We start from the raw sequence: 115343 nt of genomic DNA, 5'->3' as shown, positions 1-115343 counted from the left end.
GACAACTCGCCGCGAATCGGGCAGGTTCGAGGCACCCTCGCACGCCTCACCAGCCGCTGCGCGGAGATCACCGCCGGACGGACCCCGCACCCGCCCCTGACCTCGGCGAACCGCACGGCAAGGGGCAGGGGCGCGAACCTGCCCACCCCCGCGCCGCCGCCGACGCGGCCAGGCGCTGCCGTACCGGCCCCTGCGGTTGGGCCTTTCGAGTGAGGCGGCCGGGCTGTTGCCCGAGGAGCCGCCCTGCCCGGCGGCCGACGGGATGCTCGCGCAACCGCGGTCGTAAGATCGTTGCCCGACCGGTCCCAGGAGGTTCGCAATGGCACGTCCCGTCACGGTGGTCACCGGCGGCAGCCGGGGTATCGGCGCCGAGACCTGTCTGCGGCTCGCGGCCGACGGGCACGACGTCGTGATCGGTTACGTCCGGGACGCGGCTGCCGCCGAGGCGGTCGCGGAGGGGGTGCGCAAGGCCGGGGCGCGGTGTGTCGTCGTTCAGGTGGACACATCCGTGGAGGCCGATGTGGAGCGGCTGTTCGACACGGCGGAGCGGGAACTGGGGGCCGTCACCGGGCTGGTGAACAACGCCGCCGTGACCGCGCCGTTCGGGCGGCTGGCCGACGCGGAGACCGCGGACCTGCGCCGGGTCGTGGAGGTCAACCTGCTGGGCGCGCTGCTGTGTGCACGCCGGGCGGCCCGGCTGATGGGAGAGCGCGGCAGCGGCGCGATCGTGAACGTGTCATCGGCCGCGGCCACCCTCGGCAGCCCCGGCGAGTACGTCCACTACGCGGCGACGAAGGCGGCCGTCGACACCCTCACCGTGGGCCTCGCCAAGGAGCTCGGCCCGGACGGCGTACGGGTCAACGCGGTGGCGCCCGGTGTGATCGACACGGAGATCCACGCGGCGATGGGCGATCCCGGCCGGGCCGAACGGGTCGGTGCCACCACGCCGTTGGGCCGGGCCGGCCGGCCCGGGGAGATCGCCGCCGCGATCGCCTGGCTGCTGTCGCCCGAGGCCTCCTACACGACGGGCACGGTGCTGCGGGTCGCCGGCGGCCGCTGAGCCCCAGCCGCTGAGCCCCGGCCGCTCAGGCCGCCTCGATGATCTGCTCGCGGACCGCCGCGGCCCACTCGACCACCAGCAGTTCGTACTCCGTCCGCTCCTGAGCCGACAGTGTTCCGCCCGCACGCAGCCACAGCGCACGGATGTGCTCGTTGACCTCGGCAGCAGACCGCACGGAACCAGGGGTTCGGGAATCGGGGGACATACCGAACAGCGTAGGGGCAAGAACTGACCCTGCGCCACCAGGCCACTACGCAGACCGTATGGGGTTGGTCACGGGCGGGACGGCGGGCAGGGTGCCGACCCTTGGCATTTGCCCGGCGGATGGTCGCGGCCCGGAGCAGGCCGAGTGCCCCTGCCCTGGCCTTCCCCTCGCCGAGGCCGGTACGGCAGCCCCAACTCCAGCCAAAGTGGGGGGCGTCGGGGGTTGGCCGAGATGAGCCGCCCGGCCGCGCCCACACCGCGAACGACCGCCCGCGCTCACGCCGTGGGTGCCGCTTCCGCGCCCCTGGACCGCTGCTCACGCCATGGTCGCGGCCGACGCGAGCACCGCCAGCTTCTCGGCGCTGTCGCTGCCCGGGTCCGGATGGAAGACGACGAGTGTCTGCCCCGCCGTGCCGCTGACCTTCAGCCGCTCCCGGTTCAGCCGCAGACGGCCGACCAGAGGGTGGTCGACGACCTTGGCCGCACCGTCGCAGGACGCCACGTCGTGGCGGGCCCAGAGCCGGCTGAAGTGCGGGCTGGCGAGGGAGAGTTCGCCGACGAGGTCGATGACCCGGGGGTCGTCCGTGTCGGTCCCGACGGAGCTGCGGAAGCCGGCCACCATGCCGGCACCGGCCTCCTCCCAGCCGGGGTGGAGGGCCTGCTCGGCGGGGTCGAGGAAGGTGTCCCGCAGCCGGTTGGCGCCGACCGAGAAACGCGGTGACAGCGCGGTCGCCAGGGCGTTGACGGCGAGGATGTCGAAGTAGCGGCCCTCGACGAGCGCGGGGAGCGGGAGGGTGGCGACGAGCTGGGCGACGCCCGGCGGCACGGTCTCCTGGCGGGCCCGGCGCCGGCGCCGGCGGGGCCGGTCGGCGCCGAGACGGAGCAGATACGCCGTGCCGTCCTCGTCGAGCCGCAGGACGCGGGCGAGGGACTCCAGGACCTGTACGGAGGGGTTGCGGTCGCGGCCCTGCTCCAGGCGCAGGTAGTAGTCGGCGCTGATGCCGGCCAGCATCGCGACCTCCTCCCGGCGCAGGCCCGCCACCCGCCGTACCCCCAGCACGGGAATGCCGACCTGCTCCGGCGTGACCAGCTCGCGGCGGGCGCGCACATAGGCGCCCAGCAGGTTCGGTTCGTCGGTCATCCCGCCACCGTAATGCGGCTCCCGGGCCCGTGCCTGGTCCTGTCACCCCCAGGAACACCGGGGCTCTGCCCCGGACCGCGGCGGGCCGGAAGCGTGGCCGACGACAGCGACGAGCAACCGAGGAGCACGAGCATGTCGACGTATCTGCTGGTACACGGTGCCTGGCACAGCGGGGAGTGCTGGGAGCGGGTGGTCCCCCTGCTGGCGGCGGCCGGGCACCGGGTGTACGCACCCTCCCTGACCGGGCACGGCGAGAAAGCCGGTCTGCTCGGCCCGGACGTCGGCCTCGACACCCACGTGGCCGACGTCGTCGATCTGATCAGGGACGAGGACCTCACCGACGTCGTCCTCGTCGGACACAGCTATGCGGGGCTGGTCGTCTCGTCCGCGGCCAACGAAGTCCCGGACCGTGTCGGGCACTTGGTCTACCTCGACGCGATGGTCCCGGAGCACGGCGAGTCCGCGGCCGACGTCCAGCCCGTGACCCGGGCCCTGATCGACCGGGCGCTCGCGTCCGACAGCGGCTGGCGGGTGCCGCCGCTGCCCGAACTGCCGCCGCCCTACGGGCTGTTCGGCGTGACCGAGGCGGCCGACCTGGCGTGGCTGCGCGGCATGCTGTCCGACCAGTCGGTGCGCACCCTCCAGCAGCCGGTGCGCCTGGACGACCCGGCCGTACGCACGATCCCCCGGACCCACATCCACTGCGTGGCGAACGTCCCGGAGGGCGTCGTCCGCCGTCCGGTCCCCGCGGCCCAGCAGGTGTGGGAACTGCCCACCGGCCACGACTGCATGATCACCATGCCGGCCGAACTCGCGGAACTCCTGGGCAAACTGGGCTGATCCCGAGCGGATATCCGCTGTCTTCGGCGACGAAGCGTCCGTAGGGTCACCGTATGACGGACGACGAGAGCCGGCGGGCGGCGACGGAGGACGAGAACCAGCGCGCGGTGCAGGCGGCCGTCGACGCGGAGTTGCGGCTTCTCGATCCCGAGGTGCGTGCCCGCCCGGACCTCGTCCTGGAACTGCTCGACCCGGAGTTCACCGAGGTCGGGGTCTCCGGCCGCCGCTGGGACGCCACGTCGATCCTGACGGTCACCAGCGGCGGGTCGGTGTCCCCGGAGTCACCGGTCGAGGTGAGCGGGATGTCCGGGACCGTACTGGCCCCGGGCATCGTGCACCTGACGTACTTCGCGGACAACCAGGGCCGCCGGGCCTGGCGCAGCTCCCTGTGGCGGCTCACGGAGACGGGCTGGCGGGTGTACTACCACCAGGGGACGCCGGCCGCCGGACGTGGCTGAGCGCTCAGCCGGAAGTGCCGCGATGCGCGCCGTCGTCCGTCCGCGGCGCCGTCGTGGCTGGTCGCGCCCACGCGGCGGAGCCGCACATGCAATACAGCCCCGCGCCCCTTCGGGGCGCTCCCGTCAGCTCGCCGACTCCGCCGCGTGCGGGCTGAGGACGTCCGCCGAGACCAGGGCGATGATGACGATGCCGAGGGCGATGCGGTACCAGACGAACGGCATGAAGCTCTTGTTGGAGATCCACTTCATGAACCACGAGATCACCGCGTAGCCGGACGCGAACGCGATCACCGTCGCGAACAGGGTCGGGCCCCAGGCCACCTGGCCCTCGCTCACCGAGTCCTTGACCTCGAAGGCGCCGGAGGCCAGCACGGCCGGGATGGCGAGCAGGAAGGAGTAGCGGGCCGCCGCCTCGCGCTTGTAGCCCATGAACAGGCCGCCGCTGATGGTGGCCCCGGAGCGGGAGACACCGGGGATCAGGGCGCAGGCCTGGCAGAGGCCGTAGACCAGGCCGTCCCTGACACCGAGGTTCTCCAGCGTCTTGCGCTGCTTGGGGGCGCGGTGCCTGCCGCCGGTCTCGTCGCGGGCGGCGAGCCGGTCGGCGATGCCGATGACGATGCCGACGACGATCAGCATGGTCGCCGTGATGCGCAGGTCGCGGAACGGTCCCTCGATCTGGTCCTTGAGCGTCACGCCCAGCACCCCAATGGGGATCGAGCCGACGATCACCAGCCAGCCCGTCTGGGCGTCGTGGTCCCGCCGCATCGCCTTGTCGGACAGCGACCGGAACCAGGCCGAGACGATCCGCCCGATGTCCTTGCGGAAGTAGATCAGCACCGCGGTCTCCGTGCCGATCTGGGTGATCGCCGTGAAGGCGGCGCCCGGGTCCTTCCAGCCGGAGAAGGCCGCGGTCAGCCGCAGGTGCGCGCTGGAGGAGACGGGCAGGAACTCGGTCAGCCCCTGGACGAGGCCGAGGACCAGCGATTCAAACCAAGACATGAAGGTACGGCGTCCCAGGGGTGAGAAAGGGGCGGGCGGTCGCGCGAGTGCACGTGTTCAGAGGGGTGCAGGTGATCATGCGCGTGCAACGGCAGCGTAGCGGGCCGGGGTGACAGCCGGGACACAGGGGTTCGGCAGGTGGACGGACGGCCACGGGGTGTTGACCGGTCAAGGTGCCGCCGCTTACGTTTCTGCAGGAGAAAGCGCTTGCTCCAGCACGTCGGGGTGCGGGTGCGGCGCAACTCGGGCGGGAGTTCGCCCACCGTCGGTACACGCCCGAGGAGTGCTGATCACGTCCATGCCCCGCTCCCCCCGCTCGACAGCCCCCTTCACCGGGCGGCCCATCCGAGCCGCCGTCGTCGGCGCCGGCGCCATCGGGCGCGGCTCGCATCTGCCCGCCCTCGCGCAGCTGGCCGCGGAGGGCGAGACCGAGGTCGTCGCCGCCGTCGACATCGATGCCACCGCCGTCGAGGCGATGTGCACCGAGGCCCGCATCCCGCACGCCTACACCGACCTGGGCCGGATGCTCGCCGAACAGCGGCCCGACCTGGTGACCATCGGCACCCCGCCGACCCTGCACCGGGACCAGACGGTGGCCGCGCTGCGGGCCGGCGCCTGGGTGTGGTGCGAGAAGCCGCCGGTGCCGAGCCTCGCCGACTTCGACGCGGTCGAGGCGGCGGAGGGCACGGACGGCGGGCCGTACGCCGCCATCGTCTTCCAGCACCGGTTCGGCTCCGCGTCCACCCATGTACGGCGGCTGCTCGCCGAGGGGGCGCTGGGGCGCCCGCTGGTCGCGCACTGCCAGACCACCTGGTACCGGGACACCGCTTACTACGCGGTGCCCTGGCGGGGCCGCTGGGCGACCGAGGGCGGCGGCCCGGCGATGGGCCACGGCATCCACCAGATGGATCTGCTTCTGGACCTGCTGGGGCCCTGGAGCGAGGTGCGGGCGATGGCCGGGCGGCTGGTGCACGACGTGGAGACCGAGGACGTCTCCACCGCCCTGGTCCGGTTCGCCGATGGCGCCCTGGCCACCGTGGTGAACAGCGTGCTCAGCCCCGACGAGGTCAGCCGCATCCGCATCGACTGCGAGCGCGCGACGGTCGAACTGACCCATCTGTACGGTCACGGCAACGCGAACTGGCGCATCACCCCGGCCCCCGGCGTCCCCGCCGACGAGGCGGCGGCCTGGCAGGACTTCGGCCCGGACGTACCCAGCTCGCACCTGGCCCAGCTGCGTGAACTGGTCGCCGCCATGCGCGCCGGGGAGCGGCCGCGCAGCAGCGGCGCGGACGGGCGCACCAGCCTGGAGCTGATCACCGCGCTGTACAAGGCGGCGTTCACCGGCACGACCGTCCGCGCGGGCGACATCGGTCCGGGTGATCCCTACTACACGGCCCTGCACGGCGGAGCCCCGGGCTGGGCGCCGGTCGAGCGCGAGGAGGTGTCCGCGTGAGCGGCGAGCTGCGGATCACGCACACCCACGGCGACCGGATCACCGTGACCGAGCCGGTCACCGGGGTTCAGCTCTTCTCGTACGTCTACCGGCCCGAGGCGGCCTGGGAGGCACCGAGGCCCTACCTGCACCCGATCCGCACCCTCGCCGGGGACGTCGTCACCGACTACCGGCCCAACGACCACCGCTGGCACAAGGGCCTCTCCCTGACCGCCTCGCACCTGTCGGGCGCGAACCTGTGGGGCGGCAACTCCTATGTCCACGGCCGGGGTTACCTCGCTATCCCGGAGCGCGTCGGCTCGATGCGGCACGCCGGCTTCGACGAGCTGTCGTCGGCCGACGGCCGCCTGGTGGTCGCGGAACGGCTGACCTGGCACCCGTACGACGGGACGCTGTGGGCGGAGGAGCGGCGCCGCGTCGAGGTCCATGACGTGGATCCCGGGGCCGGTTCCTGGGCGCTCACCTGGACCAGTGCGATCACCAACCGCCGTGCCGAACCGCTGCTGTTCGGCAGCCCGACCACGGCCGGGCGTGAACAGGCGGGCTACACCGGCCTGTTCTGGCGCGGCCCGCGCGCCTTCCGGGACGGCCGGATCATCGGCCCCGAGGGGGAGGGCCCGGAGCTCATGGGCTCCGGGTCGTCCTGGCTTGCCCTGTCCGGCGAGCACGACGGCGCCGACGGCCATGCCACCGTCGTCTTCGAACACGCCCCGGAGAACGACCAGTCGGGCGCCCACGGCAACCACCCCGCCCACTGGTTCGTACGCAACGACCCGTTCGCCGGCATCGCCCCCTCCTGGGCCTTCCACGACGAGCTGGAACTGGCCCCCGGCGACACCCTCCGGCGCCGCTACCGGGTCGTCGTCGCCGACGGGGCCTGGGAGCGCGCGGACATCACCAAGTACCTGGACACGCATCCCTGGTGAGCGGCGTGAGCGACGTGAGCGACGGGGAGAGCGGGCCGCTCAGGCGGCTTCCGGGCCGGTGACGGACCAGCCCGGTGCCTGCGGGTGGGCCGTCAGGTCCTCGTGCCGCACCGGGCTGCCGCAGGCCGCGCAGACGACCACCGCGGCGAGGTCCTTGCCGCAGCTGTGCTCGATCACCATGGGGCGGTCGCCGTCCGGGCGGAGGTGGCGGTCGCCCCAGGCCATCAGGGTCATCAGGACCGGCTCCAGTTCGAGGCCCGCCTGGGTGGCCCGGTACTCGAAGCGCTGCGGCCGCTCGCTGTAGACGCGCTTGGTGAGGATCCCGGCGTCCACGAGCCGGCGCAGCCGGGTGGCCAGGATGTCGCGCGGGGCGCCGATGTTGCGCACCAGCTGGTCGAAGCGGCCGTTGCCCAGGCACACCTCCCGCAGGACCAGCAGGGAGTACTTCTCGCCGACGAGCGCGAGGGCGTCGGCGACCGAACACGGGCGGGGGTCCTTGGGGGCGGCCATGGGGTCAGTCTAGTGGAGGGTTGGATTTTCCAACTCTCGGAGTTATGGTGAGTTCGAATTTCCTACTCACCGGTAGTCGAGACTGGCAATCGAGGTCCCCGTGATGCGTGACGCAGTCATCGTCGAAGCCGTACGCACTCCCGTCGGGAAGGGCAGGCCGAACGGGTCCCTGGCGCACGTCCACCCCGTCGAACTCCTCGCCCACACCCTGCGCACCCTGGTCGAGCGCTCCGGCGTCGACCCCGCGCTCATCGACGACGTGATCGGCGGCACCGTCGACCAGGTCGGCGAGCAGGCCATGAACACCACCCGGTACGCCGTCCTGTCCGCCGGCTTCCCCGAGACGGTCCCGGCGACCACGGTGGACCGCCAGTGCGGCTCCTCCCAGCAGGCCGTGCACTTCGCCGCGCAGGGGGTCATGTCCGGCGCCTACGACATCGTCGTCGCCTGTGGCGTCGAGTCGATGAGCCGGGTGCCGATGTGGTCCAACGTGCCGGCCGGCAAGGACCCCTTCGGTCCGGGGGTCGCCGCGCGCTACCCGGAGGGCCTGGTCCCGCAGGGCATCAGCGCCGAGCTCATCGCCGCGAAGTGGTCGATCAGCCGCGCGGAGATGGACGACTTCGCCGTCTCCTCGCACCGGAAGGCGGCGGCAGCGTGGGCGGCGGGGCTGTTCGACGCGCAGGTCGCTCCGCTGGAGGGCGTCGGCCGTGACGAGTCGGTACGGCCCGGCACCACCGCCGAGATCCTCGCCGGGCTCAAGCCCGCCTACTACGACACCGGGTTCGCCGAGCGGTTCCCGCAGATCGAGTGGAACGTCACGGCGGGCAACGCGAGCCCGGTCAACGACGGCGCGTCCGCGGTGCTCATCACCTCCGGTGAGACCGCGGCGAGGCTCGGCCTGCGGCCGCTGGCCCGGCTGCATTCGGCGGCCGTGACCGGCTCCGACCCGTTGCTCATGCTGACCGGCGTGATCCCGGCGACGGAGAAGGTGCTGCGACGGGCCGGGCTCGGCATCGGGGACATCGACCTGTTCGAGGTGAACGAGGCGTTCTCCAGCGTGGTGCTGGCCTGGCGGCAGGAGACGGGGGCGGATCTCGCCAAGGTGAACGTGAACGGCGGGGCGATCGCCCTAGGGCATCCGCTGGGGGCGAGCGGGACTCGGCTGACCACGACGTTGGTGCATGCGATGCGGGAGCGCGGCGCTCGCTTCGGCCTCCAGACCATGTGTGAGGCGGGTGGGTTGGCGAACGCGATGATTCTGGAGGCGGTGCGGTAGGGGATGGGTGCCTAGTGGGGCGCCGCGTGGGGTTGTTGGGCGGCTGCGGCGCCGGTGGGGGCTGGTCGCGCAGTTCCCCGCGCCCCTGACGGGGCGCTGTAGTGACGGAGCGCTGTAATGACGGGGCGCTTTGGTGACGGGGCGCTACGGCTTGGGGCGTAGGTGGTGGCGCTTTCTCCAGGCCACCACTGCTCCTGCCACCGCCGGTACGACGATGGCCGCCACCGAGATCAGGAACACCGGGGACGTCGGTGTCGAGGCTCGGGCGCCTGCGACGACGTAGGCGGCCACGTTCGGGATGGAGCCGAGGGCGGTTGCCACCAGGAACGGGGTGCAGCGCATGCGGGATACGGCGGCCGCGTAGTTGGCGGCCCAGAAGGGGACGCCGGGGAACAGGCGTACCGCCAGCATCGAGCGGAAACCGTGTCTGCTGAACTGGTTGTCCGCGGCCTTCAGCAGCCGGCCGCGGAGCAGCGGGCGCAGCGCCTCCTGGCCGAGCATCCGGCCGAGCACGAAGGAGAGCCACGCCCCGAGCACGGTGCCGACCATGGCCGCGCCCATGCCCAGCGCCGAGCCGAACAGCGCGCCGGCCGCCAGGTTCAGGATCGGCCGGGGCACGAACGCCACCGTGATCAGGCCGTACGCCACGGCGAAGATCACCACCGCGGTGGTGCCCGCCACCTGTGGCGGCCAGCCCTGGGTCATCAGCTTCTGCGGCTCGAAGAGCAGCACCGACGCCCCGGCCGCCGTCAGCAGGGCGAGGAGCAGGGACAGCCGGGACCACGGCGAGAGCAGCACGCGCGTGCAGCGCGTGCCGAAGCTCACCGGAACGGGCACGGCGATGGTCAGCTCCTTGGCGGCGGCCCGGGGAGGGGCCGTGGCGGTGCCAGAGCGGTTGGCATCGAGCATTCGGCGACACTAACCGACGCGGAGGTGTGATCGCCGTACGGGTGCGGTCCATTGGGCGAAATCGGCGCCGCGGAAAACCGTTCGACGTGGGGCGACGCGTCGGACATGATCTGTGTCATGTTCCGGTTCGCCTTCCTCGTCACAGCATCCGCAGTCGCGGATGCTCCGAAGGCTGCCGTTCCCGTTCTCGCGGCCGCTGTCGACGGCGCCCGACGCTGACCCTCTCCGGAAAGTCCGGCGGACCCCGCAGGGGGAGGGTCGGCCGGTTCCCCGGGGTCCCCGCGTCTCGCGATGACGAGACGCATCACCGCAGACCAGGCTTCGAGGTACAGCCATGCCCAAGACGGCATACGTCCGCACCAAACCGCATCTCAACATCGGCACGATGGGCCACGTCGACCACGGCAAGACCACCCTGACCGCCGCCATCACCAAGGTCCTCGCCGAGCGCGGCACCGGCACGTTCGTGCCGTTCGACCGCATCGACCGGGCCCCCGAGGAGGCCGCCCGCGGCATCACCATCAACATCGCGCACGTCGAGTACGAGACCGACACCCGGCACTACGCCCACGTGGACATGCCGGGCCATGCCGACTACGTCAAGAACATGGTCACCGGGGCCGCGCAGCTGGACGGGGCGATCCTCGTCGTCTCCGCGCTCGACGGGATCATGCCGCAGACCGCCGAACACGTGCTGCTCGCCCGGCAGGTGGGCGTCGACCATGTGGTGGTGGCGCTGAACAAGGCGGACTCCGCCGACGAGGAGCTTGTCGAGCTCGTCGAGCTGGAGGTCCGCGAGCTGCTCAGCGCGCACGGCTACGGGGGCGACTCCGTGCCCGTCGTACGGGTCTCCGGGCTCAGGGCGCTGGAGGGGGACCCGCGGTGGGCGGCGTCGATCGAGGCGCTGCTCGACGCGGTGGACACGTACGTGCCGATGCCGGAGCGGTATCTGGACGCGCCGTTCCTGCTGCCGGTGGAGAACGTGCTCACCATCACCGGGCGCGGGACCGTCGTGACCGGTGCGGTGGAAAGGGGGACCGTGCGGGTCGGGGACCGGGTGGAGGTGCTGGGCGCCGACGTCGAGACCGTCGTCACCGGCCTGGAGACCTTCGGGAAGCCGATGGACGAGGCGCAGGCCGGGGACAACGTGGCACTGCTGCTGCGGGGCGTGCCCCGGGACGCGGTGCGGCGGGGGCATGTGGTGGCGGCGCCGGGGAGTGTGGTGCCGGCGCGGCGGTTCTCGGCGCGGGTGTACGTGCTGTCGGGGCGCGAAGGGGGTCGTACGACTCCGGTCGCGACGGGGTACCGGCCGCAGTTCTACATCCGTACGGCGGATGTGGTCGGGGACGTCGACCTCGGGGAGGTGGCGGTGGCCCGGCCCGGGGACACGGTGGAGATGACCGTGGAGCTGGGGCGGGAGGTTCCGCTGGAGGCGGGGCTGGGGTTCGCCATCCGTGAGGGCGGCCGCACGGTGGGGGCGGGGACCGTGACCTCCGTGGAGTGAGGTTGCGGTGCGTGGGGGGCTGCGGGCCGGTGGGGGCCGGCCGCGCAGTTCCCCGCGCCCCCTTCGGGGCGCCCCCGCGCTCCCTGATTCCGTACGGGCACCGCACAATGGAGAAGTGAACGAAGCCATACCCGTCGTCCGGGTCACCGAGCACGGGACCGCCAAGCTGATGCCCGATGTCGATCGGGAGCGGGCCTGGTTGCTGACCGTCGACGGGGCGCCGCAGTCGTATGTGGATCTCGACGAGCCGACGCATCTCGAGTTCGAGTACGCCCGGCGGCTGGGGTATGTGCTGGATGCCGTGGCGGAGGCCGGTGCGCCGCTGGACGTGCTGCATCTCGGCGGGGGCGCCTGCACGCTGCCCCGGTATGTGGCGGCGACCCGGCCCGGTTCCCGGCAGGACGTCGTGGACGCCGACCGGGAGCTGCTGGAGCTGGTCACCGAGCACCTGCCGCTGGCGGACGGCACCGGGATCGCCCTGCACGCCGCCGACGCGCGGGGCTGGCTGGAGGCGGCGCCCGGGGACTCGGCCGACGTGATCGTCGCCGATGTCTTCGGCGGGTCCCGGATTCCCGCGCATCTGACCTCGCTGGACTACGCACGGGAGGCCGAGCGGGTGCTGCGGGGCGACGGGGTCTACCTGGCCAACCTCGCGGACTCCGCCCCCTTCGGCTTCCTGCGCTCCCAACTCGCCACGTTCGCCGCCGTCTTCGAGGAGCTTGCGCTCATCGCCGAGCCCGGCGTGCTGCGCGGGCGGCGGTTCGGGAACGCGGTGCTCATCGCCTCGCACCGGCCGGTCGACGCCGGCGCGCTGGCCCGTCGTACAGCCGCCGACGCCTTCCCGGCGCGGGTCGAACACGGGCTCGCGCTGCGGGAGTTCGTCGGCGCGGCCCGGCCGGTCGGGGACCCGGACGCCGTACCGTCACCCGAGCCCCCCGGCGGAGCGTTCGGGATCGGATGAGGCGGCCGTCGGCTGCGAGGTGACCGGGACCGTGCGGCGGGTGAGGTTGCGTACGTCCGGGACGAGGAGCACCGCGGCCGTGACGGCGACGACCACGCCCGCGCAGCCCCACAGGGCCGGGCCCCGGCCGAAGGCGTCCTCCGCGGGGCCCGCCAGCGCCGTCGCCAGGGGCAGCAGGGAGACGGAGCCGAACCAGTCGTAGGCCGAGACCCGGGAGAGCTTCTCCTCGGGGATCTCCTGGTGCAGCGCGGTCATCCAGGAGACGCCGAACACCTCGACCGTGGTCCCGGCCAGGAACATCACCGCGCAGAGGACCGCCACGGGGACGGGTACGGCCAGCGCCGCCGAGGGGAGGGCGAGCGGGAAGATGCACAGGGTGCCGGTGAACAGCAGGCGGCGGGGTTTCCAGCGGGTCATCAGGAGGGCCCCGGCCACCGTGCCCGCGCCGAACGCGGCCAGCGCCAGGCCCCACGGACCGGGTCCGCCCAGGCTGTCGCGGGCGACCAGCGGGCCGTAGACCGCGTCGGCGGCGCCCACCATCGCGTTCGCGATCGAGAACTGGACGACGATTCCCCACAGCCAGGGGCGGCCCGCGAACTCCCGCCAGCCCTCCCGGAGGTCGGCCAGCATCCCCTGGCCCGGGGTGCGCGGCGGAATGTGGCTGACGTCGAGGAACGAGCGGAGCGTCCCGGCGACCGCGAACGCCGCCGCGTCCACCGCCAGCACCCAGCCGGGTCCGATCGCGGCCACCATCGCGCCGCCCAGGGCCGCACCCCCGAGGGCGGCGCTCTGCATCGCCATCCGGAACACGGCGAACGCACGGCCCGCCTGTTCGCCGCTCACCGAGGACAGCAGCATGCCCTCCGCCGCCGGGCTGAAGAACGCCTGGCCGGTGCCGCCCAGCGCGCTGAGCAGCATCATCTGCCAGAGCCGGGGGTCGCCGGTGAGCACGAGGACGGCGAAGGCTCCGTGGGAGAGGAAGTTGAGGGCGTTGGCCGCGACCATCACGCGGTGGCGGGGGAAGCGGTCCGCCATCGCGCCGCCGACGAGCAGGAACAGCACCAGCGGGAAGGTGCGGGCGGCGGCCACCAGGCCGACGTCCCCGCCGTCGCCGCCCGCGTCCAGCACCGCGAACGCGGCGGCGATCAGGGAGCCGTTGGCGCCCAGGCTCGTCACGACCGTCGCCGCGGTCAGCAGGCTGTAGTTGCGGCCCGCCCAGGCGGGTCTGCGCAGGCGGACGGCGGTGCCGGGGGTGCCGGGAGTACCGGGGGAGTCGGAGGCGGAGGTCACCGCCCGACTATCCCCGCCGGGAGCCCGCCCTGCCAATCCGATTCCCGGGCATCTGCTGTGCGGGCATCCGGGCCCCGGCCGCCGTCAGCCCTCGGTCGGGGTGCCGTGCAGCCGGACCGTGCTGAGGATCTTCATGATCGTCGCGGTCGGGACCTCGCCGTTGACTCCCTTGGCACCGTAGAAGTCCCACGACACCAGGTCGCCGGCCGAGTTCTCGAAGCCGAACGTGATCGCCTTGCCGTCGCTCGCGCACTTGCCCTTCTGCGGGGTGTTCGTCGAACGCGCCCAGGCGTAGGCGCCCTTGAGACCCGAAGCGGTGGTGTAGGCGGTGGCCTTCTTGTCGTAGGTGATGGTCTTCTTGTCCGGGTAGGTGTAGCCGCCGTACACCCACCAGGGGACCTCCCGGACGGCCGCGTCGCCCGCGGTCTTCGCGCCGCTCTCGCCCTTGGTGCCCGTCGCCGCCAGGGCGGTGTCCTCGGTCCTGCCGTCCTTGTCGTCGTCGCTCGTGCACCACTTCGACTTGTACTGGGCGGGCGCCGACATCGTGATGATCGGCTTGCCGTCCTTGTCCTCGAAGCCGACGGACGTCCCCGAGGTCAGGACCTCCCAGTCGGCCGGCACGTCGAAGGCCGTGCCCCACTTGGGGTTCACGACGGTCTTCCAGCCCGCGATCGTCGGCTTCTCGGTCGCGTCGCCGCCGCGCGGACTGTCGTCCGTCGACGCGGAGGCAGAGGCGGAGGCGGACACGGCCGGCGAGTGGGTCGCCTGCTGGTTCTTGCCGGTGTCCGCCTTGTCGTCCTTCTTGCCGCCGAGGACCAGGAACCCGGTCACCCCGGCCGCCACCACGACGGCCGTCGCCGCGACGATCGCGACCAGCTTCGTGCGGTCGCGACCCCCGCCGCCCCCGCCCTGCGGTGCCTGCGGAGTGCCGGCGGGCCCGGGCGGGCCCCACTGCGGCTGCTGCCCGTACCCGCCGCCCTGCTGCGGGTACTGCTGGTAGCCGGGCTGCTGGTACGGATTCGGCTGCTGGTAACCCGGTTGCTGATACGGGTTGTTCTGCGGGTACTGCTCGCCCCCTGGCGGCTGCTGTTCTGGCCACATGGCTCGCAACCCTAGTGCCGCCAGGGACACGATCCGGTCACCGGTCCTCGTCGGGACCGTACCGAGAGACCGGCCGGCCGGGACGTCCCGGCACCTCGGCCGACCGGGACGTCCTGACAACGATCACCGCAGCGGCTCTGGTCAGTCTCGGCTACTCGTGAGTAACATGACCGTCATGAGCACTGACCAGATGTCGATCGGCGAGATGCTCGCCGCCACGGTCCCGATGGTGCGGACCCTCAACCTGGAGTACCTGGAGACCACTCCGGAGCGGGCCGTGCTGTCCCTGCCGGACCAGGGCGACTTCCACAACCACATCGGCGGCCCGCACGCGGGCGCGATGTTCACCCTCGCCGAGTCCGCGAGCGGCGCGATCGTGCTCGCCGCCTTCGGCGACCAGCTCTCCCGGGCCGTACCGCTCGCCGTCAGCGCCGAGATCGCCTACAAGAAGGTCGCCCTCGGCCCGGTCAGGGCCACCGCGACCCTGGGCCGTCCGATCGCCGACGTCGTCGCCGAACTCGACGAGGGCAAGCGCCCCGAGTTCCCGGTCACCGTCGCCATCACGCGCGAGGACGGCGCGGTCACCGGCGAGATGACCGTCGTGTGGACCCTGCGTCCCAACGGCTGACCGGCCTGACCGGCGCTGCCGGTCGGCGGTGCGGAACTTCGAAAGGGGGCGCGGGCCGCCGGGCCCGCACCCCCCTCCATCGGGGCCGCTCAGGCGGCGCGGCGCTCCTCGCGCCCGGCCCCGTCCTCCGCCAGGCCCGCCACGAACTCCTTGAGCCATGCCGTGAACTCGGGCCCCAGGTCCGGGCGTTCGCAGGCGAGCCGGACCACCGTGCGCAGGTAGTCGCCCTTGTCGCCGGTGTCGTAGCGCAGTCCGTCGAAGACGACGCCGTGGACCGTGCCGGCCGCGGCCAGGTCCTGCAACGCGTCCGTCAGCTGGATCTCGCCGCCCCGGCCGGGCGCGGTCCGCTCCAGGACGCCGAACACCTCGGGGTCGAGTACATAGCGGCCGATGACCGCGTAGTTGCTGGGCGCCCTCTCCGGAGACGGCTTCTCCACCAGGCCGGTCACCCTGACCACACCGCTCTCGCCGGTCGGCTCGACGGCGGCGCAGCCGTAGAGGTGGACCTGTGACGGGTCGACCTCCATCAGTGCGACGACACTGCCCCGATAGCGGTCGCGGACGTCGAGCATCTGGCTGAGCAGGGTCTCGCGGGCGTCGATCAGGTCGTCGCCGAGCAGTACCGCGAAGGGCTGGTCGCCCACGTGGTGCTTGGCGCACAGCACCGCGTGGCCGAGGCCGAGCGGGTCGCCCTGGCGGATGTGGTGGATGTCGGCGAGTCGCGCGGCATCGCGGACGGCGTCCAGGCGCACGGTGTCGCCCTTGGCGGCCAGCGCCTGCTCCAGCTCGAAGGCGTGGTCGAAGTGGTCCTCGATGGCCCGCTTGTGCCGGCCGGTGACCATGAGGATGTCGTCGAGCCCGGCATTGGCCGCCTCCTCGACGACGTACTGGATGGCCGGCTTGTCGACGACCGGCAGCATCTCCTTCGGCGTCGCCTTGGTGGCGGGCAGGAACCGGGTGCCGAGCCCGGCGGCCGGGACGACGGCCTTGCGGACCGGCCGGGAGGATGTGGGGGTGGGGGAGGAGTGGGGGGCGATCATGCGGCCCATGCTGACCCGCCGGGATGAGAGGGGCCCCGGAGAAACGTGGGAGGCGGCTGTGGAACTCCGCGTTCCGCCGCAGGTGACCAAGACCGTCCGGGAGTTGAAGATTTCGTGTGCCATCGGGTCCCCGGCGCACACAAGTTGAACCTGTGCGACCGCTGAATCCCGGCCAGCCATGGATACCGCCGGTAACTTATCTGAATTCCCGAGTCTTTGAACTTAGGTCACCCCAACTTCTTGTTTCCTGTGAGGCGTGTGTGCGAAGGTGAGCCACCCCGCGGGAGGGTCCGGAGATCGGTACGGCCAACAGGCCGGACGTTATGGACCCGAAAAGGTACGCACCAATCAGCACTGCATTCCGTCAGGGCGCCATTTCGCATGCCGTCCTGCGGCCCGGAAGGAAATGGTTCAGTGCAATCCCCCTACCCCCCACGCCCGCCTTACCCGCCTCGCCCCGGTTCGACCCCGGGGGAGTCCGACCGCAATCTGGTCGCCCAGCTCACCGGCACCCCCGCGGCCCGGCACCATGCCGTCGCCCTGCTGCTCGCCCGGCACTGGGGCGCCACCTGCGACTACGCCGTCGTCTGCCTCGCCGCCGCCACGCCCACCGCCCAGCTCGTCGCCAGTGCCGCCTTCGAACGGGTCCTCGGCCGGCTCGCCGGCGGCGCGGTGGGCGGCGCCCTGCGTCCGCAGCTCCTCGTGGCCGTACGGGAGACGGTCCGCGCCTGGGCCGCCGACGAAGCCATTTCGGTGGTCGCACCGGAACTGCGCAAGACCACCGGCGGCCGCGGACTGGGCGCCGCGAGACCCGGCACCCCGGAAAGACGGCAACTCGCGGAGCGCGCTTTCCAGGCCCTTCCGGGAGCCTCGCAATGCCTCCTCTGGCACTCCGAGGTCGAAGCCGAACCCATAAACATACCCGCTGGTCTGCTGGGTGTCGACACCGCAACCGCGACGGCCGCCCTCGACCAGGCCCGCGAACAATTCCGGATCGGATTGGTACGCGCCCACCGGGAACTCGCGCCTTCGAAGGAATGCCGCTTCTACAACCGGCTCCTCGACGTCCCCATTCGCCGGGGCGGCTCTCTGCTCCCCGATGTGCAACGGCATCTGACCGAGTGCCGCTACTGCCGGCACGCCGCCGAACAGCTCAGCCATTTCGACGGCGGCCTGGAGGTGCTGCTGGCCGAGACCGTGCTCGGCTGGGGCGCCCGCCGCTACCTCGACGCGCGGTCCGCCCGCGGCGCGCTCGTCGAGGCCTGGCCGGCCGGCGGCGAACCCGCACCCGCGGCGGTGCCCGCCGGACGGCACCGCATCGGGTCCGCGGGCGGACGGCGCAAGGCCGTGCTGGCCGGGGCCGGGCTGGTCTCGCTCGCCCTGCTCGCCACCGTGCTCGTCGCCAAGAGCTGGTCCGACGACAACGGTGTCCCGCACCCCGGCGCCACCACCTGGGGAGCCCCCAGCGGCGGCACCACCCGGCCCGGCCCCGCCGCGAAGTCGCCCTCCTCGGGCTCTCCGTCCCCGGCCTCCGTGGGCGAGCCCGTCGAGATCGCCCACGGCAGGCTGCGCGGCCTCGACGCCGGGCTCTGCGTCGACGTGCTCGGGGGCCGGCCGCGGGTGGGCGCGCAACTGCGGCTCGGCACGTGCTCGGACGCCGGGTCCCAGCAGTGGTCGTACCAGGACGACGGCATGCTGCGCAGCGCGCTCGACCCCACCCTCTGCCTCGCCGCCGACCCCGGCAGGCACAGTGTCGTGGTCGCCGGCTGCCTGGTGCACGCGGGGGAGGTGTCGTACGACCTGACGGTGCGCGGGGAACTCGTGCTGCGCTGGGACAGGGACCTCGCCCTGGCCGCGGACGGGACCCGGGTGGTGGTGGCCCGGCGCAGCGGGGCGGCCGGGCAGCGCTGGGAGCTGGAGCCGGGGGAGGGCGGAGTCGCGGTGACTCCGCGACCCGCGCGACCCGCGCCACCCGCGCCGAAGAAGGGCGAGTCGCCCGGGACGTCCGAGCCGCCGCCGCTACCGGTGGTTCCGCAGAACGATCCCGGCGAGCCGCAGCAGCCGTACGCCACCCGGGCCGCGCAGGTCGGAGCCCCTCGGGATCCCGTGCCCGGCACGCCGACCGCACCCCGCGAGCCCGTGGACCCGGTCTCCGAAGCGGTCGGCGACGTCCTGGACTCGGTACCGGCCACCGTGACGGACGCCGTGGGTTCCGTCCCGGACGTCGTGAGCGGAGTGGGCGGCCTGCTCGGCTGACGTCCGCACCGGGCCCCGCCTCGCCTCCGGGCCCGGCTGGACCGATGGTCTGCTACTGGTGCACACCAAGGCCAAGTACCGGCAGAAGCCGACGCGTTCCAGTTCGTCGAACCACCTGTCCCGTTGCGACTCGGGGAGCCTTCGCCCGCACCAGGGGCAGAACCCTGTGTGTCCGGGCACGCGAAGGGGGCGTCGTGCCGGTCGCAGGGCACAGGCCAAACGCGCGGAACCGACGGCTCTCCGGTCCTTTGCTTCAAGGGTTTACAAGAATTTTCCCCGCTGTGCGTTTCATTCGAAGCAATACGGTTGACGACAGGTTTTTGTCAGGATTGGGTGAGGGTTCGCGCGGATACGTTCGGCGCGGGTTTCCGGTGTGCCAGGATCGAGCCAGCGGACCGAAGTCATCCCGAATTTACAGAGCTCGGCGCGGTCGCACGCCGCGTTGCCTGGCGATGTGTGCCGGGTGAATGACCGGGGTGCTTTGACGGGCTTGTGGCGGTGTGCCGCCGGTGATCCGGGCGTCGAGCGGCGGTCGCGTCGAAGTGAATTGCTCGGATTTTCGGCTCTTGCGGTGAATTCCTCCCGATGGCCGAATCAATGCTACCCGTCGTGATGGGTCAGCTCCGTTATTGACCCGCGAGTAACGAACTCGCTAGTTTCCGGTGGCCTCACCCGAGCTTTCCGCCGCACACATCCCCCACCGTGCTGTCCTCCCGATTATTCGGAGCGCCATGACGTCCCCTGTGCGTGCCGTCGACCTGATCATCTGCATCACCCCTTTCGGAGAACCCGATGCCAGGCTCGCCACAGCGGTCTGTGCCGCCGGCGGACTCGGCGTCCTGGACCTGGGCCGCGGCGACCGACGAGCCCGGGAGGCGCTGGCCCGGCTGAGACGGGCGGCGCCGGGACCGTACGGCGTGCGGATCGCCGCCGGCTGCGCCCTCACCCCGGACGAGCTCACCCGGGACGACCCCGGCCCGGCCCCCGACATCGTGGTCAGGGCCGCCGACGCACCCTGGACCGTCTCCGAACTCGCCGCGCACACCCGCGTGTTGGCCGAGGTCACCGACCTGGCCGGGGCACGTGCGGCGGTCGCGGCCGGTGCGCACGGGCTGATCGCCCGGGGGGCTGAGAGCGGCGGCCGGGTCGGCGATCTCAGCACCTTCGTCCTCCTCCAACAGCTGCTCGCAGCAAGCGAGTTGGAGGTCCCCGTGTGGGCCGCCGGCGGCATCGGACCGCACACGGCGGCGGCCGCGGTGGCCGGCGGCGCGGCCGGGGTGGTCCTCGACAGCCAGCTGGCCCTGCTCGCCGAATCCCGGCTGCCCGAGGCGACGGCCGCCGCACTGCGCTCCCTGGACGGCTCCGAGACCGTCGTCGTGGCCGGTCACCGGATCCTGCACCGGCGCGGCCCGGACGCCGTGCGCCCGCCCGCCGACACCCCGGCCGCGGTCGCCGCACTCCTCGGCGCCGAGGACCCGCGCACCCAACTGCTCCCGGTCGGCCAGGACGGCTTCCTCGCCGCCCGGTTCGCCGAGCGGTGGGGCGATGTACGGCGGACCGTACGGGAGTTGACCGCCGCGATCCACGGGAACGGGACTGCCGCAGGCGCCGCGCTGCGGCCCGCCACCTCCGCCATGAGCCGGGCCCTCGGCACCCGGCTGCCCCTCGCCCAGGGCCCGATGACCCGGGTGAGCGACCGGGCCGCCTTCGCCGCGGCCGTCGCCGACGACGGGGCGCTGCCCTTCCTGGCGCTGGCCCTCGCCGACGGCGCCCGCACCCGGCAGATGCTGACCGAGGCCAAGGCCGCGCTCGACGGACGCCCCTGGGGTGTCGGCGTGCTGGGCTTCGCGCCCGAGGAACTCAGGAATGCCCAGCTCGAAGCGGTACGCGAGCTGCGGCCCAGCCACGCCATCGTCGCGGGCGGCCGGCCCGCCCAGGCGGAGGCACTGGAGCGGGCCGGGATCAGCACCTTCCTGCACGTGCCCTCGCCCGGGCTGCTGCGGCAGTTCCTGGAGGCCGGTGCCCGCAAGTTCGTGTTCGAGGGCTCCGAGTGCGGCGGCCATGTCGGACCGCGCGCGAGCTTCCCGCTCTGGGAGGCCCAGCTCGCCGTACTGGAGGACTTCCCGGACGCCGAGAACCTGGAGGTGTTCTTCGCGGGCGGCATCCACGACGAACGCTCGGCGGCCATGGTCGCCGCGCTCGCCGCGCCGCTCACCGCCCGGGGCGCGGCCGTCGGCCTGCTCATGGGCACCGCCTACCTCTTCACCGAGGAGGCAGTGGACCGCGGCGCGATCCAGCCCCTGTTCCAGCGCCAGGTCATGGCGGCCGCCTCGACCGCCCTGCTGGAGACCGCGCCCGGCCACGCCACCCGCTGCGTCCCCAGCCCGTTCACCTACAACTACCGCGAGCGTGAAGCGGAGTTGCGGGAGAGCGGGGTACCCGACCGGCGGGTGTGGGAGGAGCTGGAACGGCTCAACGTCGGACGGCTGCGGATCGCCAGCAAGGGCGTCGACCGGGTGGGCGACGGCGAGTTGACGCCCGTCAACGAGCAACGGCAGTTCTCCGACGGGATGTTCATGGCCGGAGAGGTCGCCGTGCTGCGCTCGGCGACCACCACCGTGGCCGCCCTGCACCACGCCGTGACCGACGGGGCCGCCGACTTCCTGGCCCGGCGGACGGCGGTGCCACAGCCGCCCGCACCGGCCGCCCCCGCACCGCTCGACATCGCGATCGTCGGCATGGCCTGCATGTTCCCGCAGGCGCCCGACCTCGCCGCGTTCTGGGCCAACGTGGTCGCCGGACACGACGCGGTCACCGAGGTGCCGGTGGAGCGCTGGGATCCGGCCGTGCACCACGCCGACGGCAGCACGACGTCCAAATGGGGCGGCTTCCTGCCGCCGATCCCCTTCGACCCGCTGGGCTACGGCATCCCGCCGGCCTCCCTCGGACACATCGAACCCGTCCAGCTGCTCGCCCTGGAGGCCGCCCGGCGCGCCCTGGACAACGCCGGATACGGCGAGCGGGGGCGGGAGTTCGACCGGTCGCGCACCTCCGTCGTGTTCGGCGCCGAGGCCGGCAGCGACCTCTCCAACGCGGCCACCCTGCGCGCCGTACTGCCCTCCTACTACGGCAAGGTGCCCGACGGTCTCGAGGACCAGCTGCCGCAGCTCACCGAGGACTCCTTCCCGGGCATGCTCGCCAACGTCATCTCCGGCCGGATCGCCAACCGGCTCGACCTCGGCGGCGCCAACTACACCGTCGACGCCGCCTGCGCCTCCTCGCTGGCCGCCGTCGACGTCGCCTGCAAGGAACTCACCGCCGGCACCAGCGACGTCGTGCTGTGCGGCGGCGCCGACCTGCACAACGGCATCAACGACTACGTCCTGTTCTCCTCGGTGCACGCCCTCTCCCCGACCGGCCGCTCCCGCGCCTTCGACGGCTCCGCCGACGGCATCGCGCTCGGCGAGGGCGTGGCCTGCGTCGTCCTCAAACGGCTGGCCGACGCCGAGCGCGACGGCGACCGGATCTACGGCGTGATCAAGGGCCTGGGCTCGTCCAGCGACGGCCGCTCCCTGGGCCTGACCGCCCCGCGCCCCGAGGGCCAGCGGGCCGCCCTGCAGCGGGCGTACCGCAGCGCCGGGATCTCCCCGGCACAGGTCGGCCTGGTCGAGGCGCACGGCACCGGGACCGTCGTCGGCGACCGCACCGAACTCACCATCCTCAGCGAGGTGTTCGCGGAAGCGGGCGCGGAGAACGGCGGTTGCGCGCTCGGGTCGGTCAAGTCCCAGATCGGGCACACCAAGTGCGCCGCGGGGCTCGCCGGGCTGATCAAGACCACCCTCGCCCTGCACACCGGCGTCAAGCCGCCCACCCTGCACCTAGACCACCCCAACCCGGCCTGGCGGGAGGACGGCAGCCCGTTCGCCTTCCACACCGAGGCCCGGCCCTGGGCCACCCCGCCCGCCGAACGGGTCGCCGGGGTCAGCGCGTTCGGGTTCGGCGGCACCAACTTCCATGTGGTGCTGGCCGCGTACGACAGCGCGGTACCGCCGGAACAGGGCCTGGACGCCTGGCCCGCCGAGCTGTTCGTGTTCCGGGGGCGGGACGAGCAGGCCGCCCACCGCGGCGTCGAGGAGATCCTGCGGGCCGCCGGGACCGGTTCCTGGCGGCTGCGCGACCTGGCGCTCGCCGCCGCCCGCCGCGCGGACGCCTCGCACGAGCCGGTACGGGCCGCGGTGGTCGCGACCGACGTGGCCGGGCTGACCGGACAACTGCGCCGCGTCCTCGCGGCGGAGCACGACCCGGCCGCCGGCATCCACCTGGCCGACCCGCTACCGGACGCCGACACCGACGCCCGCACCCGCGCCGACGCCGACGCCCGCGCCGACGCCGCCCCGGACACCGACGCCAAGGTCGCCTTCCTCTTCCCCGGCCAGGGCAGCCAGCGCCCCGGCATGCTCGCCGACGTCCTCATCGCCTTCCCCGAGCTCCAGCACTACCTCCAGCTCGGCCGCGGCCACGCCGACGCCCTCTACCCGCCCACCGCGTTCGACGACGACACCCGCGAGCGCCACCGGGCCGCCCTCACCGACACCCGGGCCGCCCAGCCCGCCCTCGGCATCACCGGCCTCGCCGCGCACGCCTTCCTGACGGCGGCCGGGGTCCGCCCCGACATGGCCGCCGGACACAGCTACGGCGAACTCGTCGCCCTCAGCGCGGCCGGCGCCCTCACCCCCGAGACCCTCCTGGACCTGAGCGCCGCACGCGCTGCCGCGATCCTGGCCGCCGCGGGCGACGAACCCGGCACCATGGCCGCCGTGTCCGCCGGAGCGGACGACGTCGAGCGCGCGCTGCGGACGGCCGGAGCCCCGGACTCCGTGGTCGTGGCCAACCACAACTCGCCCCGGCAGACGGTCATCTCCGGCCCGACCGGCGAAGTGACCGAAACCGTAAAGCTGTTGCGCGAGGCGGGCCTCGGCGCCAAACGGATCCCGGTGGCCTGCGCCTTCCACAGCCCGGTCGTGGCCGGCGCGGGCGACCGGTTCGCGGAAGTCCTCGCGGACACGGCCGTACGAGCACCCGAGTTCCCGGTGTGGTCCAACCGCACGGCGGCCCCCTACCGGCCCGACGCCGACGCCGTACGCGCCGAACTCGCCGCCCAGATCGGCTCACCCGTCGCCTTCGCCGCCCAGATCGAGGCGATGTACGAGGCCGGGGCCCGCGTCTTCGTGGAGGCCGGGCCCGGAACTGTCCTCACCCGGCTCGTCGGGCAGATCCTCGGCGACCGCCCGCACACCACCGTGGCCTGCGAGCCGCGGGCCGGCAGCGGACTGCGCGGCTGGCTCGACGCGCTCGCCCACCTGGCCGTGGCCGGTGCCCCGGTACGCACCGCCTGGCTGCTGCGCGGCCGGGACGCCGTGGACGCGATCCGGACCCCGGCGCCCAAGCGGCCCGGCTGGACGGTCGACGGACAGCTTGTGCGCACCGCCGCCGGAGACCTCCTGCCCGGTGCCCTCGCACCGGCCCGACGAGTCGTGGAGACGACGACTGTGACGACGAACCAGCCGCACGGAGCCCCGGCCGACCGGGACGCGCTGATCTCCGAGTTCCTGCGCACCAGCAGGGAGATGGTCGCCGCCCAGCGCGATGTGCTGCTCACCTATTTCGGGGCGACCCAGGTGCAGGTACCGGCCGCGCCGGTGCTCCAGCAGCTGCCGTCCGCCGAAGTGGTCGTGGCGCAGCCGCAGTCGGCGGAGCCCGCACCCGCCCCCGCGGTCGAGCCCGAGGCCGGGCCCGCTGCGGCGGCCGACGTCGAGCGGGTCGTCCTGGAGATCATCAGCGAGCGCACCGGCTACCCCGTCGACATGATCGAGCCCGACCTCGACCTGGAGGCGGACCTGAGCATCGACTCCATCAAGCGGGCCGAGATCGCGGGGGAGCTGGCCAAGCGGCTCGGCATCGCGGGCGGCGCGGAGACCCTGGACGACGCCGAACTGGAGGAGCTGGCGAAGGCCCGCACGGCGGCCGCGGTGACGGGGTGGCTGAAGGCGCGGGTGGACGAGGGCGGCTCCGCCGGGCAGGCCGCGGTCCCGGCGGTCGCGGAGCCCGTGGGCGGGAGCGGTTCCGGGGCGGCTTCGCGTCCCACGGTCGCCGAACCGGCCGACGGGGCCGGTACCGACCCGGTTTCCGGTCCCGGGGCCGGTGCTGAGCCCCTCACCGGGGTGGCCCCCAAGCGCTTCGCCCTGCGGCCCGTCGCCCTGGCCCAGCCGGACCCGGAGGCCGATCCCGCGGCGCTGCTCACCGGCAAACGGTTCATGCTGCTCGGGGCGGAGACCGGCCCGGCCGCCGACCGGGTCGCGGCGCGGCTCGCCGGGTACGGGGCCGAGGTCGTGACCGAGGCGGCCGACCGGCTGCTCGGCGCGGCGGACGGCACCGTGGACGGGGTGCTGTATCTGGGCGGCCTGCCCGGGGCCGCCGAGGCCCCGGTCCTGCCGGACGCCTACCCGGTGCTGCGCGCGGCCCTCGCCCGCGGCCCGCGCTGGCTGCTGGCCGTCCACCCCGCCGACGGCGCGGACGCGGCCCGCTCGGCCGGGCTGCACGGGCTGTTCCGTACCGTGGCCCGGGAGTACCCGGACACCGTCGCCCGGGTCGTGACCCTCGGGGACACCGCACCGGAGGCGGTCGCCGACGCGCTGCTCGCCGAACTGCTCGCGCCCGAACCGGCTCCGGTCGTGCTCCGCACGGCCGCCGGCCGCCAGGGTCTCGAACTGGTCGAGGTACCGCCCGGCGCGCTCGCCGGCACCGGGGCCGGACCGGCCGGGGAGGGGGCCGCCGAGGCCGCCGCCCTCGGCCTCGACCGGGACTCGGTGGTGCTGCTGGTCGGCGGGGCCCGGGGCATCACCGCGAAGTTCGCGGCCGGCCTCGCCGCCGCCTGCCGCTGCCGGATCGAACTGCTCGGCCGCACCCCCGCACCCACCGGCCCGGAGAGTCCGGACACCGCCGCCGCCCGCACCCCGGCCGGACTCCGCACCGCCCTCGCCGCCCGGGGCGGCCTGAAGCCCGCCGAGATCAACCGCGAGGCCGAACTGATCCTGGCCCAGCGGGAGATCACCGCCACCCTGGACGAACTCGGTGCGCTCGGCAGCGAGGCGCGCTACCGCGCCGTCGACTTCCGCGACCGCGACGCCGCACTCCAGGCCGTCAAGGAGATCCACGCCGACCACGGCCGCCTGGACGGGGTCGTGTTCGCGGCCGGGGTGATCGAGGACCGGCTGATCGCCGAGAAGACCCCGGAGTCCTTCCAGCGGGTGTACGGGACGAAGACGGCCGGCGCGGCCACCCTGCTCGCCGCCCTTGAGGAACTGCCCAACGGGCCCGGTTTCGCGGTGCTGTTCGGCAGCATCTCGGCCGTCCTCGGTAACCGCGGCCAGGCCGACTACGCTGCCGCCAACGACGCCCTGGAGAGCCTCGGCGCCGGCTGGGCGGAGCGCACCGGGAACCGCGCGCTGACCGTGCACTGGGGGCCGTGGGCGCCCGTCGGCGGCCACACCGGCATGGTCAGCCCGGAACTCGGGCGCGAGTACGCACGGCGCGGCATCGAGCTGATCGACCCCGACGAAGGCACCGCCGCCCTGCTGCGGGAGCTCGCCTGGGGCGAGGAGTCCGTGCGGGCCGTCGTCTACACCGCCTCGGGCTGGTGACATGACCGACGACCGCCGGACACCGGTCGCGATCGTGGGCATGGCGGTGCTGCTCCCCGGCGCCGCGGGCCTCGACGCCTACTGGAGAAACCTGCGCGACGGCGTGGACGCGATCGGCGAGGTGCCCGAAGGACGCTGGGACGCGGACTACTACCGGCCGGGCTCGGCCACCGGGCCCGCCGTCCCCGACCAGGTGTACTGCCGGCGCGGCGGCTTCGTGGACGGACTGGCCGAGGTGGAGGTCACCCGGTACGGGATCATGCCGAACTCCGTGTCCGGCACCGAACCCGACCAGCTGATCGCCCTCGACGTGGCCGCCGCCGCGATCGCCGACGCGGGCGGCGAGGACCGGCTGCCCGACCGGCACCGGATCGGCGTGGTCCTGGGCCGGGGCGGCTACCTCACCCCCGGCCTGGTCCGGCTGGACCAGCGGGTCCGGACGGCGGGGCAACTCGTGCGCACCCTGGGCGAGTTGGTGCCCGACCTCACGCCCGGCCAACTCGCCCGGGTACGCGAGGCGTTCACCGACCGGCTCGGCCCCGCCAGTCCCGAGTCCGCGATCGGCCTGGTGCCCAACCTCGCCGCCTCCAGGATCGCCAACCGCCTCGACCTGCGCGGCCCCGCCTACACCGTGGACGCGGCCTGCGCCTCCTCCCTGGTCGCCGTCGACCAGGCCGTCACCGAGCTCACCGCCGGGCGCTGCGACCTGATGCTCGCCGGGGGAGTGCACCACTGCCACGACATCACCCTGTGGAGCGTCTTCTCCCAGCTGCGCGCGCTCTCCCCGAGCGAGCGCATCCGCCCCTTCCACCGCGACGCCGACGGCATCCTCATCGGCGAGGGCACCGGAGTCGTCGTCCTCAAGCGCCTCGCGGACGCCGAACGCGACGGCGACCGCGTCTACGCCGTGATCCGCGGCACCGGCGTGGCCAGCGACGGCCGTACCGCCGGACTCGTCAACCCCGACCCCGGCGGCCAGACCCACGCCGTCCGCCAGGCCTGGCGGGCCGCCGGCCTCGACCCCGCCGCACCGCACTCCGTCGGCCTCCTGGAGGCGCACGGCACCGCCACCCCGGCCGGTGACGCGGCCGAACTGACCACGCTGGCCGAGGTCTTCGGACCCGGCGGACCCGGCGGACCCAGCGGGCGCAGCGACGACCGGAGCGGCGAACGGGCCGTGCTGGGCTCGGTGAAGTCGATGATCGGCCACACCATGCCGGCCGCCGGAGTCGCCGGGCTGGTCAAGGCCGCCCTCGCGCTGCACCACGCCACCCTGCTGCCCACACTGCACTGCGACGACCCGCACCCGGCGCTCGCCGCCACCCGCTTCCGCACCCTGGACCGGGCCGCGCCCTGGGAGACCGCTCCCGGACAGCCGGTCCGCAGAGCCGGCGTGAACGCCTTCGGGTTCGGCGGGATCAACGCGCACGTGGTGCTGGAGGAGGCCCCCGGCAACCGCGCCGCCGCCGTCGGCCGCCGAAGCGCAGCAGTCACCGCACCCCACGTCACCGAGGTCACCGAACCCGAGCGCATCCTCCTGCTCGCCGCCGACACCCCCGAACAGCTGGCCGCCGTCCTGGCCGCCGACGACTCCGCCGTCCTCGCCGCCGGTCTCGCCCCCGAGGAGACCCACCCGCAGGCCGGCCCCGCCCGGCTCGGCATCGTCGACCCCACCGCCAAACGCCTCGCCCTCGCGCGGCGCGCGGTCGGCAAGGGCCGCGCCTGGCCGGGCCGCAACGACGTGTGGTTCCGGCCCGCCGCGCTGCTGCCGACCGGCAGACTGGCCTTCGTCTTCCCCGGCCTGGAAGGCGAGTTCACTCCCCGCGTCGACGACATCGCCGCGCATTTCGGCCTCCCCACCGTCCCCGGCCCGGTCACGGACGCCGTGCGGGTGGGGGACGTGGGCCGTCATGGGTTCGGTGTCGTCGGCGTGGGGCGGCTGCTGGACTCGGCGCTGCGCCGGATGGGCGTGGTGCCGGACGCGGTCGCCGGGCACAGCGTCGGCGAGTGGACGGCGATGGCGGCCGCCGGGCTCTACTCGGGTGACCAAGTGGACGCGTTCATGGCCGAGTTCGACCCGGACGCGGTCACCGTCCCGGGCCTCGCGTTCGCCGCGGTCGGCGCCTCCGCCGACCGGGTCCGCGCCGCACTCCACGAGGACTGGGCGGACGCCGGGATCGTGCTCTCGCACGACAACGCGCCGAACCAGTCGATGGTCTGCGGCCCGGACCGGGCCGTGGCGGACTTCGTCCGTGCCTTCCGTGCCGACGGCGTGCTGTGCCAGGTGCTGCCGTTCCGGTCCGGGTTCCACACCCCGATGCTGGAGCCGTACCTGGCCCCCATCAAGGAGGCCGCCGAACGCTTCCGGCTGCACCGGCCGACGGTCCCGGTCTGGTCCGGCACCACCGCGGCCCCCTTCCCGGCGGCCGAGGCGGAGGTACGCGAGCTGTTCGTCCGGCACCTGCTGGAGCCGGTCCGGTTCCGGCAGCTGGTCGAGGCCATGTACGCCGCCGGGCACCGGGTCTTCGTCCAGACCGGCCCCGGCCGGCTGGCCTCCCTGATCGCCGACACCCTCGCCGACCGCGACCACCTCGCCGTCGCCGCCAACTCCCCGCACCACTCAGGACTGGCCCAACTCCGGCGCGTGGCAACGGCGTTGTGGACGGCCGGCGCCTCCGTCGCCCCGGCGGTGCCGAGGACGGGCGGTGCGGCCACGCCCGCACGGCAGCTGCCGCCCGTCCGGCTCGATCTGGGCGGCGCCCTGGTGTCGCTGGACGGCCCGGAACTGCCCGAACTCCGCACGGCGTTGGGCAGTGGCAGGCGGACGCCCATCGGGCCGTCCCCGCTGGACGACCTGGCCGCCCGCATCCCGGCCGCCGCCGAACTCGACGCGCTGCTGCGGGAGACGGCCGACACGGCAGCGGCCGTCCTCACCGCGATCCGCACCCCGTCCGGCACCACGACCCCCGTCACCGCCCGGGCCCTGCCCCGCATCCCGGCCCCCAGTGCACCCCAGCCCACCGCACCCCGGCCCGCAACACCCGAGCCGCCGCCCCCCACCTCCCGCACCACCATCCTCCAGGTGTCCCCCGAGGCGATGCCCCACCTCCTCGACCACTGCTTCTTCCCACAGCGCCCCGGCTGGCCCGACACCGAGGACCGCTGGCCGGTGGTCCCCGCCACCACGATCGTCCAGCACATGATGGACGCCGCCGAGGACACCACCGGACTGCGTGCGGTCGCCGTGCACGGAGCCCGCTTCGACCGCTGGCTCACCGCCACACCCCCCGTCGAGGTCCCGGTCACCGTCACCCCCGGGGAGCCCGGCCGCGTCTCGGTCACCTTCGGCCCCACCGCCCGCGCGGTGATCGAACTCGCCCCCCACCACTCCGCACCCCCCGCCGCCCCCGCACACCCCCCGACCCCCGAACGCGGCCCCGACCACACCGCCGCCCAGCTCTACTCCGAGCGCTGGATGTTCCACGGCCCGGCGTTCCAGGGCGTCACCGAGCTCACCGCGATCGGCGACCGGCACGTCCGCGGCACGATCACCACGCCCACCGCCCCGGGCGCGCTGCTCGACAACGTCGGTCAGATCCTCGGCTACTGGATCATGGCCACCCGCACCGAGCGGACCGTCGTCTTCCCGGTGCAGATGCGGGAGATGCGCTTTTACGGCCCGCACCCCGCCCCCGGCACCGAGGTCGGCTGCCTGGTGCGGATCACCTCGCTCACCGACACCGTCCTGGAGGCGGACGTGGAGCTGACCGTCGGCGACCGGGTCTGGGCCCGGATCGACGGCTGGCAGGACCGCCGCTTCGACAACGACCCGCACACCCGCCCCGTCGAGCGCTTCCCGGAACGCAACACCCTCTCCGAAGCCCGGCCCGGCGGCTGGACCCTGCTCCACGAACGCTGGCCGGACCTGGCCTCCCGCGAACTGATCATGCGCAACTCCCTCGGCGGAGCGGAACGTTCGGAGTACGCAGCGCGCCCGCCGCGCGGCCGCCGGCAGTGGCTGCTGGGCCGGATCGCCGCCAAGGACGCGGTACGGCAGTGGCTCTGGCAGCACGGCGAGGGCCCGGTCTTCCCGGCCGAACTCCGGTTCCAGAACGACGAGTTGGGCCGCCCGTACGTGGTCGGCGTGCACGGCCGCACGCTGCCCGCGCTGGACGTCTCCCTCGCCCACCGGGCCGAGGCGGCGGTGGCGATCGTACGGCCGCACACCCCCGGACCCGGTCCGGGCATCGACCTCGAAGAGGTCACCGAACGCGACCCGGCCGCCCTGCAGGCCGCGCTCGGCGCGGACGAACTCCGGCTGCTGCACGACCTTTCCGCCGACGGCGCGGACGGAGCGGACGGCGCAGGCCGAGCAGCCAGCTCCCGGTCCCTGTGGTTCACCCGGTTCTGGGCCGCCAAGGAAGCCGTCGCCAAGGCGGAGGGCACCGGATTCGACGGCCGGCCACGGGACTTCACCGTCCTGGAAGCGGCCCCCGACGGCAGCCGGCTGCTGGTCTCGGGCCGGCTGGAACGCGCCTACCCGGTGCGCTGCGCGCCGGTCCGCAATCCCCCCGCACTGCCGGACCGCGACTACGTCGTGGCCTGGACCACCGGACCGGCAGCCGCAGACCCCGAGGAGGACCCGCGATGAATCCCATCGAGCCCGAAGTCCGCGCCGACGAGGAGGCGGTCCTCGCCGACCTCGCGCGGATGCTCCGCACCCTCCTGGAGGAGTACGGCGACGACGACGCCGAGATCGGCATGAGCACCACCTTCAACCGCGACCTGGAGCTGGAGAGCATCGACCTGGTCACCCTGGCCGGGCTCCTGGAGGAGCGGTACGGGAAGCGGGTCAACTTCGCCGAGTTCCTGGCCGGGATGGAGTTCGACGAGATCATCGGGCTGACCGTCGGCCGGCTCGTCGAGTACGTGGTGTGGAGCCTGAAGGCCACGGAGGCGGGCTGAGCCATGGCGATGGTCGACACCGGGGACATCCGGCTGCACGTACAGAGAATGGGCCCGGCGGAGGGCCGTACCCCCCTCGCCACCGTGGTCCTCGTCCACGGGCTGCTCACCGACAGCCTGGCCAGCTACTACTTCACCGTGGCCCCCGCCTTCGCGGCCTCCGGTCTCGACGTGGTCATGTACGACCTGCGCGGTCACGGCCGCAGCGCCCGCCCGGCCGGCGGCTACACCCTCGACCACAACATCGACGACCTGGAGGCCCTGCTCGACCGGCTGTCGGTCACCGGCCCGGTGCACCTCGTCGGCAACTCCTACGGCGGCACCATCGCCTTCGGCTACGCGGCCCGCCACCCCGAGCGCACCGCCAGCCTGACCCTCATCGAGTCCGAGCCGGCGACCGCCGCCTGGGCCGCGAAGATCGGCGGCATCCTGCACCGGGTGGTCACCGAACTCGCCCACAACGAGTCGGACGCGATCGCCTGGATCACCGCCAACCGCAGCCACAACACCGCCCGCCTGGCCAAGGGCGCGGCCCGGCTCGCCCGCGAGACCAGCCTCGGCCGGGACATCCCGGCCAGCCGGGTCCTGACCGAGGACCAGATCAGCGCCGTACGCTGCCCGGTCCTCGGGGTGTACGGCGGTGACTCCGACCTGGTCGCGGTGGTCCCGCTGAAGGAGGCCCTGCTGGCGGACTACCGGTCGGTGGTGCTGCCCGGACACGAACACTCGGTGCTGGTCGAGGCGGCCGGCACGGTCGGCGGACACATCCTGGAGCTGATCCACACGGTCGGCGGGGCACGAGCGGCCGGGGTCCGGTGAGCGGCTTCCTGTTCGTCGTACCTCCCCTGGTCGGGCACATCAACCCGGCCGTCGGGGTGGCGGCCGAACTCACCGCGCGCGGGCACCGGGTGGCCTGGGTCTGCGCGGACGCCGGACTGGTGCGCCGGCTGGCGGGACCGCGGGCGCGGGTGTTCCCGTGCGCGGGGACCGCCGAGGGGGAGCGGCCCGCCGACCTGCGCGGCGCGGAGGCGCTGAAGTTCCTCTGGGAGTGGTTCCTGGTGCCCCTGGCGGACGCCATGGCGCCCGGCGTACGGGCGGCCGTCGACGACTTCCGCCCCGATGTGGTGGTCGCCGACCAACAGGCCTTCGCCGGCGCCCTGGTGGCCGAGCGGCTGGGCCTGCCCTGGGCGACCTCCGCGACCACCTCGGCCGAGTTCGGCGGCGCCTACGACGGCATCCCCAAGGTCGCCGAGTGGCTCCGGGACCGCCTCGCGGAACTACGGGACCGCATCGGCGACCCGGCGGGCACCGCCGACCCGCGCTTCTCGCCCCGGCTCACCCTCGCCTTCACCACCCCCGAACTGGCGGGCCCCACCGACCGGCCGGCGGTCCGCTACGTGGGCCCCTCGATCACCGAGCGCCCGGTCACCGACGGCTTCCCCTGGGAGTGGCTGGACCCGAGCCGGGAACGGGTCCTCATCTCCCTCGGCACCGCCAACGCGGACGTGGGCGGCCGGTTCCTCGCCGAGTGCGTGGCCGCCGTACGCGAACGGGCCCACCAGGTGCAGGCGTTGGTGGCCGACCCCGGCGCCACCCTGCCTCCGGCGGCCGACGACAAGGACCTGCTGATCCTGCCCTCCCTGCCCCAACTCCCGCTCCTGGAAAGGGTCGACGCGGTCGTCTGCCATGCCGGGCACAACACGGTGTGCGAGGCACTGTGGCACGGCGTTCCGCTGGTCGTCGCCCCCATCCGCGACGACCAGCCGGTGATCGCCGGGCAGGTCGTCGACGCCGGCGCGGGCATCCGGGTCAGGTTCGGCCGGGTCACCGCCGCGCGGCTGGGCGAGGCCCTCGACACCGTCCTGTACGAGCCCGGCCCGCGCACGGCGGCCGCCAGGATCCGCACCGCGTTCCGCGCGGCCGGCGGCGCGCCGGCCGCCGCGACCCACCTGGAACGCCTCGCAGCCGACCCGCACGCAAGGAGAACCGATGAGCAAGCAGAGTGAGATCGAGGCGCTGCGCTCCGCCTATCAGAAGGACCTCGCCGAGGGCACCGACCGCTTCTTCGAACCCCCGCGCAGCACCTGCCCCTGGTGCGGCTCCGACCGGCTGACCACCCGGTTGCGCACCACCGACCTGCTCCAGCACAAGCCCGGCGCCTTCGCCCTCGACCGCTGCCAGGAGTGCGGACACACCTTCCAGAACCCGCGCCTGAACGAGACCGGCCTGGAGTTCTACTACCGCGACTTCTACGACGGCCTCGGCGAGCAGAAGATGAGCGGCACCTTCGGCGGCCGCACCAAGATGTACCAGGGCCGCGCCCGGTCCATGGTCCCGCACGACCCGACCCCGAAGAACTGGCTCGACGTCGGCACCGGCCACGGCCACTTCTGCGAGGCCGCCCGCGAGGTCCTGCCCGGCACCGCCTTCGACGGCCTCGACTTCACCGACGGCGTCGAACTCGCCGCCCGCGAGGGCCGCGTCGAGCACGCCTACCACGGCGCCTTCCCCGACCTGGCCCCCGAGCTCGCCGCGCGCTACGACGTGGTCAGCATGTTCCACTACCTGGAACACAGCACCGACCCCGACCGCGAACTGCGCGCCGCCCACGAGACGGTACGCCCCGGCGGCCACCTCCTCATCGAGGTCCCCGACCCGGAGAGCCGCTACGCCCGCCTCCTGGGCCGCTGGTGGCTGCCCTGGCTGCAGCCGCAGCACCTGCACTTCATCCCGGTCGCCAACCTCCGCGCCCGCCTCACCGACCTGGGCTTCACGGTCGTCGCCGAGCAGCACGCCGAGGCCCACGACCCCGTCGACCTGCTGGCCGCCGTCTGGCTCGCCCTGGACCACACCGCCCCGCGCGAGGACGCCCCCTGGCTGCCGACACCGCCCGGCGCCCTCCAGAAGACCCTCCGCGCCGCCCTGCTCATCGCGGGCATCCCGGCCCTGATCGCCGGCACCCTCCTGGACCGCTTCGCCGTACGCCCGCTCTCGCACCGCCTGCGCGTCTCCAACGCCTACCGGATCGTGGCCCGCCGCGACTGAGGACGGCTCACAGCACCTTCGCGCGGATCATCGCCGACAGCACCAGGGCGCCCGGCAGCAGCGGCAACCAGTCGGTCAGGACGCGGTAGCCGATCACGGTCGCGGTGGCCACGGCCAGCGGGGAGCCGAACGCGGCCAGCGTGAACACCAGCGCCGCGTCCACCGCGACCCCGCCGGGCACCGGCACGGCACCTCCGGCCGTGCCCGCCGCCAGATACGCGAGGGTCACCTCCGGCCACGACAGCCCGAGCCCGAGCGCCTCCCCGGTGCAGGCCAGCACGCTCGCCTGCACCAGCGGCATCGCCGTGGCCCCGCCCCACAGGGCCAGCACCCGGGACGGCCGCGCATGCACCGCCCGGGCATCGGTGAGCGCACACCGCACCAGCCCCGTCACCGGCCGCCGCAGCGGTCGTACGACGGCCATCGCCGTGCCCGCCAGGGCGAGGCCGGCGGCGACCGGGATCAGCACCACGCCGTCCGGCACCAGCTCGCCCAGCCGCCGCCACGCGGACGAGGACAGCAGGAACCCGATCAGCACGACCGTCTTGGCGCCCGACTTGGCCACCGAGTACAGCGCGATCGAGGAGGTGGCCCGCTCCAGGGGGACGCCCCGGGTGCGCAGGAAACGCACGGTGACGGCGTGCGCGCCGAGTCCGGCGGGCAGCGCGTGGTTGGCGGCCCCGGCGGCGAACTGCGAGGCCAGCAGCAGCCCCGGCGGCAGCCGTTCGGGTACCGCGCCCTGCCGCATGCAGGCGGCCACCACCCAGGTCAGGCAGGTGCAGGCGGCTCCGGCCAGCAGCCAGGCCGGTTCGGCGCGGGCGAGCCGGGTGACGCCCTCGTACAGCAGGGACTGGTTGGCCAGCCCCCAGACCGCGGCGACGAGCAGCGGGGACAGGCACAGGGCGAGCCGGAGCGGCCGGCCCGCCGTCGAGGGCGACGGCAGCGGACGCACGGGCGGCGCGTCGGAGCGGAGCGAGGACAGAGAGGACACGGGGACGTTGTCCTTCCACGGCGGGCCTGCGGTGGGGCGCCGCAGGCAAGCGGAGACGCCGGGAGCCTTCCCATCCCGAATGACCCCCGGATGTCCGAAAACCGAAGGCAGGAGGGCGGGCCGGTGCCAGGGGCACGGCGGTACCCGGCGGACCCGGTAGCCTTCCTGGGGAAGGAGCACGCGACAGGGGAGGATCCGGCGGTGCACGTCCAGGAATGGCTCGACTCGGTACCGGCGGTCGCCGTCTACGCCGTGGTGGCACTGGTCATCGGTGTGGAGAGCCTGGGCATCCCGCTCCCGGGCGAGATCGTCCTGGTCTCCGCCGCGCTGCTGTCCTCCCAGCACTCGGGCGTCAACCCGTTCGTCCTCGGCGCCTGTGCGACCGCGGGCGCGGTGATCGGCGACTCCATCGGCTACGCGATCGGCCGCAAGGGCGGCCGCCCGCTGCTGGCCTGGCTGGGAAACAAATTCCCGAGCCACTTCAGCGAGGGCCACGTCGCCACCGCCGAGCGCTCCTTCGAGAAGTGGGGCATGTGGGCGGTCTTCGTCGGCCGCTTCATCGCCCTCCTCCGCATCTTCGCGGGCCCGCTGGCCGGCGTCCTCCAGATGCCCTACTGGAAGTTCCTGACCGCCAACCTCCTCGGCGGCATCTGCTGGGCGGGCGGCACCACGGCGGTCGTCTACTACGTCGGCATCGTCGCGGAGGACTGGCTGAAGAGGTTCTCCTACGTGGGCCTGGCAGCAGCGGTCCTCTTCGGCCTGGCGTCCATGCTGATCGTCCGACGCAAGGCGAAGAAGGCCCAGGTGACGATGAAGGAAGCGGAACCTGTGAGTGCCGGGGAGTAGAGGTCTTTTTTGGGGGGCGCGGAGCTGTATCAATTTGCGGCTCCGCCGCGTGGGCGCGACCAGCCCCCACCGCGCCGCACCCGCTATGAGTCCTGCTCATGCACCCCGCGATGCGCCTTCGCCAACTCCGCATACAAGGTCCCGTTGAGGGTCACCCCCTCCCGCTCCTCCCGGCTGAGCTCGCGCCGCACCTTCGCCGGCACCCCCGCCACCAACGACCCCGGCGGCACCACCATCCCCTGCGGCACCAACGCCTGCGCGGCCACCAGCGACCCCGCCCCGATCACGGCCCCGTTGAGCACGGTCGCCCCCATCCCGATGAGGCAGTCGTCCCCCACGGTCGCCCCGTGCACCACGGCGTTGTGCCCGATGGACACCCGCTCCCCGACCGTCACAGGGAACCCCGGATCCGCGTGCAATGTCACATTGTCCTGGACGTTCGCCTGCGCCCCCACGACGATCTTCTCCACATCCCCCCGCACCACCGCGCCGTACCAGACACTCGCCCCGGCCTCCAGCGTCACGTCCCCGATCACCGAGGCCGTCGGCGCCACGAACACGTCGGCCTCGACCTTCGGCTCACGCCCCCCGATCCCCACGATCAGCGCTTTCTGCGTCACCACGGTCTCCCATCGTCATCGACGTCCACGGCAACCTAGCTCACCCCCTGGGGCGAAGATCACAGCAGCCCACCCTCTGTAAGTCGGCGCCCGCTGAGTACCGTGACCCCGTGCCGAAGCCCAAGAACACGTTCTCATTCTGGCGACACCGCCTCGCCCAGCGCGCAGTGCACGCGGCCTGGGCCTGGGTCCAGCGCACCGGCTCGGTCACGGCCGAGCACCCGGCAGGGCTCCGCTTCGGCGCCCTCGGCGAAGCCACCCGCCTCGCCTTCCCGCTCGGCACGGTCTTCGGCGAGCCGTGGATCCACCTCGGCTCGCACTGCATCGTCGGCGAACAGGTCACCCTCACCGCGGGCCTCATGCCCGACCTCGACCTCGGCCCCGACCCGATCCTGCGCATCGGCGACGGCGTGGTCCTGGGCCGCGGCAGTCACGTCATCGCGGACACGACGGTCACCATCGGCAGCGACTGCTACTTCGGCCCGTACGTCTACGTGACCTCCACCAACCACTCCTACGACGACCCGCACGAGCCCATCGGCAGGCAGTGGCCCCGCATGGAGCCCGTGGAGATCGGCCCGGGCTGCTGGATCGGCACCGGCGCGGTGATCCTGCCGGGCGCGCGGATCGGCCGGAACGTGGTGGTGGCCGCCGGCGCGGTGGTCCGGGGCGCGGTGCCCGACCACGCCGTGGTGGCCGGCGCGCCCGCCCGGGTGGTACGCCGATGGACCCCCGAGACCGGCTGGCAGCCGCCGCTGCGCACGCCCCCGCCGGTGCCGATCCCGGCCGGCACCACGCCGGAGCAACTGCGTGCGCTGGCGGAGCTGGCCGAGGAGGACGTGGCCCGGCTCGCCGAACTGGAGCCCGAGAGCTGAGCGGCGCCGGCCGGGCCGTCGGCCGCCGCTCAGCCGGTGGCCAGCAGCAGCGTTCCCACCAGCGCCAGCCCGGCGCCCGCCGCCTGGATCGCGCGCAGCCGTTCACTGAGGAAACCGCGGGCCGCGAGCGCGGTGACCACCGGGTAGAGCGAGGCGAGCACCGCGGCGACGGTGACCGGGCCGTGCTGGGCGGCGACCGAGTACGTCCCGTTGGCCGCGACGTCGGCGAGACCGACGAAGCCCAGCGCCGGGAGCGCGGACCAGGCGAAGCCGCCCTCCGGCAGCGCGGGCCCGCCCTTGCGCACGGACAGCCACAGGGCGGCGCCGCCGGTCGCGACGCTGGTCAGCCGCTGTACGAAGAGGGCCAGGAAGAGGCCGGCGACCGTGGTGGACGCCTCTGTGATCAGCGCGAACACGGTGCCGAAGCCGGCCGCCGCGACCAGGGTGAGCAGGATCGTCCGGCGCTGGACGGGCGCGCCGCGCAGCTGGGGACCGCCGGCCAGGACGACCCCGGTGACGGCGACCGCGATGCCCGCGACCTGGAGCAGCCCCGGCCGCTCACCGAGGAACAGCCCGACCCCGACCGGGACAGCGACGCTCAGCGTGGCCAGCGGGGAGACCACCCCCATCGGGCCGAGGGCGAGGGCCTTGTAGAAGGAGAACAGCGCGACCGGTCCGACCAGACCCGCCGCGAAGGCGAACCACAGCCGCGGCCCGGCCTCGCTCCAGCCGCCGGTGGCGGCCACGACCACGCCCAGGACCACCGCCGCCAGGCCCTGCGACACGACGACCACCGTGAGCGCCGGGGCGCGTCGTGTGAGCAGCCCGCCGCCGAAGTCGGCCAGTCCCCACAGGAGACTGGTGGTCAGGGCGAAGAATGCTGTCACGACCCGCCTCGCAGTACAGTTCGGTGAACGATCAGGTACACCCCACCGTAGTTCACCAAGATGAACTCCGTCATCTAAAATATTGGACCATGATGCTCTCCACGATGGACGGAACGTGTCGGACCTCGACCTGCTGACCCAGTCCCTGGCCCGCAACGTCAAGCACTGGCGGGCGGTGCGCGGCTTCACCCTGGACGTGCTCGCGACCCGGGCCGGGGTCAGCCGCGGCATGCTGATCCAGATCGAGCAGGCCCGCACCAACCCGAGCATCGGCACCGTCGTCAAGATCGGTGACGCGCTGGGCATCAGCATCACCACCCTGCTCGACTACGAGCAGGGCCCGAAGGTCCAGATCATCCCCGCCGACAAGGCCGTACGGCTCTGGCACACCGAGGCCGGCAGCTACAACCGGCTCCTCGCCGGCACCGAGGCGCCCGGCCCGCTGGAGATGTGGGACTGGCACCTGATGCCGGGCGAGAGCAGCCCGTCGGAACCCCACCCCACCGGCACGGTGGAGATCGTCCATGTCATCGCCGGTGAGCTGACCCTCACCGTCGACGGGACCGAGTACCGCGTGCCGACGGGGGCCAGCGCTTCCTTCGAGGCCAACACGGCCCATGTGTACGGCAACACCGGGGACGTGCCGACGGAGATGGTGATGACGGTCTCCGTGCCGCCCGTGCCCTGAGCCTCCCGGAGCGGGCTGTTAACGTGCGGACATGCGCGCACCCATCGGAAACTTCGACACCGCCGTCCCGGCCCCCGACTGCCTCGACGAGCTGACCGCGCCGGTCGCCGCCGCCCTGCGCGACTGGACCGGTGCCGTGCCCGCCGACCGGATCGTCTACGTCGAGACCGACCCGCAGTGGGCGGACACCGCGGTCTTCGTCGAGCACTACGGGCGCGACCTGCTGGAGCGGTCGGCCAACTGCGTGGTGGTGGCGGGCAAGCGCGGCGGTGAGACCACCCTGGCGGCCTGTCTGGTGCTCTCCACGACCAAGGTGGACGTCAACGGCGTGGTGCGCCGCCAACTCGGCGCCCGCAAGGCCTCGTTCGCCGCGACGGACACCGCGACCGGCGCGACCGGCATGGAGTACGGCGGCATCACCCCGATCGGACTCCCGGGCGACTGGCCGCTGCTGGTGGACTCGGCCGTGGTCGACCTGCCCTACGTCCTGGTCGGCAGCGGCCGCCGCCGCGGCAAACTCCTCGTCCCCGGCAAGGCGTTCGCCGAACTGCCGGGCGCCGTGGTGCTGGAGGGGCTCGGGGTCTAGGAAAGGGCGTGCGCGTGGTGGGCCAGTGCCTGGTGCGGGTCCGCCTGGCCGGGGGCCGGTGCCGGATCGGCGTGCACCAGGGCCGCCGTCAGCCTCGGTACGGCGTGCAGCAGCGCGTGTTCGGCCCCGACGGCGATCGCGTGGGCCTGCCGTACGGTCGCCTCGCCGTCGACCACCACCGCCACCTCGGCGCGCAGCCGGTGCCCGATCCACCGCAACCGCAGCTCACCCACCGCCCGCACTCCCGGCACCTCGCGCAGTGCCCGCTCGGCCCGGTCCGTCAACTCCGGGTCCACGGCGTCCATCACCCGCCGGAACACCTCGCGCGCCGCGTCCCGCAGCACCAGCGCGATCGCCGCGGTGATCGCCAACCCCACCAGCGGGTCGGCGAGTTGCCAGCCGAGCGCCGAGCCGCCGGCCCCCAGCAGGACGGCCAGTGAGGTGAATCCGTCGGTCCGGGCGTGCAACCCGTCGGCCACCAGCGCGGCCGAGCCGATCTCCCGGCCCACCCGGATCCGGTACCGGGCCACCCACTCGTTCCCGGCGAACCCGGCCAGTGCGGCCACCGCGACCGCCGGGAGGTGCGCGACCGGGCGCGGATCCAGCAGCCGGTCGACCGCGGTCCAGGCGGCGAAGGCGGCCGACGCGGTGATCGTCAGCACGATCGCGATCCCCGCGAGGTCCTCCGCCCGCCCGTAGCCGTAGGTGAAGCGGCGGTTCGCCGCGCGGCGCCCGAGCACGAAGGCGATGCCCAGCGGTACGGCGGTCAGCGCGTCCGCCGCGTTGTGCACCGTGTCGCCGAGCAGGGCGACGGAGCCGGACAGGACCACCACGACCGCCTGCACGGCCGCCGTCGCACCGAGCACGGCCAGCGACACCCAGAGCGCCCGCATACCCCGCGCCGAGGACTCCAGCGCGGGGTCGAGCTTGTCGGCCGTCTCGTGGGAGTGGGGCTTCAGGAGGTGGGTCATACGGTGCCGGAGGCCACCGGACGCGGGGGAGGGGTGGGAGTGGGGGCGGCCGTGCCGGTGGTCGTGATCGTGGTCGTGCTCATGACCGGGGGCGGGGCCGGGGGCGGTCTCGGCGTGCCGGTCGTGGGTGTGGGCGTGCTCGTGGGGGTGCCGATCCTCCGCGTGGGCGTGCTCGTGGGGGTGGCGGTCGTCCGCGTGTGCGTGTTCGTGATGGTGCCGGTCGCTCATGCGGCTCCCCTCTCCGGTGCGCGGGACGTGGACACGGGACGCCCACGACGCCATTATGTGCGTATGAGCGCACGCTTGCACCTATCACCTGCGCATCATGCGCATCCGCGCACCCCGGGCGAGGGACAGTTCGCGCTCGCCGCCGAACTCCTCGCTCTGCTCGGCGACCGCACCCGGCTCACCCTGCTGCACGCCCTGACCACGGGGGAGGCCGACGTCAGCACGCTCACCGAAGTGTGCGGCGCCGCCCGGCCGGCCGTCAGCCAGCATCTGGCCCGGCTGCGGCTCGCGGGTCTGGTGGGCACGCGCAAGGAGGGGCGCCGGGTGGTGTACTCACTGCGCCACGGTCATCTGCGGCGGCTGGTCGAGGAGGCGCTGAAGGTGGCGGACCACCGGCTCACCGAGACGGCTACCGCACAAGACGGCTGAGTTTCTCCAGCAGGGCGAGCACCGCCTCCGGATCGCTGGTCGCGGCCGCCAGGGCCGGGCCGAGGGGTGCTTCCTGGACCGCCCTCATGCGGGCGGACGGCTCGGCGGCCGGGCTCAGCAGCGTCCGGCGGCCGTCGCGCGGGTCGGGTTCGGCCGTGACCGCCTCGGCGCTGCGCAGCCGGGCCACGCAGTTGGAGACCTGGCTCTGGGCCAGGCCGGTGCGCTGGGCGATCTCCGTGACCGTGGTCCGAGGATGGTCCCGCAGGTCGGCGGCGACGATCAGCACCGTGCCGACGCTGGTGGGGTGTTCGCCGATGCCGTCCGTGGGGATGGCCGACTCGGCGAGCTTCTGGAGGCGGTGGCCCAGCAGATAGAGGTCGGTGACGTTCACGCCCGTCAGGGTACATCAGCGCAAGATGCATCTCATCTTGATGCATCTCCATCTGATGGATATGCTTCTGGTCATGCTGAAGACGACGAAGCTCCGCGGCAACCCCTGGGCCGTCCTGGTCACCCTGTCCCTCGGGTTCTTCATGACGCTGCTCGACATGACGATCGTCAACATCGTGATCCCGAACGTGATGAGCGACCTGCACGCCGGGCTCGACCAGGTGATGTGGACCGTCAGCGGGTACACGCTCGTGCTGGCCGCGCTGCTGGTGACGGCCGCCCGGCTCGGTGACCTGAGGGGGCAGCGGGCGCTGTTCGCCACCGGGGTAGCGGTGTTCACGGCGGCCAGCGCGGTGTGCGGACTGGCCGGCGGGGTCGGGGTCCTCGTCGCCGCCCGGCTGGTGCAGGGGCTGGGGGCGGCGCTGCTCACCCCGCAGACCATGGCGTTGATCATGGCCGTGTTCCCGGCCGGGCGGCGCGGCACCGCGCTCGGCGTCTGGGGCTCGGTCGCCGGGGTGGCGACGCTGTCCGGGCCGACACTCGGCGGACTGCTGGTCAGCACGGTCGGCTGGCGCTGGGTCTTCTTCGTCAACGTCCCGATCGGCCTGCTGGTCCTCGCCCTCACCTTCCTGCTGGTCCCCGACCTGCGCACCGGCCGCGCCCACCGGCTCGACCTGCCCGGCGTCCTGCTCTCCACCACCGCCCTGACCTGCGTGACCTTCGCCCTGATGGAAGGCGACCGGTACGCCTGGAACGCCGGGATCCTCGCGCTCGGCGCCGCGGGGCTCGCCCTCGCCGCCCTGTTCCTGCGCCAGCAGGCACGCCGTCAGGAGACCGAACCGCTGGTGCCCTTCCGGCTCTTCGCGGACCGCGGCTTCACCGTGATGACCGCGCTGGTCGGTGCGATCGGGGCCGCCCTGATCGCCGCCGTGCTGCCGCTCGGCCTCTACTTCCAGCAGCAGCTCGGCTTCAGTGCGGTGCACGCCGGGCTGGCCCTGGCGCCCTCCCCGCTGGTCTCGCTCCTCGCCTCCCCGTTCGCCGGACGCCTCAGCGACCGGATCGGCGGCCGCCGGGTACTGCTGGCCGGGCTGCTGTCCTTCTGCGCCGGGCTGCTCGCGGTGCTCCTGCTCGCGCAGGGCTCGGCCTCGGCACTGGTCTTCACCGTGCCGCTGATGTTCATGGGCCTCGGCACCGGCTGCATGATCGCCCCGCTCTCCACCGAGGCGATGCGGCACGTGCCCGCGCCGCTGGCCGCAGCGGCCTCCGGGGTCAACAACACGGTCCGGCAGCTGGGTTCGGTCCTGGGCGCGGCCGCCGCCAGCGCCCTGATGGCCGCGGGGGCCACGCCCCTGGCCGGCATCCACCTGGCCATGGCCCTCGCGGTCGTCCTGCTCGCCCTCGCCGGTACGGCGCTGTTCACGACCCGCGCGGGAAGCCCGGCGACCGTACCGGCGTAGCGCATGGCGCGTATCGCGTGGCGCTCAGAAGGCGGCGGCCGAACCGAGGTACTGCTCGGCGAAGGCCGTCGCCGCCGCGCGCGAGGTGAACAGCCTGCGCAGCCGGGCCAGACTGGTGCCCGCGAGGAACGGGTCGCCGGAGGCCGTGCCGTGGTAGATGCCGGACAGGAACCGAGAGAACTCCTGGTAGTCCCAGACCCTGCGCAGACAGGCGTGCGAGTAGCCCTCCAGGCCGGTGCCGTCGCCCTTCGTGGCGTGCGCGGCCAGCGCGTCGCCCAGCAGGAAGGCGTCGTGCAGGGCGAGGTTCATGCCCTTGGCGGCGATCGGCGCGGTCAGGTGCCCGGCGTCACCGGCCAGGAAGAGGCGGCCGAACACCATCGGTTCGACCACGTAGTCGTGCATGTCCAGCACGCGCTTCTCGATCAGCCGCCCCTCGGTGAGCGGCGGCGCCCCAGCCGCGCCGAGCCGCTCCCGCAGTTCGTCCCAGACCCGGTCGTGCGGCCAGTTCTCCGGATCGTCGTCCGGCGGGCACTGGAGGTAGTAGCGGGTGATCTCGGGGCTGCGCGCCATGTGCCCGGCGAAGCCGTTCGGATGGACGCCGAACACCACGCAGTCCGAGGACGGCGGCGCCTCGGCGAGCAGCGCCAGCCACGCTATGCCGTAGTCCTGCCGGGCGACCCGTACCCGCCCGGCCGGTATCGCGTCCCGGGTCACCCCGCGCGCCCCGTCGCAGCCCGCCACGAACTCGCAGTGCAGGATGTGCCGTTCGCCGGTCGCGGGATCGAGGTACGACACGGTGGGCCGGTCCGTCTCCAGGTCCTGCAGCGTGACGTCCCGCACCCCGAACCTGATGTCACCGCCGCGTACGTCGGCGTACTCCCGCACCAGATCCGTCACCAGCAACGGCTGCGGATAGACGTAGTGATGATGGTCCGTCAGTTCGCTGTAGTCGAACCGGAACCGGTCGCCGCCGAACCGGAACTCGCACTCGCTGTGCACCTGCGCCCGGGCCTCCAGGCCGTCGGCCAGACCCCGCTGCCGGAGCCCGCGCACCGCCCATTCCTCGATGACCCCGGCCCGCGGCCGGCTCTCGATGAACTCTCTGCTCTCGGTCTCCAGGACCACGCAGTCGACGTCGGCGGCCCGCAGGATGTTGCCGACGGCCAGCCCGGCGGGCCCGGCACCCACGACGACGACCGTACGGCGTTCTTCGGACGGGGAGTTGGAGTGGGGGGAAGGGTGATTCACCCTCACATTATGACGGTGTCCCGTCAGCCACGGCAGTGCCGCCGTGGCTGACGGGACGCAGGTGAGAAGGAGGGGTCAGTGCGCCGGGGCGTCGGTGACCACGACCTCGTCGATGCTGCGCTCGATGTCCTCGGCCGTGGAAGCGGTGGCCTTGGCCCAGTAGTAGATGCCGATCGAGAAGGCGGCGATGACCAGGATGTCCCACCACAGCGCGATGTTGTTCTGGCCGCCGAAGCTGCCCTGCCAGGAGATCAGGCCCATGCCGATCAGATAGACGGGCAGCCACTGCGCGGCCCGGAAGTCCAGCCGGGGCGCGTCGGGCAGGTTCCTGCTGTGGGCGTAGAACGCGTAACCGCCGAGCAGCAGGTAGCCGAGGACGATCGCGAGGCCGAGCCGCCACAGGATGTCCCAGCCGGACCAGTAGATGATCAGGTTGGCGACCACGAACGACAGCGGCGAGAGCAGCTTGCCGAACGGCAGCCGGTACGGGCGCTCCAGCTGGGGCAGCTTGTCGGTGAAGACGCCGTACGCCAGCGGGGCGCCGGCGTACATCAGCACGCTCGCCGAGGTGATGAAGCCCACCAGCTGCTGCCAGCTCGGGAACGGCAGGAAGCAGATCACGCCGGTCACGAAGGACATGATGAGACCGAACCACGGCACACCGCGGGAGTCGGTCCGGGTGAAGATCTTCGGCGCGTAGCCGTTCTTCGCCAGGCCGTAGGAGACGCGGGAGGTGGCGGTGGTGTAGATGAGGCCGGTGCCGCCGGGGGAGATGATCGCGTCCAGGTAGAGGATCCAGGCCAGCCAGCCGAGGCCCACCAGGGTGGCGAGGCCGGCCCACGGGCCGCTGATGCCCTTGTACGCGAGGTGGCCCCAGCCGTGCGCGAAGGTGCTGTGCGGCAGCGCGGCGATGAACACGACCTGGAGCAGGACGTAGATGACGGCGCCGATCGCGACCGAGCCGAGCGTGGCGCGCGGCAGGTCCTTCTTCGGGTTGCGGCTCTCACCGGCCAGCTGGATGGCCTGCTCGAAGCCGAGCAGCGCGAAGATGATGCCGCTGGTGCTGATCGCGGTCAGTACGCCCTTGGCACCGAACGGGGCGAAGCCCTCCGAGTGGAAGTTGGCCGGGTGGAAGTTGCCGATCGCGATGATGAAGATCGCGGCCAGCGGCACGGCGATCTTCCACCAGGTCGCGGCGCTGTTGGTGTGCGCGAGCACCCGGACGCCGAAGAAGTTGACGCCGACGAACAGGGCCATGAGCACGACGGCCGCCAGCAGGCCGCTCGCGGTCAGGGTGCCGTCGGCGTGCTGCAGGTGCTGGGCCCACTTCCAGTGACCGGCGTAACCGATCATGGCCTCGACCTCGATCGGGGCCACGGTCGCGGCCTGCAGCCAGGAGAACCAGCCGAAGGACATGCCGGCCAGGCCGCCGAACGCGTAGTGCGGGTAGCGGGCGGTACCGCCCGCCACCGGGAACATGCCGCCGAGCTCGGCGTGCACCAGTGCCAGGAGCACGATCGCGATCGCGCCGATCACCCACGAGATGATCGCCGCGGGGCCGGCCACGCCGACCGCCTTCTCGGCGCCGTACAGCCATCCGGAGCCGATGATCGAGCCCACAGAGGCCCACATCAGGCCGATGAGCCCGACGTCCCGCCTCAGACCGCCCGAAGGTGTGATGTCCTCCGTCGCGGCATTCTCGACACTCACCATGTCAAGTGGCCTCTCAGTTTCTGAACGCAGATTTAACGAGCAAGAGGGCACAATTTAAGGGCGCATGCCGCAGGCGGAGAAGAGTGTTGCCGAAGATTTGACCCTCGATCTTTCTTGTCTTGGCCAAAGCTTTTGCACTGGTCAGCAAGGGTCACGGAATGTCCGTATTCAGTGGTGATATGTGAGAAGAGGGTAAGACAGGCAAGCTCAGATTTTCCTCAAATCTGCCTCAGATGTGGTCCATGCGAGGGATCTCGATGGCGGGGCAGCGGTCCATGACCATGGCGAGGCCGGCGTCGCGGGTGCGCTCGTAGGCGGCCTCGTCGATCACGCCGAGCTGGAACCAGACGGCCTTGGCTCCGACGGAGACCGCCTCGTCGGCGACGGCGCCGGCGAGGTCGCTGTTGACGAAAACGTCGACAACGTCGATCTCGAAGGGGATCGCGTCGAGCGAGGGGTACCCCGTTTCGCCGTGGACCGTCTCTGCCTTCGGGTGCACCGGCACGATGCGCTTTCCGAAGCGCTGGAGCACCGCGGCGACGCCGTATGCCGGGCGCCGCTGGTTCGTCGACAGGCCGACGACCGCCCAGGTGTCGCCGAGCTCGGTGAGGATCTTGCGGACTGTACCTTCGTCGGCGTACACGCTCGGGCTCCTTGAGGTCGATGCAGAGACTGCTGCGTCCGACAACAGTGGATGGACCGCGGCGATTCCTCTCGACCGTGACCGGGCATCCGGGCCGGCGCCGATGATCAGGGCCGGTAGACCATCCCCGGCTGTGGCTTGGCGGGGGCGAGGAGCTGGGAGACCGTGACGATGGTGTAGCCGCGCTGCTCGAGCGCCGTGAGGATCCCCGGGACGGCCGGCACGGTCCCCTTGTGCAGGTCGTGCAGCAGGATGATGCCGTCACGGTGGGTCTGGTCGAGCACCCGCTTGGTGATCAGGGCGGAGTCGGTCGTCTCGTAGTCCTTGGCGGTGACGCTCCACAGCACCTGCGCCAGCCCCAGGTCCCGGCAGACCTTGGCGACCTTGCGGTTGGTACGGCCCTCCGGCGGACGCATCAGGACGGGCTTGACACCGGTGATCCTCTCGATGGCGTCCTGCGTCCGGGCCAGCTCCTGACGGGCGTCGGCCTCGTCGAGGTCCGTCAACCTCCTGTGGTTCCAGGTGTGGTTGCCGATCTCGTTCCCGTCTTCCGCGATGCGCCGGAGGATGTCGGGGTACTTCGAGATGTGGCCCTTGCCCTGCACGAAGAACGTGGCGTGCAGCCCCCGCTGCCTGAGGATGTCCAGCAGCCGGGGAGTCGTGGGGCTGGGGCCGCCGTCGAAGCTGAGGGCCACGCACTTCGCCCTACGGCAGTCGACGGGTCCGGCCACCGAGCCCGATGCCTTGGCGCGGGCAGCGCGTGGCGAGGTGTGATCGTAGGTGGTGACCGTCAGTGCCAGAGTCACGGCCACGGCCAGGACGGCGGCCGCCGCTGTCGCGACGGCGATGAGTATGCGTGACCGTCTGGTACGCGCGCTGAAGAGCATGCGAGCCCTTTCTTCGGTGGAGTTCCGGGACTACCGCGTGCCGGTGAGAGCCGGCTTCGCGGTGAGGTCCCGCAGATGTGTGTCGAGCGTCAGGTGATGTCTCAGGATGCGTCCGAGCCGACGTTCCACCAGGGTGTGGACGAGCAGGGACAGCCCCAGCATGCAGATGACGGACAGGGCCATCGAGGGGAGCGGCCCCAGCCCCGGGAACGCCCGGATCAGGCCTTTGGCCAGGGGAATGCCGAGGCTCTGGTGGACGAGGTAGAAGGGGTAGGTGAGCGCCCCGGCGGTCACCGGCCAACGCCATCGCAGTCCGGCGAGCGGGCCGATTCCGGCGAGGGCCAGCAACCCGAGGCACAGGGTGAGGACGACCGCGCAGACGGCCCAGGAGGGCCGGGCCTCGCCAGGGGGTACGGCAGCGTGGTCGGCCACCCGCAGTTCGAGCACGGTGAGTTGGTAGCACCAGGCGAACCCGAGCAGCAGCCAGAGCAGGAGGTTCTGTCCGAACCTGTGCATGAGGTGGAGCACCATCCCGGCGACGAAGAGGCCGGTGTACCGGGTCAGTACGAACTCGTCGAGCAGCGGTGAGTGGATCTCAAGGGCGATGACACCGGCCAGGAGCCAGACTCCGCAGAACGCCACCACTCTCCGGTAGGAGAGGCCGAAGACCAGCAACACGGCCATCAGCAGGTAGAAACGCGCCTCCACCCAGAGCGTCCAGCTGACCCCGTCGACCGGATCGAGCCCCAGCGGTCCCGGGGCCATCGTCAGGTTCCCCAGGACCGTACGGGGGTCGATGCGGGTGGCGGCGGGCCAATGGCCCAGCCGCGAGACCAGGACGAGCAGGACGACCAGGAGTACCGCGCACCAGTAGGCCGGGAAGAGCCGTGAGATCCGGGAGACGGTGAACTGCGCGGGAGTCCGTCCCCAGCAGCTCATGCAGATCACGAATCCGCTGATGAGGAAGAAGAACTCGACGCCGAGCCAGCCGTAGCGGCTGATCTCGTGCAGGAGCGGGGCGGAGTCCCGGAGCTCGGCCCTGCCCCAGAAGTGAGGGGTGGGAGTGCCCAGGAAGTGGTAGGCGGCCACCATCAGCGCCGCCACCAGGCGGAGTCCGTCTATCGCGGTCAGGCGCGATCGCCCGTGGTGAGATTCGAGGGACGGTATGTCGGACGGCATGTCGCAACCGGGGCCGTCTCAGGCGGTGGGCAGGGGCGAGCGGCTGACACGTATCTTCGACCGGCCGCGCAGTACCGGGTGTTCGCTGCCCTCGGTGAGGGCGGCGCGGTTGTGCGGCTTCTTCGGCGACTTGGCGTCGGCGGGCATGATGAAGCAACCTCCGTGCAGAAGTTGGGGGATCCCGGTGGGGGATGAAGGCGATGACGTGGTGAAGCGGATGTGCCTCGATGCGGGGTCGCCGTGGTCAGACGCGGCGGCGCAGGAGCAGCACGGTGGCGCCCGTGAGCAGGACGGCCAGGCCGCCGAGGACGGCGGTGTCGGTCCACTGGAAGGCCCAGTAGTCACCGGCCGGGTTGGCTTCGTAGAAACGGGCGACGTACCCGTGCGCCGTCATGCACTCCTTGAGCTGGGCGCCTGACGGGTAGGGGCAGTTGAACACGGACTCATGGCGGCCGGAGGCGGTGATCAGGCCGTAGTCGCCGGTCGACCACTTCTCGCCCATCGGCGCCTTGGGGACGATGCCGGCGCTGACGTAGGTGTGCGGCGGGACCAGCAGCCGGGTCCAGTGGGTCCACTCCAGCAGGAGCGTCATCACCCCCGTCACCAGCAGGGTCAGACCCATCGCCGCCAGGACCCTGCGGACCAGCAGACCGAGCAGGGTGCCGGCCGCCAGGCCGAACAGGGCGGCCGCGACGACGCGGGGGCCTGAGCCGCTCAGCGCCGTGTCGTCGTACCAGAACAGGCCGTAGCTCCGGTCGGCGGCCGGCCGCCACCACCACCCGAACACCGCCGCGAGCAGGCCGGACAGGACGGTGGTGGTCGCCGCGGCCAGGGCGAACCGGGAGGCGAACCACTGGCCGCGGCTCACGCCCTGGGCGAGGACCACGCGATGTGTGCCCAGTTCCCGGTCGCGGCCCAGCAGCGGGGTGCCCCAGAAGACCCCGATGAGCACGGGCAGGGCGATGTTCAGCGCCCCGAGGTACTTCAGCGGCGCGACGTCCAGCAGGAGGAGCTGGCCGGTGTCGGACCGGGTGCAGAACAACGGCCCGGTGGCGCAGTGGTCGAACAGCCCGCTGTGCAGGGCGTCCAGCATGCCCGAGCGGCAGTAGGCGGCGATGGCCGCGGCGAGGAGCAGAGCGGCCGCACCGATGCCGGCCGGTACGCGCTGCTGGCGCCAGGCGAGCCAGAGGGAGCCCTTCACGCCGCCGCCTCCGTCCGCTCGCACGGGACGGGGTGCCCCGGCTCACCGGCCTGGAGATAGCCGACCAGGACGTCCTCCAGCCTGGGCCGCTCGACGTGCCAGTCGCCGCGCAGCGGTCCGTGCTGCCGTATCAGGGCGGTCAGCTGTCTGCCGGCGGTACGGCGCTGGACGACCGTGTGCTGTCCGGTCAGCGCGTCGGCCCGGTCGGCGGGTCCGGTCAGTACGGCGTGACTCTCGCGCAGTGCCTCGGCGTCCTCGCTCAACTCGGCGCGGCCGTCGCGCAGCACCAGCACCCAGTCGCAGGTCTCCTCCAACTCGGGCAGGACGTGCGAGGACAGCACGATGCTCGTGCCGCGCTCGGCGGCCTCGGCCATGAGCTCCGCCATGATCTCGCCTCGGGCCACGGGGTCGAGGTCGGCCAACGGCTCGTCGAGCAGCAGGAGTTCGGGCCGCTTGCCGAGCGCCAGGGCGAGTGCGACGCGGGTGCGCCGCCCGGGGGACAGCTCGCCGACGCGGGCGCCGGGCGGGATACCGCCCTCGCGGACGATCCGCTCGGCCGCCGTCCGGTCCCACGAGGAGTTCAGCTTCGCGCCCATCAGCAGGGTGTCCGCCACGGTGAAGCGGGGGTAGAGCGGCTTGTCCTGGGTCAGCAGGGCGACCCGGGCGCGGGCCTCGGCCGTACCGGGTACGGCGCCCTGCGTACGCAGTTCCCCGGAGCCGGCCCGCAGCAGGCCCCCGGCCAGGTGCAGCAGGGTGCTCTTGCCGGCGCCGTTGCGTCCGACGAGGGCGGCGATGCGACCGCCGGGCACGGTGAACTCGCAGTCCCGCAGGGCCCAGCCGCCCCGCCTCCGGTACCGGAATCCGAGTCCCGTGGCGCACAGCGCGGCCGGCGCGTCAGGCCCGGTCATACGTCCTCCTTCTTCCGTTCCCGGTCGCCCGGGGTGCGGCTGTCGTGCTTGTCGTCGTAGGCGTCCAGGACCGCGGTGACCATGGCGAGGACATCGGCCCGCTCCAGGCCCGCGGCCCGGGCGCGTGCCACCCAGTCGGTGACCTCCCGGCGCAGCGGCGAGTCGTCCTCCGCGCCCGGCCTGGCGAGTGATCGCGTCACGAAGGTTCCGAGGCCGCGGCGCAGTTCGACCAGGCCGGCCTGTTCCAGGTCGCGATAGGCCCGGAGCACGGTGTTGGGGTTGATGGCGGTCGCCGCCACCACCTCCTTGGCCGTGGGCAGCTTGTCCCCGACCTTCAGAAAGCCCATCCGGAGCGCCCGTTCGGTCTGCTCGACGATCTGTACGTAGGCCGGTACGCCGCTGCCACGGTCGATCCGGTAGTCGATCACGTCGCCTTCCTCGGTTCCACCACTGTTGTACTAATGAATTAATGGAAGCATGGTGGATGTGTGGCAGAGCTGTCAAACGCCAATGAGCGCGCAGGTACGGGGGAGCACCACCGTTGGGGCATGCCGCACAGGCGAGACATGAGGGGCGGGAGGCCACACCGGCCCGGTGCCCTTGCGGCTGGACGGGCCGCATGGCGAGTCAGGGTCAGCGGGGTTCCTCGTACGGGATGCGGTTCAAGTGCAGGACCTTGCCCAGAGTGCCCCATTCGTCGCCGCCGAGTTTGGTGAGCGGGCGCAGCAGCTCGCTGCTGGGGCGGTCGTCCACGAGGTACTCCTCGTCGACCACGGCATGGAACACCCGTCCGAAGACCAAGGTGCAGTTGCCCATGCGCAGGGTGGTGTGTGAACGGCACTCCAGAGCCACATGAGCGGCTGCCACTCTGGGCGGACGCACGGTCCTGCTGGCCTCGCGCTCGATGCCGGCGATGTCGAACTCGCTGACCGCACGCGGGAAGTCGGTGGCAGTGGCGTTGATCAGCTGAAGGAGCGGTTCGGACGAGAAGTTGACGACGAACTCTCCGGTTTCCTCGACGTTGCGCAGCGAGTCCTTCCGGCCGATCGAGGTGAACTGGACGATCGGGGGATCGGTGCTGGCGATGCTGAAGAAGGAGTGCGGGGCCAGGTTCTCGGTACGTCCGTCGGGCGTGATCGTGGAGACCCAGGCGATCGGCCGTGGAATGACGACCGACGTCAGAAACCGGTAGAAGGCCGCGCTGCTCATCGCCTCAGGGGCGTATTCCACACGCATGGACCGAGTATCGGACCAGCACACCTGAGCGTTCCGCAGCCCGGTCGGGCGTGTCGTGCCGAGGCCGGGGGGCGCTGCGTGACATCAACGGGTGGCCGCCCTGTTCAGCGCAGGTGCCTGTCGGCGATCTCCCGGTACTCCTGCGTGGTCGGCTTGGGTATCTGCGAGCCTTCGCCGTAGAGGGCGCGGCTGAATCTGACACGCAGCCGCCCGGCAAGGCCGGTGCCGGCGCCCGGACCCCCCGCGTCGCCGTTCGAGCCGGGGGCGATCGGCGCGTATTGCTCATGCTGGGTAAGAAGGTGGAGTTCCTCCTGGCTGAGCGGCTCGTGCAGCTCGACGAACTCGCCGTGCGGCAAACGCTTGATGACGCCGGTCTCGCGGCCGTGCAGCACCTTGTCGCGATCTGCGCGCTGCAGACCGAGGGCACAGCGCTTCGCCACGGCGTACGCCGCGAGAGGCACGACGAGGAGGCCGATACGGACGGCCCATGTCACTGATTCGACCGAGACATGGAAGCGGGTGGCGATGATGTCGTTCGCGGCGCCGATGAGCGACACCAGATAGAAGCTGATCCATGCGACACCGAGTGCCGTGCGCACGGGGCGGTTGCGTGGTCTGTCCAGAAGGTGCTGCTCGCGATCGTCCCCGGTCACCCAGGACTCGATGAACGGATACGCGCCCATGGCCGCGAAGAGGCCGACGCCCACCGCCAGCGGAATCAGGTTGTCCAGTGCCAGGGTGTGACCCCAGAAGTCGATTTCCCAGCCCGGCATGACGCGCAGCAGTCCGTCCGCCACGCCCATGTACCAGTCGGGCTGCGATCCGGCCGAGACCTGGTCGGCATGGTAGGGGCCGTACAGCCAGATGGGATTGATCTGCGCGACTGCGGCGATGGTGAGGATGGCACCGGCGACCAGCAGGAAGAGGCCCGCGGACTTCACCGCCCGCACCTTGAGCGGCAGGCCCACGACATTCCTGTTGCTCTGTCCCGGGCCCGGATACTGCGTGTGCTTGTGGTGGAGCAGCAGGAGCAGATGGGCCACGAGCAGCCCCACCATGAGGGCGGGGATGATCAGAACATGGATCGCGTTGAAGCGCGCCACCAGTTCACCGCCCGGGAACTCGCCTCCGAAGAGAAACATCGAGAGGTAGGTTCCGACGATCGGTATGGAAAGGATCGTTCCGTTCACGACGGCGAGCCCGGTTCCGGAGAGCAGGTCATCCGGAAGGTCGTATCCGGTCAGCCCTCCGAACATTCCGAGGACCAGCAGCAGGAACCCGAACAGCCACTGGAATTCGCGGGGTTTGCGGAAGGCGCCGGTGAAGAACACGCGCAGCATGTGGACGAGCATGGCCCCGATGAACACCAGGGCCGCCCAGTGATGGGCCTGTCGGATCAACAGGCCGCCCCGGACGTCGAAGGAGAGGTGCATGGTCGAGTTGAACGCCTCCGACACCATCTGCCCCCGCAACGGCAGGTAGCTGCCGTCGTACTGCACCTCTTTCATCGACGGATGGAAGTACAGGGTCAGATAGACCCCTGTCACGACAATGACGATGAAACTGTACAGACAGATCTCTCCCAGCAGGAAGGACCAGTGGTCCGGGAAAGCCCTGCGCGCTTTGGTCCGGATCAGGCTGTACGGGCCCAGGCGCCCCTCTGCCCAGCGGGCAATCCTCTCCCCACCGCCTCCTTCTTTTGCTTCCTTTTTCTGACCCTGATCATCCATGCCCCTGCGACCATTCCTCATCCCGCCCGAAAGGGACGCTCTCGGCCTTGCGGAGAGGTCAGCCTTTCTGGCGTCCGTTACGCACAGCCCGGAAGTCCGGCCACGCCGCACCGACTCCTCGGGCGAGCGGGCTCATGACTGCTGCCACCCATATGACCGCGCACGAGGCATGGATGTGACACGCACGGCGGCAAGGCGGTGCTCAGCGCCGATCACGCTGCCGTTGTGACCGTCTCCGTGGCCCGGCGGGCCTCACGCTGCTTCATCAGGCGGCGTTCGCTCTCCGTCCTTCCACCCCAGACGCCCTCCACCTGACCGGCTCGCATGGCCCAGTCGAGACACTGCTCCATGACCGGGCAACGGCGGCAGACGGCCTTGGCCTCGGCGCTTTGAACGTGCGTCAGGACGCCGTCTCCGATGGGGAAGAACAGGTCGGGGTCGATGCGCACGCAGGCTCCCTGCTCGCGCCAATGCGTTGCGTGGTCGCGTTGTTCCGTAGCCATGGCAGGGAAAATCTCCAGGATTCGTCGCTCGACACGAGGACCTGGAATGCGGTCACGGTCTTTCTCGACTCCGTGAGGGATTCCAGGGGCTGTCAGGTGGGACCGGGCACCCGGCAGATGTGTGACACACGGGAAGACGTCGGTCGTCGAGTGGTCAGCCGGCCCTTGTCACGATCTTGCGCGGGTTGAAGTTGCCGCCCGGGTCGGCAGCGTCGAAGAGGCCCGACACGATCGCGACGCCCTGCGTCGAGATGTCCTCCTCCAACCACGGCGCGTGCTCCAGGCCCACCCCGTGGTGGTGCGAGATCGTGCCGCCGGCGTCGACGAACGCCTGCTGGATGGCGCGCTTGACGGTGTCGTACTCGCCGAGCGGGTCGTCGCCGAACGCGAAGGCGAAAGTGAAGTAGAGGCAGGCTCCGGAGTGGTACGAGTGCGACAGGTGTGACATGGTCCAGCCCTTGTGGCCGATCTCCTCGTAGGCGCGGTCGGCTGCCTCGTAGACCGCCGCGTGGATGCCACGCAGCTTCGACCACGGACCGGCGGTCTCACTCACGTCGCCGGCGGCACCGCGGTTGAGCAGGAAGTCGCGGATGTACGGCGTGTCGAACTTCTTCTGGTCGTAGAGCGCACCGGGTCCCTTGCCGACGCCGATGCCCTGATGCCTGCGCACGATCCGGTCCACGAGCGACTTCTGCCGTTTCACGTGTGCCTCGCCGCCCTCGAAGCCGATGAAGGAGAGGCACATCTCGTCGAGGTTCCAGCCACGTCTCCTGAGATACGCCATGAGGCCGGCCTGTGCCTTCTTCTGAATGCCCTTCGACTCCTTGCTCGTCGCCAGGGAGAAGCCCGTCTCGTGCGCGTCCGAGATACGGGTGACCGAGGGCGAGACGTCGCTCTCGGCGATCTCCTGCATCGCGGCGAGGCCGTGGTCGAAGTTCTTGAAGAAGTAGGCATGGATGGCCCGCTTCTCGGGGAGCCGGTGCACCTGCACCGTGACCTCGGTGATGACGCCGAGCCGTCCCTCCGAGCCCACCACCATCTCCCGCACGCTCGGCCCGGTCGACGCGCTCGGGACAGCACGGATCACGAGGACCCCGCCGGCCCGTACGACACGCAGCCCCTTGACGATGTCCGCGATGTCGCCGTACTTGTCCGACTGCATGCCGGACGAGCGGGTGGCGACCCACCCGCCGAGTGTCGAGTGGGTGAACGAGTCGGGAAAGTGCCCCATCGTCCAGCCGTCCCGGTTGAGTTGGGCCTCGAGGCCGGGGCCTAGCGCCCCGGCCTGGATGCGCGCCAGGCCGGAGTCGGCGTCGATCTCCAGCACCCGGTCGAGGCGGCCGAGGTCGAGTGAGACGACCACCCGCGACTCGTCCCGGTGCGGTTCGAGGCTGCCCGCGATGTTGCTGCCGCCCCCGAAGGGGATGATCACGGCGTCCGCGTCGACGGCCGCGTCGACGACACGTCGCACCTCCGCCTCGTCGGCCGGGTAGACGACCACATCGGGGGTGCGCGCGATCTCGCCGGTCCGGATGCGGACCAGGTCACGCAGGCTCTTGCCGTACGTGTGGACGACCCGGGACAGGTCGTCGACGGCGGTGTACCCGGCTCCCACGATGCCGCTCAGAACCGTGACGAACTCCTCGGGCGCCGTCGAGAGCGGCACCTTCAGCTGCGAGAAGTCGGGCCGTTCGGTGTGCTCGGCCGCCCAGAGATCGAGACCGATGGCCTTCTGCACGAACGGTGCGAAGCCAGGCTTGTCCTCGTGTCGGAAGCCGACACCTTCCACGCCCCAGCCCCACCACTTCATGTGTGTCACCTCACCGGTCGGCATCGCGTCGGTGCGGCAGGCGGGTTCGGTCATGAACGGTCTCCTTCAAGTACACGAGGTGAGGTGACATGCGTGCCGAGGATGCGGTCGGAGTGTTCCTCGGCCAGGGCGACGATCGCCGAGCGGATGCGCTCGGTGAACTCGCTCCTCAACTCTCCGGGATGGGCGGTGAGCGGTTCGCCGAAGACAACCCCGACCGGCAGACGGCCCGGTTTCGGCCAGTTCGATCCGCGAGGATGCGCCGCATGCGCGCCGATGACCGCGACGGGGAGCACCGGCACCTCGGCCGACGAGGCGAGTGCCGCCGCCCCCGGCTTGAACGCCCCGAGCGATCCGTCGTGCGAGCGGGTGCCTTCGGGAAAGATCAGGAGCGGCACTCCCCGGTTCAGCAGGGCCTTGGCGCTCACCTTGCGTGTGTTCCTTCCGGTGCGGTCGACCGGGAAGGCGTTGAAGAAGAGCGCCGTGAGGCCGCGCCGCCGCCACACGTCGAAGAAGTAGTCGGCGGCGGCTCCCACCGCGAGGTAGCGCGCCAGCCGGCGGGGCAGCGCGCCCATGATGAGCGGTGTGTCGAGGTGCGAGGTGTGATTGGCGACGACGACATATGCGTCCTTGATGTTCGCCAAGCGCTCGCGCCCAAGTACCGTGACGCTGGTCACGCTCCAGACGACGGGCTTCAGCAGCCCCCGCTGTGCGATGAAACGCGCCGCAGCGTGAGAGCGTGACGTGAAACGGTCGCGCACCGTCGCAGGCATCCGCTTCCTTCCCGTGCGGGCTCGCCCGCACTGATTCTTTCAGTGAGTGGGACTGCCGTTGCGGCTGGACGAGATCCGTCGCGAGATCCACCGCACCGTGCGGCGCGGCAGATGACGTGCGAGCCAGACGAGCAGCCGGTACCGGAAGCTCGGCAGGGAGATCACCCGCCCGCGGCGCACGTCGCGCAGACCCGTCTCGACGACTCGCTGGGCGTCGAGCCAGAGGAAGTCCGGAATGCTCGACGACCGGATTCCGGCGCGTGCGTGGAATTCCGTGCGGACCCAGCCCGGACAGAGCGCCGTCACGGTGACGCCCGTGCCATGGAGCTCGTTCGCCAGTCCCTCGGTGAGCGAGGTCACGAAGGCCTTGACGGCCGAGTAACTCCCCATGGTGACGAACCCGGCCGTGCTCGACACATTGACGATCGCACCGTGCCCGCGTTCGCGCATGGCCCGCCCGGCAGCGCCGGCGAGCACCAGAACCGAGCGCCCCATGACCTCGATCGCTCGGTCGTGCGGGGCGATGTCGGCCGAGGTCATCGGTGCGTGCACGCCGAAACCGGCGTTGTTCACGAGCATGTCCACCGGACGGGCGGGGTCATCCAGCCGGGCGGCGACACGCTCGACATCGGCACGATCGGACAGGTCGGCAGGCAGCACCTCGACGGTACGGCCCCGGGATTCGAGCTCGACCGCCATCCGGCCGAGCCGCTCCGTGTCCCGCGCCACCAGGACGAGGTCCCATCCGCGGTCCGCCAGAGCCCGGGCGAACGCTGCGCCGATACCCGACGTGGCACCGGTGACCAGTGCGACCCGTATTCGGCTCAGCACGGCTTCACATGCCGTGTGCTCGGCATCCGTGCTCCCCGCTCGCAGGTCTTCCGAGCCCGACCCAGGTGAATCGCCACGGTCGTGCGGCAGCCGACGGCTGAGTCCTCGCGCATGACACACCTTTCGTCTCTCGGCTCGTTCCGTTAGACCGGGCACACATCCGTGTTGTGACACGAGGTGCCCTCATGTCGCGGCGGTCGGCGCCGTCGGCAGGGGTGTCGAACCCGGCAGCCGACTGGACCCACCTGCGCTGTGTCCGGCAACACCCGGGGTGCCGAACCGAGCCATGTGTCACACATACGCCGGTTGCCCGGTCTCACGTGGCGGCCCCCGACGGCTTTTCGTGCGCTCCGGGGCCGCTGTACAGAGTCACCTCCGCTCCCGCCCAGAAAGTCCGTGCATGAACTCAGACAACGAGACGACGACCGCGCCGCCCGAGACAGCGGGCTTCGACGTACGTGAGTTCGCCCGTACGGCACACGGCAACCACCGCGGAACACTCGACCTCGGGCCGCTCACCGAAGAGCCGCTCGACGCCGAATCCGTCCGGCTGGTCCGCGCGCTGCGCGACCTGGAACGTGCGACGCTGCACCGCGTACGCGACCTCCTCGTCACGGCGACCCACCAGGACGCCCGGGTCACCGCGTTCCTCACCACATGGATGTTCGAGAGGTTCTGGATCGCCGACACCCTCGACGCCGTCCTGGACGCTTCGCCCGCCACCCGCGACCTCCCGTCGAGCGCCGGTCCGGCACGGTGGGTACTGGCGGAGCGCCGCGAGCGCCGTGGCCCGGTCCTTCGCTCCCTCATCGCCAACATCACCGGTACGCAGATCGTCGCCGAACACGTGACGACGGTCCTCGTGGACGAATGGATCACACAGGCGGCCTACCGCCGTCTGGCCGGCACCTGTTCCGCGATGGCGTCGATCATCAACCCCGTGGTGGAGATCAAGCATCGCCACATCCGCTTCCTCGCCGAGGAGGCGGAGCGGCGACTTGGGCGCTCGGCCCGCGCCCGGCGCCTCACCCGTCGCGCCCTCCGGCACGCCGCCTGGCCGCTCGGCTCGGTCGACCGCTCCAGCCACGAGCGTGCCTTCTTCGAACGCCATGTCTTCGGCGACCAGAGCGGACGGGCCGAGGCAGGCCGTATCCGCGCGATGGTCGCCGCGCTCCCCGGCATCCGTCCCGGTGTCGCATCCACCGTGGAATCGAGGCTCCTTCCGTGACACTGCACAACGCGAAGACCGAACTCGGCACCGCGCACGTCCTGCTGACGGGCGCGACCGGCTTCGTCGGGCAGGCCGTGCTCGAACGGCTGCTCACCGATCACCCCGGCACCCACATCTCACTCCTCGTACGCGGGAAGGGCAGCCAGACCGGGCAGAACCGGCTCCAGCAGCTGCTGCGCAAACCCGTCTTCGACCGCTGGCGGGACGCTGTGGGCGCCGAAGGGGCCGAGCGCATCGTCCATGAGCGGATCACCGTGCTCGACGGCAGCATGACCAGCATTCCCGAGCTGCCTTCCCACCTCGACGTCGTCATCCACTCGGCGTCGACCGTCTCGTTCGACCCGCCCATCCACGAGGCGTTCGACACGAACGTCAACGGCACCGTGAGCCTCTACGAGGCCCTGCTCGCCTCCGGATCGGACCCGCACGTCGTCCACGTGTCGACCTGCTACGTCGGGGGACTCCGGCGTGGTGTGGTGCCCGAGGCCAAGCTCGAGCACGACGTCGACTGGCACACCGAGTGGACCCTGGCGACACGGACCCACGAGCGCACCGAACTCGCCTCGCGGGAGCCGGCGATGCTCGAGCGGTTCATGACCCGCGCCCGCGGCAGGCACGGCAAGGAGGGCCCGATCGCGGCGGCTCGCGCGAGCGAGGACGCGCGGCGCGAGTGGGTGCGTTCCCAACTCGTCGCCGCCGGCCGCAGGCGCGCGCAGAGTCTGGGGTGGACCGACGTCTACACGCTGACGAAGGCACTCGCCGAACGTGCCGCGGAAGACCTCTGGGGCGAGGTCGGACACCGGCTTTCGGTGGTCCGGCCCTCGATCATCGAGAGCGCCCTCCAGCATCCGTTCCCCGGCTGGATCGACGGCTTCAAGGTCGCCGACCCGCTGATCTTCGCCTACGGCCGCGGTCAGCTGCCGGACTTCCCGGGGCTGCCCGACTCGATCCTCGATGTCATACCCGTCGACTTCGTCGTCAACGCCATCCTCGCCGCGGCGGCCAACCCGGCCCCCGTCGACGAGCCGAAGTACTTCCACATCGCCTCGGGCGCGTCCAACCCGCTGCCCTTCCACCGCATGTACGAGAACGTACGCGACTACTACACCCGGTACCCGCTGCCCAAGGGCGACGGATTCGTCAGAGTGCCGACCTGGAAGTTCGCGGGCGAGCGCAGGTTCAACCGAGGTCTTCGGCTGGCGAAGAAGAAGGCCGACCTCTGGGACGCCGCTCTGCGGCTGATGCCGAACGACGAGCGCAAGCAGGCTCTCGCGACCGAGAACGCCAAGCTGCGCGCCGGCATCGCCACCCTCAGCAACTTCACCGACCTCTACCGCGCGTACGCGCAGACGGAGATCATCTTCGACGACCGCAACGCCCGCGCCCTGAACGACGCGCTGCCGTCCGAAGTACGTGCGGACCGTGGCTTCGATGTGGAGCGGATCGACTGGGAGGAGTACCTGCAGAAGGTGCACCTCCCCGCCGTCAGCGAGCTGACAGCGGCCTACCGTCGCCGCAGGGCCGCGGCCGCCCGGCCGGCGAACGCCCGCCCGAGGCGCGAACTGCCGCAGCGTACCGACGTAGTCGCGGTCTTCGACCTCGAACGGACCGTCGTCGACTCCAACATCGTCGAGCAGTACCTCTGGGTGCGCACCTCGGGCCTCCGCAAGGCGGCCTGGCCGAAGGAGGCGGTGGACCTGCTCGCCGCACTGCCCGGCTACCTCCGCGCCGAGAGGCGGGACCGCGGCGAGTTCATCCGTGCGTTCCTGCGCCGCTACCGCGGCATGCCCGTCGCCCGTCTCGAGGAGGTCGTGCGGCGCGGCTATGCCGACACGATGCTGCGGCACACGAGCGCGGACGCCCTGGCCCGCATCCGCGAGCACCGTGCGGCGGGTCACCGCACCGTCCTGGTCACCGGCTCCATCGGCGTTCTCGCCGCTCCGCTCGCCGACCTGTTCGACGAGGTCGTCGGAAGTTCCATGCACGTGAGGGACGGTGTGCTCACCGGCTACCTCGCGAAGCCGCCGCTCGTCGACGAGGCGAGGGCCGCATGGCTTCAGCGGTACGCAGAGGAGGGCGGCTACGACCTCGCGGCCTCCTACGGCTACGGCGACAGCCACTCCGACCTGCCGTGGCTGTCGCTCCTCGGCCGGCCCTCGGCGATCAACCCCGACGCCGGACTGGCGCGCGAGTCGCACAGGAGGAACTGGACCATCCACCGCTGGAAGAGCGGCGGTTCGGGGGTGCGCCGCGACGTCATCGCGGCACGGGCGGCGACCGCGACGCGCACCGACGAGAAGAGTGACTGATGGCTTTCGACATAGACAAGTACACGGAGAACTCCACCGGCGTGCAGTGGGCCGACCTCGACTTCGACGAGTTCGAGCGCAACCCGCTGCCCGAGGAGACGCTGCGCACGCTGCGCTACATGTGCGACATCGAGTACCACACGGTCTGCTACATGCGGAACCTGCTGACGACCCCGTCTCACGACGAGCCCGCGGTGGGCGCATTCATGACGATGTGGAACCGCGAGGAGTTCTGGCATGGCGAAGCGCTCGCGGCCGTGCTGGAGCGCCACGGCGTCCGAGTCGACTTCGACGAGCTCAAGGCGACCCGTCTGAAGCTCGGCTGGAGAGACCGCTTGGCGCCGGTGAAACTGACGGCGATAGGCCGGCTGGTCGGAAACGACTTCGTCGCCGTGCACATGGCGTGGGGTGCGGCGAACGAGTGGTCGGCGACAGCGGCGTACCACCGGCTTGCGGCGCTGGAGAGTCACCCCGTGCTGGTACCGCTGCTGCGGCGGATCGCGCAGCAGGAGACGAAGCACGTCGCGTTCTACGCATCGCAGGCGCGTGACCGGCTCGCGGCCAGCAAGAAGGCCCGGGTGATCGCCCGGTTCGCGCTCGAGCGGTCCTGGGGCCCGGTCGGCTCGGGCGTCATGCCGGAGACCGAGGTCACGCACGTCATGACTCACCTCTTCGCGGGCTCCGAGGGCCGCAAACTCATCCGCGACATCGACTCGCACATCGCGAAGCTGCCCGGCATGGACGGCCTGCGCATAGTCGAGGACGCCATGGACAAGCGGGGCATCGCTCTCTGAAGGCGGACTCTCCCCAGGAGATGACTTCTCGGACCGTGTCCTACGTGGCGAGGCGTCGAACTCCGGCGTCTCGAAGTCCACTGCCACCAGCGGCGAAGGGCTGACCGCCCACTAGTCGTCGACGAACGTGACCGTCTCGTCGAGTGGTGCTCGGCCGGTACGGGTGTAGGGCACCGCGGCGTCTTCGAATCCGATCGACATGCCGCAGAAGAGGATGAGGTCGTCCGGGGGAGACAGGACCTCCGCGACGGTCTTGCGGTACACCGACCACGCCATCTGCGGGCAGCTGTGCAGGCCTTCGGCGCGGAGCAGCAGCATCACGGTCTGCAGATACATGCCCACGTCGGACCACTGGGGCCGGCCCAGACCTCGGTCGATGTAGCAGAACAGGGCGGCGGGCGCGCCGAAGCAGTTCCAGTTCTCGGAAGCGGCCCTCTGGCGCGCCTCCCAGTCCTCGCGCGCGATGCCGAGGGCGCTGTAGCGCTCCGCACCGAAGGCGGATCGGCGCTCGCGGTACGGGGAGCGGAGTGTGTCCGGGTACATCTCGTACTCCCGCTCGTCCCAGGGATCGCACGCGGCCACGCGCCCGCCGGCGAGCTCCTTGAGTTCGCCCAGTGGTCGGCCGGTCAGCACGTAGACGTGCCAGGGCTGGAGGTTCGACCCGGACGGCGCCCAAGCCGCGGCGGACAGCACCCGCTCCAGCACCTCCCTGGAGACGGGCCGGTCGATGAATCCGCGTACCGCTCGTCGGCTCTTGACTGCCTCGTAGACGTCCAAGATCACCAATCTCCCTTGCCTGCTCTCCATGCCTCCCCCTTGACCGCCAGGAGATCGCAAAACGTAACAATATTCTCCAAATGGCATGGGTGGCAGTAGTGCTGGGCCGCGACCGTCGCGAGCCCTGACTCCGGTTTGCGAAAGGAGGTCAGCGGCCCGGCGTGGCCGGTTGGTCCGATGCCGACGGGCTGCTCACCGGAAGGTGATCCTCCGCCCACAGGAACAAGACGGCCAGCGGGATGAGGAAGGCCTTGCCGTGCGCAGAGAGCGCGTACCGGGTTCGCGGTGACAGCCTGGGCCTGATGTCCTCGGTGACCAGGTCGATCGCGGTCAGTTCCTGGAGGCGTCGGGCGAGCGTGCGGTCGCTGATGCCGGGGACGCGCGCGCGAATCTGTACGAAGTCGGCCGGGCCTTTGGCCAGAGCCATGAGGATCAGGCCGTTCCAGCGTCTGCTGAGCAGAGCGAAGGCCCGGGCGATGGCCGGAGAGCTGTCGGCCGACTGCGGATGCTCGGATCGGCGTGCCGGCTCAGGGTGTTGTGGGGTAGCCATGGTGTGTGTCCGCTCTGGTACGGCGCGAGACATCGCGATACAACAAACTCGCGCAGTACTCAGTGGTCGTGGTCGTACCGAAAGTCGGCCCGGGGTCCACCGGGCCGCGCCCTCGGTGCGCTGCCGTGCACGGAGCAGCCGTGCGTGGTGCCTCGTTCGCCTTCGGCGCCGAGCGGAGGTCCTCGACTGCCGGGGCCCGACTGCGCCCAGGAAGCGCGCGGTATCAGCCGTCACCGTCATTGCGGCGGGCGTGGGCGTGCGCGTGACGTCCAACCGGCAGAGCGGCGCCGGACCCCGGCAAGGCCGGGAGCAACTCCCCGGAAGCCGTCGCACTGGTCTTCGTGCCGCGGGCATCCCTGATGACCCAGTGGCCGCACATGACTGCTGTGAGCCCGCAGACGGTCCACAGGGCGAGGACGGCAAGGTGGCCGGCGTCGGCGTTGCCGTCGAAATACGTGGTGTCGCGAAGCAGGCTGGCTCCGGCGCCGGGAGGCAGCCACTGGCCGACGTGGTCCACGCCCTCGGGGAGCATCTCCGGAGCGGAGGTGGCGCCGGAGAAGGCGTTTCCGACGAAGACCATGAGCGCGGCGCTGAGCCCGAGGCCCGCCGGTCCGAGGAGCCGGATCACGCCGGCGGCGGTGGCGCTGACGGAGAGCAGGTCGAGCGACAGAATCGCCCACGTGGCCACGTGATTGTGGGGCAGCGCCCCGAGGAAACCCTGGGCCACGAGATAGACACCCAGGCCCGCGACGGCGCATGCGACGAGGAGCGTCAGCACGCGATGCCGTGGGCGGGCCAGGCCGCGAGCCATCGTGACAAACGCCCCGATCATGATGCCGCAGATCGTGAGCGGGAAGACCGATGAGCTGAACACCACGCCCCGGGGGTCCTCGGTGGCGACGGGCACCACGTCGACCGCCTTCACGGTGACCCTCACCGAGGAGTCCGCACCGGCGGCCCCCTGCTTGGCGGCCCTTTGCCGGGCGGCTGCCTGCTTGTGGGCCTTCGCCGGGGACCGTGCAGCGTCCGCCTGCTCCTGGGCGGCCTTCTGCTGGGCGATCTGCCGGGTGGCCTTGTCGGCCAACTGCTGTCCGACATCGGTCAGAAGCTGGGCCACGGAGGGGCTGGCGGCGGTGGCCTTCAGTACGGTGACACTGTGGCCGGAGACGGCGAAGGCGCCGTAGACATCCCGGTTCCTGATCGCTGACCGCGCGGCCTGCTGGTCGGGGTAGAGACGGAAGTCGAACGCGCCGGGCTTCCCACGGGTCAGTCCCTCCACCGCGTGCTGACTGGCCGGCCCGGTGCCCACGATCCCGACCGGGACGTCACGTGGCGAGATCCGCCCCGCCGGCCAGGCGAACGCCATCACCGCCAGAGTGATCACTATGGGCAGCGCGATGGCGGCAACGGCTACTTCCCGCCATGCCTGGTGTCCTGACAAGGGGTTCCTCACGGCTCGCTCTTCTCGCAAAAAAGAATGATCGTTTTTCTTGAACCTCAGTCTGGCCCGCGCATGGGCAGACGTCAACACGAATGTTCGTTTTCTTTGTTAGGCTGGCCTCATGCCCAAGGTCACCCAGCAGCACATGGACGCCCGCCGCGAGCAGATCCTGGACGCGGCGCGCCGTTGTTTCCTCCGTGACGGGTTCCACTCCACGTCCATGCAGGACCTGTTCGCGGAGGCGGGGCTGTCCGCGGGTGCGGTGTATCGCCACTTCACCAGCAAGGACGAGATGATCCTCGCGATCGCTGAGGAGAACATGCGCGATGTCCTCGACATCACGCTCGCCGTCGCCACGAACCGGCAGGGCCAGTCCATGGGGGCGGTCATGGCGGAACTGCTCGATGTGATTCGGGTGAAGTCTGTCGAGGAGGACGTGGCCGGCCTCGCGGTTCTGGTCTGGGGGGAGGCCATGCGCAACCGCTCGCTGGCGCGCAAGCTCGACCATCTCATGGGCCGCATCCGCGCCAATCTGGTCACCTTGGTCCGCGACCAGCAGGAACGCGGCAGTCTGCCCGCGGACGCGACGGCGGAGGCGATCGCTTCAACGATGCTCTCCGTCCTCCCCGGCTACATCCTTCAAGTGGCTCTGCTCGATCCGGCTGTCGTGGCCGAGGTGCCTGACGCGGTGCGGGCGTTGTGGCCGGGGCCGGCCGGTGAGTGCTGAGCGGTCTCGCCGCTCACGGGCTGCCCGCGCTGGTCCGAGGTGGGATATCCGCGGGCCAGGGTGAGGCGAGGTCATGCGGAAGGGGTGCCGCTCCGGAGAGAGGCACCCCTTGTGACCTGTAGGTCTCTGACCGCTACGCGGGGCCCCTGGTTCGGGATCTGGTGCAGCGCAGCGCATCGGCCTGCCCCTGGTCGCCGTCGGCCAGGTCGCCCTCGCCCGATCCTGGTGGCCACCGTGGCCACCAAGATCGCACAGTCGTGCTGATGATCAGCGCGCGCGGGCCGCGGTGATGATGAGGTCGGCCACCGCACCGGGATGGGAGACCGGGGAGAGGTGCGAGGAGTTGATCTCTCTCACCTTGGTGTTCGCGACCTCTGCCGTCGCCTCCTGCGCGGCCGCCGGGATGATCCTGTCCTGTCGCCCGATCAGGGCCCACGAGCGAATTGATTTCCACGCCGGGTCCCCCGACGGCTCGGTGACTGCGGAGGCTTCCAGCGGCCGCTGGGCCGCGATGATCTGGTTCTGCTGTTTGGCGGACAGGTCCTGGGCGAACGAGGAACGCACGACCTGCGGCTTCAGGTAGAGATCCGCGTCCCCGGCCGATGCGCCCGGGAAGGGGACGAGGTTGAACACCGTGGTCGGATCCGGCACGATCACTCCCGAACCGGGCCGGGAGCCGGCGATCTCCCCTGCGGACTGCCCCTTCGCGGGGATGAAGGCGTCGATGTACACGAGCGCCTCGACGTCGGTGTTGCCGAGGGCGGCGTTCGTGATGACCATGCCGCCGTACGAGTGGCCGGCCAGTACGATCGGGCCCTTGATCGTCTTGAGGTAGTCGGCCAGGTAGGCGGCGTCGCTGCGCACACCGCGCAGCGGGTTCGGCGGGGCAACGACGTGGTAGCCCTGGCTTTTCAGACGGGTGATGACGCCGTTCCAGCTGGACCCGTCGGCCCAGGCTCCGTGCACGAGCACCACGGTCGGCCTGCTCGCAGTGGCGGACTGAGCGGACGAGGTGGCCGAGGCCGGTGAGGTCGATGCGCCCGCCGGACCGACCGCGGTGACGAGGAGCGCAGCTCCGACGCTCGCCGTGGCCAGGACGGCGAGCGGAGTGCGGGTGCGTCGGTATGCAGAACGACGGTTCATGAAAGGCCCCTTCGAAGCATGGGTTGGATTTCTGCCGCTACCGGAAAGCGGGAGCGGCATCTGTCGCGACAGCGCGCTGTCGCACGTCACGGCAAGGCAGGCCGTGGCAGGCAAGCCGGGAGGATGTCTCGGGCCTGCCGGGAACGGGCTCGGCCGCGGATCGACTCGATCGGTGAACCGATGGGGCTTGCCGCGCGCGGATCGGCCGGGTACCGGGCGGCCGCTCTGATCGCGGCGACACCTCAGGCGCTCATCGTGTCCGTCGGCGCTCGACGGGTATGGACGGGGCCGATCAGCACGGGCGGCCGGAACTGATCATCGCTCGCCGCCTTCAAGCCCGGGTCTGCTCGGCCTCGGTGCCCATCGCGGTGCTCGACCGAGCAGCCGCGTAGGCCTGCTCGCTGGCGACCGGGTACCTGACCTCGGGGGAACGGTCGTACTCGACGAACACGACGGCGGCATTCGCCCGCGCCGCCTGAAGCCCGTCCAGGACCTTCCAGGCGCCCTCCGGGCCCGTGCACGAGGTTATTCGGCGAGTTTTCCTTCGGTCGAGACCTCTGCCATCAGAGAGGAGATCTCGTCGGGGATGGCCGGAATGCTCTCGCGGGTGATGCCGGTCGTGGGCGACCACACGAGGTTGACCTGCTGGGCGGGGTCCAGGTGCGGGTGGTCGCTGCGGTTGTGGCAGCCGCGGGTCTCGCGGCGCTCCAGTGCCGCCTCGAGGGTGGCCCGGGCGGCCAGAGCGGCGGACTTGAGGTCGAAGGCGTGGGCGAGGTCCTGGAAGCCGGCGATGTCCGGGTGGACGCCGACGTCCTGCATCCGCTTCTCGATGGTCGCGAGCTCCGCCAGGCCGGCGCGCAGGCCTGCTTCGTCGCGCACGACTCCCGCGTGCTCGGTCATGGTGGTGCGGATGGCGCGCTGCAGGGCGCGGACGTTCTCCGGGCCGTCCGCCGCGAGCAGCTCGTCGATCTCCGCGCGGGCGGCCGCGACCGCCGACGCCGAGCGTGGCTGGGCGGTCAGCGACTGCGCGTAGTCGGCGGCCGCCCGGCCCGTGATGCGGCCGAAGACCAGCAGCTCTATGAGGCTGTTCCCGCCCAGCCGGTTGGCGCCGTGCAGACCGCTGGACGCCTCGCCGATGGCGTACAGGCCGCGTACGTCGGTGCTGTGGTCCTCGGGGCGGACCCACACCCCGCCCATCGAGTAGTGCGCGGTGGGCGCGATCTCGATGGGGTCGCGGGTGATGTCCAGCATCTGGAGGTCCAGCAGGGTCTGGTACACCCGGGGGAGACGCGTCATGATCGTCTGCCGGGGCAGGTGGGAGACGTCGAGCCACACACCGCCCTTGGGGGTGCCGCGGCCTTCCTTGATCTCCGTGTAGGAGGCCAGGGCGACCCGGTCACGGGTGGACAGCTCCATGCGGACGGGGTCGTAGCGGTTCATGAACCGCTCACCGAGGGCGTTGCGCAGGATGCCGCCCTCACCGCGCGCGGCCTCACTGACGAGGGTGCCGGCCGCGTTCTCCGGCTCGATGATTCCGGACGGGTGGAACTGCACCAGTTCGGGGTCGCGCAGGCGGGCGCCGGCCTCCACGGCAAGACGGAACGAGTCACCCGTGTTCTCGTCACGACGCGAGGAGGTCCGCCGCCAGATCCGGGTGTGGCCGCCCGCGGCGAGGATGACGGCGTCGGCGTGGATCAGGTACCGGGTGCCATGGGTGAGGTCGAAGCCGTAGGCGCCGAAGACGGCGCCGTCGTGGACCAGAAGGCTGGTGATGTAGACGCCGTCGAGGACGGGGATGCGCAGTTGTTCCGCGCGCCGGATGAGCGTGCGCTGGATCTCCAGGCCGGTGTAGTCGCCGGCGAAGGCGGTCCGCCGGAAGGTGTGCGCGCCGAAGAAGCGCTGGGAGATCCGGCCGTCCTCCTCCCGGGCGAAGGTCATGCCGTAGCGCTCCAGGTCGGCGATGCCACGGGCGGCGCCCTGGGTGACGATCTCCACTGTGCGGGGATCGGCGAGCAGGTAGCTCTCCTTGATCGTGTCGGCCGCGTGCTGCTGCCAGCTGTCCTCCGGGTCCATGGTGGCCAGCGCCGCGTTGATGCCGCCGGCGGCAAGTGCCGTATGGGCGTCCTCCTTGGGGCGCTTGCCGACGGCGAGGACATCGATACCGGCCTCGGCCAGTTCGATCGCCGCACGCAGCCCGGCACCTCCGGTTCCGATCACCAGCACCGTGGTGGAAAGACGTTGTTCGGTGATAGCCACGATCTACTCCGATTGCCGAGGGATTGTCACTCAGTAGGACCAGGACGTTCCTGAATCTGTGACACCTTCCGCGGCCGCTCCCATGGCGGGTGCTGTCCGCTGACCTCGACATGGGCGAAAGACGGCGCGTAATCCGGGTCACTCCCGTGCCTGCCGGCAGGTGCTTCCCCGCCGGCGGGCCGCTGCGACCGTCCTTCCGTCGGACCGCTCAACCCCTTATTCCATGACAAACCTGGCGACGGCCCGGGCGGGGCTGGCGCGAGCTGTCACAACCTCGTGGGCTGCATGGTCATACCTCCGGCCGAACACTGCCTTCGCGAGCCGGCTGACCACTGATCGTCTCCGTCGGACGGCGGAGCGGAAGACGCCGTACGCCACTGCACAGCCGTGCGCCGGGGCGAGCCGTCCGTCGGACATGGCTGCCTTCGGCATTCGCGCAGCGGTTCCCAGCAGGCAAGTTGCGGGGCCATCGATCGCTGGGGGCGGTGGCGTCCCCGGCGAGGGAATGAGGCAGTAAGTGGGAATGACCGTTCACTCCGGAGGCCGAGCCTTCCGGTCGAGCTCCGCTTCCGGCGGCACTCATCGCCTCGACCTCCGCTTGCGCCACGAGCGGCTGGTGTTCGCCAGGAGGCGCACGTCGCAGGACCGGTTTGCCGACGCCATCACAGCCTTCGCGGGCACGATGGGCTTCGTGTACGTCCATGCCGTCTGGTTTGCGGTGTGGATCGCCCTCAACCTCAGGCTGTTCGGCTCCGAAGCGGTCTTCGACCCCTACCCGTTCGGGCTGCTCACCATGATCGTGAGCCTGGAGGCCATCTTCCTGTCCACATTCGTCATGGTGAGCCAGAATCGGCAGGCCGCTCGTGAGAACGTCCGGGCGGATCTGGATTTCGAGACCAATCTTCGCGCCGAGGTCTGGGCCGTGCACATAGGCAAGGCGCTCGGCCTGAATCCGCAGGAGATCGAGCTTCACGTCCAGGAGATCATCCAGCAGAGCAAGAGCGCGATGGAACCGGGGTCCGGGGTTCCGCCGGTGGCCCCGGACGCCCTGTGAACGTGGCCTTGCAACGGCTGCGCCGTGGGACGCTCTGCGGGGTATTTTCCTTGAGTGCGAAGAGCCGCCGTGTGCCGGCATGAGGCACACGACGGCTTCAGACGACATCCAGAGCAGGTCGGGCAGCCCATGCCGTCGGCTATGAGGCCAGCCTGATGCTTGTCGGCGTTCCCCGTAGGGCCATCTTCGTGTAAGGGCACAGCGAGTCGGCCTTCTTCACGAGCGGGGCGGCGACGACAGGGTCGATGTCGGGCCACTTGACCTCGAGGTCGACGTGCAACAAGTAGCCGCCGTCTTCCGGGTCCCGTCCAAAGGCCACGGTCGCCTCCACGGAGATCGCTGTGGGGTCGAGCGCGGCCTGCCGTGCGGCCAGACTCAGCGCCCCGTGGAAGCAGGCGGCGAAACCGGCGGCGAACAACTGCTCGGGATTCGTCCCCTGGCCGTCTCCTCCCAGCTCCGTGGGCATGCGCAGGTTGAGATCCAGGACTCCGTCGCCCGAGCGTGCCCTTCCCGAGGCCCGCCCGTGACTCGCCGTCCCCCCGCTCACCGTCACCGTCGTGGTGTAGATCGGGGCGAAGGCCGCTCCGTCGAAGTCCTTTTCGGTGGACAGATTGGGCAACCGGGTCCACTCGGTCACGGCATGACTCCGTCAGCGTTGCAGTGCACGGCCGGGCACTGAGCCGAGAACGACGCAGGAAAGCTGACGTCCGTCGGCCTTTTCACGTCACGCGGCTTCTTTGTGCCACGCCGCCGTGCGGTACCGGATTCCAGGTCAGGGGCAGAGCCCAACGGACCAGTAATGTTGAATGCCATTTTTGGCACACCTTCGTGTAAGGAGGGTTTCCAGATGCGGACAGTCAGTTGACCGACACGTCCCCCCTGCTGATGGCGGTCAGGGGTGTATCAGCAGCATGATGACCGTTCCCAAAGCCATCGATCCGTCCCAGAAGCAGCCGAAAGGCTCCCTCCTGCCGGTGGAGATGGCTACGGCGTCCGAATCGCTGCGTAGCGTGGGCATGCCACGGGTCAGTGACCGGAGAGCGACCACGAGCAGGTACAGCGCCAGTACCCCGGTGACCACGGTGCCGGCCTTCGATTCCCCCGCGGAGTGACTGAGGTGCACGGCCTGGTGCTCCGACGGGAGACCTTCGGCCACGGGCTGGTGCGAGGGGCCCGCCATGGAGAGCGTCATCCAGGCCATCGCGGCCATGCCGACCGCGTACGGCAGCCTCCGTGCGGCCGCGGTCAGTATCGACCGTTGACGGCAGCCGGCCGCGGTCAGCGGGAACCACAGAGCAGCGGCCGCGAAGAAGACCGTCTGCGGCAGCGCCGGCAGCCCAGGACCGCGGCTCCACGGCATCACCGCCATGGCCAGGGCCATGGCGGTGTGCAGGATGTGGTCGACTCGGCTGCGCCATTCAACGCTCCGTGACACGAGGGCGTACCGCAGTGCGCGCACGGCCGCGGCCGCGAACAGCGCTGTCAGCATGCAGGACACGACATCAGTGGCGGTCATGCCGTACGGCGTCCTCCCACGGAGCGAGCGGGCTCCGTTCGGAACCGGTCTGTGCGCAGGCGGCGGGTCAGGCGGTGGGCCGCGGGGCGCGCAGATGGGCCCGCTTCTCCAGTTCCTCGTCGTCGACCAGCGTGAGCATCGGCTGGCCCGGCGCGCACATCATGAACACGATGTACTTGGCCGGCGCGTCCGACGAGGCGTTGCCGTTCTGATAGTGGATCACCTCACCGCCCGGCTCCCAGAACGTCTCACCGGCCTTGATCACGTGCTCCGGTTCACCCTCGAGCTCCCACCGGACCGCTCCCTCGAGCACGTAGCCGAAACACGGCCCCGAGTGGCGGTGCGGGGGAGTCCCAGGGTGACCGGGAGCCCACTCGACAAGGACAGTCATTCCCGAAGCGCCCTCGGGAATGAAAGGCGGCTTGACATCCGCCAGCATCTTGGGTCCGAAGCCGTCCTCTGAGTGCATTTCGTGCATTGTGTTACACCTCCGTAGACGTGCCCGGAGCGGACGATCTCACGTCGGCAATTCCGGGCCCACAACAACTTGCTTTACAGCGAAGACAAAGCGCGGCCCGTATCTGTGAAAGGCCGCGCGCCTCCTGCCTTACGCGCAGCGAGTCCTCATATCACCCTCCCCCCTGCCGGTGGTCTCCACCATTCGGCCGGCTGCGCGGCATTGAGCGGGCCGACAGGCAGGTCGGGTATACCGTCGGCCCCTGCCAACAGAAAGGCGGCCCGGCGGCCGATACCGGGCCGCGAGGAATCCGGACCCTGGCTCAGCCGAACATGCCGACCTTGTAGCTGCCGGCCGGCTGCTGGGTGATGATGTTGATGCGGTTGTAGGCGTTGATGACGGCGATGAGGGTCGTCAGCGCGGCGAGCTGGTCCTCGTCGAAGTGCTTGGCGGCGTTCGCCCAGGCCTCGTCGGTGACACCACCGGCCGCGTCCGCGACGCGGGTGCCCTGCTCGGCCAGCTCCAGCGCGGCGCGCTCGGCCTCGGTGAAGACCGTCGCCTCCCGCCAGGCGGCGACCAGGTTGAGCCGTACCGAGGTCTCGTCCGCGTGGGCGGCCTCTTTGGTGTGCATGTCGGTGCAGAAGCCGCAGCCGTTGATCTGGCTGGCGCGGATCTCCACCAGATACTGAATGGTGGCCGGCAGCGTCGACTCCGACAGCGCCTTGCTGGCGGAGAAGAGGTGCTTCAGCACCTTGCCCGCGAGGGGATTGCCGTAGTAGTTGAGGCGTGCGTTCATTGACCCTCCTGGCCAGAATTGCTGGTACGCACTACTGACCGGACAGCCCGGCAAGGTGTGACACCGAGGGCCTGCGCGCTGTGTGTCCACTTCCGGATCGGAGCCGGTGCCGATGGGCGCGGGCGCCAGGCGGGCCGTGGCGCTCGACAGGAAGGCGACCGGGCCGGCCAGCTGTCGGTCGTGGTTGCGAAGACCTGTCGCCGACACCGCGCCTTGCCGCGCCCTCCCGCGGAGCGGACGAAACGTGTTCCGGGCACCACGGCGCGATGTCGAGGACTGTCACAGGAGTGGCCCGGGCGCGGTCCTAGGTGTTGTGAAGGGTCTCTCCCCCTCCCCACGCTGTGACAGAAAGGCTGCCATGAGTGATCCGTCCGGGCCCACTGAGTTCTCTGCGACGAGTGAGCTCGACCAGCTGCCCGACCGGGACACCGAGGAAACCGCCGAATGGCAGGCATCACTTGACGCCGTCGTGCGGAACGCGGGGCCGGATCGGGCGGTGTACCTGCTGCGACGAGTGCACGAGCACGCGGCCAGGTCCGGGATCGCCCTGCCCGGGCTCCTGTCCTCGGACTACGTCAACACGATCCCGGCGTCCGCGCAGCCCGTCTTTCCCGGTGATGTCGCCATGGAGTCCAGGATCACCGCCCTGAACCGCTGGAACGCGGCAGCGATGGTGACACGCGGCGCCCGCCTGGGGCTCGGCGGTCACATAGCCACCTACGCTTCGGCGGCATGGCTCTACGAGGTCGGGTTCAACCATTTCTTCAAAGGCAAGAACGGGGACGGCTCGGGCGATCAGCTGTATGTGCAGGGGCATGCCTCGCCCGGCATCTACGCCCGCGTGTTCCTGGAAGGGCGCCTCGACGAGAAGCAGTTGGACGGTTTCCGACGGGAGGCCGGCGGCCACGGACTGCCGTCCTACCCCCACCCCCGCCGGCTCCCGTGGCTGTGGGAGTTTCCGACTGTTTCCATGGGACTCGGTCCGCTCGCCGCCATCTACCAGGCTCGGTTCAACCGCTACCTGTACGCGCGCGGCATCAAGGACACCTCAGGTTCCCGCGTATGGGCATTCCTCGGGGACGGGGAAATGGACGAGCCCGAAGCGATGGCAGCGCTGGCGCTCGCCGCCCGTGAGGGACTCGACAACCTCACCTTCGTCATCAACTGCAACCTCCAGCGCCTGGACGGCCCGGTACGGTCGAATTCCAAGATCGTTCAGGAACTCGAGGGGCGGTTCCGAGGAGCGGGCTGGAACGTGGTGAAGTCCCTGTGGGGCGAGGCTTGGGACGCCGTGCTGCGACACGACACCAGGGGCCCTGGTGCATCGCCTCGGTGAGGTACCCGACGCCCAGATGCAGACGTACGCCGCACGGGACGCCGCCTACACACGCAAGAACTTCTTCACCGGCGATGCGCTCTCCGGCATCGCCGCCCGCCTCAGCGACGCCCAGCTCACCGATCTGTTCGAGAACTCGCGCGGCGGGCACGAGCCCCTCAAGGTCCATGCCGCCTATCGCGCCGCGGTCGAGCACCACGGAGCGCCGACCGTCATCCTCGCCCAGACGGTGAAGGGACACACACTGGGTGCGGGCTTCGAGTCCCGCAACGCCAATCACCAGATGAAGAAGCTGACCATGGCGCAGTTCCGTCACATGCGTGACGTGCTCCGGCTTCCCATTCCCGACAGCGCGCTGAGCGGCGAGCTGGTGCCGTACTGGCACCCCGGTGAGAGCTCGGAAGAGGTGCAGTACCTGCGCGACCGGCGTACGGCCCTGGGCGGCCCCGCGCCGGTACGCAGGGTGGTCGCCAAGCCGATACAACAGGCCCCGGACGCGCCCTTCGACGCCCTGAAGAAGGGCTTCGGCAAACAAGAGGTGGCCACCACCATGGCTCTTGTCCGGCTGGTCAAGGACCTGATGCGCGTCGAGGGGACGGGGCCGCGCTGGGTGCCGATCATCCCCGACGAAGCCCGCACGTTCGGCATGGAATCCCTGTTCCCGACGGCCGGGATCTACTCGCCGCACGGCCAGACCTACGAACCGGTCGACGCGGACCAGCTGCTCTACTACCGCGAAGCCGAGAACGGCCAGCTCATCGACGAAGGCATCACCGAGGCCGGTTCCATGGCCGAGTTCACCGCCGCGGCGACCTCGCACGCCACGCACGGCGAGCCCATGATCCCGTTCTACATGTTCTACGCCATGTTCGGTTTCCAGCGGACCGGTGACCAGTTCTGGGCCCTGGCAGACCAGATGGGGCGCGGGTTCGTCATCGGGGCGACGGCCGGCCGTGCGACGATGACCGGCGAGGGACTGCAACACGCCGACGGACATTCCCACTTGCTGGCATCCGCGAATCCGGCCGCGGTGAGCTACGACCCGGCCTTCGCGTACGAGATCGCGGTGATCGTCAGGGAAGGGCTGCGGCGGATGTACGGCGACCGGCCCGAAGACGCTTCTACTACCTGACGGTCTACAACGAGCCCAAGCAACAGCCGGCCATGCCCACCGGGCCGGCGGTCGAGGAGGGGATCCTGCGGGGCATCCACCGGTTCCGGCAGGCGGAGGCACCCGGTGCGGGACCGCGGATCCAGCTGCTGGCTTCCGGCACGGCCATCCACTGGGTGCTGGAGGCCCAGGAACTCCTCATGTCCCAGTGGGGAGTCCGGGCCGACGTGTGGTCGGTGACCTCCTGGACGGAACTGCGCCGCGATGCCTTGAGTGCCGACAAGGCGCGGCTTCGGGGTGAGGAGCGCGTCCCGTACGTGACGGCTGCGCTGTCGGGCAGCCCCGGGCCGGTTCTGGCGGTCAGCGACTGGATGCGGCAGGTGCCCGATCAGATCAGCCAGTGGGTCGAGCAGGACTACACATCGCTGGGAACGGACGGCTTCGGACTGTCGGACACCCGGGATGCCGTACGCCGCTACTTCCATGTGGACGCCGAGTCGATCGTTGTCGCCGCCCTGGACCAGTTGGTGCGGGCCGGCGCCATCGCCTTGGAGACGGTTGTCCAGGCCCGCGACCGCTACGGCTGGCCGGAGGCGAGCCATTAGGGCCGTCGACCCGGTACCAGGCCCGGGACGCTGATGCGCAGCCCGTCGGGGCGCAATGGTGAGCTCTCCGGCCGGGTGGCCGGTACCAACGCGCTTGCCGCCCCGGCCCTCCGGTGATCACGTCCGGGAGGTTGGTCCCCGCGACGAGCAGGCCCTCCCGTTTCTGACCGTGGCGCCGGATCGGATGGGTTTCCCAACCCTGCCGGCGCGCCGTCGACCGGTCAGAATGAGGCCGCCGTCTGCCGCTCGTCCGCCGGCCCGGCACCCGGTGCGATCCCGCATCGGGGCTGTGGGGCACGGTGGAGGCGTGCGCAGCCGCATTTTGTTTCAAACGATACTGTATCGGATGAATCAACGGCTGGTAATCTGGGGTCGTGGCTGCCGACGTTCCTCACCCCTCCGCCGGCTCGCGTGCGACTGACCGTCCCGGGGATCCCTCGCCCTTCGCTCTCGGTCTGCTGTTGCGGCGGGCGCACTGGCGTGCGGCTGCGGTGATGACGGAGGCGCTGCGCCCACTGGGTGTCGAGCTGCGGCATTTCGCGGTGCTGCTCGTGCTGATGGACCGCGGGCCCACGGTGCAGCGGGATCTGGTGACGGAGACGGGGTCGGACAAGGCGGGGATCATGCGGGTCGTGGACGACCTGGAACGCATGGGGCTGGCTGTACGCAAGGCGGTTCCAGGGGACCGGCGGGTGCGGGCGGTGGAGATCACGCCTGAGGGTGTCGAGCTTTTCGATGCGGCGCATGTGGCGGCGGAGCCGCTGGCCGAGCGTCTGGTGGCCGAGCTGGCCCCGGGCGAGGTCGAACAGCTGAGGGGGCTGTTGACCCGGTTCGCCCATCCCGCGGAGGGCGAGGGATAGGCGCGCCCGCGTGCCGCGGCGGTGTCCATTACCGGGCGGGTAGGCGCCGCCGCGGCTGGCGACGACGACGGTCGGCGTGCCCTGGGCGGCCTCAGACGAGCACCGGCACACCGTCCTCGCCGTCCGGCTCCTGGACACTGCTGCGCCCGGCCCGGGCCACGAGCAGCGTGTCCGCGGCCGCTATGGCCTCGTGCACGTTCCGGGCTCCCATCGTGATGCACAGCGTGTAACTCACGTCCTCGAGCTCGCGTGCCCATTCCCGCACCTCGCTTTCGGCGAGCGCGATCTGCAGGGACGCGTACCGGGTCAGCAGCCTTCTGACGACCTTCGGATCCGGAACAACGAGCACAGTCAGGCCTTCTCTCTTGAGTTCGAGTCACGCCGGCACCTGATGCCAACTCACGCTCGGCGACGACAGCGTTCGTGTGCCTCCGCGGCCCACACCGCTGCCCCGAGTGAAGACCGGATGCCCCCGGAATGTGTGACGAGATCGACTCCATCGCTTCATCGCCACGGTCGTGTCACACCGTCCTGGCCGGTCCGGTCTATCTGATGTCGAACAACGGACAGAGGAACCGATGCGTGAGATTCTGATAGTCGGTGGGGGTTATGCGGGCTTCTACACTGCCTGGCGCCTTGAGAAGAAGCTGCGCAAGGGCGAAGCACGGGTCACGGTGGTCGACCCGCGTCCTTACATGACGTACCAACCCTTCCTGCCGGAGGTGACAGCTGGATCGGTCGAGGCGCGTCACGCTGCCGTGTCGTTGCGGCGACACCTGCGCAGCACCCGGCTGATCGCGGGGAGCGTGACGGAGATCCGCCACGCGGACCGGACGGTGTCCGTACGCTCGACGAGCGGAGCGGACTACGAACTCGCATACGACACCCTTGTGGTCACTGCCGGTGCCGTGACCCGTACCTTCCCTGTGCCCGGGGTGGCGGAGCAGGCGATAGGCCTGAAGCATGTCGAGGAGGCGGTGGCCATTCGCGACCGGCTGATGACGGCGTTCGACCAGGCGGCGTCACTGCCGCCCGGTGCCGAGCGGCGGAGGCTGCTCACCGTCACGTTCGTGGGCGGCGGGTTCTCCGGCGTCGAGGGCTTCGGTGAACTGCTGTCGCTGGCGGCCGCGATGGTCAGGTTCTACCCGGAACTGAGCTTCGACGAGGTGTCGTTCCACCTGGTCGAGGCCCGAGGCCGAATCCTGCCCGAGGTGGGGGACAAGCCTGGTGCCTGGGTCGTGCGCTCTTTGGAACAGCGTGGCGCGCAAGTCCACCTGAACACGCAGCTGCTCTCCGCCGAAGACGGCCACGTCGTGCTGTCCAACGGAACGGAATTCGATTCCGCGTTGATCGTCTGGGCCGCGGGGAACGCTTCGAATCCGGTCGTGCACAACCACACGGACCTGCCCGTCGACGAGCGCGGCCTGATCGTCGTACGGCCCGATCTGCGCGTGGGTACCGACAGCGATCCCGTGCCGGATGCGTGGGCGGCCGGAGACGACGCGGCCGTTCCGGACCTCGCGTCTCCGGTACCGGGCGCGCATACGGTGCCCAACGCCCAGCATGCCGTGCGGCAGGGCAAGCGCCTTGCGAAGAACATCGCAGCAAGCCTCCGGGGACGCGGGACCCGGAACTATCGCCACAGCAGTCTCGGAGTGGTGGCGACGCTGGGTCTGGGGCGTGGCATCTTCCAGTACAAGGGCATCGTCATCAAGGGACTTCCCGCCTGGCTCATGCACCGGGGCTATCACGTCCTGGCCGTGCCCAGCTGGGAGCGCAAGGTCCGCGTTCTCGCCGTCTGGCTCACGGCCGCGCTGTGGGGCAGGGATCTCGTCTCCCTCGCCTCCGTCCAGCATCCACGGGACGCGTTCGTCACGAACGCCGGTCCGAACCGGCCCCGTGAGAACCGCGCGAGCGAACGCCCGGCCGCATGAGCATGCCGGAAAGGCCCAGCAGGACGGCCCATCCGATCTGAAGGTCCACGACGAAGTACGACCCGGCAGGTTCGTGCCTCCCTCACCTGCAGCGGGGAGTACCGCCGCCTCTTCCCTGACGACCGCTCTCTCCGGAGGACACCATGGACGCGAGCAAGGAGGCCGAGCGCGGCCTCACCGACATCGAGATGCACCTCTACCGGGAGGCTCATCTGCAAGCGGCACGTCAGCGTGTGGCAGCGTTCACCGCGCGGGCCCCAGGGCTGACCCAGGGGCAGAAGACGGATATCGAGCGGTGGTATCTCGACGAGCAGCAGTACGTCGCCCGTATGGTCACGGAGCACATCTCGGACCGCATCAGCCTGGCGGAAGAGCGGCACCACGTGCGCTTCGGACACTGGCTGCGCGGAACGGCGACTGCGATGGCTCTGATCACCGCTGCGATGCTGTGTGTCGCTGTGCTCCTGGGGACGTTGACCTGAGCCACCGGCGGTTCGCTCCGCTCATGACTGATCCGGACCCAGGCGGCCGACGACGGCAAGGCCAGGGCAGATCACAGCGTTCCGGGCACCGTGGACGGCGAACGGCGAGACCGTCGAACAGGCCCTAGGCCACTGCGAAACCGAACACGTCGGCGTAGAACCGCAGTTCCTCTTCCAGGCATGTCATCAGCGTCGTCTGCCGGCGGAAGCCGTGCCCCTCGCCCTCGAAGGTGCGGTGCACGTATCGCTCCGGGTGCGGGGACAGCGCGTCGGTGAACGCTTTTGCCTGAGGAGGTGGGCATACCACGTCCTGTGTTCCCTGGAAGAGGATCAGCGGGACCTGGATACGGTCCGCGTGCTGGATCGGGGACCGGGCACGGTAGAGGTCAGTCCGGTCTTTCGGGCCGATGAGCGCGTCCAGGTAGTGCGACTCGAAGTCATGCGTCCCTCCTGCGGCGAGAGACACAAGATCCACCACTGGATAGAACAGGGCGGCACAGGCATAGAGATCGCCTGCCGCCACCGAGAGCGCCGCGGTGAACCCTCCGGCGCTGCCGCCGCGGATCGCCACGCGGCCGGCGGCCGCCGTACCCTCGTCGACCAGGGCCTGCGCGACCGCGGCGCAGTCCTCGACGTCCACCACACCCCACTGTCCGCGCAGCCGTTCACGATAGGCGCGCCCGTATCCGGGGGTGCCACCGTAGTTGACCTCCGCGACCGCGATGCCGCGGGAGGTGAAGTACGCGATCTCCGGATTGGGAGCGAGGGGGGCTCTGAGACCTGGACCACCGTGCGCCCAGATCACCAGCGGAGGTACCTCGTTCGGCGGACCCGTGAATCGGGGGTTGCGCGGGGCGTATACCTGCGCATGGATCGCGTGGCCTCCAGGGCTTTCGAAGACACGGGGTACGGGTGTCGGCAGGTATGCGGGATCGGCCGCGGACCTGGACGCGTGAACCAGGGTCGGGACTTCCAGCGAAGCCGCGTCCACCTCCACGACCTCATAGGGGGAGTGGCGCGTGGCCGCCACGCCGACGATCCGGCTCCCGGCGGCATGAAGGTGGGGTAGCCATTCGTCCGCCGGGCCCGGTACATCGAGGAGTTTCCGGCGATCCGGGTCGAGGACACCGAGCCGCTGCCCTCCCACTCCGTGCAGGACTGCCAGGCGGCCGTCGGACAGCGGCCAGAACCACCGGTGTCCCAAGCGCTGAAGGCCCGCGAACTCTTCACTGGCCGGGTAGAGCGGCCGCCTGTCACCGGTGTCCGGATCCACCGCGTACAGGTTCCACCATCCGGTGCCCTCACAGGCCGCGACCAGTGTGCCGTCCGGCAGCCATTCCGCTTGGGCCACCGGATCTCCGGGCCCGCCCGTCAGCGTCCGAGCCTGCCGCAGGCAGCCGTCGTCGCTCACTTCGGCGATACGCAGTCCTGCCGCGTCCCAGGGCATGTGGGGGTGGTTCCAGGCAAGCCATACGGCATGCCGTCCGTCGGGAGACAGCCGCGTCTGGGAGACGAAGCGATGGGTTGCGGGCGAAAGCTCCCGCACGGCCGAACGGTCCGTGGCCGCCGCCCCGTCCAGTGGCACCGCAGCGTGGACCCGCCGCACGTCATCGGCGCCATCCCCGGTGAACTCCTCCAGCACGCACCGGACTTCGCCCCGTTCGAGGTCCAGAACCGGTTCGACCCAGCGAAGGCCCGCGCCCACCGGCGACACCGGCGTCAGCGGACAGGGGGCGCTGTGCCTGCCCCGGTCGACACGGAATGCGTACAGCCGCTGGTCCGCGCAATGGACAAAGGCGACGAGCGTTGCCGTCCCGTCGGCCGCGGCGCCCCAGGGACGGCCGCCGTACTCGATGACCCGACTGCGTACATCCCACGGTGCCGGCAGCAGCGACTCCGTCACACCGTCCGCACGCCGGCGAACGAGCGCTGTCCGGCCGTCCTCCTGCGGGCGCGGTTCCACCCACCACACTTCGTCGCCGACCACGCCGACGTACGACGGCGCCGCGATCTGCCCGGCAGCCAATCCTGCCGTGGCCACCTCGCTGCTGATGCGGGACGGCCATGAGCCGAAGGGAGCGACGGCCCTCACCGCACAGCCACCTGACGAGGCATCGCAGGACACGGGGCAACGACGTTCATGGGGCTCCAAACGGCCAAGGCCAGTCGGGGGTGCAGCACTGTTCGGGACGCTGCGGGGAGCAACGGCTGAGCCGCGCACGGGACGCCCGGGCCCGTCGGCACCGGCATCGACCATCGTCAACGGCATACCGACACGGGCGGCCAACTCCCTGCGTTCCAGCCCAGATGAAGAACTGCCACGTCGTCCGCCAGGCCTCCGAAGGGGGCCGCCCCGGACACAGCACCGTGGACCAGGGCGTCGATGAACTCCTGCCCCGGTAGGTGCCCGTGCTGTGTCGCCAGCCGCAGCAGGCCTTCTTCGCCAAGTCGGGTGGAGGGGCCAGTCCTTCCTTCGAACAGCCCATCGGTGAAGAGAACCACGCTGTCGCGCGAGCAGAGCGGGAGATCGGTCCGAGTCCAATCCTCGTATTCCGGAAACAGGCCCAGGGCCATTCCGGCCCGAGGCTCGACCCAGCGGATTTCCCCGTTGCTGCGCAGCAGAAGCCCCGGGTGCCCTGCGCTCACGACTTTCAAGGACAGTCCTCCCGGAGGGAACACCAACGACACCACGGTGGAGTAGGTGTCGTCGTCCGCTCTCCCGTCGATCAGGATCTTCTCCAGGATGCGCAGTTGCTCGAACTGGGTCTTGCCGCAGAGCACGGCAGTCCGCCAGGCCACGCGCAGGTGAACCGCCAGAGCGGCCTCAGCCGCTCCATGTCCGGAGACATCTCCCAAGATCACGTGTACGGTCGAGTCCTCGGTCTGCACAATGTCGTAGAAGTCGCCGCACAACAACGCGTGGGCCCGGCCTGGGATGTAGCGCGAAGCGGCCGTGAAGTTGCCTTGACGCAGCGCCGGTGCAGGAAGCAGTCCCCGTTCGAGGGACGCGTTTTCCTGGGCGATCAGTGCGTTGAAATCCATCGCAGCTCTGCGTGTCTCCAGGTGTTCTGGCCGCACGGTATGCCGGGACGTGGGGGCGGATCTGACAGTTGCAGCTGCATAAGGCATTGCTGTGGTACCCCACTTTCGATTCATGTGTGTTGCCACCTCCCGACATCAGACAGGTGAGGAACTGGATCTGTGACAGGAGAGCGAACGTGCGGGACAGGTGATGTCACAAGACGCGTGCATGCCTGGTCAAAGGATTGAGCCGAGGGATGAAGGAGGTGGGCCGGGTGAGAGGACTCGGTCGTCGACCGCTGGAGTCCCTTTGCCGGATGCGGGGCTGCATGCTGTGCTGTGCCTGGTGAGGGGGAGTACGTCGTATGGACCATGCTGACGCGGTGCCGGTTGCCGAGCTGCTTGATGAGCGTCGGCACCTGCTGGAGGTCACCTACTGGATGCTGGGCAGCTCCGGTGAGGCGGAGAGCGTCGTCGGTGAGACCTACCGACGGTGGTACGGGCTGTCCGACGCGGAGCGCGGGCGGATCACAGCTCCTCGATACTGGCTCGCGAAGACCGCGGGCGGGATCTGTCTGGGCCTGCTCGCTCACCCTCACTGGGGTGCGACCGGCCGGGGGGACCAGAGAGAGGAGCACCATACGAGGACGGGAGTCGCGGAGGAGGCGCAGGCGAGCCTGGAGGAGGAGGTCAGCCGGGTTCTGCTGAACGCGCTGGACTCTCTGTCGCCGGCCGAGCGGGCGGCGTTCGTGCTCAATGACGTCTTCGGGATGGCCTCCGACACGGTGGCCGACATCGTGGGACGCCCGGAGTCCGAGTGTGCCGAGCTTGCCGACCGGGCCCGCCGCAGTCTTCGGATGCAGCGCTCACGCCCCACCCCGCCGGGCGAACACGATCTCCTCGCTCGCACCGTCCTGCAGGCATGCGTGAACGAGGACGCCGAACTGCTCGAGTCGCTGCTGGCTCCGGACGCCACGGCGTTCTTCGACGGTGGCGGCAAGGTCCGCGCACTGAGCAGGCCCGTACACGGCGGCCGTCAGGTCGCCCACAGTCTGCTGACACTCCTGGCCCGCAACCCCCGCACCACCCTGACCACCCACTCCGTCAACGGGCGCACCGGACTCATCGCCCGCTACGACCACCAGGTCGCCACCGTCATCAGTCTCGACGTCGCCGACCACCACGTCGCACAGGTCTGGGTCGTCCTCAATCCCGACAAGCTGCGCTCCTGGAACCAGCCCCCCACCACCGGCGACCCCGGCTCGCACCAGGGCGACGGCTGGACCTGACCGCTGCTGGGCGCTGCTGTGCGGCCCTTCCACGGGACCGGCGACCGCCGCTCAGAGCTGTTCCAACGGGTGGTGCCGGCCGCATCCGCCGTCGGCACCCGGCTGATCAACTTCGAACGCGACCGGGAATGAGCCCGCGTCGCTTCGGCTCGGTGTGAGCGTCGGTACCCGCCTACCTGACAGCTGAGCAGCGGGAACGTGAGCCGAGGAACGCGGCGACCTTGCTCGGGTTGAACACCCACATCACCTTGTGGATGCCTTCCTTCGAGGCGGCTATCGTCATGAACGCCATGGGCCGGCCGTCCCGGTGGATCGTCACGCCCGTCAGGCCGTTGGCGTCGACCAACCTGGGCATCGCTGCCCGCCACAGCTGCGGATAGGTCGACATCTTGGCGATACGCGCACGGCCCAGCACGGGTATACGAGCGCAGCCCTGGAGGCCGTTTCCGTCGGAGAGGCTGACGGCATCGGCGGTGAGAAGGCTCTCCAGTGAAGCCACATCCCCCGTTTGAGCCGCTGAGACGAAGGCGTTCAAGAGGCGCCGGTGCTCCGCGGTGTCCACGCTTTCCCGCTGCTCGTCCGACAGGTGCTTGCGAGCACGGCTGACGATCTTCCGTACGTTGACGGCGCTGAGCTGAAGGATTTCAGCGATCTCGGGGTAGGCGTAATCGAACGCTTCACGCAGCACGTACGCCGCGCGTTCGGTGGGGCTCAGCTTCTCCAGCACCAGCAGCAGCGCCAGTTCGAGGGCCTCCGCGCGCTGTGCGCCCAGCTCCGGGTCGGAGCCGGTGTCGACGGGCTCGGGCAGCCAGGGGCCGATGTACGTCTCCCGGCGCACCCGTGCCGATTGCGTGACGTTGATCGCCAGACGGGTCGTGGCGCTCGAGAGGAAGGCGACGGGGCTGACCACCGCGGAGCGGTCCGTCTTCTGCCAGCGCAGCCACACCTCCTGGACCACGTCCTCGGCTTCGACCACGCTGCCGAGCACGCGGTAGGCGATTCCGAACAGACGTGCTCGGTGCTGCACAAAGACAGAGACGGCTTCTTCAAGGCCCCCTCTCGGGGGGGACAGTTCGAGATCCATGACCCTGTGCTCTCCGTTCCTCCGGTTACGGCTGTCTGGCGGCGGGACCACGCGGCTACCGCGCGGTTGCGGACGGCTCCGGCCTGCGATGCCGGGCGCTCTCCCGAAGACCGAGGTACTGCCGGGCACAGGGCGCTGTACGGCTCGTTCGAGGGGGACCGGAACTGTGGTCACTGAGAGTCACAACTGCTCCCACCGCATCTCCTGCATGGACCGGGACCGGGCCCTTCCTGTGACACCGGCCGGGGCAGCGGCGGACAGCAAGCGCTCCAGCACCTCCCGCGGGACTGTGCTGGTCGATGAATCCCCGCACCGCCGCCCGGCTCGCGACCGACGCACAGACGTTCATGAGTGCCTGCATCTCGCCCCGTTCGATACATCTATTACCGTCACGATCACGACAGTATCAGTCAATACTAACTGTCTGTGTGTGGGGTGCCGTGTATGGCGAGGGGACTCGTGCGGGAGTGATGTTCGTGCCGGCCCGTGGCCGTCAGGGCCGGGTTCGCCATGAAGGCCGTACGGCACGACCCGCCCACGCCTCCGGCAACCGCCACGCGGGCACGCCGGAGCGGTGATCCGCCCTGGCCCCTCCGCTCGCAGTCACTTGACTGATGTATCGGGTCTCGGCCGGTCCCAGGCTCGTGGTAACCCGGTCCACCGGAGCTGGTGAGGACCTTCCGAACCGACCGTTGCCCAGTTCACGGCTCTGCAGAAACCGATCAGTGGCCGGCGCTACGGGAAGACGAGAGAGGACGAATCATGAGTGGGAAGGTCTTCGACACCGATGACGACCCCGAGTGTGCTCGCGACGATCGCACCCATCGGCAGGGCGGCCACGCAGGGCGGGGTGTCCGGGCCGAGCCGGTGACGTGTCGGACGGTCGTGGCTCTGCTCGAAGAGGAGGAGCCGCTGCCGGTCGTCACAGAACTCCGATACGACAGTGCGGAGCCGTATTCGATATTCATGGCATTCAATGCGGGAACCGATGTGGTCATTGAGTGGGAATTCGGGCGCGAACTCCTGACGTCCGGCCGGCGGCGGCTCACTGGTCTCGGCGATGTCCAAGTCTGGCCTGCCGAGATCCGCGGTCATGGGTTGGTGTACATGTCGTTCCGGTCGGGCTGGGAAGTGTTTGTCGTCGCCGCATCGGCGGTGGTGATCGACGAGTTCCTGACGCGCGCCCTCGAGGCCGTGCCCCTTGGCGAAGAGAGACGTTTCCTGGGTGTCGAAAGCTTCGTCAGTCAGTTGTCGGATGAGACATGACGATCCCGCACGGAAGCGGGAAGGCGGCTCGCGGCCGGCTTCGGTATCTCCGTCGGTACCGCCCACGTGTGAGGGCAGGGCCGGACCCCCTTGGCAGTCGTTCGACTGATGGTTGAGGCTCCCCGACAGGGAGGACACACCGACCGGTACGATGGCGGCCGGAACGACCCGTTGACGGAGAGAAGCTTCACGTGCTGTGCCCGATGCCTGTTGTGGCGATGAGTGACTGTCCGGCTCCGCCCGAGCACTCTGTCGCCACGGTCACGGCGGGCGTACGTGTCGGGACGGGGCTGATCGGAACCTCGCACAAGGCGGGATCCGCACGCGTGCGATGATCGGGCGGGACAAGGAGCTGCGCACCCTGCGGGGGTTGCTGGCGGACGCTGCGGCCGGGCACGGCAGCGCGCTGCTGGTCCACGGTGCCGCTGGTGTCGGCAAGTCGGCTCTGCTGCGCGCGGTCGGGGCCGAGGCCGCCGAAAGCGGCTTCAAGGTGCTACGCACGTCCGGGGCGGAGCCCGAGCAGTGGCTGCCGTTCGCCGCGCTGCAACTGCTGCTTCAGCCGGTCGCCCGTGGCATGAAAGACCTGTCGGCGCCGCACCGGTTGGCGCTGAGCGGCGCGTTCAGCGCCAGGGACACCGAGCCCGAGATATACCGGGTCGGACTGGCCGTGCTCGAACTGCTCGCGGACGCGGCCAACCGGCAGCCGCTCCTGCTGCTGGTCGACGACCTGCACTGGATCGATTCCTCCAGCCGGGACGTGCTGAAGTTCGTTGTCCGGCGGACCCGCGACCACGCCATACAGGTGATCGCCGCCGCCCGGATCCAGTACTCCGAGTCGTATGTGCTCCTGGACCTCCCTCTGGAACCGCTCAGCCGACCGGCCGCCACCGAATTGCTCGACGCCGGCGCGCCCGACCTGCCGGCGCCGTTGCGGGCGCTCATCCTGGAGCGGGCCGCGGGCAATCCGCTGGCCCTGGTGGAGCTGCCCAAGGCGGTGCAGGGCGGGACCGCGCAGACGGACGACCTGCCGCTGACTCAACGGCTGGAGGACGCGTTCTGCGCGCGGACCGATTCGGTGAGCCGGGAGTGCCGCACGTTGCTCCTGGTCCTCGCCGCCGAGCCGGCCGCGCCCCTGAACCTGCTGCTGGACATGTCGAGTCGGCTCTCCGGTTCGGCGGTCTCCGTCGACGCGGTGCAGGAGGCGGTCGACGCGGATCTGGTCACCCTGACCGGCTACACGGCCGAGTTTCGCCATCCGCTGATGCGTACGGCGATCTACACCCACGCCACGCTCGCCGATCGGCTGGCTACCCACCGTGCCCTCGCATCGGTGCTGGACGACACCCCCGAGCGCCAACTCGCTCACGAGGCAGCGGCCACGATCGGGCCGGACGAGGAGCTGGCCGCCCGGCTCGAGCGTTTCGCCGACGCCTCGCAGGCCCGGGGGAAGGTGGCGGTTGCCGTCCCGGCGCTGCGCCAGGCGGCCGACCTTGTCCTCGATGCGCAGCGCCGGACCGGCATCCTGGTCAGGGCGGCCGAGCTGTCCAGCGAGATCAACCACCGCGTCAGCGTCCAGATGCTGCTGGACCGTACCGACATGAGCGTGCTGGGCCGGGTGGAGCGGGCTCGCCTCATGGTGGTGTCCGACAATTCCGCTTTCGAATCGGGCGAGCCGCAGCGGCGGATCCAGGACATGGTCACCGCGGCGGCCGGAGCGTTCGACGCGGGAGCCGTGGACGTCGCGGAGAACCTGTTGTGGCGAGCCAGCGCACGGTGCTTCTTCCAGGACGGCGACGGGCAGGTGCGTGCTCAGGCCGCAGCAGAACTGGACCGGTGGAACCCTGATCCGGATGCTCCCCATGTGCTGGCGGTGCGGGCGTACGTCGAGCCGTACCGGCACGGGGCCGACGTGATCGCGCGGCTCGACGGAATCAGAGCGAACCGCAAAGACGGCCGGATCCTGCATTTTCTCGGTAGCGGTGCCATGGTCATCGGCGACATCAGTCGCGCGACCCGGTACCTCGCGCTGGCGGCCGCGGCGTGGCGGTCGCAGGGCCGACTCGGCCTGCTCGCCCGTTCGCTGGCCACCAGCTGGCCACAGGTGTACCTGGGCCGCCTCGAGCGAGCCCGCGAGGAGTCCGCCGAGGGGCTCGCCCTGGCCGAGGAGACCGAGGAATGGATCGTCTGGCTGGGACTGAAGGCCACGGCCGGCCTGGTCGCGGCGCTGCGCGGAGAAACCGCGGAAGCAGCGTGGATGATCCGCGAGCTACGCACGCACAGCCTGTTCCCGGACATGCCGTTCGTGACCGTGATGGCGCAGCAGACCGACGGTCTGCTCGCTCTCTTCGACGGCCGCGCCATGGAGGCATACGACGTTCTCGCGCGCGCGTTCGATCCCGTTGACCCGCACCACCACTCGGTGAGCCGCTGGCTGCTCGCGCCGGACCTGGTGGACGCCGCGGTGGCCGCGGGCACCGTGGAGCAGGCCCGGGAACTGCTGGCCGACCTTCCCGAGCTGGCCGGACGGCTGCCTTCGGAAATGATGGTGGTGGCTCACGCCTACACCGACGCGGTACTGGCCCCGGACGACACCGCGGAGGAGCGCTACGCCGCGGCCCTCACCGCATTGCCGGCCGACTGGGCGCTGTCGCGGGCCCGGCTGCGTCTTCAGCAGGGCCGCTGGTTGCGCCGCCAACGCCGCAACGTGGACGCTCGGCACCCGCTTCGACTCGCCCGCGACGAGTTCGACCGACTCGGCGCGCGGCCCTGGGCCGAGATGGCCCGCGAGCAGCTGCGTGCCACCGGCGAGTCGAGCGGCCGACGGCACGCGAACACCGGTGAGCAACTGTCCGCCCAGGAAATGCAGATAGCCGTGCTGGCGTCACAGGGGCTGAGCAACCGGGAAATCGGCCAGCGCCTGTTCATCTCGCACCGCACCGTCGGAGCGCACCTCTACCGCATCTATCCGCGCCTCGGCGTCACCGGCCGGGGCAAGCTCGCCGCCGCACTGGCCGCACTGCACGACGAACAGCCCACGTCGGACGTCTCCAGCGCCCAGGAGTGACCTTGAGCGGCGACGGTGGTGTCGTCGCCTCGGGCGGAACGCCAGGCCGCCGCTCTCCGCAACCGCGGCTCCGTCGGCAGACGGCATGAGAGCCCGCCGTAGAATCGGGGAGCGAGCGACGGGTTCCGCGGCATGGACCGGTGTCCACGTGTGGCCTGTATGACGCGATCAGCAGTGCGGTCGCCAACGGAGTTGGCCCGGGCCGGGAGCTGATATCAGGGACAGGCAAGGATGAACGAGCAGAGCACCCCGACCACCTCGACAGACATGACGGTCGAGGCGTTCTCACCGGACAGTTCCAAGCTGCGCCGCCGCCACCGGCGGGCGGTGGGACAACTTGCCCTGTGTGTGTTCGTGCTCGTCCCCTGGACCGTCTACCTGGCCGTCTCGCTGCCCGATCGCTTCGAGGCCCGGTACTGGCCCATGGTGTGGGTGGGCTTCGACGTCATGCTGCTCGTGTCGCTGGCCGCCGCCGGGGCGGCGGTCTGGCTGCGACGGCAGGCCCTGATCCCCATGTCCTTCGTGGCGGCCACGCTCCTGGTCTGCGATGCCTGGTTCGACGTTTCCCTGAGCTGGGGGCGAGGCGACGTGTGGGGAAGCATAGCCTCGGCCGTGCTGGTGGAGCTGCCACTCGCCTTCTTGCTGGTCATGCGCGCACGCCGGGTGCTGAAGATCTCGGCTCGGCTGGCCTGGCAGCGACTGGGCCTGGCAGGCGAGCCCCCGCCGCTGTACCGGCTGCCGCTGTTCGTCGCCCTGGCGTCATCGACCGGCATTGAGCCGGACTCGACGGGAACCAAGGACGCTTGACGGCGCGCAGACCCTGCATGGCCGGGGGCGATGCGTCCAGCGGCCCGACGTCCAGTCGAATCGGACACCTGTTCGAGGGGCTGTGAAGAGGAGCGGCCGTCCACCGCCGTTGTCGCATGTCCCGCATGTCCCGCATGTCCCGCCACGGTGACCTGAATCGGCGCAAGGTGCCTCCGCATGGCCCTCCGCCCGCCTACGCTCAGCCCGTGCTGCGCATCCTCGACGCCAAGACCGGTGAGACCGTCCCCGCCGTCCTCGCCCGCCGTGCCCTGACCCGGGTCGAGGCACATGCCTCCGGGTACGACCTGACGGCCCTGCGGGTCCTGCTCACCACCGACCTCCTGCTGCGCGCGCTGGAACTCGGCGGCACCCCGGTCCTGCCCCTGCTCACCGCCGACCGCCACCAGGTCGAACTGCACGCCGCCGCCACCACCCTCGGCATCCGTCCCTTCGAGGACGGCCGTGATCTCTCCTCCGGACTGGGCGAGGCGCAGATCGTGCACGTGACGGCCGCGGGCGGGACCGTGCCCGCCACCGGCGCGACCGTCGCCGTCGCCCCCGCCGACGGCCCCGACGCCGGTGTCCTGGGCACGCTCGCCGACCCCGCCGCACTCCGGCTCGCCCTCCTCGACGCCCCGCGCGGCACGGCCGTCCACCTGGGCGCCGGTGCCCTCGACGAGGCCGGGCGGCGGCTCGGCAGGCTGCGGCAGTCGGTGGCCGGGTGGGCACGCAGCCCCTCGCGGCCGGTGCCCGAGAAGGTACGGGGACGGCTGCGGGACGCCTGGGAGGACGACCTCGACGTGCCCGGGGTGCTCGCCGTGCTGCGCTGGATGGAGAACCAGCCCGAGATCCCGCCCGGCGCCCGCTTCGAGACCTGCGCCTACGCCGACCGGCTGCTCGCGCTCGACCTCACCCGCGACATCGGGCGGGCGGCGTGACCACCCGGGCGGGCGCCGGCCCGCTGCGCCGCCTGGTCGTCCTGCGGCACGCCAAGTCGGCCTGGCCCGAGGGCGTCCCGGACCGCCTGCGCCCGCTCGCGGACCGCGGCCGCCGCGACGCCCCCGCCGCCGGCCGCGCCCTCGCCGAGTCCGACTGCCTGCCCGACCTCGCGGTGTGCTCCACCGCGGTACGCGCCCGGCAGACCTGGGAGCTGGCCGCCGGCCAGTGGGGCACACCGCCGCCGGTCCGCTACGACCGGCGGGTGTACGCGGCCGACGTGCCCGACCTGCTGGCGGTCGTCCGCGAGGTGCCTGCCGAGGTGGAGACGCTGCTGCTGGTCGGGCACAACCCGGGCCTGGAGGAACTCGTCCTCGACCTCGCGGGCGACGGCCTCGACGACACCCTGGAACAGGTGCGCAAGAAGTTCCCGACCTCCGCGATCGCCGTCCTGGCCTGGCACGGCACGACGTGGGCGGCCCTGGCCCCGGGGACGGCCCTGCTGACGGAGGTGACGGTGGCCCGGGGGCGGAAGGAGTAGCGCACGGGTCCGCATAGGCTGGGCGGATGCAGGACGAGTACCGCACAGTCGCCCGCGCGGGCACGCACGAGACCGAGGTCAACCGCTCCCGCTTCCTGTGCGCCCTCGCCCCGGCGGCCACCGAGCAGGAGGCCCAGGACTTCGTCGCGGCGGTCCGCAAGGAGCACGCCGACGCCACCCACAACTGCTGGGCCTACGTCATCGGCGCCGACGCCGGCACCCAGCGGGCCAGTGACGACGGCGAACCGGGCGGCACCGCAGGCGTCCCCATGCTCCAGATGCTGCTCCGCCGTGACATGCGGTACGTCGTCGCCGTCGTCACCCGCTACTACGGCGGCGTCAAACTCGGCGCCGGCGGACTCATCCGCGCCTACGGCGGTGCGGTCGGCGAGGCCCTCGACGCCGTCGGCACCCGCACCCGGCGCCGCTTCCGGCTGGCCACGGTGACCGTCGACCACCAGCGCGCCGGCAAGGTCCAGAACGACCTGCGCGCCACCGGCCGCGAGGTCCGCGACGTCCGCTACGGCGAGGCGGTCACCATCGAGATCGGCCTGCCGGACGCCGACGTGGACACGTTCCGCGCCTGGCTGGCCGACGCGACGGCCGGCGCGGCGACCCTCGAACTGGGCGGGGAGGCGTACGGCGACGCGTGAGCCGGGGGTGAAATGCGTTAGCGTGGCGGGTGTTGACAGGGAAGTCCTCGTACCGGTTCATGCCGGTTCGGTTCGGTTTGCGCAGGTCGAATAGGTGCAATAGGGGTAAGCGTGCGGGTCAGGGTGGTCTCATGAGAATCCTGCACACTTCCGACTGGCATCTGGGCCGGGCCTTCCACCGGGTGAACATGCTCGCCGCCCAGGCCGAGTTCATCGGCCACCTCGTGACCACCGTGCGCGAGCACGCCGTCGACGCCGTGGTGGTGGCCGGAGACGTGTACGACCGCGCGGTGCCGCCGCTCGCCGCGGTGGAACTCTTCGACGACGCCCTGCACCGGCTCGCCGATCTCGGCGTGCCCACGGTGATGATCTCCGGAAACCACGACTCCGCCCGCCGCCTCGGCGTCGGCGCCGGTCTCATCGACCGCGCGGGCATCCACCTGCGCACCGAGCCGTCGGCCAGTGGCACCCCGGTCGTCCTGGCCGACGCCTTCGGGGACGTCGCCTTCTACGGGCTGCCGTATCTCGAACCCGCCCTGGTGAAGGACGAGTTCGGGGTGGCGAAGGCCGGGCACGAGACGGTGCTGGCCGCCGCCATGGACCGGGTCCGCGCCGACCTCGCCGCCCGCGCGCCCGGCACCCGCTCCGTCGTCCTCGCGCACGCCTTCGTGACCGGCGGCGAGCCCAGCGACAGCGAACGGGACATCACCGTCGGCGGAGTGGCCGCCGTTCCGGCCGGCGTCTTCGACGGCGTCGACTACGTGGCCCTCGGCCACCTGCACGGCTGCCAGACCCTCACCGACCGCGTCCGGTACTCCGGCTCCCCGCTGGCGTACTCCTTCTCCGAGGCCGACCACCGCAAGAGCATGTGGCTCGTCGACCTCGCCGCCGACGGCACGGTCACCGCCGAGCGCCTCGACTGCCCGGTGCCGCGCCCGCTGGCCCGCATCCGCGGCACCCTGGACGACCTGCTCGCCGACCCCGCCCTCACCCCCCACGAGGACGCCTGGGTCGAGGCCACCCTCACCGACCCGGTCCGCCCCGCCGACCCCATGGCCCGCCTCACCGACCGCTTCCCGCACACCCTCAGCCTGGTCTTCGACCCCGACCGGGCCCCGGACGACCCCGACGTCACCTACGCCCGCCGGCTGGCCGGCCGCACCGACCGGCAGATCGCCGAGGACTTCGTCGCCCATGTGCGCGGCGCGGGCCCCGACGAACGCGAACTGGCCGTCCTGGGCGAGGCGTTCGACGCGGTGCGCGCGGACGGCGCGGTACGTGAGGTGGCCCGGTGACAGTGCATCCGCATCCGCATCCGCACCCGCACCGCCTCACGGAGGACCGCCTCACGGAGGTGGCCGCGTGAGGCTCCACCGGCTCGACATCACCGCCTTCGGGCCCTTCGGCGGCAGCCAGAGCGTCGACTTCGACGCGCTCTCCGCCGCCGGGCTCTTCCTCCTGCACGGCCCCACCGGCGCCGGCAAGACCTCCGTCCTGGACGCCGTCTGCTACGCCCTCTACGGCACCGTCCCCGGCGCCCGCCAGAGCGGCCAGGGCCTCACCCTGCGCAGCGACCACGCCGACCCGGCCACCCGCACCGAGGTCCGCCTCGAACTCACCGTCGCCGGACGCCGGTTGGAGATCACCCGGCAGCCGCCCTGGGAGCGCCCCAAGAAGCGCGGCGCGGGCACCACCCTGGACAAGGCCCAGACCTGGCTGCGCGAGTACGACGCGAAGGCCGGCGCCTGGAAGGACCTCAGCCGCTCCCACCAGGAGATCGGCGAGGAGGTCACCCAGCTGCTCGGCATGAGCCGCGAACAGTTCTGCCAGGTCGTGCTGTTGCCCCAGGGCGACTTCGCCCGTTTCCTGCGCGCCGACGCCGGCGCCCGCGGCCAGCTGCTCGGCCGGCTCTTCGACACCCAGCGCTTCGCCGACGTCGAGAAGCGCCTCGCCGAGCGCCGGAAGACGACCGAGGCCCGGGTCCGGGACGGCGACTCCGCGCTGCTGGCCGACGCCCACCGCATGCAGCAGGAGGCCGGCGACGCGATGGAGCTGCCGGACCTGGCCCCCGGCGAGCCAGGCCTGGCCCCGGCCGTCCTCGCCGCCGCGGCCGTCGCCCGCAGCACCGCGCGGGAGCGCCTCACCATCGCCCACTCCCGGCTCACCGCCGCCGAGTCGGCCCAGTTCGCGGCCGACCGCGCGCTGGCCGACGTACGCGAACTGGCACGGTTGCAGGCTCGGTTCGCTCAGGCGCGGCAGCGGGCCGTACGGCTGGAGGAGCGGGCCGGGGACCACCGGGCGGCGCAGACGCGGATGGAGCGGGCGCGGAAGGCGGCGGAGGTGGCGCCGGCGCTGGAGCTGCGGGAGGCCGCCGAGGCAGGGCACCGCGAAGCGGCCGCCGCCGAGGTGCGTGCGCGTGCGCTGCTGCCGGAGACCCTCGCGGGAGCCGGTGCGGCAGGGCTCGCCGGCGCCGCCCGCCGGGCCGCCGAGGAACTGGGCGGGCTGGAGTCCGCGCGCCGGGCCGAGCGACGGCTCGCCGAGGTCGTCGGCGAACGCGGCCGGCTCGACCGGCAGGAGCGGGACGACGAGGAGGTCCTGCGCGAGGCCGCGGGCTGGCTCGCCGGCTGGGACAGCAGGCGCGCGGAACTCCAGTCCCGTATCGACTCCGCCCAGGAGGCCGCGACCCGCGCCGAACAGCTCGCCGTCCAGCGCGAGCCCGCCCGCCGGCGGCTGGCGGCGGCCCGGCTGCGGGACGAGCTGGGCCGGGACACCGACGAGGCCCAGCGCACGGCCCTGGCCGCCGCGCAACGGGCCGTCGAAGCACGGACGCACTGGCTCAACCTCAAGGAGCAGCGGCTGAACGGCATCGCCGCCGAGCTGGCCGCACAGCTCACCGCGGGAGAGCCGTGCGCCGTCTGCGGGGCCACCGAACACCCGGCGCCGGCCGAGAAGTTCGCGGGCCACGTCGACCGCGAGGCCGAGGAGCGCGCCCTCGCCGCCCACCAGCGGGCCGACGAGCAGCGTGCCCGGGAGGAACGGCGGCTCGGCACCGTACGCGAGGCACTGGCCGCCGCCACCGCCGAGGCGGGCGACACCCCGACCGCGCAACTGGCATCACTGGCAGACGAGTTGGAGCGGGAGTACGCCCAGGCCCGGCGGGCCGGCTCCACCCTGCACGCGGCGCACGAGGAGCTGCGGCTGGCCGAGCAGGAGCGTGAGCGCCGGCTGGCCGAGCGGCAGCAGGCCGAGGTCCGGACCGCCGCACGGCTGACCCGGCGCGAGGGCCTCGACGCGGAACAGAGCTCCCTGGAAGGGGAGTTGACCCAGGCCCGGGGAAGCGCCGCCAGCGTGTCCGCGCGGGCCGCGCAGCTGGAGCGGCAGGCGGCGCTGCTCACCGACGCCGCCGATGCCGCGCGCGCCGCCGAGGACACCGCCCGGCACCTGAAGGACACCGACGCCCGGCTCGCCGACGCCGCCTACCGGGCCGGTTTCGACACCCCGCAGGCCGCGGCCGCCGCCCTCCTCGACGACACCGCCCACCGCGAACTCCAACGGCGCCTGGACGAATGGCAGTCCGAGGAGGCCGCGGTGCGTGCCGCACTTGCGGAGGCCGACGCCGCGGCCGCCGCCCAGCAGCCGCCGGCTGACCTCGACGCGGCCGAGCGCACCGCCGCCCTGGCCGCCCAGCGGCTGCGCGACGCCGCCTCCGCCCGGGACCGGGCCGCCGACTGCTGCGCCGAGCTCGACGGGCTGTCCGCCCGCGCCACCGAGGGCATACGCCGACTCGCCCCGCTGCGTGAGGAGTACGACCGGGTCGCCCGCCTTGCCGGGCTCACCGCGGGCACCTCCGCCGACAACGAGCGCCGGATGCGCCTGGAGTCGTACGTGCTGGCCGCCCGCCTGGAACAGGTCGCCGCCGCCGCGACCGTACGCCTGCAGCGCATGTCGTCCGGCCGCTACACCCTGGTCCACTCCGACGACCGCACCGGACGCGGCCGCAGCGGCCTCGGACTGCACGTCGTCGACGCCTGGACCGGACGCGAGCGGGACACCGCCACCCTCTCCGGCGGCGAGACCTTCTTCGCCTCCCTCGCCCTCGCCCTCGGCCTCGCGGACGTCGTCACCGACGAGGCGGGCGGTGTCCGCCTCGACACCCTCTTCATCGACGAGGGCTTCGGCAGCCTCGACGACCAGACCCTGGACGAGGTCCTCGACGTCCTCGACTCCCTCCGCGAACGCGACCGCAGTGTCGGCATCGTCAGCCACGTCGCCGACCTGCGCCGCCGCATCCACGCCCAACTGGAGGTGGTGAAGGGGCGATCGGGCTCGACGCTGCGGCAGCGCGGGGTCTGAGCGGGGCCCGGCGAAGCGCCCCCGAAGGGGCGCGGGGAACTGCGCGACCAGCCACGACGACGCCGCAGTCGACTGACGGCATATCGCGGCACTTCCGGCGAAGCGCTCAGGTACCGACCGCCCGGCGGGGGAGTGGTGAGGAGTAGACGACGCTCGTCGTCACCGAGCCCAGGGTGCCGATCCGGCCGGAGATCTCCTCCAGGTGGCGCATCGAGCGGGCGGTGACCTTGATGACGAAGCAGTCGTCGCCCGTGACGTGGTGCGCCTCCAGGATCTCGGGGGTGACGGCGACCAGGTCGTGGAAGGGCTTGTAGTTGCCGTTCGGGTAGCGCAGCCGGACGAAGGCGAGGATCGGCAGGCCCAGGCGCTCCGGGTCGACCACGGCCGCGTACCCCTGGATCACGCCCGTCTCCTCCAGTCGGCGCACCCGCTCGGTCACCGCGCTCGGGGACATCGCGACGGCACGGGCCAGCTCGGCGAAGCTGGCCCGGCCCTCGCGCTGGAGGACGTCGAGGATGCGGCGGTCGGTGGCGTCCGGGGAAAACTCGGTCATGGGGGAGGGATAACAGGGAATCCCCGGCCGGGCAAGGGCCGGGCCGGGGATCGAGCCTTCAGGGCGGCCGGTCGCCGCCGTAGATTTCCGGGTATGGAGATCCGCCGCACCGGCGGCAGCCGAAAGGGCCTCACATGACCGTTGCCACCGTCAACCCCGTCCTGCGCGTCGCGCCCGCCGCGCCCGCCGAGGCCGCCGCCCACTTCCGGGCGAGCCTCGTCTTCCATGCCGACGTCTCCGACGTGGCCGCCGCGCTGGCCGCCGGCGGTGACCCCGGCTTCGTCGTCCTGGACTCCCGCTCGACGGAGTCCTGGGACCAGGGCCACATCCCCGGGGCGATCCACCTGCCGACCGCGCTCGTCCCCGAGCAGGCGGCCCAACTCCTCGACAAGGCCGTGCCCGTGGTGACGTACTGCTGGGGTCCCGGCTGCAACGGCGCGACCCGCGCCGCCCTCGCGCTGGCCGAACTCGGCTACCGGGTCAAGGAGATGCTCGGCGGATTCGAGTACTGGGTGCGTGAGGGCTTCGAGTTCGAGACTTGGCAGGGGCGGGAACGGCGCGCCGCGGACCCGCTGACGGCACCCGTCGCGGGCGACTGCGGTTGCTGATTTCCGGAGGCGAACCTGTGCCGTCGCTGTCCGTGTAGGTTCACCCCCATGACTCGTTATGCGGATCCAGGCGCGGTGGAGTGGGTGGAGTCGGGCGGCGGCCCGCTGGTGGTGGTCCCGGAGACGGTCCTGCCGTTCTGGGCCGGCGCCGACAGCGAGGACCTGGCCACCGACTACGACCGGGCCTGTGAGGTCGACGGCTACGTCGGACTGCTTCCGGTCGGGGACAGCACGGCCCTGGTCCTCGGCGACGAACCCGCCTCGACGTCCTTCCTCCCGGACCACGGCACCTTCGTACGCTGGTCGGCCGCCAACTCGGAGGAGGAACTCCTGGCACAGGTGCCCGCCGCCCTCGACGGCGCCGTCTGGGAGAACGAGATCCGCTGGCATGTCCCGGGCCCCGTCGTCCTGTTCGACTCCGCCTGGCCGGGCGGCGAGGCCGAGGGCGGCGACCGCCTGCGGGTCCCGCTGGAACCCGGCGCCTACGCGGTGCGCGCCGCCTACACCAGACCCGGCCCGGAAACCTGGCTGGGTCTGGTGCAGTTGCGTCGGCTCCCGTCCTGACGAACCGTCACTTGATGCCGTCGAGCGCGATGTTCAGGTGCCGCGGACCGCGCAGCACCGCGTTCGGCCGGTACGGCGGCGGGTCCTCCACCAGCCGGGGGTTGTCGAGCCGGCGGGCCAGCTGGGACAGCGCGATCTGGGCCTCCAGGCGGGCCAGCGGGGCACCGAAGCAGCTGTGGATGCCGCTGCCGAAGCCGAGGTGCTGGATGTCCTGGCGGTCCGGGTCGAAGCGGTCGGGATCCGTGAACCGGTGCGGGTCCCGGTTGCCCGCGCCCAGCACGAACCAGATGCGCGAACCCTTGGGGATGGTGACCCCGTGCACCTCCAGGTCGGCGATGCAGGTGCGCTGCGGCAGCAACTGCACCGGCGGCTCGTAGCGCAGCAACTCCTCCACGATCCGCACCGACAGCCCCGGGTCGTCGCGCAGCCGCTCCAGGTACTGCGGGTACCGCAGCAGCGTCAGCATGCCGTTGGTGATCAGGTTGACCGTCGTCTCGTGGCCGGCGATGAGCAGCAGCACCGAGGTGCTGAGCACCTCCATGGTCGTCATGGCGCCGTCCGGACCGTGACTGTGCACCAGGTCCGACAGCATGTCGTCGCGGGCTTCCTTGTGGCGCTGCTCCACCAGCCCGTTCAGGTACATGCCGAGCTGGAGCCGGGCCTCCTGCGCGGCCTTCTCCGACTCGGCGGACGTGCGGCTGTCGGGGTCGAGACCGGCGACGATCGGGTCGACCCAGGCCCGGAAGCGGGGCTCGTCCTCGCGCGGCACGCCCAGCAGCCGGCAGATCACGGTGACCGGGAAGGGGTACGCGACCTGGTCGACCAGGTCGAACTCCCGTGCGTCCCCGAGGCCGTCGATCAGCCCGGTGACGATCTCCTCCAGCTCGCCCCGCATGTTGTCGATCCGGTGCGGCTGGTGCGGCGGCCCGAAGGAGCTGTTGGCGATCCGGCGCAGCCGGTCGTGCTCCGGCGGGTCGAGCCGGATGAAGCTCGGCGGCAGCCCCGTCGCCTCCGGCCCGGACAGCTCGTCCGCACCGGGGGCGGCCAGGTTGGCGGCGTCGGAGCTGATCCGCGGATCGTGGAGCAGCGCTTCGATGTCGTGGTAGGTGCTGATGATGTAGGGGCCGTCCTCCTCCTCGTGCAGCACCGGCGTCTTGCGGAGTTCCTCGTACAGCGGGTACGGGTTGGCGCGGTTCGCGAAGTCGGTGATCTGGCGCAACATCGAGGTCTGCGTCATGACAGTTCCTTGGAGCGTCGGGGCCGGGGCGCGGTCAGTGGCGGGCGGGGTGGAAGACCAGCTGCTGGTCGGTCGGCGAGTAGCCGCTCAGGGTCACCATGGGGCCGTGCGTCGGCAGGGCCGGGTCCGGGAAGTCGGAGTCGACCGGCACCCGTCCCTCGGGACGGCGGTCCACGGTCGGGAACTCCACCGGGAACGGTCCGCCCTTCTCGATCTGCCGCTGGTAGAACTCCAGCCACCGCGTGTTGTCGAAGCTCACCGCGGCGATCGTGCGGCCCTTGTGGCCGTACACCCCGACGAACCGGCGTTCGGCCAGCGAACCCTGCGTGATCATGATCTGGTCGCCCATCGGGGGCACCCCGACCGACTTGATGTTCACCCCGAACTGCGACGACCAGAACGCCGGCACCCACAGGTGCGGCTTCCGCTCGGCGCTCGGGCTGATCATGTTGTGCGCGGCGGTCTCGGCCTGGGCGACCGCGTTGCCCCAGTGCTCCAGGGACAGGAACTGGTAGCCGAACAGCGCGTGCGGGGACCGGGCGACATCGCCGGCGACGAAGATGTCGTCGGTGACGATGCCCCGGAAGTCGAAGGCACGGCAGCCCGCGTCGCAGGCGATGCCCCGCGGGCCCGCGCCGAGACCGGAGTCGGTCAGCCATTCGGTGTTGCGGGTCGCGCCGAGCGACACGATCACCACGTCCGCCTCGACGACGGACTCGTCGGACAGATGGACCGCCCGCACCCGTCCGGCCGGGTCGCCCTCCAGCGCGGTGACCATGACCCCGGTGCGCAGGTCCACCCCGTTCTCCCGTTGCATGTCGGCCGCGACCGCGCCGATCACCCCGCCGAGGGCGCCCACCAGCGGCGCGCCCGCGCGCTCCGCCACGGTGACCGCGATCCCCTGCTCCCGGCAGGCCGAGGCGATCTCCGACCCGGTGAACCCGGCGCCGATCACGAACACCCGGCGCGGTCCGGCCTTCAGCCGCCGCAGCAGCGCGGCCGCGTCGTCCCGGGTGCGCAGCGTGAACACGCCCTCCAGACGGGCCTCGTCCTCCTTGGGCCAGGGCCGGGCCCGCACTCCGGTCGCGATCAGCAGCCGGTCGTACTCGACCTCGTCGCCGTCGGCCAGCCTGACCCGCCTGGCCTCGACGTCGAGACCCGCCGCCGCGACGCCCAGCCGCCACTTCGCGTCGACCTCCCGGCGGTGCGGCAGCGCGGTGTGGTGCGGGGCCGCCCTGCCGAGCAGCACCGCCTTGGACAGCGGCGGCCGGTCGTAGGGCTCGTACGGCTCGTCACCGATCATGGTGAGTTCGCCGGCGAACCCCTCGGCGCGCAGCGTCTCGGCACCCCGCAGCCCGGCCAGCGAGGCACCCACGATCACGATCCGGCCCTCGCGCCGCAGCCAGTCGAGATAGTCAGTGGGCGGCATCAGAAGTCCCTCCCGCGAATCCGTCCAGGCCGTCGGCGGTGATCGCCTGCACCGGGCAGGCGGCCACGGCGCGCGCCACCCGCTCCCGCTGCTCCTGCTCGGCCTGCGGGTTGTAGACGAGCGACTCCTCGCCGTGCATGGCGAAGACGTCCGGCGCGAGGAACGCGCACTGCGCGTATCCCTGACATCTGTTGAGGTCGACGACAAGACGCATCATGGCTCCGCCCTTCCGGTGGCCAGGTCCGGTGCGTACCGCGGTCCGTCAGTCCAGTCTCGGACGGCGGAGAACTCCCCGCACGCCAGCATGGGAGCCCTGCCCCGCCGCCGCGCGCCGGGCCCGCCGATCGGGTGAGCCGTCAGGCCGCCGGGGTCGCCGGTGCCACCGGGGCCGCGGCGGAGCGGCGGAAGCTCTCCATGACGATGTACGCACTGAGCAGCAGCGACCAGGCCGGGAACGCCAATTCGGCCCAGGGCACCGCGCCCGACACGAACAGCAGGACCAGGGTGGTCAGGAAGCCCAGCAGCGTGAGCCAGCGCGGCAGGATGCCCAGCCGGTGCCCGATCACCGACGCGGAACAGACGAAGACGGCCGCCATCCGCATCGCGTACCCGGTCATCAGCGTGTATGCCAGGTGCTGGCCGAAGTCCCAGGTGGGCCGGGACGGTGAGGTGCCCGCCGGATGAGCGGTGTCGAGCACGGCCGCGGCCGCCGCGGCGGCGCCGAACATCGTGGCCGTGAAGACCAGGCCGCTGCCGAGGAACACGGTGGCCATGAACCGGTCCTCGGCGTCGCCGACATGCGAGCGGACGGCGCCGACGAACCACAGGAAGAAGATGCCGGCGAACGGCACCAGCAGGAGAGCCGCGCGGACGGCGCTGCGCTGGGTGGGATCCGCCTGCCGGGTGGTGACCGCGTCGGCGCCCTCCGGGATGCCCAGCCGGATCAGCACCATGGCGGCGGCGAGCAGCAGCGCGAAGACGATCCCGGCCACGCCGGCCGCGCGCGGGGTCTGCAACGGCTGCCCTGGGGGCGTGGAGGTCGGCATGCGCGGCTCGCTTCCTGTGTCCGGTGGCCCCCGGGCACCAGCAAGCCTCCTGCCACCGGCCCCCGCCACCGGAACACCCCCGAACGGCAGACCGGCGTCAACCCGGTCCTGCCGCCCGACGGGCGGCAGGACCGGACCGTACCGTCAGAGCTGCGACAACTCGTCCACCAGGTCGTCCAGGCCCAGCGAGCCCTGGGACAGGGCCGCCATGTGCCAGGACTTGAGGTCGAAGCCGGCGCCCTGCCGCTCGCGGGCCTTCTCCCGGCCCAGCAGCCAGGCCCGCTCGCCCAGCTTGTAGCCGATGGCCTGTCCCGGCATGGACAGGTAGCGGGTCAGCTCGCTCTCCACGAAGTCCGCGGGCCGGCTGCTGTGCGCGCCGAAGAACTCCTGCGCCAGCGCGGGCGTCCAGCGCTCCCCGGGGTGGAAGGGGGAGTCGTCCGGGATCGTCAGCTCCAGGTGCATGCCGATGTCGATGATGACCCGCGCGGCCCGCATCATCTGCGCGTCCAGGTAGCCGAGGCGGCGCTCCGGGTCGGTGAGGAAGCCCAGCTCGTCCATCAGCCGCTCCGCGTACAGCGCCCAGCCCTCGGCGTTGGCGCTGACCATGCCCACGCTGGCCTGGTAGCGGGAGAGGTTCTCGGCGATGTGCTTCCACTGCGCCAGCTGCAGGTGGTGGCCGGGCACGCCCTCGTGGTACCAGGTCGAGACGAGGTCGTAGACCGGGAACCGGGTCTGGCCCATGGTCGGCAGCCAGGTGATGCCCGGGCGCGAGAAATCGTCCGACGGCGGCGTGTAGTACGGCGCCGCCGCGCTGCCGGGCGGAGCGATCCGGGACTCCACCCGGCGCACCCGCTCGGCCAGGTCGAAGTGGGTGCCGTCGAGCTTCTCGATGGCCTCGTCCATCACCGACTGGAGCCAGGTCCGCACCTCGTCGACACCCTCGATGTGGGTGCCCTGCTCGTCCAGGTGCGCCAGCGCCACCCACGGCGTGGCCGCACCGGGCAGGATCTTCTCGGCCTCGGCCCTCATCTCGCCGAGCAGCCGGTGGTACTCGGACCAGCCGTACGCGTACGCCTCGTCGAGATCGAGGTCGGTGCCGTTGAAGTAGCGCACCCAGCGGGCGTAGCGCTCCCGGCCCACCACGTCCGGCGCGCCCTCGATCGCGGGCGCGTACACGTCCCGCATCCAGTCGCGCAGCGCCAGCACGGCCCCGGTGGCGGAGCGGGACGCCTCGTCCAGCTCGGCGCGCAGCGCCTCGGGCCCGGACGCCGCGAACTGCTCGAACCAGCCCTTGCCGTCGCCTGTGTCGGCCCACTCGCCCAGCTGTCCGACGAAGGTCGCGGTGGCGCGCGGACCGGCGTACAGCTTGCGGTCCAGGCCGAGTTCGAGGGACTGCCGGTAGCCCTCCAGCGCGGCCGGCACCGCGCGCAGCCGTTCGGCGACCGCCGTCCAGTCCTCCTCGGTGGCGGTCGGCGTCACCGTGAACACCTGGCGCACCGCGTGCGCGATCGAGCTCAGGTTGCTGACGGAACGCAGGCTCTCGTCGGCCTCGTGCACGGCGAGGGAGGCGTTGAGCCGCTCCCGCAGCAGACGCGCGCAGCGACGCTCGATGTCACTGTCGGCGCCGGGCTGCCGCTCGGCCTCGTCGAGCTTGGCGAGGGTGTCGCGCTCCAGCCGGGCGAGCGTCTCCGCGCCGGCCGGCGAGGTGTCGGGCAGGCGGCTCGAACTCTCCTTGTCGCCGAGGAAGGTACCGGTGATCGGATCGAGGGCGATGAGCTCGTCGACGTAGGTGTCGGCGACCTGACGGGGCAGCGGGCTGTTGGTCTGTGACATGCGGTCCATCCTCGTACGGCGGACCACCGCGCGTCACGGGGATTGGGCCGACGACACCGGCGGAAGCAGCGGCCCGCACTCCCACTGCTGGAAGATCAGCCGGGTCTCCACCCGGGCGACCTCGCGGCGGGCCGTGAACTCGTCCAGGACCAGCCGTTGCAGGTCCGCCATGTCCGCCACGGCCACATGCACCAGGTAGTCGTCGGGACCGGTCAGATGGAACACCGTCCGCGACTCCGGCAGCGCCCGGATCCGCTCCACGAACGGTCCCACCAACTCCCGCCGGTGCGGCCTGACCTGCACCGAAAGCAGCGCCTCCAGACCGCGCCCGAGCTTGGCCGGATCGAGCTCCAGACGGTGCCCGAGGATCACCCCGGAGCGGCGCAGCCGGGTCACCCGGTCCAGACAGGTCGACGGCGCCACGCCTACCTGGGCGGCGAGATCGCGGTAGGTGGTCCGGGCGTCGTTCTGAAGCAGCCGCAGCAGATGCAGATCGACCGGATCCAGTACGACAGAATCGGTCATGGGCCGAACGTAGCACGGCGTTCACCCCGTCTGTTCCGTCGGATGTTCACCCTACGGCCATGGACTCAGCGAACACCTACGACGACCCCGCGGTGCCCGTCCGCGGCCACGCCTCCCGCGCACCGCGCGCCCTGGCCACCGAGGCCGTGCACGCCGGCCGCGACGACCTCGCCCGCCAGGGCCTGCACGCCCCGCCGATCGACCTGTCCACCACCTACCCGTCGTACGACAGCCGCGCCGAGGCCGCCCGGATCGACGCCTTCGCCGCCGACGGCGCGGAACCCGCGGGACCGCCGGTCTACGGACGCCTCGGCAACCCGACGGTCGCCCGCTTCGAGACCGCCCTGGCCCGCCTCGAAGGCACCGGGTCCGCGGTCGCCTTCGCCAGCGGCATGGCCGCCCTGTCCGCCGTCCTCCTCGCCCGCGCGTCGACCGGCCTGCGCCATGTCGTGGCCGTACGGCCCCTGTACGGGAGCAGCGACCACCTCCTCACCGCCGGTCTCCTCGGCACCGAGGTCACCTGGACCGACCCGGCCGGCATCACCGACGCGCTGCGCCCCGACACCGGCCTTGTGCTGGTCGAGTCCCCGGCCAACCCGACCCTCGCCGAAATCGACCTGCGCGCCGTCGCCCACGCCTGCGGCACGGTGCCGCTGCTCGCCGACAACACCTTCGCCACCCCCGTCCTGCAACGCCCCGCCGAACTCGGCGCCCGGCTGGTGCTGCACAGCGCCACCAAGTACCTCGGCGGCCACGGCGACGTGCTGGCCGGGGTGGTGGCCTGCGACGAGGAGTTCGCCGGACAGCTCAGGAAGATACGCTTCGCGACCGGCGGCGTCCTGCACCCACTGGCCGGCTACCTGCTGCTGCGCGGCCTCTCCACACTCCCGGTCCGGGTCCGCGCCGCCTCCGCCACCGCCGCCGAACTGGCCCACCGCCTCACCGCCGACCCGCGCGTCGCCCGCGTCCACTACCCGCGGCTGGGCGGCGCGATGATCGCCTTCGAGGTCTACGACGACCCGCACGAGGTCATCTCCCGGGTACGCCTGATCACCCCCGCCGTCAGCCTCGGCAGCGTCGACACCCTCATCCAGCACCCGGCGTCCATCAGCCACCGCGTGGTGGCCGAGGACGACCGCCACGGCGCCGGGGTGAGCGACCGGCTGCTGCGCCTGTCGGTGGGCCTGGAGGACATCGACGACCTCTGGTCCGACCTGGACCGGGCACTGGGGGTGCTGTAGCGCCCCGTCAGGTGTAGCGCCCCGTCAGGGGCGCGGGGAACTGCGAGAGCAGCCACCCCGAACCCGCAGCCGCCGCGCAGTCCGCAGCCCCTACGGCGCTTAGGCCATCCCACTCTCCCCCGCACCGGAAAGCCACCCCACGGCACTCACGGCGCCCCCCGGCTCCGCCGCAAGCCGCGCCGTGATGACCAACGTCCCCTCCTCGATCTGATAGTCCAACGGCAACCCCAGCCCCCGCATCGCCGCCACCATCCCCGTGTTGGACGCCTGCGTCACCGCGTACACGCTCTCGCAGCCCGCCTCGACGGCCATCCCCACCAGCCGGGTCAGCAACTCGCCGCCGACGCCGCGCCGCTGCCAGGCGTCCTCCACGAGCAGCGCCACCTCCGTCTCGTCCCCGTCCCACAGCAGATGCCCGAGGCCGACGATCCGGCCCGACGCGGTCTGCACGGCCAGCGTCCGCCCGAAGCGCGGGCTGAGCAGGTGGTTCAGGTACCGGTCGGCGTCCCCGACCGGCCCGTGGTAGCGCAGCCCCAGCGTCCGCGTCGAGCAGCGCTCGTGCATCGCCTTCGCCGCCTCGATGTCACCGGTGTCGGCCCGGCGCACGGTGATCGCCTCGCCCGCGGACAACGCGATCACGTCCTGGCTGCGCGGGATGCGCGGCCCGAGCCGGGCGTCCAGTTCCACCAGCGCCCGCGCCCGCGCGAACTCGGTCGGCGTGAACGGGAGATACGGCCGTTCCACGGTGATCACTCCCCCCTCCGGCGCACGCAACCGCATCACGGTGTCCTCCAGAGCCCCTTCGACGGGAACCGTCTCGGGGCTCCGGGCCCCGCCGACCGGGTGGGCGGGGAGCGAGCGGATCGTGCACCTCCCCAACAACTGCCGGAGGGCCAGCGGAAGTTCCGCCGCGTCGAGTGCGGTTCGGGTGGCCAGGCCCAGGACCCGGGTCGGGGCGTCCACCAGGTCGTGGGCGTCGGCCCGCTCGATCCAGGTGTCCGTGCCCCCGGCCTTCGCGACCGCCCGCGTGATCTCGCCGGCGACCAGCTCGCCCGGGGCCCGCAGCAGGAACTCGTCCACCGTGCCGTCGGCCAGCGGATGCGTCTGCAGGCTCAGGATGTCCACCCGGTACCCGGCGAGCGCCGCGCACAGCGCCGCCAGCGAACCGGGCTCGTCCCGCACCGTCGTCCGCAGCCGCCACAGCGTGCTCGCCCGGTCCCCGGTCCCCGAGGTGTCCGCGCCGGGCCCGGCCTGCCGTGTCTCGGTGACGGCAGGCCGGGCGCCGGTATCGGTATCCGTCACCGGCGGTGCATGACCTGGGCGCCTCGCCCACCAGACATGGAAGCCCGCCGTCGCCGCCAGCACCAGCGCCGAGATCATCAGCAGTGCCGGACCGTCGGGCCCGTGCCCGATCAGATTGGCCACCGCGTCCGCCACCGCGACGGCCGTGAACAGGGCGGCGAGTTCGACGACGTCCCGGCGCCAGTGGTGCACGGGGCGTCCGTTCCGTGCTCGTGTCACATCAGACATGTCTCGATTCATGCAGCCACTGTGAAGCAACGGTGTTGCGTGATCACGAACGCTCTGTGACCGATGGGTAAAGCATGCTTACGTTCTTTTTGTGTCGTTTTCAACAGTTGCCGATGCCTGTGAAATGACCGGTTCCTGCCCCTCTCAGGCGGCCGCCGCCATGGCCAGCGCGTCCCGCAGCCGACGGGCCTGGACCACCAGCCGGGCCGAGCCGCGCCGGTCCGCGGCCCCGGAGAGATGGGGCAGTTCACCTCCGGCGCCGGACCGCTCTGCGCAGTCGGCGGCGACCGAGAGCAGCTCCCCGAGCCCACGGGCCGTCCCCGAGGCACCGGGGGCACCCGAGGCACCCGCGGTCCCCCCGGTCGCGAGGTCGGCGAGCAGCACGGGCAGGGTGTGCCGGAGCATCTCCCATATCGTGGCGTCGGCCCCCGTGGCCGCCGCCGTCCGGGCCGACTCCGCCAGCCGCAGCGGCTTCACCGCACCGCGCCGGACCAGCCGGCCGAGGTCGGCACCCAGCCGCTCCGCGTCCAGCTGCCCGCGCGCGGCCAGCACCAGCAGCGCGTCCACCGCGGCCAGCCGGTCCTCCGGATGCCGGGCGCCCAGCCCGTACGCCACGCACAGGTGCGTGCTCTCGCCCGCGACCCCGCCGGACTCGGCGAGCAGCGGAAGGACGGCGGCCACGCCCCGCGCGTCGTCCAGGGCGGCCTCGGAGAGATCGTGCACCAGCCGTACGGCGACGAGTTCGCGCAGCTCCGGGAGTGCGGCCAGCCAGTGCTGGTGGTTCTCCTGGCCCCAGTGGTAGCAGTACCGGACCGCGTCGGACACCGTGAACGGCCGGCCGAGCCGCCGGAACGCGTCGGGGAAGTCCGTCTGGAGTTCCATGACCTCGCCGGACTCGATCAGGATGCGCGGCCCCGATGTCCGGCGGTCGCAGCCGGGCAGGGCGGGCTCGCCGGCGGACAGCCGGCGGGCGAGCCGCTCGCCCTCCGGCGTGCCGAGTTCGCTCGCGCGCCCGGCGGCGGCCAGGGCCGCCGTACGGTCCTCGCGCCGGACCCGCAACAGGGCCTGGGCGAAGTCGACCTCGCCCACCCGGGCGCCCAGGCGACGGTAGGTGTCGAGCCGGTCGACGAGCTCGGCCGGCTCCAGGAGCCCGGTGCTCCACGACGGTGTGGCCAGGAGCAGCGGCTGTGGGTCCGTGCGTATCCGGTAGGCCAGTTCACGCAGCCGGACGTCGTGGATCCGGGAGAACCCGTGGCGCGCGCACTCGTGGTCGGCCGGACCGCCGCGCAGCCCGGCGAGCAGGGTGTCCGTGCGCACGGCCCCGTACAGCGTGGCCAGGATCAGTTCGAGACCGCCGTCGGTGGTGAGGAGGCCGCGCCGGGTGTGACCGAAGTGCTCCTCGGCGTGCTGTCGGCGGTGCGACTCGGGCTGCCACCACCAGCGGGTGGCCGCCACCGGTTCGAGCGCCTCCCGCAGCGCGTCCTGGCCGCGGTGGGCGTGCCGGGCCAGACCGTCCAGCGCCCGCTCGAACGCGGCCACGTCCCCGGCCCCTTCGGACGCCAGCAGGGCCGACACCTCCTCGGCGAGCTCCACGGCCGTATCGGGCGCGGCCGCGAGGCGGAACGGCTCCGGGGCCGGCGGCAGCACCTCCTGGTACGCCTCGGCCGCCGCCGCGGGCGCGATACCCAGCGCCGCGGCTGCCCGGACCCGCAGGACCGGGCTCAACTGCTCGGCCGCGACGGCGATGCCGGACCGGACCGCGGGCTCGCCGTCGAGCCGCTTCGCATGCCGCTCGACCAGCTTCAGCGCCCGCTCCTGCAACTGGGTGTCCTCGTGCCCGAACGCCCGGGCCACGGTCGGCAGCAGCTCCGCCGCCGCGGACGCGTCGCGGGCGAGCACCTTGCCGAGCAGCACCAGCTGGGCGCGCACCAGCTTCTTCTCGGTGCGGAACAGCAGCCCTTCGGAGGCCTCCGCGAGCTGTCGCGGGGTGAGGTCGCCGTCGAGCGCGAGGGTGCCGAGAACCGACTGGGCGTGGGTGGCGACCGGGGACGCGGCGTCCCGCGCCAGGGCCGTCCAGTCGGCGACGCGCTCGCGCACCTCGTCCCGGGTGAGGGCGAGCAGACCCAGCAGCGGCAGGAAGATCCGGTGGTCGGTCGGGCCGCCGCCGCGCAGCAGGCGGGCCACACAGGCGTCGACCACGGCCTTGCGCTCCAGCACGCCCGCGCCGGTCAGCTCCGCGAGGGCGCTCTGCCAGGAACCCGGGCCGTCGCCGAACAGCCAGCGGACCTCACCGAGATCGGAGAGCTCGAACAGGCCGTTCACCAGCGGTGCGAGGTCCGGCTCGGCACGCAGCCGGTCGACGAGGGACACGCGCCCCCAGCTGTGGCCGATGTGGCGGACCCAGCCGACCACATAGGCGTCCGTCACCGGCACCTCGCATCCCGAGCGCCGCACCAGCCCCGCCATCAGCGGGAACGGCACGTCCGCGGAGACCGGCCGCGCGGCCAGCCGACGGGCCACGTCGGCCTGCCAGCCGGTGTCCCGGTCCGCCAGCACCTTCAGCAGCAGGTCCGTCGGCGCCTGCCGCCAGCGCATGTCGGCCCCGGCGATCCAGGTCGCGGCCGCCGCGGCCCCCGAGTGGCACATGGCCCCGGCCACCTGGAGCGCCGGACAGCTGCGCTCGGACCGGTTCTCCCACGGCGCGGCCCGCAGCTCCTTGCGCAGGGCCTGCAACTCGGGGAGCAGTGCGCGTCGCTCGGCATCCGTCAACTTCTTCACCAGGAGGGCCGTCTCCCCGACGCGCCCCGCCCGCACCGCCTCCAGCACCGCACTCATCACGCACCCCCGCCGATCTCCGCCATGTCCTGTCCCATCTCGCGAGCCCCGTTCCGCTCCCCGTCGCGCTCCACCGCGGCCCCCCGCCGCACCATCCGCACGGCCAGCGCGTGCTTGCACGGACCGCGCCCGCCCCGGTACTTCGCCCACCACAGGCAACTGCAGCTCAGCACCCCCGCCGCGTCCCGCACCCGGTGCACATGACCGTCCTCCGCCGTCACCGTGCCCAGTTCGCCGTCCAGGGCCACCGCGCCCGCGGCAACCAGCGCCCGGGCCGAGCGCAGCCGGGGGTTGTGCCGCTCCACGCGCCCCGCGTCGTACGGCAGTTCGCGGTGGAAGTAGGCGGCTTCCGCCGTGTCGTAGCCGACGCGCCCCGAGGTACCGAGGCGGACCAGGGCCGCGCGGACCCGCTCCGGGGCGAGCCCGGAGGAGGCGGCCAGGTCGGCGACGTCGACGCGGGGCTCCCAGGCCAGCAGGACCGCGATCAGCTCCGCGTCCTCGGCGGCCTCGTCGGTGGCGAGCGCGTCCAGCACGCCGCCCTCACCCGAGAACCCCCGGGCGGCATCCGGCGACAGGGTCAGCGTGAGCCGCATGCCGGGCAGCACGACCTCCCAGGCCGCGGCCGTACCGGAGGCGGCGAGGGCGCCCTGCGGGCCGTAGACGCGCAGGGCCGTCGCATGGCGCAGCACCCGTTGCAGCGCGGCCAGCCGCTCCGGTCCCGGCAGGCACACCGCCCCCGGCACCGGGCGGGTCGTCGGCCGCAGCCCCCGGCCCACCGGTATCACCCAGCGGGGCCCGGCCACGCCCCGGCGCGCGGTGCCGGCGCGGGGGAGCGAGCGCAGGAACCGCACCGCCTCGTCCGCCGGCAGCTCGGCCCGCAGATCGAACCCGGCCGCTATGACCTGCGCCTCCGCGAAGCCGCGCAGCCAGCGGTCCGGGAGCGGGACCTTCTTCTCCACCACCGGGCCGTCCAGCGTGGTGACCGCCAACTCCTCGGGGCCGACCCGCAGATGGAGCGGATCGTCCGAGCCGATCCGGGAAAGCGCCTCCCGCAGCGGGTTGTTGACGTCCACGTTCGTGGTGCCGTGGCCCACCTCGCCGCCGTCCAGCCCCGGGCCGAGGACGTCCAGCCGGGCGTACACCCCGCCGCAGCCGGAGAAGGACTCGAAGCGCAGCCGGTCGCCGTTGCCCGTCACCACCGGGTCCAGCGAGGCGCGCAGCTGCGGCTGGTAGTACCGCGCGGCCGCCACGTCGGCCACCGCGAGCAGCCCGGCCGCGGCCACCTGAGGCGAGGTCAGGAAGCCCGCGAAGAACCGCGGATGGTCCTCGACCCCGGTGGGCGTCGCACCCCGTGAGGTCTCGAGACCCAGGTGGCGTCCGTCCGCGGCGGAGCGCAGCACGGAGGGTTGGCGATAGGCCACGGCCTGTGAAGATCGCGTCATGGGAAAACCGTAGAGGCGACCACTGACAATCCGTCCGACCTGCGAAAACGCTCCCGGCAGGCGAATTCGGGGAATGCGGCAGGGCCGCACACCGGGGGATGACGCCGGTGCACGGCCCTGTGACGAGGGTACGGGAGTTACTGGCCGACCCGGCCCGGCTGGAGGGTCTGGGTGAACAGCACGGTGCCGTCGTACTCGCGCAGACGCACCGTCAGTTCGCCGCTGTCACCGTCGATGTCGACCTCGCCGAAGAACTGGTAGCCCTCGGCGGGTGACACGTTCGAGGCGGTCGGCGCCTTGACGAACACCCGGTCGGGACCGAACGTACCGTCCAGCGCGTTGGCCGGGAAGGCACCGGCGTTCAGCGGGCCGGAGACGAACTCCCAGAACGGCGCGAAGTCCTTGAACGCGGCCCGCGACGGGTCGTAGTGCTGGGCCGAGGTGTGGTGGACGTCGGCCGTCAGCCACACCGTGCCGGTGATCTTCCGGTGCTTGATGTACCGCAGCAGCTCCGCGATCTGCAGCTCACGGCCGAGCGGCGCGCCCGGATCGCCCTGGGCGACGGCCTCGAAGTTCGCCTTGCCCTCGACCGGGTCGGGCACGACCAGCCCGAGCGGCATGTCCGCGGCGATCACCTTCCACACCGCACGCGACCGGGACAGCTCGCGCTTGAGCCAGGCCAGCTGCTCGGCACCCAGGATGCCCTGCGGGTCGGTGGTCTGGTCGTCGGGCGAGTTGGCGTCGCGGTAGGTCCGCATGTCCAGCACGAACACGTCGAGGAGCGGGCCGTGGTGGTGGACGCGGTAGATCCGGCCGTCCGGGCGGCCGCTGATCGTGGAGATCGGGAAGTACTCGGAGAACGCCCGCCGGGAGCGCACCGCCATGTCGTCCAGCCTGGTGCCGGCGGGGTAAGGGGTGCCGGTGCCGATGACCTCGCCCGGGTACCAGTTGTTGCGGACCTCGTGGTCGTCCCACTGGATGACGTTCGGCACCTGGGCGTTGAACCGGCGCAGTGCCTGGTCGAGCAGGTTGTAGCGGAAGTTGCCGCGGAAGTCGTCAAGGGTGACCGCGACATGGGACTTCGCCTCGGAGGTGACGTTGCGGTACAGGCTGCCGTCGGGCAGTGCCTGGGTCGCCGAGATGACGCCGTCGGCGTAGATGTTGTCACCGCTGCACAGGAAGAAGTCCGGGTCCAGCTTCGCCATCGCGTCGAAGATGCGGTAGCCGCCGATGGACTCGTTGATGCCCCAGCCCTGTCCGGCCAGGTCGCCGGACCACAGGAACTTCACGCCCTGACGCCGGCGGGCGGACGCCGTACGGAAGGTGCCGGTGACGGGCTCGCCGGTGCGGCGCGGGTCGTCGGGGTCGGCGAGCCGCACCCGGTAGTGGATCTGCTCGCCGGACGGCAGCCCGTGCAGCCGCGTGGTGCCGGTGAAGTCGCTGTCCGCGCCGAGCAGCGGGCCGTGCCAGCTGCGGGCGTTCCGGAACGACTCGGTGGCCGAGGTCTCCACGATCATCCGGGCCGGCCGGTCCGAACGGACCCACACCAGGCCGGAGTCGGCGGTCACGTCGCCCGCCTGGACGCCCCAGTCCGCACGGGGACGCCCGGACAGTGCGAACGCCGGCGCCGAACCGAACGCCGTGGGCAGGGTCAGGGCCGCCGACGCGGCGAGCGAGCCGCGCAGCACACTGCGGCGGGCGGGAAACGAAAGGGACATGGAAGGGGCCTCCAGGACGGGATCCGGCCAGTTGTGCACAGCCACAACTACTGGTGCGCCAAAGCGCACGCGGAAACCGAAGGTGAACAACTGACCGGCCCAGGGAACGTCACATGCCCAGGCCTCCGAGGTCTCCGAGGCCTTCCGCCATGAGCCGCACCCCCTTCCGGATCCGTGCCGCCGTGTGCACCGCCCCGGTCGTCGGAACGGGCTCCTACGGCCCCGCCCAGGCCGTCGGCGGAGCCCTGGTGGGCGCCGGGGTCGTCCTGGGCTCCGGCGCCCTGCCCCGCCTCGGCCGTCCGTCAGCGGCTGCCGTCGAGGATGACGCGGGCGACCAGCGCCGGGTCGTCGTTCATCGGGCAGTGGCCGCAGCCGGGCAGCCGGACCAGCCGGGCCTTGGGGATGATCTGCTTGGCCCGGACCCCTTGGCGGCGCACCAGCAGCATGTCCCGGGTGCCCCAGCCCACGGTGACCGGGATGCCGGGGACATCGTCGGTGAACTGGACGGCGGAGCCCGCCCGCAGGGTCTCGGCGAATCCGCTGGCCTGTGCGAGCGCCAGTGTCTCCGCGACCACGGCCTCGGGTGAACGGCGCGCCGGACGGGCGTAGATGGTGCTGGTCAGGGCCGTACGCCCGGCGGCCGACCGGGACAGCCGTTCGACCAGCGGGAGCGGCAGCCGCTCTGCGATCCGCCGCATGGCGATGAGGACGCCGAAGGCGTAGCGGCGCTCGGCCTGTGACCAGAAACCGGCGGGGGAGAGGGCGGTGACGGACCGTACGAGCTTCTCGCGGCCCAGTTCCAGCGCCAGCAGCCCGCCGAGCGAGTTGCCCGCCACGTGCGGCCGGTCCAGCCCCAGGGCCTCGAAGAGGGCGGCGAGCACGGCGTTGGTGGTCGGCAGGTCGTAGGCGAGGCCGTCGGGAAGGGCCGGGGAGGCGCCGAAACCGGGCAGATCCACGGCGATCACGTCCCGCTCGGTCGCGAGGATGTCCACCACGGGGTCCCAGGCCTGCCGGTGATGCCCTATGCCATGGATGAGGACCAGCGGTGCGCCGCGGCCCACGCGCGCGTACGAGACGGTCACATCCTCGCGGCCGAGCGCGGCCGGGGCTTTGAAGGAGACGGTGGCGGACATGGAGGCTCCTCGTCTGGGACTTCGGTGGACGCCGTAGACAGCTTGTCAGCAATTGCTACTCGCGGGTAGTCCCCGGTGGGGTGTGTCGTACGCCGGCGCGCCCCGTCGACGCGCGCCGGGTCGCTCGGCACCCGCACCGCCGGCCTCCGGCGATCCGCGGATCATTCTGTGACGGGGGTGCGGGCTGCGCCGCGATTCCTCCCCGACGTGCGGGAACGTGTCGGACGGGCCGGCCAGCTCCGAGCGGTTCTCGCGGTGCCACGGGAGCTTTGCCGCCATGTCACGAAAACGCACCCGCGCGAACGCCTCGTGAACGGTCTATGGCACCGCTTTCTATCCGTTGGCCAAGGGATCGAGGATTGGTCTTGACCAAGGGTGTGTACCGCCCTATGGTCGCAGATAAGTACAACAACCTTTAATAAACAAGGGCGCTGAAAAGCCGCCGGACCACGGCGATTGCGGAGGACAGGGTGGGGACCACGCAGCTGGAATCGGTGCCGGAACCGAAGTACTGGCATCTCAGGACCGTGCTCAGTGAGGCACTTGACTCGGAGTTCTCGGTCGGCGAGATCCTGCCCAACGAGCGCGACCTCGCCGCCCGCTTCGGCGTGGCCCGAGCCACCCTCCGCCAGGCTCTCGAACAGCTCGAACTGGAAGGCCGCCTCCAGCGCCGCCGCGGTGTCGGTACGACGGTCGCGCCCCCGCGCGTGGGCGTGGCGGTGGGCACCGAGCAGCACGCCTGGCCGGGTGCCCCCGGGGACGCCTGGCAGTCCGCCGACTGCGCCCTCGCGGTTCCGCCCGCCGCCGTCGCCGCCGCCCTGGAGACCGGCGCGGAGGAGCCCGTGCACATCGTGCGCCGCTCCCGCGTCTCGCACGGCCAGCCCGTCGCCGCCGAGCTGCTCTACATCCCGGCGGCCTCGGTCCCGGAGCTGACGGCGATCGACGCGCCGTCCGGAGCACCCCGCGCGCGTGCGGTCCTGCGCGAGCTCCAGCGACTGGAGCTGGAGGGCCAGGAGCGCGCCGTGGAGCTCGGCTCGGCCCGCGCGGACGACGCCAAGGAACTCGACCGTCTCCCCGGCGCGCCGGTGCTGGTCGTCACCACCCGCTACCTCGCCGACGGCCGCACCGCCGCGCTCTCCGTCGCCACCTACCGCGCGGACACCTGCCGGCTGACCTTCGGCGACACCGGCGGCGTGGAGATCCACCACGGCCCCGAGCGGCAGGCCTCCTAGCCACCGCGCCGGACGACCAGGCAGCGCCGGCGCCCCGGGGTCTCCGTGGGTGACCGGATCGTGCTGGTGCCCGGTATCGCCGCAGCGATCTGCGGGGTGTGGGAAACGGCGATCTTCGCGGTGCT

General features: G+C 71.6%; 96 protein-coding genes and 3 pseudogenes. 44 read left to right on the top strand and 55 right to left on the bottom strand.

From position 1 onward, the window contains the following. The first annotated feature begins 319 nt into the window (after positions 1-319). Positions 320-1060, top strand: coding sequence for an SDR family oxidoreductase (locus tag ACWGKQ_RS15595; protein WP_453292451.1), 741 nt, complete (start codon positions 320-322; stop codon positions 1058-1060). A gap of 25 nt (positions 1061-1085) precedes the next feature. Here ACWGKQ_RS15595 and ACWGKQ_RS15590 read toward each other — a convergent pair whose 3' ends face one another. Further along, a complete protein-coding gene (locus ACWGKQ_RS15590; RefSeq protein WP_453292450.1) occupies positions 1086-1265 on the bottom strand; it encodes a hypothetical protein in 180 nt (59 codons plus the stop codon). Positions 1266-1580: 315 nt separating this feature from the next. Next, positions 1581-2405 (bottom strand): helix-turn-helix domain-containing protein, encoded by an 825-nt coding sequence (locus tag ACWGKQ_RS15585; protein WP_453292449.1) that lies wholly within the window; start codon positions 2403-2405, stop codon positions 1581-1583. 132 nt (positions 2406-2537) lie between these two features. Between ACWGKQ_RS15585 and ACWGKQ_RS15580 the strand changes: the two genes are divergently transcribed. Both ACWGKQ_RS15580 and ACWGKQ_RS15575 read left to right on the top strand, forming a co-directional pair. Further along, positions 2538-3245 (top strand): alpha/beta fold hydrolase, encoded by a 708-nt coding sequence (locus ACWGKQ_RS15580; protein ID WP_453292448.1) that lies wholly within the window; start codon positions 2538-2540, stop codon positions 3243-3245. Between the two features lie 53 nt (positions 3246-3298). Beyond that, on the top strand, positions 3299-3703 hold the full coding sequence (locus tag ACWGKQ_RS15575) for a nuclear transport factor 2 family protein (protein WP_453292447.1): 405 nt from the start codon (positions 3299-3301) through the stop codon (positions 3701-3703). Positions 3704-3826: 123 nt separating this feature from the next. Here ACWGKQ_RS15575 and ACWGKQ_RS15570 read toward each other — a convergent pair whose 3' ends face one another. After that, positions 3827-4702: an undecaprenyl-diphosphate phosphatase gene (locus ACWGKQ_RS15570; protein WP_453292446.1), complete on the bottom strand. Its 876-nt coding sequence runs from the start codon at positions 4700-4702 to the stop codon at positions 3827-3829. A gap of 298 nt (positions 4703-5000) precedes the next feature. Here ACWGKQ_RS15570 and ACWGKQ_RS15565 point away from each other — a divergent pair, with 298 nt between their 5' ends. Next, entirely contained in the window at positions 5001-6158 is a 1158-nt protein-coding gene (locus ACWGKQ_RS15565; protein ID WP_453292445.1) for a Gfo/Idh/MocA family protein, read from the top strand. Beyond that, positions 6155-7084 carry a DUF6807 domain-containing protein gene (locus tag ACWGKQ_RS15560; RefSeq protein WP_453292444.1) on the top strand — a complete coding sequence of 310 codons (930 nt, stop codon included), beginning with the start codon at positions 6155-6157 and terminating at the stop codon, positions 7082-7084. The genes ACWGKQ_RS15565 and ACWGKQ_RS15560 overlap by 4 nt, the downstream gene beginning before the upstream one ends. Before the next feature lie 39 nt (positions 7085-7123). Here ACWGKQ_RS15560 and ACWGKQ_RS15555 read toward each other — a convergent pair whose 3' ends face one another. Beyond that, positions 7124-7594 (bottom strand): winged helix-turn-helix transcriptional regulator, encoded by a 471-nt coding sequence (locus ACWGKQ_RS15555; protein ID WP_453292443.1) that lies wholly within the window; start codon positions 7592-7594, stop codon positions 7124-7126. 103 nt (positions 7595-7697) lie between these two features. Between ACWGKQ_RS15555 and ACWGKQ_RS15550 the strand changes: the two genes are divergently transcribed. Then, positions 7698-8870, top strand: a complete 1173-nt coding sequence (locus ACWGKQ_RS15550) for a thiolase family protein (protein WP_453292442.1) — start codon at positions 7698-7700, stop codon at positions 8868-8870. Between the two features lie 144 nt (positions 8871-9014). Here ACWGKQ_RS15550 and ACWGKQ_RS15545 read toward each other — a convergent pair whose 3' ends face one another. Continuing rightward, positions 9015-9779, bottom strand: coding sequence for a TVP38/TMEM64 family protein (locus tag ACWGKQ_RS15545; protein WP_453292441.1), 765 nt, complete (start codon positions 9777-9779; stop codon positions 9015-9017). Positions 9780-10113: 334 nt separating this feature from the next. Here ACWGKQ_RS15545 and tuf point away from each other — a divergent pair, with 334 nt between their 5' ends. Both tuf and ACWGKQ_RS15535 read left to right on the top strand, forming a co-directional pair. Next, on the top strand, positions 10114-11283 hold the full coding sequence (gene tuf / locus ACWGKQ_RS15540) for an elongation factor Tu (RefSeq protein WP_453292440.1): 1170 nt from the start codon (positions 10114-10116) through the stop codon (positions 11281-11283). Between the two features lie 115 nt (positions 11284-11398). Next, on the top strand, positions 11399-12244 hold the full coding sequence (locus ACWGKQ_RS15535; protein ID WP_453292439.1) for a spermidine synthase: 846 nt from the start codon (positions 11399-11401) through the stop codon (positions 12242-12244). Here ACWGKQ_RS15535 and ACWGKQ_RS15530 read toward each other — a convergent pair. Next, positions 12206-13534 (bottom strand): MFS transporter, encoded by a 1329-nt coding sequence (locus ACWGKQ_RS15530; protein WP_453292438.1) that lies wholly within the window; start codon positions 13532-13534, stop codon positions 12206-12208. The genes ACWGKQ_RS15535 and ACWGKQ_RS15530 overlap by 39 nt on opposite strands. 84 nt (positions 13535-13618) lie before the next feature. Beyond that, positions 13619-14635 carry a hypothetical protein gene (locus tag ACWGKQ_RS15525; protein WP_453292437.1) on the bottom strand — a complete coding sequence of 339 codons (1017 nt, stop codon included), beginning with the start codon at positions 14633-14635 and terminating at the stop codon, positions 13619-13621. 190 nt (positions 14636-14825) lie between these two features. Between ACWGKQ_RS15525 and ACWGKQ_RS15520 the strand changes: the two genes are divergently transcribed. Next, positions 14826-15263 (top strand): DUF4442 domain-containing protein, encoded by a 438-nt coding sequence (locus ACWGKQ_RS15520; protein WP_453292498.1) that lies wholly within the window; start codon positions 14826-14828, stop codon positions 15261-15263. Between the two features lie 89 nt (positions 15264-15352). Here the strand turns inward: ACWGKQ_RS15520 and galU are convergent, their stop codons facing one another. Next, a complete protein-coding gene (galU, locus tag ACWGKQ_RS15515; RefSeq protein WP_453292436.1) occupies positions 15353-16303 on the bottom strand; it encodes a UTP--glucose-1-phosphate uridylyltransferase GalU in 951 nt (316 codons plus the stop codon). A gap of 414 nt (positions 16304-16717) precedes the next feature. Between galU and ACWGKQ_RS15510 the strand changes: the two genes are divergently transcribed. Beyond that, positions 16718-18559, top strand: coding sequence for an RICIN domain-containing protein (locus ACWGKQ_RS15510; protein ID WP_453292435.1), 1842 nt, complete (start codon positions 16718-16720; stop codon positions 18557-18559). A gap of 120 nt (positions 18560-18679) precedes the next feature. On the opposite strand, the pseudogene ACWGKQ_RS15505 reads toward ACWGKQ_RS15510, so the two are convergent. Continuing rightward, a pseudogene (locus ACWGKQ_RS15505) lies at positions 18680-18739 on the bottom strand (hypothetical protein); the annotation flags it as partial. Positions 18740-19290: 551 nt separating this feature from the next. Between ACWGKQ_RS15505 and ACWGKQ_RS15500 the strand changes: the two are divergent. From ACWGKQ_RS15500 to ACWGKQ_RS15475, 6 genes are read left to right on the top strand one after another with little or no spacing between them, the layout of a single operon-like run. Beyond that, positions 19291-26259, top strand: coding sequence for an SDR family NAD(P)-dependent oxidoreductase (locus tag ACWGKQ_RS15500; RefSeq protein WP_453292434.1), 6969 nt, complete (start codon positions 19291-19293; stop codon positions 26257-26259). 1 nt (position 26260) lies between these two features. Then, positions 26261-30910, top strand: coding sequence for a beta-ketoacyl synthase N-terminal-like domain-containing protein (locus ACWGKQ_RS15495; RefSeq protein ID WP_453292433.1), 4650 nt, complete (start codon positions 26261-26263; stop codon positions 30908-30910). Beyond that, the gene (locus tag ACWGKQ_RS15490; protein WP_453292432.1) at positions 30907-31224 is read left to right on the top strand and encodes an acyl carrier protein; all 318 of its coding nucleotides are present in this window, start codon (positions 30907-30909) and stop codon (positions 31222-31224) included. Before ACWGKQ_RS15495 ends, ACWGKQ_RS15490 begins: the two co-directional genes overlap by 4 nt. Positions 31225-31227: 3 nt before the next feature. After that, the gene (locus tag ACWGKQ_RS15485; protein WP_453292431.1) at positions 31228-32043 is read left to right on the top strand and encodes an alpha/beta fold hydrolase; all 816 of its coding nucleotides are present in this window, start codon (positions 31228-31230) and stop codon (positions 32041-32043) included. After that, on the top strand, positions 32040-33230 hold the full coding sequence (locus ACWGKQ_RS15480) for a glycosyltransferase (protein WP_453292430.1): 1191 nt from the start codon (positions 32040-32042) through the stop codon (positions 33228-33230). The genes ACWGKQ_RS15485 and ACWGKQ_RS15480 overlap by 4 nt, the downstream gene beginning before the upstream one ends. After that, complete coding sequence (locus tag ACWGKQ_RS15475; protein ID WP_453292429.1) at positions 33214-34269, top strand: class I SAM-dependent methyltransferase; 1056 nt, start codon at positions 33214-33216, stop codon at positions 34267-34269. The genes ACWGKQ_RS15480 and ACWGKQ_RS15475 overlap by 17 nt, the downstream gene beginning before the upstream one ends. 7 nt (positions 34270-34276) lie before the next feature. Here ACWGKQ_RS15475 and ACWGKQ_RS15470 read toward each other — a convergent pair whose 3' ends face one another. Beyond that, complete coding sequence (locus ACWGKQ_RS15470) at positions 34277-35260, bottom strand: lysylphosphatidylglycerol synthase transmembrane domain-containing protein (RefSeq protein ID WP_453292428.1); 984 nt, start codon at positions 35258-35260, stop codon at positions 34277-34279. Between the two features lie 201 nt (positions 35261-35461). On the opposite strand from ACWGKQ_RS15470, the gene ACWGKQ_RS15465 reads away from it, so the two are divergent. Beyond that, the gene (locus tag ACWGKQ_RS15465) at positions 35462-36106 is read left to right on the top strand and encodes a DedA family protein (protein ID WP_453292427.1); all 645 of its coding nucleotides are present in this window, start codon (positions 35462-35464) and stop codon (positions 36104-36106) included. 83 nt (positions 36107-36189) lie between these two features. Here the strand turns inward: ACWGKQ_RS15465 and ACWGKQ_RS15460 are convergent, their stop codons facing one another. Continuing rightward, positions 36190-36726, bottom strand: coding sequence for a gamma carbonic anhydrase family protein (locus ACWGKQ_RS15460; protein ID WP_453292426.1), 537 nt, complete (start codon positions 36724-36726; stop codon positions 36190-36192). Positions 36727-36836: 110 nt separating this feature from the next. Between ACWGKQ_RS15460 and ACWGKQ_RS15455 the strand changes: the two genes are divergently transcribed. Beyond that, positions 36837-37601 (top strand): acyltransferase, encoded by a 765-nt coding sequence (locus ACWGKQ_RS15455; protein ID WP_453292425.1) that lies wholly within the window; start codon positions 36837-36839, stop codon positions 37599-37601. Between the two features lie 29 nt (positions 37602-37630). Here ACWGKQ_RS15455 and ACWGKQ_RS15450 read toward each other — a convergent pair whose 3' ends face one another. Then, positions 37631-38488 (bottom strand): DMT family transporter, encoded by an 858-nt coding sequence (locus ACWGKQ_RS15450; RefSeq protein WP_453292424.1) that lies wholly within the window; start codon positions 38486-38488, stop codon positions 37631-37633. Between the two features lie 115 nt (positions 38489-38603). Between ACWGKQ_RS15450 and ACWGKQ_RS15445 the strand changes: the two genes are divergently transcribed. Beyond that, on the top strand, positions 38604-39176 hold the full coding sequence (locus tag ACWGKQ_RS15445; RefSeq protein ID WP_453292423.1) for a helix-turn-helix domain-containing protein: 573 nt from the start codon (positions 38604-38606) through the stop codon (positions 39174-39176). Positions 39177-39207: 31 nt separating this feature from the next. After that, complete coding sequence (locus ACWGKQ_RS15440; protein ID WP_453292422.1) at positions 39208-39762, top strand: YbaK/EbsC family protein; 555 nt, start codon at positions 39208-39210, stop codon at positions 39760-39762. Here the strand turns inward: ACWGKQ_RS15440 and ACWGKQ_RS15435 are convergent. Continuing rightward, entirely contained in the window at positions 39759-40961 is a 1203-nt protein-coding gene (locus ACWGKQ_RS15435; protein WP_453292421.1) for a cation diffusion facilitator family transporter, read from the bottom strand. The genes ACWGKQ_RS15440 and ACWGKQ_RS15435 overlap by 4 nt on opposite strands. Before the next feature lie 63 nt (positions 40962-41024). Here ACWGKQ_RS15435 and ACWGKQ_RS15430 point away from each other — a divergent pair, with 63 nt between their 5' ends. Beyond that, entirely contained in the window at positions 41025-41390 is a 366-nt protein-coding gene (locus tag ACWGKQ_RS15430) for an ArsR/SmtB family transcription factor (RefSeq protein WP_453292420.1), read from the top strand. On the opposite strand, the gene ACWGKQ_RS15425 is transcribed toward ACWGKQ_RS15430, so the two are convergent. Next, the gene (locus ACWGKQ_RS15425; RefSeq protein WP_453292419.1) at positions 41371-41781 is read right to left on the bottom strand and encodes a MarR family transcriptional regulator; all 411 of its coding nucleotides are present in this window, start codon (positions 41779-41781) and stop codon (positions 41371-41373) included. The genes ACWGKQ_RS15430 and ACWGKQ_RS15425 overlap by 20 nt on opposite strands. A 73-nt stretch (positions 41782-41854) precedes the next feature. On the opposite strand from ACWGKQ_RS15425, the gene ACWGKQ_RS15420 reads away from it, so the two are divergent. After that, entirely contained in the window at positions 41855-43237 is a 1383-nt protein-coding gene (locus tag ACWGKQ_RS15420; protein ID WP_453292418.1) for a DHA2 family efflux MFS transporter permease subunit, read from the top strand. Between the two features lie 24 nt (positions 43238-43261). On the opposite strand, the gene ACWGKQ_RS15415 is transcribed toward ACWGKQ_RS15420, so the two are convergent. The 15 genes from ACWGKQ_RS15415 to ACWGKQ_RS15345 form a co-directional block, all read right to left on the bottom strand. Then, positions 43262-44485, bottom strand: coding sequence for a 4-hydroxybenzoate 3-monooxygenase (locus ACWGKQ_RS15415; protein WP_453292417.1), 1224 nt, complete (start codon positions 44483-44485; stop codon positions 43262-43264). Positions 44486-44560: 75 nt separating this feature from the next. Then, positions 44561-46198, bottom strand: a complete 1638-nt coding sequence (locus ACWGKQ_RS15410) for an APC family permease (RefSeq protein ID WP_453292416.1) — start codon at positions 46196-46198, stop codon at positions 44561-44563. A gap of 229 nt (positions 46199-46427) precedes the next feature. Further along, entirely contained in the window at positions 46428-46841 is a 414-nt protein-coding gene (locus ACWGKQ_RS15405; protein ID WP_453292415.1) for a CoA-binding protein, read from the bottom strand. A 107-nt stretch (positions 46842-46948) separates the two neighbouring features. Beyond that, complete coding sequence (locus tag ACWGKQ_RS15400) at positions 46949-47728, bottom strand: polysaccharide deacetylase family protein (RefSeq protein WP_453292414.1); 780 nt, start codon at positions 47726-47728, stop codon at positions 46949-46951. Between the two features lie 30 nt (positions 47729-47758). Next, the gene (locus ACWGKQ_RS15395) at positions 47759-48907 is read right to left on the bottom strand and encodes an acyltransferase family protein (protein ID WP_453292413.1); all 1149 of its coding nucleotides are present in this window, start codon (positions 48905-48907) and stop codon (positions 47759-47761) included. A gap of 18 nt (positions 48908-48925) precedes the next feature. Continuing rightward, positions 48926-49054, bottom strand: a complete 129-nt coding sequence (locus tag ACWGKQ_RS15390) for a hypothetical protein (RefSeq protein WP_453292412.1) — start codon at positions 49052-49054, stop codon at positions 48926-48928. Positions 49055-49151: 97 nt separating this feature from the next. Next, positions 49152-50108 (bottom strand): transporter, encoded by a 957-nt coding sequence (locus ACWGKQ_RS15385; RefSeq protein WP_453292411.1) that lies wholly within the window; start codon positions 50106-50108, stop codon positions 49152-49154. Further along, positions 50105-51016 (bottom strand): ATP-binding cassette domain-containing protein, encoded by a 912-nt coding sequence (locus ACWGKQ_RS15380; RefSeq protein ID WP_453292410.1) that lies wholly within the window; start codon positions 51014-51016, stop codon positions 50105-50107. The genes ACWGKQ_RS15385 and ACWGKQ_RS15380 overlap by 4 nt, the downstream gene beginning before the upstream one ends. Continuing rightward, a complete protein-coding gene (locus tag ACWGKQ_RS15375) occupies positions 51013-51444 on the bottom strand; it encodes a GntR family transcriptional regulator (RefSeq protein WP_453292409.1) in 432 nt (143 codons plus the stop codon). Before ACWGKQ_RS15375 ends, ACWGKQ_RS15380 begins: the two co-directional genes overlap by 4 nt. 205 nt (positions 51445-51649) lie before the next feature. Then, positions 51650-52252: a flavin reductase family protein gene (locus ACWGKQ_RS15370; protein ID WP_453292408.1), complete on the bottom strand. Its 603-nt coding sequence runs from the start codon at positions 52250-52252 to the stop codon at positions 51650-51652. Positions 52253-52356: 104 nt separating this feature from the next. After that, complete coding sequence (gene qcrB / locus ACWGKQ_RS15365) at positions 52357-53982, bottom strand: cytochrome bc1 complex cytochrome b subunit (protein ID WP_453292407.1); 1626 nt, start codon at positions 53980-53982, stop codon at positions 52357-52359. Between the two features lie 212 nt (positions 53983-54194). Then, positions 54195-54485: a WhiB family transcriptional regulator gene (locus ACWGKQ_RS15360; RefSeq protein ID WP_453292406.1), complete on the bottom strand. Its 291-nt coding sequence runs from the start codon at positions 54483-54485 to the stop codon at positions 54195-54197. A 154-nt stretch (positions 54486-54639) separates the two neighbouring features. Further along, on the bottom strand, positions 54640-56349 hold the full coding sequence (locus ACWGKQ_RS15355) for an FAD-binding oxidoreductase (RefSeq protein ID WP_453292405.1): 1710 nt from the start codon (positions 56347-56349) through the stop codon (positions 54640-54642). Further along, entirely contained in the window at positions 56346-57068 is a 723-nt protein-coding gene (locus tag ACWGKQ_RS15350) for a lysophospholipid acyltransferase family protein (RefSeq protein WP_453292404.1), read from the bottom strand. Before ACWGKQ_RS15350 ends, ACWGKQ_RS15355 begins: the two co-directional genes overlap by 4 nt. Positions 57069-57107: 39 nt before the next feature. After that, entirely contained in the window at positions 57108-57887 is a 780-nt protein-coding gene (locus ACWGKQ_RS15345) for an SDR family NAD(P)-dependent oxidoreductase (protein ID WP_453292497.1), read from the bottom strand. Positions 57888-58299: 412 nt separating this feature from the next. Here ACWGKQ_RS15345 and ACWGKQ_RS15340 point away from each other — a divergent pair, with 412 nt between their 5' ends. The 3 genes from ACWGKQ_RS15340 to ACWGKQ_RS15330 are packed head-to-tail and all read left to right on the top strand — an operon-like array spanning position 58300 to position 62233. After that, a complete protein-coding gene (locus tag ACWGKQ_RS15340; RefSeq protein WP_453292403.1) occupies positions 58300-59127 on the top strand; it encodes a hypothetical protein in 828 nt (275 codons plus the stop codon). Continuing rightward, positions 59124-61439 carry an HAD-IB family phosphatase gene (locus ACWGKQ_RS15335; RefSeq protein WP_453292402.1) on the top strand — a complete coding sequence of 772 codons (2316 nt, stop codon included), beginning with the start codon at positions 59124-59126 and terminating at the stop codon, positions 61437-61439. The genes ACWGKQ_RS15340 and ACWGKQ_RS15335 overlap by 4 nt, the downstream gene beginning before the upstream one ends. After that, positions 61439-62233, top strand: coding sequence for a ferritin-like domain-containing protein (locus ACWGKQ_RS15330; protein ID WP_453292401.1), 795 nt, complete (start codon positions 61439-61441; stop codon positions 62231-62233). Before ACWGKQ_RS15335 ends, ACWGKQ_RS15330 begins: the two co-directional genes overlap by 1 nt. 111 nt (positions 62234-62344) lie before the next feature. Here the strand turns inward: ACWGKQ_RS15330 and ACWGKQ_RS15325 are convergent, their stop codons facing one another. The 3 genes from ACWGKQ_RS15325 to ACWGKQ_RS15315 form a co-directional block, all read right to left on the bottom strand. Next, on the bottom strand, positions 62345-63010 hold the full coding sequence (locus ACWGKQ_RS15325; protein WP_453292400.1) for a nitroreductase: 666 nt from the start codon (positions 63008-63010) through the stop codon (positions 62345-62347). Positions 63011-63158: 148 nt separating this feature from the next. After that, positions 63159-63560: a winged helix-turn-helix transcriptional regulator gene (locus ACWGKQ_RS15320; RefSeq protein ID WP_453292399.1), complete on the bottom strand. Its 402-nt coding sequence runs from the start codon at positions 63558-63560 to the stop codon at positions 63159-63161. Positions 63561-63783: 223 nt separating this feature from the next. Further along, complete coding sequence (locus ACWGKQ_RS15315) at positions 63784-65001, bottom strand: ABC transporter permease (RefSeq protein ID WP_453292398.1); 1218 nt, start codon at positions 64999-65001, stop codon at positions 63784-63786. 121 nt (positions 65002-65122) lie between these two features. Here ACWGKQ_RS15315 and ACWGKQ_RS15310 point away from each other — a divergent pair, with 121 nt between their 5' ends. Continuing rightward, positions 65123-65728 carry a TetR/AcrR family transcriptional regulator gene (locus ACWGKQ_RS15310; RefSeq protein ID WP_453292397.1) on the top strand — a complete coding sequence of 202 codons (606 nt, stop codon included), beginning with the start codon at positions 65123-65125 and terminating at the stop codon, positions 65726-65728. 267 nt (positions 65729-65995) lie between these two features. Here ACWGKQ_RS15310 and ACWGKQ_RS15305 read toward each other — a convergent pair whose 3' ends face one another. The 3 genes from ACWGKQ_RS15305 to ACWGKQ_RS15295 form a co-directional block, all read right to left on the bottom strand. Continuing rightward, complete coding sequence (locus ACWGKQ_RS15305) at positions 65996-66871, bottom strand: alpha/beta fold hydrolase (RefSeq protein ID WP_453292396.1); 876 nt, start codon at positions 66869-66871, stop codon at positions 65996-65998. A gap of 331 nt (positions 66872-67202) precedes the next feature. Next, positions 67203-67502 carry an alpha/beta hydrolase fold domain-containing protein gene (locus ACWGKQ_RS15300; protein ID WP_453292395.1) on the bottom strand — a complete coding sequence of 100 codons (300 nt, stop codon included), beginning with the start codon at positions 67500-67502 and terminating at the stop codon, positions 67203-67205. Beyond that, the gene (locus ACWGKQ_RS15295) at positions 67397-69127 is read right to left on the bottom strand and encodes an L-aspartate oxidase (RefSeq protein WP_453292394.1); all 1731 of its coding nucleotides are present in this window, start codon (positions 69125-69127) and stop codon (positions 67397-67399) included. The genes ACWGKQ_RS15300 and ACWGKQ_RS15295 overlap by 106 nt, the downstream gene beginning before the upstream one ends. A gap of 523 nt (positions 69128-69650) precedes the next feature. Here ACWGKQ_RS15295 and ACWGKQ_RS15290 point away from each other — a divergent pair. Further along, positions 69651-70181 (top strand): DUF1003 domain-containing protein, encoded by a 531-nt coding sequence (locus ACWGKQ_RS15290; protein WP_453292393.1) that lies wholly within the window; start codon positions 69651-69653, stop codon positions 70179-70181. A 139-nt stretch (positions 70182-70320) separates the two neighbouring features. Here ACWGKQ_RS15290 and ACWGKQ_RS15285 read toward each other — a convergent pair whose 3' ends face one another. From ACWGKQ_RS15285 to ACWGKQ_RS15270, 4 genes are all read right to left on the bottom strand, one after another. Continuing rightward, complete coding sequence (locus ACWGKQ_RS15285; RefSeq protein ID WP_453292392.1) at positions 70321-70818, bottom strand: Ohr family peroxiredoxin; 498 nt, start codon at positions 70816-70818, stop codon at positions 70321-70323. 255 nt (positions 70819-71073) lie between these two features. Then, positions 71074-71697, bottom strand: coding sequence for a DUF5134 domain-containing protein (locus ACWGKQ_RS15280; protein ID WP_453292391.1), 624 nt, complete (start codon positions 71695-71697; stop codon positions 71074-71076). A gap of 67 nt (positions 71698-71764) precedes the next feature. Further along, positions 71765-72175, bottom strand: a complete 411-nt coding sequence (locus tag ACWGKQ_RS15275) for a cupin domain-containing protein (RefSeq protein ID WP_453292390.1) — start codon at positions 72173-72175, stop codon at positions 71765-71767. 301 nt (positions 72176-72476) lie between these two features. Beyond that, positions 72477-72950 (bottom strand): carboxymuconolactone decarboxylase family protein, encoded by a 474-nt coding sequence (locus ACWGKQ_RS15270; protein WP_453292389.1) that lies wholly within the window; start codon positions 72948-72950, stop codon positions 72477-72479. A gap of 358 nt (positions 72951-73308) precedes the next feature. On the opposite strand from ACWGKQ_RS15270, the pseudogene aceE reads away from it, so the two are divergent. Both aceE and ACWGKQ_RS15260 read left to right on the top strand, forming a co-directional pair. Next, positions 73309-76002 (top strand): annotated as a pseudogene (gene aceE / locus ACWGKQ_RS15265) (pyruvate dehydrogenase (acetyl-transferring), homodimeric type). 374 nt (positions 76003-76376) lie between these two features. Further along, the gene (locus ACWGKQ_RS15260; protein ID WP_453292388.1) at positions 76377-76862 is read left to right on the top strand and encodes a MarR family winged helix-turn-helix transcriptional regulator; all 486 of its coding nucleotides are present in this window, start codon (positions 76377-76379) and stop codon (positions 76860-76862) included. Between the two features lie 91 nt (positions 76863-76953). On the opposite strand, the gene ACWGKQ_RS15255 is transcribed toward ACWGKQ_RS15260, so the two are convergent. Beyond that, a complete protein-coding gene (locus ACWGKQ_RS15255; protein ID WP_453292387.1) occupies positions 76954-77211 on the bottom strand; it encodes a DUF5133 domain-containing protein in 258 nt (85 codons plus the stop codon). A gap of 229 nt (positions 77212-77440) precedes the next feature. Here ACWGKQ_RS15255 and ACWGKQ_RS15250 point away from each other — a divergent pair, with 229 nt between their 5' ends. Both ACWGKQ_RS15250 and ACWGKQ_RS15245 read left to right on the top strand, forming a co-directional pair. Further along, positions 77441-78796 (top strand): NAD(P)/FAD-dependent oxidoreductase, encoded by a 1356-nt coding sequence (locus tag ACWGKQ_RS15250; protein WP_453292386.1) that lies wholly within the window; start codon positions 77441-77443, stop codon positions 78794-78796. Between the two features lie 143 nt (positions 78797-78939). Next, complete coding sequence (locus tag ACWGKQ_RS15245) at positions 78940-79278, top strand: hypothetical protein (RefSeq protein WP_453292385.1); 339 nt, start codon at positions 78940-78942, stop codon at positions 79276-79278. Positions 79279-79402: 124 nt separating this feature from the next. Here the strand turns inward: ACWGKQ_RS15245 and ACWGKQ_RS15240 are convergent, their stop codons facing one another. Both ACWGKQ_RS15240 and ACWGKQ_RS15235 read right to left on the bottom strand, forming a co-directional pair. Then, the gene (locus ACWGKQ_RS15240) at positions 79403-81319 is read right to left on the bottom strand and encodes a prolyl oligopeptidase family serine peptidase (protein WP_453292384.1); all 1917 of its coding nucleotides are present in this window, start codon (positions 81317-81319) and stop codon (positions 79403-79405) included. Positions 81320-81537: 218 nt separating this feature from the next. Next, a pseudogene (locus tag ACWGKQ_RS15235) lies at positions 81538-82365 on the bottom strand (PP2C family protein-serine/threonine phosphatase); the annotation flags it as partial. A gap of 299 nt (positions 82366-82664) precedes the next feature. Here ACWGKQ_RS15235 and ACWGKQ_RS15230 point away from each other — a divergent pair. Beyond that, positions 82665-83588, top strand: coding sequence for a sigma factor-like helix-turn-helix DNA-binding protein (locus tag ACWGKQ_RS15230; RefSeq protein WP_453292383.1), 924 nt, complete (start codon positions 82665-82667; stop codon positions 83586-83588). A 172-nt stretch (positions 83589-83760) separates the two neighbouring features. On the opposite strand, the gene ACWGKQ_RS15225 is transcribed toward ACWGKQ_RS15230, so the two are convergent. Next, positions 83761-84672, bottom strand: a complete 912-nt coding sequence (locus tag ACWGKQ_RS15225) for an RNA polymerase sigma-70 factor (protein WP_453292382.1) — start codon at positions 84670-84672, stop codon at positions 83761-83763. Positions 84673-85434: 762 nt separating this feature from the next. Here ACWGKQ_RS15225 and ACWGKQ_RS15220 point away from each other — a divergent pair. The 8 genes from ACWGKQ_RS15220 (at position 85435) to ACWGKQ_RS15185 (ending at position 96292) form a co-directional block, all read left to right on the top strand. Next, entirely contained in the window at positions 85435-85938 is a 504-nt protein-coding gene (locus ACWGKQ_RS15220; RefSeq protein WP_453292381.1) for an SsgA family sporulation/cell division regulator, read from the top strand. 331 nt (positions 85939-86269) lie between these two features. Beyond that, on the top strand, positions 86270-89002 hold the full coding sequence (locus tag ACWGKQ_RS15215; protein WP_453292380.1) for an ATP-binding protein: 2733 nt from the start codon (positions 86270-86272) through the stop codon (positions 89000-89002). 231 nt (positions 89003-89233) lie between these two features. Then, complete coding sequence (locus tag ACWGKQ_RS15210) at positions 89234-89809, top strand: hypothetical protein (protein ID WP_453292379.1); 576 nt, start codon at positions 89234-89236, stop codon at positions 89807-89809. A 206-nt stretch (positions 89810-90015) separates the two neighbouring features. Continuing rightward, on the top strand, positions 90016-90747 hold the full coding sequence (locus ACWGKQ_RS15205; RefSeq protein WP_453292378.1) for a hypothetical protein: 732 nt from the start codon (positions 90016-90018) through the stop codon (positions 90745-90747). Continuing rightward, positions 90744-91286, top strand: coding sequence for a SixA phosphatase family protein (locus tag ACWGKQ_RS15200; RefSeq protein ID WP_453292377.1), 543 nt, complete (start codon positions 90744-90746; stop codon positions 91284-91286). The genes ACWGKQ_RS15205 and ACWGKQ_RS15200 overlap by 4 nt, the downstream gene beginning before the upstream one ends. A 26-nt stretch (positions 91287-91312) precedes the next feature. Next, the gene (locus ACWGKQ_RS15195) at positions 91313-91939 is read left to right on the top strand and encodes a YigZ family protein (RefSeq protein WP_453292376.1); all 627 of its coding nucleotides are present in this window, start codon (positions 91313-91315) and stop codon (positions 91937-91939) included. A 131-nt stretch (positions 91940-92070) separates the two neighbouring features. After that, positions 92071-93234 carry an exonuclease SbcCD subunit D gene (locus ACWGKQ_RS15190; RefSeq protein ID WP_453292375.1) on the top strand — a complete coding sequence of 388 codons (1164 nt, stop codon included), beginning with the start codon at positions 92071-92073 and terminating at the stop codon, positions 93232-93234. Between the two features lie 67 nt (positions 93235-93301). Then, on the top strand, positions 93302-96292 hold the full coding sequence (locus ACWGKQ_RS15185; protein WP_453292374.1) for an AAA family ATPase: 2991 nt from the start codon (positions 93302-93304) through the stop codon (positions 96290-96292). Between the two features lie 106 nt (positions 96293-96398). On the opposite strand, the gene ACWGKQ_RS15180 is transcribed toward ACWGKQ_RS15185, so the two are convergent. After that, the gene (locus ACWGKQ_RS15180; RefSeq protein WP_453292373.1) at positions 96399-96845 is read right to left on the bottom strand and encodes an Lrp/AsnC family transcriptional regulator; all 447 of its coding nucleotides are present in this window, start codon (positions 96843-96845) and stop codon (positions 96399-96401) included. A 134-nt stretch (positions 96846-96979) separates the two neighbouring features. Here ACWGKQ_RS15180 and ACWGKQ_RS15175 point away from each other — a divergent pair, with 134 nt between their 5' ends. Together ACWGKQ_RS15175 and ACWGKQ_RS15170 are read left to right on the top strand one after the other, a co-directional pair. Beyond that, a complete protein-coding gene (locus ACWGKQ_RS15175) occupies positions 96980-97453 on the top strand; it encodes a rhodanese-like domain-containing protein (protein ID WP_453292372.1) in 474 nt (157 codons plus the stop codon). Between the two features lie 48 nt (positions 97454-97501). Then, the gene (locus tag ACWGKQ_RS15170; protein ID WP_453292371.1) at positions 97502-98017 is read left to right on the top strand and encodes an immunity 21 family protein; all 516 of its coding nucleotides are present in this window, start codon (positions 97502-97504) and stop codon (positions 98015-98017) included. Positions 98018-98024: 7 nt separating this feature from the next. Here ACWGKQ_RS15170 and ACWGKQ_RS15165 read toward each other — a convergent pair whose 3' ends face one another. The 6 genes from ACWGKQ_RS15165 to ACWGKQ_RS15140 form a co-directional block, all read right to left on the bottom strand. Further along, positions 98025-99254, bottom strand: a complete 1230-nt coding sequence (locus ACWGKQ_RS15165; RefSeq protein ID WP_453292370.1) for a cytochrome P450 — start codon at positions 99252-99254, stop codon at positions 98025-98027. Positions 99255-99288: 34 nt separating this feature from the next. After that, the gene (locus ACWGKQ_RS15160; RefSeq protein WP_453292369.1) at positions 99289-100683 is read right to left on the bottom strand and encodes an NAD(P)/FAD-dependent oxidoreductase; all 1395 of its coding nucleotides are present in this window, start codon (positions 100681-100683) and stop codon (positions 99289-99291) included. Continuing rightward, positions 100670-100897, bottom strand: a complete 228-nt coding sequence (locus ACWGKQ_RS15155) for a ferredoxin (protein WP_217551899.1) — start codon at positions 100895-100897, stop codon at positions 100670-100672. Before ACWGKQ_RS15155 ends, ACWGKQ_RS15160 begins: the two co-directional genes overlap by 14 nt. 142 nt (positions 100898-101039) lie before the next feature. Beyond that, on the bottom strand, positions 101040-101729 hold the full coding sequence (locus ACWGKQ_RS15150; RefSeq protein WP_453292368.1) for a hypothetical protein: 690 nt from the start codon (positions 101727-101729) through the stop codon (positions 101040-101042). Between the two features lie 144 nt (positions 101730-101873). Continuing rightward, positions 101874-103562 carry a DUF885 domain-containing protein gene (locus ACWGKQ_RS15145; protein WP_453292367.1) on the bottom strand — a complete coding sequence of 563 codons (1689 nt, stop codon included), beginning with the start codon at positions 103560-103562 and terminating at the stop codon, positions 101874-101876. A gap of 33 nt (positions 103563-103595) precedes the next feature. After that, positions 103596-104087: an Lrp/AsnC family transcriptional regulator gene (locus ACWGKQ_RS15140; protein ID WP_453292366.1), complete on the bottom strand. Its 492-nt coding sequence runs from the start codon at positions 104085-104087 to the stop codon at positions 103596-103598. 59 nt (positions 104088-104146) lie between these two features. Here ACWGKQ_RS15140 and ACWGKQ_RS15135 point away from each other — a divergent pair, with 59 nt between their 5' ends. Further along, positions 104147-105328 (top strand): trans-sulfuration enzyme family protein, encoded by a 1182-nt coding sequence (locus ACWGKQ_RS15135; RefSeq protein WP_453292365.1) that lies wholly within the window; start codon positions 104147-104149, stop codon positions 105326-105328. Between the two features lie 99 nt (positions 105329-105427). Here the strand turns inward: ACWGKQ_RS15135 and ACWGKQ_RS15130 are convergent, their stop codons facing one another. From ACWGKQ_RS15130 to ACWGKQ_RS15110, 5 genes are all read right to left on the bottom strand, one after another. Next, complete coding sequence (locus ACWGKQ_RS15130) at positions 105428-106822, bottom strand: N-acetyltransferase family protein (protein ID WP_453292496.1); 1395 nt, start codon at positions 106820-106822, stop codon at positions 105428-105430. A gap of 180 nt (positions 106823-107002) precedes the next feature. Beyond that, complete coding sequence (locus ACWGKQ_RS15125; protein WP_453292364.1) at positions 107003-109693, bottom strand: DUF7825 domain-containing protein; 2691 nt, start codon at positions 109691-109693, stop codon at positions 107003-107005. After that, entirely contained in the window at positions 109693-111135 is a 1443-nt protein-coding gene (locus ACWGKQ_RS15120) for an SWIM zinc finger family protein (protein ID WP_453292363.1), read from the bottom strand. The genes ACWGKQ_RS15125 and ACWGKQ_RS15120 overlap by 1 nt, the downstream gene beginning before the upstream one ends. Positions 111136-111272: 137 nt before the next feature. Next, entirely contained in the window at positions 111273-112853 is a 1581-nt protein-coding gene (locus tag ACWGKQ_RS15115) for an alkaline phosphatase D family protein (protein ID WP_453292362.1), read from the bottom strand. A gap of 302 nt (positions 112854-113155) precedes the next feature. Beyond that, positions 113156-113986, bottom strand: a complete 831-nt coding sequence (locus ACWGKQ_RS15110) for an alpha/beta fold hydrolase (RefSeq protein WP_453292361.1) — start codon at positions 113984-113986, stop codon at positions 113156-113158. A gap of 470 nt (positions 113987-114456) precedes the next feature. On the opposite strand from ACWGKQ_RS15110, the gene ACWGKQ_RS15105 reads away from it, so the two are divergent. Further along, positions 114457-115218 carry a GntR family transcriptional regulator gene (locus ACWGKQ_RS15105; RefSeq protein ID WP_453292360.1) on the top strand — a complete coding sequence of 254 codons (762 nt, stop codon included), beginning with the start codon at positions 114457-114459 and terminating at the stop codon, positions 115216-115218. The last annotated feature ends 125 nt before the right edge of the window (positions 115219-115343 follow it).

The organism is Streptomyces sp. NPDC054770, assembly GCF_053611985.1.
Note: the sequence above shows the minus strand (reverse complement) of the source record. Positions and strands in the feature narration are given on the sequence as shown.

Excerpts from the sequence above, each read along its gene's own strand:
- ACWGKQ_RS15595 (WP_453292451.1), top strand. The coding sequence starts at position 320 with ATGGCACGTCCCGTCACGGTGGTCACCGGCGGCAGCCGGGGTATCGGC.
- ACWGKQ_RS15590 (WP_453292450.1), bottom strand. The coding sequence starts at position 1,265 with ATGTCCCCCGATTCCCGAACCCCTGGTTCCGTGCGGTCTGCTGCCGAG.
- ACWGKQ_RS15585 (WP_453292449.1), bottom strand. The coding sequence starts at position 2,405 with ATGACCGACGAACCGAACCTGCTGGGCGCCTATGTGCGCGCCCGCCGC.
- ACWGKQ_RS15580 (WP_453292448.1), top strand. The coding sequence starts at position 2,538 with ATGTCGACGTATCTGCTGGTACACGGTGCCTGGCACAGCGGGGAGTGC.
- ACWGKQ_RS15575 (WP_453292447.1), top strand. The coding sequence starts at position 3,299 with ATGACGGACGACGAGAGCCGGCGGGCGGCGACGGAGGACGAGAACCAG.
- ACWGKQ_RS15570 (WP_453292446.1), bottom strand. The coding sequence starts at position 4,702 with ATGTCTTGGTTTGAATCGCTGGTCCTCGGCCTCGTCCAGGGGCTGACC.
- ACWGKQ_RS15565 (WP_453292445.1), top strand. The coding sequence starts at position 5,001 with ATGCCCCGCTCCCCCCGCTCGACAGCCCCCTTCACCGGGCGGCCCATC.
- ACWGKQ_RS15555 (WP_453292443.1), bottom strand. The coding sequence starts at position 7,594 with ATGGCCGCCCCCAAGGACCCCCGCCCGTGTTCGGTCGCCGACGCCCTC.
- ACWGKQ_RS15550 (WP_453292442.1), top strand. The coding sequence starts at position 7,698 with ATGCGTGACGCAGTCATCGTCGAAGCCGTACGCACTCCCGTCGGGAAG.
- ACWGKQ_RS15545 (WP_453292441.1), bottom strand. The coding sequence starts at position 9,779 with ATGCTCGATGCCAACCGCTCTGGCACCGCCACGGCCCCTCCCCGGGCC.
- tuf (WP_453292440.1), top strand. The coding sequence starts at position 10,114 with ATGCCCAAGACGGCATACGTCCGCACCAAACCGCATCTCAACATCGGC.
- ACWGKQ_RS15525 (WP_453292437.1), bottom strand. The coding sequence starts at position 14,635 with ATGTGGCCAGAACAGCAGCCGCCAGGGGGCGAGCAGTACCCGCAGAAC.
- ACWGKQ_RS15520 (WP_453292498.1), top strand. The coding sequence starts at position 14,826 with ATGTCGATCGGCGAGATGCTCGCCGCCACGGTCCCGATGGTGCGGACC.
- galU (WP_453292436.1), bottom strand. The coding sequence starts at position 16,303 with ATGATCGCCCCCCACTCCTCCCCCACCCCCACATCCTCCCGGCCGGTC.
- ACWGKQ_RS15500 (WP_453292434.1), top strand. The coding sequence starts at position 19,291 with ATGACGTCCCCTGTGCGTGCCGTCGACCTGATCATCTGCATCACCCCT.
- ACWGKQ_RS15495 (WP_453292433.1), top strand. The coding sequence starts at position 26,261 with ATGACCGACGACCGCCGGACACCGGTCGCGATCGTGGGCATGGCGGTG.
- ACWGKQ_RS15490 (WP_453292432.1), top strand. The coding sequence starts at position 30,907 with ATGAATCCCATCGAGCCCGAAGTCCGCGCCGACGAGGAGGCGGTCCTC.
- ACWGKQ_RS15485 (WP_453292431.1), top strand. The coding sequence starts at position 31,228 with ATGGCGATGGTCGACACCGGGGACATCCGGCTGCACGTACAGAGAATG.
- ACWGKQ_RS15475 (WP_453292429.1), top strand. The coding sequence starts at position 33,214 with ATGAGCAAGCAGAGTGAGATCGAGGCGCTGCGCTCCGCCTATCAGAAG.
- ACWGKQ_RS15440 (WP_453292422.1), top strand. The coding sequence starts at position 39,208 with ATGCGCGCACCCATCGGAAACTTCGACACCGCCGTCCCGGCCCCCGAC.
- ACWGKQ_RS15435 (WP_453292421.1), bottom strand. The coding sequence starts at position 40,961 with ATGAGCGACCGGCACCATCACGAACACGCACACGCGGACGACCGCCAC.
- ACWGKQ_RS15430 (WP_453292420.1), top strand. The coding sequence starts at position 41,025 with ATGAGCGCACGCTTGCACCTATCACCTGCGCATCATGCGCATCCGCGC.
- ACWGKQ_RS15420 (WP_453292418.1), top strand. The coding sequence starts at position 41,855 with ATGCTGAAGACGACGAAGCTCCGCGGCAACCCCTGGGCCGTCCTGGTC.
- ACWGKQ_RS15410 (WP_453292416.1), bottom strand. The coding sequence starts at position 46,198 with ATGGTGAGTGTCGAGAATGCCGCGACGGAGGACATCACACCTTCGGGC.
- ACWGKQ_RS15400 (WP_453292414.1), bottom strand. The coding sequence starts at position 47,728 with ATGCTCTTCAGCGCGCGTACCAGACGGTCACGCATACTCATCGCCGTC.
- ACWGKQ_RS15395 (WP_453292413.1), bottom strand. The coding sequence starts at position 48,907 with ATGCCGTCCGACATACCGTCCCTCGAATCTCACCACGGGCGATCGCGC.
- ACWGKQ_RS15390 (WP_453292412.1), bottom strand. The coding sequence starts at position 49,054 with ATGCCCGCCGACGCCAAGTCGCCGAAGAAGCCGCACAACCGCGCCGCC.
- ACWGKQ_RS15380 (WP_453292410.1), bottom strand. The coding sequence starts at position 51,016 with ATGACCGGGCCTGACGCGCCGGCCGCGCTGTGCGCCACGGGACTCGGA.
- ACWGKQ_RS15370 (WP_453292408.1), bottom strand. The coding sequence starts at position 52,252 with ATGCGTGTGGAATACGCCCCTGAGGCGATGAGCAGCGCGGCCTTCTAC.
- qcrB (WP_453292407.1), bottom strand. The coding sequence starts at position 53,982 with ATGGATGATCAGGGTCAGAAAAAGGAAGCAAAAGAAGGAGGCGGTGGG.
- ACWGKQ_RS15360 (WP_453292406.1), bottom strand. The coding sequence starts at position 54,485 with ATGGCTACGGAACAACGCGACCACGCAACGCATTGGCGCGAGCAGGGA.
- ACWGKQ_RS15355 (WP_453292405.1), bottom strand. The coding sequence starts at position 56,349 with ATGACCGAACCCGCCTGCCGCACCGACGCGATGCCGACCGGTGAGGTG.
- ACWGKQ_RS15350 (WP_453292404.1), bottom strand. The coding sequence starts at position 57,068 with ATGCCTGCGACGGTGCGCGACCGTTTCACGTCACGCTCTCACGCTGCG.
- ACWGKQ_RS15340 (WP_453292403.1), top strand. The coding sequence starts at position 58,300 with ATGAACTCAGACAACGAGACGACGACCGCGCCGCCCGAGACAGCGGGC.
- ACWGKQ_RS15330 (WP_453292401.1), top strand. The coding sequence starts at position 61,439 with ATGGCTTTCGACATAGACAAGTACACGGAGAACTCCACCGGCGTGCAG.
- ACWGKQ_RS15320 (WP_453292399.1), bottom strand. The coding sequence starts at position 63,560 with ATGGCTACCCCACAACACCCTGAGCCGGCACGCCGATCCGAGCATCCG.
- ACWGKQ_RS15310 (WP_453292397.1), top strand. The coding sequence starts at position 65,123 with ATGCCCAAGGTCACCCAGCAGCACATGGACGCCCGCCGCGAGCAGATC.
- ACWGKQ_RS15305 (WP_453292396.1), bottom strand. The coding sequence starts at position 66,871 with ATGAACCGTCGTTCTGCATACCGACGCACCCGCACTCCGCTCGCCGTC.
- ACWGKQ_RS15290 (WP_453292393.1), top strand. The coding sequence starts at position 69,651 with ATGACCGTTCACTCCGGAGGCCGAGCCTTCCGGTCGAGCTCCGCTTCC.
- ACWGKQ_RS15280 (WP_453292391.1), bottom strand. The coding sequence starts at position 71,697 with ATGACCGCCACTGATGTCGTGTCCTGCATGCTGACAGCGCTGTTCGCG.
- ACWGKQ_RS15275 (WP_453292390.1), bottom strand. The coding sequence starts at position 72,175 with ATGCACGAAATGCACTCAGAGGACGGCTTCGGACCCAAGATGCTGGCG.
- ACWGKQ_RS15270 (WP_453292389.1), bottom strand. The coding sequence starts at position 72,950 with ATGAACGCACGCCTCAACTACTACGGCAATCCCCTCGCGGGCAAGGTG.
- ACWGKQ_RS15250 (WP_453292386.1), top strand. The coding sequence starts at position 77,441 with ATGCGTGAGATTCTGATAGTCGGTGGGGGTTATGCGGGCTTCTACACT.
- ACWGKQ_RS15245 (WP_453292385.1), top strand. The coding sequence starts at position 78,940 with ATGGACGCGAGCAAGGAGGCCGAGCGCGGCCTCACCGACATCGAGATG.
- ACWGKQ_RS15230 (WP_453292383.1), top strand. The coding sequence starts at position 82,665 with ATGGACCATGCTGACGCGGTGCCGGTTGCCGAGCTGCTTGATGAGCGT.
- ACWGKQ_RS15225 (WP_453292382.1), bottom strand. The coding sequence starts at position 84,672 with ATGGATCTCGAACTGTCCCCCCCGAGAGGGGGCCTTGAAGAAGCCGTC.
- ACWGKQ_RS15220 (WP_453292381.1), top strand. The coding sequence starts at position 85,435 with ATGAGTGGGAAGGTCTTCGACACCGATGACGACCCCGAGTGTGCTCGC.
- ACWGKQ_RS15215 (WP_453292380.1), top strand. The coding sequence starts at position 86,270 with ATGATCGGGCGGGACAAGGAGCTGCGCACCCTGCGGGGGTTGCTGGCG.
- ACWGKQ_RS15210 (WP_453292379.1), top strand. The coding sequence starts at position 89,234 with ATGAACGAGCAGAGCACCCCGACCACCTCGACAGACATGACGGTCGAG.
- ACWGKQ_RS15195 (WP_453292376.1), top strand. The coding sequence starts at position 91,313 with ATGCAGGACGAGTACCGCACAGTCGCCCGCGCGGGCACGCACGAGACC.
- ACWGKQ_RS15190 (WP_453292375.1), top strand. The coding sequence starts at position 92,071 with ATGAGAATCCTGCACACTTCCGACTGGCATCTGGGCCGGGCCTTCCAC.
- ACWGKQ_RS15180 (WP_453292373.1), bottom strand. The coding sequence starts at position 96,845 with ATGACCGAGTTTTCCCCGGACGCCACCGACCGCCGCATCCTCGACGTC.
- ACWGKQ_RS15175 (WP_453292372.1), top strand. The coding sequence starts at position 96,980 with ATGACCGTTGCCACCGTCAACCCCGTCCTGCGCGTCGCGCCCGCCGCG.
- ACWGKQ_RS15170 (WP_453292371.1), top strand. The coding sequence starts at position 97,502 with ATGACTCGTTATGCGGATCCAGGCGCGGTGGAGTGGGTGGAGTCGGGC.
- ACWGKQ_RS15165 (WP_453292370.1), bottom strand. The coding sequence starts at position 99,254 with ATGACGCAGACCTCGATGTTGCGCCAGATCACCGACTTCGCGAACCGC.
- ACWGKQ_RS15160 (WP_453292369.1), bottom strand. The coding sequence starts at position 100,683 with ATGCCGCCCACTGACTATCTCGACTGGCTGCGGCGCGAGGGCCGGATC.
- ACWGKQ_RS15155 (WP_217551899.1), bottom strand. The coding sequence starts at position 100,897 with ATGCGTCTTGTCGTCGACCTCAACAGATGTCAGGGATACGCGCAGTGC.
- ACWGKQ_RS15150 (WP_453292368.1), bottom strand. The coding sequence starts at position 101,729 with ATGCCGACCTCCACGCCCCCAGGGCAGCCGTTGCAGACCCCGCGCGCG.
- ACWGKQ_RS15145 (WP_453292367.1), bottom strand. The coding sequence starts at position 103,562 with ATGTCACAGACCAACAGCCCGCTGCCCCGTCAGGTCGCCGACACCTAC.
- ACWGKQ_RS15140 (WP_453292366.1), bottom strand. The coding sequence starts at position 104,087 with ATGACCGATTCTGTCGTACTGGATCCGGTCGATCTGCATCTGCTGCGG.
- ACWGKQ_RS15135 (WP_453292365.1), top strand. The coding sequence starts at position 104,147 with ATGGACTCAGCGAACACCTACGACGACCCCGCGGTGCCCGTCCGCGGC.
- ACWGKQ_RS15125 (WP_453292364.1), bottom strand. The coding sequence starts at position 109,693 with ATGAGTGCGGTGCTGGAGGCGGTGCGGGCGGGGCGCGTCGGGGAGACG.
- ACWGKQ_RS15120 (WP_453292363.1), bottom strand. The coding sequence starts at position 111,135 with ATGACGCGATCTTCACAGGCCGTGGCCTATCGCCAACCCTCCGTGCTG.
- ACWGKQ_RS15115 (WP_453292362.1), bottom strand. The coding sequence starts at position 112,853 with ATGTCCCTTTCGTTTCCCGCCCGCCGCAGTGTGCTGCGCGGCTCGCTC.
- ACWGKQ_RS15110 (WP_453292361.1), bottom strand. The coding sequence starts at position 113,986 with ATGTCCGCCACCGTCTCCTTCAAAGCCCCGGCCGCGCTCGGCCGCGAG.